Annotated in this window: 104 protein-coding genes and 2 pseudogenes (2 of these 106 running past the window's edge); 53 read left to right on the top strand and 53 right to left on the bottom strand. The window is 54.2% G+C overall.

Going from position 1 to position 115,343, the window contains the following annotated elements; translation table 11 throughout:
* On the top strand, nt 1–828 hold the 3' portion of the coding sequence (locus JKP81_RS12100) for a methyl-accepting chemotaxis protein (protein ID WP_200551933.1). It extends 738 nt beyond the left edge of the window; 828 of the gene's 1,566 nt are visible here — the last part of the coding sequence; its start codon lies off the left edge, out of view; its stop codon occupies nt 826–828.
* 44 nt (nt 829–872) lie between these two features.
* Here JKP81_RS12100 and JKP81_RS12095 read toward each other — a convergent pair whose 3' ends face one another.
* Nucleotides 873–2,288 (bottom strand): aldehyde dehydrogenase family protein, encoded by a 1,416-nt coding sequence (locus JKP81_RS12095; RefSeq protein ID WP_200551932.1) that lies wholly within the window; start codon nt 2,286–2,288, stop codon nt 873–875.
* A 99-nt stretch (nt 2,289–2,387) separates the two neighbouring features.
* On the opposite strand from JKP81_RS12095, the gene JKP81_RS12090 reads away from it, so the two are divergent.
* Nucleotides 2,388–3,278, top strand: coding sequence for a LysR family transcriptional regulator (locus JKP81_RS12090; protein WP_200551931.1), 891 nt, complete (start codon nt 2,388–2,390; stop codon nt 3,276–3,278).
* Here JKP81_RS12090 and JKP81_RS12085 read toward each other — a convergent pair whose 3' ends face one another.
* Entirely contained in the window at nt 3,279–3,758 is a 480-nt protein-coding gene (locus JKP81_RS12085) for a carboxymuconolactone decarboxylase family protein (RefSeq protein ID WP_200551930.1), read from the bottom strand.
* A gap of 92 nt (nt 3,759–3,850) precedes the next feature.
* Between JKP81_RS12085 and JKP81_RS12080 the strand changes: the two genes are divergently transcribed.
* A complete protein-coding gene (locus tag JKP81_RS12080; protein WP_200551929.1) occupies nt 3,851–5,269 on the top strand; it encodes a PLP-dependent aminotransferase family protein in 1,419 nt (472 codons plus the stop codon).
* A gap of 164 nt (nt 5,270–5,433) precedes the next feature.
* Here the strand turns inward: JKP81_RS12080 and JKP81_RS12075 are convergent, their stop codons facing one another.
* The 10 genes and pseudogenes from JKP81_RS12075 to sad form a co-directional block, all read right to left on the bottom strand.
* Nucleotides 5,434–6,348, bottom strand: coding sequence for a bestrophin family protein (locus tag JKP81_RS12075; protein ID WP_200551928.1), 915 nt, complete (start codon nt 6,346–6,348; stop codon nt 5,434–5,436).
* A gap of 290 nt (nt 6,349–6,638) precedes the next feature.
* Nucleotides 6,639–8,090, bottom strand: coding sequence for a tagaturonate reductase (locus JKP81_RS12070; RefSeq protein ID WP_200551927.1), 1,452 nt, complete (start codon nt 8,088–8,090; stop codon nt 6,639–6,641).
* A gap of 116 nt (nt 8,091–8,206) precedes the next feature.
* Entirely contained in the window at nt 8,207–8,731 is a 525-nt protein-coding gene (locus tag JKP81_RS12065) for a GNAT family N-acetyltransferase (protein ID WP_200551926.1), read from the bottom strand.
* A gap of 79 nt (nt 8,732–8,810) precedes the next feature.
* Nucleotides 8,811–9,779 carry a sensor domain-containing diguanylate cyclase gene (locus JKP81_RS12060; protein ID WP_200551925.1) on the bottom strand — a complete coding sequence of 323 codons (969 nt, stop codon included), beginning with the start codon at nt 9,777–9,779 and terminating at the stop codon, nt 8,811–8,813.
* A gap of 102 nt (nt 9,780–9,881) precedes the next feature.
* A pseudogene (locus JKP81_RS12055) lies at nt 9,882–10,875 on the bottom strand (diguanylate cyclase).
* Nucleotides 10,876–11,065: 190 nt separating this feature from the next.
* On the bottom strand, nt 11,066–12,508 hold the full coding sequence (locus JKP81_RS12050; RefSeq protein WP_200551924.1) for a GGDEF domain-containing protein: 1,443 nt from the start codon (nt 12,506–12,508) through the stop codon (nt 11,066–11,068).
* Between the two features lie 72 nt (nt 12,509–12,580).
* Nucleotides 12,581–12,943, bottom strand: coding sequence for a DUF4186 domain-containing protein (locus JKP81_RS12045; RefSeq protein WP_200551923.1), 363 nt, complete (start codon nt 12,941–12,943; stop codon nt 12,581–12,583).
* Nucleotides 12,943–13,869 carry a glutaminase B gene (gene glsB, locus JKP81_RS12040; RefSeq protein WP_200551922.1) on the bottom strand — a complete coding sequence of 309 codons (927 nt, stop codon included), beginning with the start codon at nt 13,867–13,869 and terminating at the stop codon, nt 12,943–12,945. The genes JKP81_RS12045 and glsB overlap by 1 nt, the downstream gene beginning before the upstream one ends.
* A gap of 62 nt (nt 13,870–13,931) precedes the next feature.
* Nucleotides 13,932–15,521: a methyl-accepting chemotaxis protein gene (locus JKP81_RS12035; RefSeq protein WP_200551921.1), complete on the bottom strand. Its 1,590-nt coding sequence runs from the start codon at nt 15,519–15,521 to the stop codon at nt 13,932–13,934.
* A 100-nt stretch (nt 15,522–15,621) separates the two neighbouring features.
* Nucleotides 15,622–17,010, bottom strand: coding sequence for a succinate-semialdehyde dehydrogenase (gene sad, locus JKP81_RS12030; RefSeq protein ID WP_200551920.1), 1,389 nt, complete (start codon nt 17,008–17,010; stop codon nt 15,622–15,624).
* Nucleotides 17,011–17,114: 104 nt separating this feature from the next.
* Here sad and JKP81_RS12025 point away from each other — a divergent pair, with 104 nt between their 5' ends.
* Nucleotides 17,115–17,993, top strand: a complete 879-nt coding sequence (locus JKP81_RS12025) for a LysR family transcriptional regulator (RefSeq protein WP_200551919.1) — start codon at nt 17,115–17,117, stop codon at nt 17,991–17,993.
* On the opposite strand, the gene JKP81_RS12020 is transcribed toward JKP81_RS12025, so the two are convergent.
* Nucleotides 17,947–18,426, bottom strand: a complete 480-nt coding sequence (locus JKP81_RS12020; protein WP_200551918.1) for a GNAT family N-acetyltransferase — start codon at nt 18,424–18,426, stop codon at nt 17,947–17,949. The two genes, JKP81_RS12025 and JKP81_RS12020, sit on opposite strands and share 47 nt — an antisense overlap.
* 150 nt (nt 18,427–18,576) lie before the next feature.
* Between JKP81_RS12020 and JKP81_RS12015 the strand changes: the two genes are divergently transcribed.
* Nucleotides 18,577–19,521, top strand: a complete 945-nt coding sequence (locus tag JKP81_RS12015; RefSeq protein WP_200551917.1) for an L-lactate dehydrogenase — start codon at nt 18,577–18,579, stop codon at nt 19,519–19,521.
* 9 nt (nt 19,522–19,530) lie between these two features.
* Here JKP81_RS12015 and JKP81_RS12010 read toward each other — a convergent pair whose 3' ends face one another.
* From JKP81_RS12010 to JKP81_RS12000, 3 genes are read right to left on the bottom strand one after another with little or no spacing between them, the layout of a single operon-like run.
* A complete protein-coding gene (locus tag JKP81_RS12010) occupies nt 19,531–20,292 on the bottom strand; it encodes a DeoR/GlpR family DNA-binding transcription regulator (protein WP_200551916.1) in 762 nt (253 codons plus the stop codon).
* 1 nt (nt 20,293) lies between these two features.
* Nucleotides 20,294–21,280, bottom strand: coding sequence for a D-threonate 4-phosphate dehydrogenase (locus tag JKP81_RS12005; RefSeq protein ID WP_200551915.1), 987 nt, complete (start codon nt 21,278–21,280; stop codon nt 20,294–20,296).
* On the bottom strand, nt 21,273–22,520 hold the full coding sequence (locus tag JKP81_RS12000) for a four-carbon acid sugar kinase family protein (RefSeq protein ID WP_200551914.1): 1,248 nt from the start codon (nt 22,518–22,520) through the stop codon (nt 21,273–21,275). The genes JKP81_RS12005 and JKP81_RS12000 overlap by 8 nt, the downstream gene beginning before the upstream one ends.
* Before the next feature lie 174 nt (nt 22,521–22,694).
* On the opposite strand from JKP81_RS12000, the gene JKP81_RS11995 reads away from it, so the two are divergent.
* The 6 genes from JKP81_RS11995 to JKP81_RS11970 all read left to right on the top strand — a co-directional run bounded on the left by JKP81_RS11995 (nt 22,695) and on the right by JKP81_RS11970 (nt 28,553).
* Nucleotides 22,695–23,831, top strand: coding sequence for an iron-containing alcohol dehydrogenase (locus JKP81_RS11995; protein ID WP_200551913.1), 1,137 nt, complete (start codon nt 22,695–22,697; stop codon nt 23,829–23,831).
* A 22-nt stretch (nt 23,832–23,853) separates the two neighbouring features.
* Nucleotides 23,854–24,738: a dihydrodipicolinate synthase family protein gene (locus JKP81_RS11990; RefSeq protein WP_200551912.1), complete on the top strand. Its 885-nt coding sequence runs from the start codon at nt 23,854–23,856 to the stop codon at nt 24,736–24,738.
* Nucleotides 24,739–24,813: 75 nt separating this feature from the next.
* Nucleotides 24,814–26,238 carry a sodium:solute symporter family protein gene (locus JKP81_RS11985; RefSeq protein ID WP_200551911.1) on the top strand — a complete coding sequence of 475 codons (1,425 nt, stop codon included), beginning with the start codon at nt 24,814–24,816 and terminating at the stop codon, nt 26,236–26,238.
* Between the two features lies 1 nt (nt 26,239).
* Nucleotides 26,240–27,400, top strand: coding sequence for an exo-alpha-sialidase (locus tag JKP81_RS11980; protein WP_200551910.1), 1,161 nt, complete (start codon nt 26,240–26,242; stop codon nt 27,398–27,400).
* A gap of 3 nt (nt 27,401–27,403) precedes the next feature.
* A complete protein-coding gene (locus JKP81_RS11975) occupies nt 27,404–27,874 on the top strand; it encodes a YhcH/YjgK/YiaL family protein (RefSeq protein ID WP_200551909.1) in 471 nt (156 codons plus the stop codon).
* A gap of 1 nt (nt 27,875) precedes the next feature.
* On the top strand, nt 27,876–28,553 hold the full coding sequence (locus JKP81_RS11970; RefSeq protein ID WP_200551908.1) for an SDR family NAD(P)-dependent oxidoreductase: 678 nt from the start codon (nt 27,876–27,878) through the stop codon (nt 28,551–28,553).
* 50 nt (nt 28,554–28,603) lie between these two features.
* Here JKP81_RS11970 and JKP81_RS11965 read toward each other — a convergent pair whose 3' ends face one another.
* A complete protein-coding gene (locus JKP81_RS11965) occupies nt 28,604–29,395 on the bottom strand; it encodes a PhzF family phenazine biosynthesis protein (RefSeq protein ID WP_200551907.1) in 792 nt (263 codons plus the stop codon).
* A gap of 172 nt (nt 29,396–29,567) precedes the next feature.
* Here JKP81_RS11965 and JKP81_RS11960 point away from each other — a divergent pair, with 172 nt between their 5' ends.
* Entirely contained in the window at nt 29,568–30,770 is a 1,203-nt protein-coding gene (locus JKP81_RS11960; RefSeq protein WP_200551906.1) for a sugar transporter, read from the top strand.
* A 10-nt stretch (nt 30,771–30,780) separates the two neighbouring features.
* Here the strand turns inward: JKP81_RS11960 and JKP81_RS11955 are convergent, their stop codons facing one another.
* Both JKP81_RS11955 and JKP81_RS11950 read right to left on the bottom strand, forming a co-directional pair.
* Complete coding sequence (locus JKP81_RS11955) at nt 30,781–31,935, bottom strand: alpha/beta fold hydrolase (protein WP_200551905.1); 1,155 nt, start codon at nt 31,933–31,935, stop codon at nt 30,781–30,783.
* Nucleotides 31,935–32,609 (bottom strand): MarC family NAAT transporter, encoded by a 675-nt coding sequence (locus JKP81_RS11950; RefSeq protein WP_200551904.1) that lies wholly within the window; start codon nt 32,607–32,609, stop codon nt 31,935–31,937. Before JKP81_RS11950 ends, JKP81_RS11955 begins: the two co-directional genes overlap by 1 nt.
* 240 nt (nt 32,610–32,849) lie before the next feature.
* Here JKP81_RS11950 and marR point away from each other — a divergent pair, with 240 nt between their 5' ends.
* The 3 genes from marR to marB are packed head-to-tail and all read left to right on the top strand — an operon-like array spanning nt 32,850 to nt 33,939.
* The gene (gene marR, locus JKP81_RS11945) at nt 32,850–33,284 is read left to right on the top strand and encodes a multiple antibiotic resistance transcriptional regulator MarR (RefSeq protein WP_016496172.1); all 435 of its coding nucleotides are present in this window, start codon (nt 32,850–32,852) and stop codon (nt 33,282–33,284) included.
* A 20-nt stretch (nt 33,285–33,304) separates the two neighbouring features.
* Nucleotides 33,305–33,685: an MDR efflux pump AcrAB transcriptional activator MarA gene (marA, locus tag JKP81_RS11940; protein WP_016496173.1), complete on the top strand. Its 381-nt coding sequence runs from the start codon at nt 33,305–33,307 to the stop codon at nt 33,683–33,685.
* A 38-nt stretch (nt 33,686–33,723) separates the two neighbouring features.
* A complete protein-coding gene (gene marB, locus JKP81_RS11935) occupies nt 33,724–33,939 on the top strand; it encodes a multiple antibiotic resistance protein MarB (protein ID WP_016496174.1) in 216 nt (71 codons plus the stop codon).
* A gap of 35 nt (nt 33,940–33,974) precedes the next feature.
* On the opposite strand, the gene eamA is transcribed toward marB, so the two are convergent.
* Nucleotides 33,975–34,868 carry an O-acetylserine/cysteine exporter gene (eamA, locus tag JKP81_RS11930; RefSeq protein ID WP_200551903.1) on the bottom strand — a complete coding sequence of 298 codons (894 nt, stop codon included), beginning with the start codon at nt 34,866–34,868 and terminating at the stop codon, nt 33,975–33,977.
* Nucleotides 34,869–35,063: 195 nt separating this feature from the next.
* Between eamA and ydeE the strand changes: the two genes are divergently transcribed.
* The gene (gene ydeE / locus JKP81_RS11925; RefSeq protein WP_200551902.1) at nt 35,064–36,251 is read left to right on the top strand and encodes an efflux MFS transporter YdeE; all 1,188 of its coding nucleotides are present in this window, start codon (nt 35,064–35,066) and stop codon (nt 36,249–36,251) included.
* Between the two features lie 32 nt (nt 36,252–36,283).
* On the opposite strand, the gene JKP81_RS11920 is transcribed toward ydeE, so the two are convergent.
* Nucleotides 36,284–37,387, bottom strand: a complete 1,104-nt coding sequence (locus tag JKP81_RS11920) for a cobalamin-independent methionine synthase II family protein (RefSeq protein ID WP_200551901.1) — start codon at nt 37,385–37,387, stop codon at nt 36,284–36,286.
* Nucleotides 37,388–37,568: 181 nt separating this feature from the next.
* On the bottom strand, nt 37,569–37,982 hold the full coding sequence (locus JKP81_RS11915; RefSeq protein WP_200551900.1) for a rhodanese-like domain-containing protein: 414 nt from the start codon (nt 37,980–37,982) through the stop codon (nt 37,569–37,571).
* A gap of 67 nt (nt 37,983–38,049) precedes the next feature.
* Here JKP81_RS11915 and ftrA point away from each other — a divergent pair, with 67 nt between their 5' ends.
* Nucleotides 38,050–39,054, top strand: coding sequence for a transcriptional regulator FtrA (gene ftrA / locus JKP81_RS11910; RefSeq protein ID WP_200551899.1), 1,005 nt, complete (start codon nt 38,050–38,052; stop codon nt 39,052–39,054).
* 109 nt (nt 39,055–39,163) lie between these two features.
* Nucleotides 39,164–39,256 carry a protein MgtS gene (gene mgtS / locus JKP81_RS11905; protein ID WP_016496180.1) on the top strand — a complete coding sequence of 31 codons (93 nt, stop codon included), beginning with the start codon at nt 39,164–39,166 and terminating at the stop codon, nt 39,254–39,256.
* Between the two features lie 595 nt (nt 39,257–39,851).
* Here the strand turns inward: mgtS and JKP81_RS11900 are convergent.
* The 3 genes from JKP81_RS11900 to dcp form a co-directional block, all read right to left on the bottom strand.
* Nucleotides 39,852–40,280, bottom strand: a complete 429-nt coding sequence (locus JKP81_RS11900; RefSeq protein WP_200551898.1) for a hypothetical protein — start codon at nt 40,278–40,280, stop codon at nt 39,852–39,854.
* A gap of 49 nt (nt 40,281–40,329) precedes the next feature.
* Nucleotides 40,330–40,548, bottom strand: coding sequence for a hypothetical protein (locus tag JKP81_RS11895; protein WP_007374905.1), 219 nt, complete (start codon nt 40,546–40,548; stop codon nt 40,330–40,332).
* Nucleotides 40,549–40,991: 443 nt separating this feature from the next.
* Nucleotides 40,992–43,037 carry a peptidyl-dipeptidase Dcp gene (gene dcp / locus JKP81_RS11890; RefSeq protein ID WP_200551897.1) on the bottom strand — a complete coding sequence of 682 codons (2,046 nt, stop codon included), beginning with the start codon at nt 43,035–43,037 and terminating at the stop codon, nt 40,992–40,994.
* Nucleotides 43,038–43,222: 185 nt separating this feature from the next.
* On the opposite strand from dcp, the gene ydfG reads away from it, so the two are divergent.
* The 3 genes from ydfG to ydfZ all read left to right on the top strand — a co-directional run bounded on the left by ydfG (nt 43,223) and on the right by ydfZ (nt 45,119).
* Nucleotides 43,223–43,972 carry a bifunctional NADP-dependent 3-hydroxy acid dehydrogenase/3-hydroxypropionate dehydrogenase YdfG gene (gene ydfG / locus JKP81_RS11885; protein WP_200551896.1) on the top strand — a complete coding sequence of 250 codons (750 nt, stop codon included), beginning with the start codon at nt 43,223–43,225 and terminating at the stop codon, nt 43,970–43,972.
* An 89-nt stretch (nt 43,973–44,061) separates the two neighbouring features.
* Nucleotides 44,062–44,748: a GntR family transcriptional regulator gene (locus tag JKP81_RS11880; protein WP_200551895.1), complete on the top strand. Its 687-nt coding sequence runs from the start codon at nt 44,062–44,064 to the stop codon at nt 44,746–44,748.
* 167 nt (nt 44,749–44,915) lie between these two features.
* Nucleotides 44,916–45,119, top strand: a complete 204-nt coding sequence (ydfZ, locus tag JKP81_RS11875; RefSeq protein ID WP_017456687.1) for a putative selenium delivery protein YdfZ — start codon at nt 44,916–44,918, stop codon at nt 45,117–45,119.
* Between the two features lie 78 nt (nt 45,120–45,197).
* On the opposite strand, the gene JKP81_RS11870 is transcribed toward ydfZ, so the two are convergent.
* Both JKP81_RS11870 and JKP81_RS11865 read right to left on the bottom strand, forming a co-directional pair.
* Nucleotides 45,198–46,661 carry a mannitol dehydrogenase family protein gene (locus JKP81_RS11870; RefSeq protein WP_200551894.1) on the bottom strand — a complete coding sequence of 488 codons (1,464 nt, stop codon included), beginning with the start codon at nt 46,659–46,661 and terminating at the stop codon, nt 45,198–45,200.
* A gap of 546 nt (nt 46,662–47,207) precedes the next feature.
* On the bottom strand, nt 47,208–47,534 hold the full coding sequence (locus JKP81_RS11865; protein WP_200551893.1) for a YnfA family protein: 327 nt from the start codon (nt 47,532–47,534) through the stop codon (nt 47,208–47,210).
* A 148-nt stretch (nt 47,535–47,682) separates the two neighbouring features.
* Between JKP81_RS11865 and JKP81_RS11860 the strand changes: the two genes are divergently transcribed.
* Nucleotides 47,683–48,021 (top strand): DUF1283 family protein, encoded by a 339-nt coding sequence (locus JKP81_RS11860; RefSeq protein ID WP_200551892.1) that lies wholly within the window; start codon nt 47,683–47,685, stop codon nt 48,019–48,021.
* A gap of 52 nt (nt 48,022–48,073) precedes the next feature.
* Nucleotides 48,074–48,634 (top strand): spermidine N1-acetyltransferase, encoded by a 561-nt coding sequence (speG, locus tag JKP81_RS11855; RefSeq protein ID WP_200551891.1) that lies wholly within the window; start codon nt 48,074–48,076, stop codon nt 48,632–48,634.
* A gap of 19 nt (nt 48,635–48,653) precedes the next feature.
* Here the strand turns inward: speG and JKP81_RS11850 are convergent, their stop codons facing one another.
* Both JKP81_RS11850 and JKP81_RS11845 read right to left on the bottom strand, forming a co-directional pair.
* Nucleotides 48,654–49,364 (bottom strand): YnfC family lipoprotein, encoded by a 711-nt coding sequence (locus JKP81_RS11850; RefSeq protein ID WP_200551988.1) that lies wholly within the window; start codon nt 49,362–49,364, stop codon nt 48,654–48,656.
* A gap of 79 nt (nt 49,365–49,443) precedes the next feature.
* Nucleotides 49,444–50,082, bottom strand: coding sequence for a LysE family translocator (locus tag JKP81_RS11845; protein ID WP_200551890.1), 639 nt, complete (start codon nt 50,080–50,082; stop codon nt 49,444–49,446).
* 107 nt (nt 50,083–50,189) lie between these two features.
* On the opposite strand from JKP81_RS11845, the gene JKP81_RS11840 reads away from it, so the two are divergent.
* The 6 genes from JKP81_RS11840 to dmsD all read left to right on the top strand — a co-directional run bounded on the left by JKP81_RS11840 (nt 50,190) and on the right by dmsD (nt 56,203).
* The gene (locus JKP81_RS11840) at nt 50,190–51,107 is read left to right on the top strand and encodes a LysR substrate-binding domain-containing protein (protein WP_200551889.1); all 918 of its coding nucleotides are present in this window, start codon (nt 50,190–50,192) and stop codon (nt 51,105–51,107) included.
* An 86-nt stretch (nt 51,108–51,193) separates the two neighbouring features.
* Entirely contained in the window at nt 51,194–51,475 is a 282-nt protein-coding gene (locus JKP81_RS11835) for a DUF1161 domain-containing protein (RefSeq protein WP_200551888.1), read from the top strand.
* Nucleotides 51,476–51,626: 151 nt separating this feature from the next.
* A complete protein-coding gene (ynfE, locus tag JKP81_RS11830; RefSeq protein ID WP_200551887.1) occupies nt 51,627–54,065 on the top strand; it encodes a selenate/tellurate reductase subunit YnfE in 2,439 nt (812 codons plus the stop codon).
* 10 nt (nt 54,066–54,075) lie between these two features.
* Nucleotides 54,076–54,693 carry a DMSO/selenate family reductase complex B subunit gene (locus tag JKP81_RS11825; RefSeq protein ID WP_200551886.1) on the top strand — a complete coding sequence of 206 codons (618 nt, stop codon included), beginning with the start codon at nt 54,076–54,078 and terminating at the stop codon, nt 54,691–54,693.
* Between the two features lies 1 nt (nt 54,694).
* The gene (locus tag JKP81_RS11820; RefSeq protein ID WP_200551885.1) at nt 54,695–55,552 is read left to right on the top strand and encodes a DmsC/YnfH family molybdoenzyme membrane anchor subunit; all 858 of its coding nucleotides are present in this window, start codon (nt 54,695–54,697) and stop codon (nt 55,550–55,552) included.
* Between the two features lie 39 nt (nt 55,553–55,591).
* Complete coding sequence (dmsD, locus tag JKP81_RS11815; protein WP_200551884.1) at nt 55,592–56,203, top strand: Tat proofreading chaperone DmsD; 612 nt, start codon at nt 55,592–55,594, stop codon at nt 56,201–56,203.
* Between the two features lie 488 nt (nt 56,204–56,691).
* On the opposite strand, the gene JKP81_RS11810 is transcribed toward dmsD, so the two are convergent.
* The 4 genes from JKP81_RS11810 to JKP81_RS11795 all read right to left on the bottom strand — a co-directional run bounded on the left by JKP81_RS11810 (nt 56,692) and on the right by JKP81_RS11795 (nt 62,381).
* Nucleotides 56,692–59,217: an RHS repeat-associated core domain-containing protein gene (locus JKP81_RS11810; protein WP_234455612.1), complete on the bottom strand. Its 2,526-nt coding sequence runs from the start codon at nt 59,215–59,217 to the stop codon at nt 56,692–56,694.
* A 96-nt stretch (nt 59,218–59,313) separates the two neighbouring features.
* The gene (gene bioD, locus JKP81_RS11805) at nt 59,314–60,009 is read right to left on the bottom strand and encodes a dethiobiotin synthase (protein ID WP_044489367.1); all 696 of its coding nucleotides are present in this window, start codon (nt 60,007–60,009) and stop codon (nt 59,314–59,316) included.
* 125 nt (nt 60,010–60,134) lie between these two features.
* A complete protein-coding gene (gene mlc, locus JKP81_RS11800) occupies nt 60,135–61,355 on the bottom strand; it encodes a sugar metabolism global transcriptional regulator Mlc (RefSeq protein WP_200551883.1) in 1,221 nt (406 codons plus the stop codon).
* Nucleotides 61,356–61,484: 129 nt separating this feature from the next.
* A complete protein-coding gene (locus tag JKP81_RS11795) occupies nt 61,485–62,381 on the bottom strand; it encodes a LysR family transcriptional regulator (RefSeq protein WP_200551882.1) in 897 nt (298 codons plus the stop codon).
* A 119-nt stretch (nt 62,382–62,500) separates the two neighbouring features.
* On the opposite strand from JKP81_RS11795, the gene JKP81_RS11790 reads away from it, so the two are divergent.
* Complete coding sequence (locus JKP81_RS11790; protein WP_200551881.1) at nt 62,501–63,751, top strand: MFS transporter; 1,251 nt, start codon at nt 62,501–62,503, stop codon at nt 63,749–63,751.
* A 61-nt stretch (nt 63,752–63,812) separates the two neighbouring features.
* Here JKP81_RS11790 and JKP81_RS23595 read toward each other — a convergent pair whose 3' ends face one another.
* On the bottom strand, nt 63,813–63,905 hold the full coding sequence (locus JKP81_RS23595) for a KPN_01571 family protein (RefSeq protein ID WP_217500071.1): 93 nt from the start codon (nt 63,903–63,905) through the stop codon (nt 63,813–63,815).
* Nucleotides 63,906–64,038: 133 nt separating this feature from the next.
* Here JKP81_RS23595 and JKP81_RS11785 point away from each other — a divergent pair, with 133 nt between their 5' ends.
* The 3 genes from JKP81_RS11785 to JKP81_RS11775 all read left to right on the top strand — a co-directional run bounded on the left by JKP81_RS11785 (nt 64,039) and on the right by JKP81_RS11775 (nt 67,133).
* On the top strand, nt 64,039–65,523 hold the full coding sequence (locus JKP81_RS11785) for a carboxypeptidase M32 (RefSeq protein ID WP_200551880.1): 1,485 nt from the start codon (nt 64,039–64,041) through the stop codon (nt 65,521–65,523).
* 163 nt (nt 65,524–65,686) lie between these two features.
* Nucleotides 65,687–66,022: an acid resistance repetitive basic protein Asr gene (gene asr / locus JKP81_RS11780; RefSeq protein ID WP_200551879.1), complete on the top strand. Its 336-nt coding sequence runs from the start codon at nt 65,687–65,689 to the stop codon at nt 66,020–66,022.
* Nucleotides 66,023–66,302: 280 nt separating this feature from the next.
* On the top strand, nt 66,303–67,133 hold the full coding sequence (locus tag JKP81_RS11775; protein ID WP_200551878.1) for a serine protease: 831 nt from the start codon (nt 66,303–66,305) through the stop codon (nt 67,131–67,133).
* Nucleotide 67,134: 1 nt separating this feature from the next.
* On the opposite strand, the gene JKP81_RS11770 is transcribed toward JKP81_RS11775, so the two are convergent.
* From JKP81_RS11770 to JKP81_RS11730, 9 genes are all read right to left on the bottom strand, one after another.
* The gene (locus JKP81_RS11770) at nt 67,135–69,297 is read right to left on the bottom strand and encodes a bifunctional diguanylate cyclase/phosphodiesterase (protein ID WP_200551877.1); all 2,163 of its coding nucleotides are present in this window, start codon (nt 69,295–69,297) and stop codon (nt 67,135–67,137) included.
* Nucleotides 69,298–69,403: 106 nt separating this feature from the next.
* Entirely contained in the window at nt 69,404–69,733 is a 330-nt protein-coding gene (gene mdtI / locus JKP81_RS11765; protein WP_200551876.1) for a multidrug/spermidine efflux SMR transporter subunit MdtI, read from the bottom strand.
* Complete coding sequence (mdtJ, locus tag JKP81_RS11760; RefSeq protein WP_200551875.1) at nt 69,720–70,076, bottom strand: multidrug/spermidine efflux SMR transporter subunit MdtJ; 357 nt, start codon at nt 70,074–70,076, stop codon at nt 69,720–69,722. Before mdtJ ends, mdtI begins: the two co-directional genes overlap by 14 nt.
* Nucleotides 70,077–70,464: 388 nt before the next feature.
* Complete coding sequence (locus JKP81_RS11755; RefSeq protein WP_200551874.1) at nt 70,465–71,523, bottom strand: AI-2E family transporter; 1,059 nt, start codon at nt 71,521–71,523, stop codon at nt 70,465–70,467.
* 71 nt (nt 71,524–71,594) lie between these two features.
* On the bottom strand, nt 71,595–73,226 hold the full coding sequence (locus tag JKP81_RS11750; RefSeq protein WP_200551873.1) for an EAL domain-containing protein: 1,632 nt from the start codon (nt 73,224–73,226) through the stop codon (nt 71,595–71,597).
* Between the two features lie 209 nt (nt 73,227–73,435).
* The gene (locus JKP81_RS11745; protein WP_200551872.1) at nt 73,436–76,492 is read right to left on the bottom strand and encodes an efflux RND transporter permease subunit; all 3,057 of its coding nucleotides are present in this window, start codon (nt 76,490–76,492) and stop codon (nt 73,436–73,438) included.
* Nucleotides 76,489–77,643 (bottom strand): efflux RND transporter periplasmic adaptor subunit, encoded by a 1,155-nt coding sequence (locus tag JKP81_RS11740; protein ID WP_200551871.1) that lies wholly within the window; start codon nt 77,641–77,643, stop codon nt 76,489–76,491. The genes JKP81_RS11745 and JKP81_RS11740 overlap by 4 nt, the downstream gene beginning before the upstream one ends.
* A 78-nt stretch (nt 77,644–77,721) precedes the next feature.
* Complete coding sequence (locus JKP81_RS11735; protein ID WP_200551870.1) at nt 77,722–78,918, bottom strand: cell wall metabolism sensor histidine kinase WalK; 1,197 nt, start codon at nt 78,916–78,918, stop codon at nt 77,722–77,724.
* Nucleotides 78,915–79,610, bottom strand: coding sequence for a response regulator (locus tag JKP81_RS11730; RefSeq protein WP_200551869.1), 696 nt, complete (start codon nt 79,608–79,610; stop codon nt 78,915–78,917). Before JKP81_RS11730 ends, JKP81_RS11735 begins: the two co-directional genes overlap by 4 nt.
* Nucleotides 79,611–79,733: 123 nt before the next feature.
* Here JKP81_RS11730 and JKP81_RS11725 point away from each other — a divergent pair, with 123 nt between their 5' ends.
* Nucleotides 79,734–80,522, top strand: a complete 789-nt coding sequence (locus JKP81_RS11725) for a MipA/OmpV family protein (protein ID WP_200551987.1) — start codon at nt 79,734–79,736, stop codon at nt 80,520–80,522.
* A gap of 579 nt (nt 80,523–81,101) precedes the next feature.
* The gene (locus tag JKP81_RS11720) at nt 81,102–82,673 is read left to right on the top strand and encodes a methyl-accepting chemotaxis protein (RefSeq protein ID WP_200551868.1); all 1,572 of its coding nucleotides are present in this window, start codon (nt 81,102–81,104) and stop codon (nt 82,671–82,673) included.
* A gap of 189 nt (nt 82,674–82,862) precedes the next feature.
* Here the strand turns inward: JKP81_RS11720 and JKP81_RS11715 are convergent, their stop codons facing one another.
* The gene (locus tag JKP81_RS11715; protein ID WP_200551867.1) at nt 82,863–85,745 is read right to left on the bottom strand and encodes an RHS repeat protein; all 2,883 of its coding nucleotides are present in this window, start codon (nt 85,743–85,745) and stop codon (nt 82,863–82,865) included.
* Between the two features lie 362 nt (nt 85,746–86,107).
* Here JKP81_RS11715 and umuD point away from each other — a divergent pair, with 362 nt between their 5' ends.
* Complete coding sequence (gene umuD / locus JKP81_RS11710; protein WP_200551866.1) at nt 86,108–86,542, top strand: translesion error-prone DNA polymerase V autoproteolytic subunit; 435 nt, start codon at nt 86,108–86,110, stop codon at nt 86,540–86,542.
* Nucleotides 86,526–87,788: a translesion error-prone DNA polymerase V subunit UmuC gene (gene umuC / locus JKP81_RS11705; protein ID WP_200551865.1), complete on the top strand. Its 1,263-nt coding sequence runs from the start codon at nt 86,526–86,528 to the stop codon at nt 87,786–87,788. The genes umuD and umuC overlap by 17 nt, the downstream gene beginning before the upstream one ends.
* Before the next feature lie 81 nt (nt 87,789–87,869).
* Here umuC and fabV read toward each other — a convergent pair whose 3' ends face one another.
* Entirely contained in the window at nt 87,870–89,063 is a 1,194-nt protein-coding gene (gene fabV / locus JKP81_RS11700; protein ID WP_200551864.1) for an enoyl-ACP reductase FabV, read from the bottom strand.
* On the bottom strand, nt 89,063–89,503 hold the full coding sequence (locus JKP81_RS11695) for a MaoC family dehydratase (RefSeq protein ID WP_200551863.1): 441 nt from the start codon (nt 89,501–89,503) through the stop codon (nt 89,063–89,065). The genes fabV and JKP81_RS11695 overlap by 1 nt, the downstream gene beginning before the upstream one ends.
* 524 nt (nt 89,504–90,027) lie before the next feature.
* Here JKP81_RS11695 and JKP81_RS11690 point away from each other — a divergent pair.
* The 5 genes from JKP81_RS11690 (at nt 90,028) to JKP81_RS11670 (ending at nt 94,243) form a co-directional block, all read left to right on the top strand.
* Nucleotides 90,028–91,215, top strand: coding sequence for an acetyl-CoA C-acetyltransferase (locus tag JKP81_RS11690; protein ID WP_200551862.1), 1,188 nt, complete (start codon nt 90,028–90,030; stop codon nt 91,213–91,215).
* 40 nt (nt 91,216–91,255) lie between these two features.
* A complete protein-coding gene (gene phbB, locus JKP81_RS11685) occupies nt 91,256–91,993 on the top strand; it encodes an acetoacetyl-CoA reductase (RefSeq protein WP_200551986.1) in 738 nt (245 codons plus the stop codon).
* 72 nt (nt 91,994–92,065) lie between these two features.
* Nucleotides 92,066–92,956 (top strand): phosphate acyltransferase, encoded by an 891-nt coding sequence (locus tag JKP81_RS11680; RefSeq protein ID WP_200551861.1) that lies wholly within the window; start codon nt 92,066–92,068, stop codon nt 92,954–92,956.
* Between the two features lie 2 nt (nt 92,957–92,958).
* Nucleotides 92,959–94,029: a butyrate kinase gene (gene buk / locus JKP81_RS11675; RefSeq protein ID WP_200551860.1), complete on the top strand. Its 1,071-nt coding sequence runs from the start codon at nt 92,959–92,961 to the stop codon at nt 94,027–94,029.
* A gap of 10 nt (nt 94,030–94,039) precedes the next feature.
* The gene (locus JKP81_RS11670) at nt 94,040–94,243 is read left to right on the top strand and encodes a hypothetical protein (protein WP_234455610.1); all 204 of its coding nucleotides are present in this window, start codon (nt 94,040–94,042) and stop codon (nt 94,241–94,243) included.
* A gap of 77 nt (nt 94,244–94,320) precedes the next feature.
* On the opposite strand, the gene smrA is transcribed toward JKP81_RS11670, so the two are convergent.
* Nucleotides 94,321–94,884 (bottom strand): DNA endonuclease SmrA, encoded by a 564-nt coding sequence (gene smrA / locus JKP81_RS11665; RefSeq protein ID WP_200551859.1) that lies wholly within the window; start codon nt 94,882–94,884, stop codon nt 94,321–94,323.
* 511 nt (nt 94,885–95,395) lie between these two features.
* Here smrA and ogt point away from each other — a divergent pair.
* From ogt to uspE, 3 genes are all read left to right on the top strand, one after another.
* A complete protein-coding gene (ogt, locus tag JKP81_RS11660) occupies nt 95,396–95,911 on the top strand; it encodes a methylated-DNA--[protein]-cysteine S-methyltransferase (RefSeq protein WP_200551858.1) in 516 nt (171 codons plus the stop codon).
* 209 nt (nt 95,912–96,120) lie between these two features.
* Nucleotides 96,121–96,873 carry a fumarate/nitrate reduction transcriptional regulator Fnr gene (gene fnr / locus JKP81_RS11655; RefSeq protein WP_016496244.1) on the top strand — a complete coding sequence of 251 codons (753 nt, stop codon included), beginning with the start codon at nt 96,121–96,123 and terminating at the stop codon, nt 96,871–96,873.
* A 145-nt stretch (nt 96,874–97,018) separates the two neighbouring features.
* Nucleotides 97,019–97,969: a universal stress protein UspE gene (uspE, locus tag JKP81_RS11650; RefSeq protein ID WP_200551857.1), complete on the top strand. Its 951-nt coding sequence runs from the start codon at nt 97,019–97,021 to the stop codon at nt 97,967–97,969.
* A 29-nt stretch (nt 97,970–97,998) separates the two neighbouring features.
* Here the strand turns inward: uspE and JKP81_RS11645 are convergent, their stop codons facing one another.
* From JKP81_RS11645 to pntA, 3 genes are all read right to left on the bottom strand, one after another.
* The gene (locus JKP81_RS11645) at nt 97,999–99,111 is read right to left on the bottom strand and encodes a mechanosensitive ion channel family protein (protein WP_200551856.1); all 1,113 of its coding nucleotides are present in this window, start codon (nt 99,109–99,111) and stop codon (nt 97,999–98,001) included.
* A 106-nt stretch (nt 99,112–99,217) separates the two neighbouring features.
* Entirely contained in the window at nt 99,218–100,606 is a 1,389-nt protein-coding gene (pntB, locus tag JKP81_RS11640) for a Re/Si-specific NAD(P)(+) transhydrogenase subunit beta (RefSeq protein WP_200551855.1), read from the bottom strand.
* Nucleotides 100,607–100,616: 10 nt separating this feature from the next.
* Nucleotides 100,617–102,146, bottom strand: coding sequence for a Re/Si-specific NAD(P)(+) transhydrogenase subunit alpha (gene pntA, locus JKP81_RS11635; RefSeq protein WP_200551854.1), 1,530 nt, complete (start codon nt 102,144–102,146; stop codon nt 100,617–100,619).
* A gap of 502 nt (nt 102,147–102,648) precedes the next feature.
* On the opposite strand from pntA, the gene ydgH reads away from it, so the two are divergent.
* Together ydgH and JKP81_RS11625 are read left to right on the top strand one after the other, a co-directional pair.
* The gene (ydgH, locus tag JKP81_RS11630) at nt 102,649–103,593 is read left to right on the top strand and encodes a DUF1471 family protein YdgH (RefSeq protein ID WP_200551853.1); all 945 of its coding nucleotides are present in this window, start codon (nt 102,649–102,651) and stop codon (nt 103,591–103,593) included.
* A 192-nt stretch (nt 103,594–103,785) separates the two neighbouring features.
* The gene (locus JKP81_RS11625) at nt 103,786–105,168 is read left to right on the top strand and encodes an amino acid permease (RefSeq protein ID WP_200551852.1); all 1,383 of its coding nucleotides are present in this window, start codon (nt 103,786–103,788) and stop codon (nt 105,166–105,168) included.
* Here JKP81_RS11625 and JKP81_RS11620 read toward each other — a convergent pair.
* Nucleotides 105,165–105,500: pseudogene (locus tag JKP81_RS11620) on the bottom strand (GlpM family protein). The gene JKP81_RS11625 and the pseudogene JKP81_RS11620 sit on opposite strands and share 4 nt — an antisense overlap.
* A 128-nt stretch (nt 105,501–105,628) precedes the next feature.
* On the opposite strand from JKP81_RS11620, the gene rstA reads away from it, so the two are divergent.
* The 3 genes from rstA (at nt 105,629) to tus (ending at nt 108,673) form a co-directional block, all read left to right on the top strand.
* Nucleotides 105,629–106,351, top strand: a complete 723-nt coding sequence (rstA, locus tag JKP81_RS11615; RefSeq protein ID WP_065370624.1) for a two-component system response regulator RstA — start codon at nt 105,629–105,631, stop codon at nt 106,349–106,351.
* Between the two features lie 21 nt (nt 106,352–106,372).
* Nucleotides 106,373–107,668, top strand: a complete 1,296-nt coding sequence (rstB, locus tag JKP81_RS11610) for a two-component system sensor histidine kinase RstB (protein ID WP_200551851.1) — start codon at nt 106,373–106,375, stop codon at nt 107,666–107,668.
* A 75-nt stretch (nt 107,669–107,743) separates the two neighbouring features.
* Nucleotides 107,744–108,673 (top strand): DNA replication terminus site-binding protein, encoded by a 930-nt coding sequence (tus, locus tag JKP81_RS11605; RefSeq protein WP_200551850.1) that lies wholly within the window; start codon nt 107,744–107,746, stop codon nt 108,671–108,673.
* Here the strand turns inward: tus and fumC are convergent.
* Nucleotides 108,670–110,070, bottom strand: coding sequence for a class II fumarate hydratase (fumC, locus tag JKP81_RS11600; protein WP_200551849.1), 1,401 nt, complete (start codon nt 110,068–110,070; stop codon nt 108,670–108,672). The genes tus and fumC overlap by 4 nt on opposite strands.
* A 134-nt stretch (nt 110,071–110,204) precedes the next feature.
* Complete coding sequence (gene fumA / locus JKP81_RS11595) at nt 110,205–111,851, bottom strand: class I fumarate hydratase FumA (protein ID WP_200551848.1); 1,647 nt, start codon at nt 111,849–111,851, stop codon at nt 110,205–110,207.
* 197 nt (nt 111,852–112,048) lie between these two features.
* On the opposite strand from fumA, the gene manA reads away from it, so the two are divergent.
* The 3 genes from manA to malX all read left to right on the top strand — a co-directional run.
* Nucleotides 112,049–113,221, top strand: coding sequence for a mannose-6-phosphate isomerase (gene manA / locus JKP81_RS11590; protein ID WP_200551847.1), 1,173 nt, complete (start codon nt 112,049–112,051; stop codon nt 113,219–113,221).
* 105 nt (nt 113,222–113,326) lie between these two features.
* A complete protein-coding gene (locus tag JKP81_RS11585) occupies nt 113,327–114,856 on the top strand; it encodes a YdgA family protein (protein WP_200551846.1) in 1,530 nt (509 codons plus the stop codon).
* A 167-nt stretch (nt 114,857–115,023) separates the two neighbouring features.
* Nucleotides 115,024–115,343, top strand: partial view of a maltose/glucose-specific PTS transporter subunit IIBC gene (gene malX / locus JKP81_RS11580; protein WP_200551845.1) — the start only. 1,294 nt of this gene lie beyond the right edge of the window; the window shows 320 of its 1,614 coding nt (coding positions 1–320); it begins with the start codon at nt 115,024–115,026; the stop codon falls past the right edge of the window.

Raw genomic sequence — 115,343 nt, 5'->3', positions numbered from 1 at the left:
CGCGATGGCGACAGCGAAAGCCTGCTGGCGACCATCCATTTAATGAACAGTAAACTGGCGGAAATTATCACCGGGATTATTGACGGCAGCGAATCGATTTCCCACGCCGCAGGCGAAATTGCCGAAGGCAACAACGATTTGTCACAGCGTACCGAAGAACAAGCGGCCTCACTGGTGCAAACGTCGTCGAACATGCAGCAAATCACCGAAAACGTGAAGAGTAACGCCGAAAACGCCCGCAAAGCGAGCGACCTGGCGCGCCAGACGTCACAAACGGCGGTTAAAGGCGGTAAAGAAGTGCATGACATGCTGAAACGCATGCATGAAATCTCTGACAGCTCACAGAAAATTGTCGACATCATTTCGGTGATTGAAGGCATCGCTTTCCAGACCAATATCCTGGCGCTGAACGCTGCCGTTGAAGCCGCGCGTGCCGGTGAACAGGGTAAAGGTTTTGCCGTGGTGGCTGGTGAAGTGCGCAACCTGGCGCAGAAAAGTGCCGATGCGGCGAAAGAGATCAAACAGCTGATTGAAGGCACCGTTGAGAAGATAACTGACGGTTCCCGCTACGCCGATACCGCCAGCCGCGCGATGGAAGAGATTGTGACCTCCGTTAACAAAGTGACGGATATTGTTGCTGAGATCTCCGCCGCCTCTACCGAGCAACATCAGGGGATCAAAGAGATTAGCGTCGCGATTGATCAGATGGATCAGGTAACCCAGCAGAACGCCACGCTGGTGGAACAAGCGGCGGTTGCCGCTCAGTCGATGACCGAACAGAGCGAGATACTGCGCGACTCCGTGCGCTTCTTCCAACTGGCGCGTTAATCGTAACCCGTGCCACTCGCTCCGGGTGGCACGGCGTTTTCCTGCTACATGACGATGCTTTTCGGCTCCATAAAGGCCGCCAGTCCCCAGCGCCCCATTTCACGCCCGATGCCTGAATGTTTAAACCCGCCAAATGGCGCGGCAGCCTCGTGCGCCAGTGTATTGACTAACACCCGCCCGGCGGTGATTTGCCCGGCAACGCGACGTGCGCGTGCGGGATCTCGGCCCAGCACCAGCGCGCTCAGGCCGTAATCGGTGTCGTTAGCGATAGCGATCGCCTCTGCATCATCCCGATAGGCGATCACTGATAATACCGGGCCAAAAATCTCTTCCCGCGCAATACGCATGCTGTTTTTGACCTCGCTAAACAGCGTAGGCCGCACCGACCACCCGCACTCGCACCCGGCTGCGCGCCCTTCTCCGCCCGCTAACAGGCGTGCGCCTTCCTGCTGACCAAGACGAATGTAGGACTGCACGCGTTGCCACTGTTTTTCGCTAACCATCGGGCCGACTTCCGTGGCGGGATCGTGCGGATCGCCCGATTTTACCGCTGCGACTGCCTGCGCCAGCGCCGCTTCGCACTCGGCTTTGCGCGAGGCAGGCACCAGAATGCGCGTTCCCGCGACACAGGCCTGGCCGCTGTTCATAAACCCGGCCTGAATCGCCAGCGGCACGGCGTCGGCTAAATCGGCATCCTCCAGAATAATGGTCGGCGACTTGCCACCCAGTTCCAGCGTGACGCGTTTAAACGTTTCTGCTGCGTTACGCAAAATGGCTTTGCCCGTCGCCGTCGAGCCGGTAAAAGAGATTTTCGCCACCTCCGGATGACGGCTGAGTACCTCACCAACCACTTCGCCGCGCCCGGTAACAATATTGAACACACCCGGCGGCAACTGCGCCTGATGCAGTGCCTGCGTGACAATGTGGGTTTGCAGTGCACTCATCTCGCTCGGTTTAACCACCGCCGTGCAGCCTGCAGCGAGCGCCGCCGCCAGTTTGCCGCAGATGAACCCGGCGTCGCTGTTCCACGGCGTGATCAATCCGGCGACGCCGAGCGGTGTCATTACCACCCGCGCCTGACCGACCACGGATTCGAACTCAAACGCTTTCAGCGCGTTGATCGCCGCCTCGATAACCGACACCGGATAATGCGCCATCCAGCTGGCACGCGACGCCGGCGCGCCGTATTCCTCGACAATCGCCTGCAACAACGCGGGCTGGCAGGCCTCCAGCGCATCGCGCATACGCATCAGGGCGGCAATGCGTTCATCGCGGCTGGTTTGCGACCAGCCGGGAAACGCCGCTTTTGCCGCCGCAATGGCGTTAAGCGCGTCGGCTTCATTAGCGAGCCGCACCTGACCGGTGACGTCGCCGGTTGCCGGGTTAAACAGGTCGAAACGCTCTGTGCCCTGCGGCGTGACCCATTCGCCGTTTATTGAAATCTGTTCAATCGCATGCATAACCACCTCCTGTTCACAGTAGAGCCAGTGTGGCACGCCTTTATCGCGCTGATAATCCACGCTATGCTGCAAAGGTTGTTGCGAAATTCAGGATAATCTATGCATCGTTCAGGTTTGATTGAGCTGGAAGTGGTGATGGCGGTGATGCGCCGGGGCAGTTTTCGCGCCGCCGCGCAGGAGCTGGGAATGTCGCCAACGGCGGTGAGTAACGCCATTGCCGGGCTGGAGAGTCGCCTGGCGATTCGGCTGTTTCACCGCACTACACGCAGCGTGGCGCTAACCGAAGCCGGGCAACGGTTTGTTGCGCGTATTGGCCCGGCGCTGCGCGAAATCCAGCACGCGCATGAAGAGATCCACAGCGTGGCAGATGAACCTTCCGGCACATTGCGCCTGAATATCCCGCAAGCCGTCGGGCAACTGTTCTTAGATGATCTGCTGGTGCGTTTTCTTGCGCGCTACCCGCAGATACGCATGGAGGTCGCCGCTGAAGCGAAGATGATCGACATTGTGGCCGACGGTTACGATGCCGGGATCCGCCTGGCGGAGTCGATCCCACAAGATATGATTGCCGTGCCGCTCACACCGGATATCCGCATGCGCGTAGTGGCAACACCAGCGTGGTTTGCCGAGCACGGTACGCCGCAGACGCCGGCCGATTTACGCCAGCACCAGGGCATTTGCATGCGCATGTCCAGCGGCGGAAATTACCGCTGGGAGCTGTCGCGCGACGGTGAGCGCATGGCGGTTGCCGTTCCGCCACGGCTGTCGACCACCGATCTGTTTACCTCGATTGCCGCCGTGCGCGCAGGCCTGGGCGTGGGTTTTCTGCCGGGGTTTTACATTGAAGAGGATTTGCGTAACGGAACGCTGGTGAGCGTGCTGGATGCGTGGACACAGCCCTTTAAAGGGCTGTGTTTGTACTACCCCGGACATCGGCACATCCCTGTGGGGTTGCAGGCGTTTATTGCCTTTATCCGGGAGTCGCGTTAATTACTCGAGGTGCGCGCGATCGAGCCCATAGGCTTTATCCAGCGCGCCAGGTAAGGTTTGCGACAGAACCATCAGGCGGTTCCAGCTATTAATGATGGCAATGGAAAACGCCAGTTCGGAAAGCTCCACGTCGCTGAAATGCTCCCGCGCCTCGCGGTACAGCTCATCAGGCACGCCATGCGCGTCGAGTTTGGTCAACGCTTCACACAGCGCCAGCGCGGCTTTCTCTTTGGCGGTAAACAGCGGTGATTCACGCCAGATAGCCACATGGTAAATGCGCAGTTCGCGCTCACCGTGCAGTTTCGCCTGTTTCACATGCATATCCAGGCAGAATGCGCAGCCGTTGAGCTGCGAGGCGCGAATATCGACCAGATTTTTAATACCAATGTCCAGGCTGCTGGCGTGCGACGCCTGGCTGGCATCGCCGAGGATTTTAATTAATGCCGGAACGGTCTGGAACAGATTTACGCGATTGCTCATCGTCTTTAGCCTCGTTTATGGATTCAACAGCCGCTATATTACGCTCTTATGCCATAGTAAAAAGATGCAAAAACCGCAAATAGAGGTAGGACATGAAACCGGGTTATAAAGCCATTTACGAGCAGTATCGGCGCAGCATTGCCAGCGGGTTGCTGAAACCGGGTGATAAGGTGCCTTCGGTGCGTGTGCTGGCCAGCGAATTGGGGGTCGCGCGCAAAACGGTGGAAACGGCCTGGGCGATTCTGGTCGGTGAAGGCTATCTGGTAAGCCAGGGCGCGCGCGGCACGCGGGTCAACCCGGATCTGGTGCTGAGCGAACCCTCCACCCCGGATATTGCGCCGCAGGCAGCAGACGCGCCACCGGGCATTGCGGACGTGCTGCGCGATCGCCCCGGTTTTTTGCGCCCCGGCATTCCGTCTCTTGACGCCTTCCCCTATAAAAAGTGGCTGCTGTTGTGCGGCAAAGCGGTACGATCTCTGTCGCCAGTGGAAATGACCAACCCGCCGCTGCTGGGTTACACGCCGCTGCGTGAAGCGATTGCCCATTATGTGAATGTGTCGCGCGGTTTATCCTGCACGGCCGATCAGATTTTCATCACCAGCGGGTACAGCAACAACCTGCGGTTGATCCTCAATGCGCTGACCACGGCACGGGATAAAGTGCTGTTCGAAGATCCCGGTTACTATTTTGGTACCCAGGCGCTGAAACGCGCCGCCAATAATCTGCACTTTGTGCCGGTGGACAGCCAGGGCCTGAATGTCGACTATTTGCAACAATACCATCGTGATGCGCAGCTGGTTTTTGTGACACCGTCACATCATAGCCCGCTGGCGGTAACCCTTTCGCTCCCGCGCAAGCAGCAATTACTGGCCTGGGCCAGCCAGCATAACAGCTGGATTATCGAAGATGATTACGACGGCGAGTTTCACTACACCCGCAAAGTGCTTCCGTCGCTGAAAAGCCTTGATACTGATGATCGGGTTATCTATATGGGCACCTTCAGCAAGACGGTGATGCCTGCGCTGCGCATTAGCTATATTGTCATGCCGCGCGCGACACTTGCCGCGTTTCGTGAAACGGCCGAACTTACCGAAAGCGGTCAGCCGGTGCTAACGCAGAAAATCCTCGCGGCGTTTCTCGGCGAAGGTCACTTTTATAAGCATTTAAAAAAGATGCGCACGCTCTATTCGCAGCGCAGAAAGTATGTGCTGGACGCGCTGGAGCACGTTTATCCAGGGCTTTTTACCGTGGAAGTGAGCGATGGTGGCATGCATATCGCCGCGTTTTTACGCACCAGCACGCAGGATATCGCGCTGGCGGACATCTGGCAGCGGTTTCAATTGCAGGTTAGCCCACTCTCGCGCTGGTATAACACTCCCGTCAAACGCTACGGCGTGATTATCGGTTATACCAATGTGCGTTCAGCGGAAGAAGCACTGGCGCTATTGCAGCGCCCGGCTGAAGAAACACGGGCGCTGCTGGCGGCCAATGATATTAAGGCAAGCTACTGACGAAGGAGAGATCCCACGCCGTGGCGAGAAGCGAGAAGCTGACCAGCAGGGTCAACGCTAATGAGATAGTTCTGTCGGACTTTTCCATCGCACGTCCCTCTCTGTTGTGGGTTTCGCTATCAGACTGAAAAAATCGAAAGATCGATGACTCTCCAGAGCAAAGTTTAGGTTAATTGATAATTTTTGCCTGGTGTCATTTTGTGCGGAAGCACATCGGCATCCACCATTTGCAGTAAATCAATCTCGATGGCGTTGCTGATAGCATCCAGCGGCAGGTCGTTATCCTCTTCGCCAAACGGATCTTCCAGCTCTTCTGCCAGCGTATCGAGCGAAATAAAGGTGTAGGAAATCAACACTGAGATAAACGGGGTCATAAAGTGCAAATCCACCACCAGCGCGAACGGCAGCATGATGCAAAACAGATACACGGTGCGATGCAGGATCAACGAATAGGCGAACGGCAGCGGCGTGGTGAAAATGCGCTCGCAGCCAGAGAGCACGGCGGACATATCATGCAGCCGCTGATTAATGCTGCTGAATAAAACATCCGAAAGCGCGCCCTGCGCCCGGCGTTCACCTAGCCATTCCCCCATTAACAACAAAATACGGTTGGCAGGTGAATGCGCGTTCAGCACGTTATGCAGATCGTTTTGGCTCAGGTATTTCGCCAGCACGTCACCCTGTGGCTTGCGGCGCAATGTCATGCGCAGAGAGTGCGCAAAGGCGATTTGCAACTGAATAAAGTGCCGTAATCCCTCATCGTTTGGCAGCGTGGTTTTTACTTCACGCAGCAGCGAACGCGAGGCGATCATCAACTGTCCCCATAACACCCTTGCCTCGCTGTAGCGGGCAAAACAGGCGTTGTTACGGAAACCTAAAAAGATAGCGATAGCGACACCAAGAATGCTGAACGGCGCAACGGTCAGCTTGATACCCAGCGAGGTGTACCACGGCAACATCCAGATCACGGCGATGGAGAGCAGGAAATTCATCAGCAGACGCGACGTGATTTTTGGCAGTACGGAACCGTGCCAGACGAAAAGACGGGGAAGCCAGTGTTGTTGAGGTCGAACGATCATCTTGATTTGTGTGCATTAGGGAGAGCGGCACTATTAAACGTGATCGCAATCACAGTTGCAAGTTTGATAACAAATTGTGACGAAAAGTCGCCCTGGGCGACTTTTGCTGGCGCAGAGGTTGCTGAAACCTGTTATACAACTATTTGAAAGTATGTTGTAACTAAAAACCGATACATACAACATTCCCGCGAAATTACTCCTCTTGACGCTCAGCGGTTGCACAGCTAGCTATGATTAAAAAAGAAAAACCCGGCCGGAGCCGGGTTGGATATTCACTTAAAAACCTGCGATTAGCACAGCGGCTTAACCGCATCGCGCATCCCGCGCAGCAGGATAGCGTCCAGATCCAGTGAAACCTGCTCCACCAGACCTGCCACTTTACTCAGGTCTTGTTCCCAGTGATCGCTTACGGACAGCACCGCTTTTACCAGTTCACTGGTGCTGATCTGGCGATCGCCATGCTGGCTCCACAACTGCTGGTAGCGCTCGATCCAGTGTGCGTCGTCCTGCACCGGATACGTCTGCCCGTTACGTTCACCGCGATAGAACGCAATCAACGCCGCCAGCGCAAAAGTCAGGCGCGCAGGCAATTTGCCGTTGGCTTTTTGCCCTGCCAACAACTGCGGCAGGATGCGGGTGCGGAATTTGGTCATGCCGTTCAGGGCAATCGACAGCAACTGGTGTTTGATGTACGGGTTACGGAAACGCCCGGTCACCGCACTGGCGAAAGATTCCAGCTCATCGCGCGGCAGATCCAGCACCGGAATAATCTCTTCGTAAATCGCTTTTTCCACAAACGCACAGATTTCACTGTCGTTCATCGCTTCACCCACAGTGTCAAGCCCCGCCTGATACGCCACCGGCACCAGGGCAGTGTGCGCACCGTTGAGGATCGCCACTTTACGCTCTTTATACGGTTTAATATCGTCAACAATCAGTACGTTAAGCGGGAATTTATCCAGGCGCAGCTCAGCCGCCAGCGATTTCGGTCCCTGAATCACAAACAGGTAGAAGTGCTCAGCGGTATCAAGGAACGAATCCTGGTAGCCCAACTCCGCTTCCAGTTTTGCCACTTCATCACGCGGGTAACCGGTAACGATCCGGTCAACCAACGTGGAGCAGAAGGCGTTGGCGTTATCCAGCCACTGAGTAAACTCCGCACCCAGCGCCCACTCCTGCGCATAACGCAGCACCAGCTCGCGCAACGCGTCGCCGTTGTAATCAATCAGTTCACAAGGAATGATCACCCAGCCTTTATCCACCGCGCCAGAGAAATGGGTGAAGCGTTCGAACAGCAGGCGCGTCAGTTTGGCCGGGTAGCTAACGGCCGGGGCATCTGCAAATTTATCACCCGCGTGGTAGCTAATACCCGCTTCAGTGGTGTTTGAAAAAACAAAGCGGATATTCGGGTTATGGGCAAGTTTCAGGAACTCGTCGTACTGGGAATAGACGCTGATTTCACGGTTTACAGAGCGGATCAGGCGCGCGTCGCTCACCGCTTCGCCCTGCTCATTCAGACCGCGAATAATGGTGGTATACAGGCCATCCTGAGTGCTCAGGGACGGCGGAAAATCACTTTGGATCGGGCGAACAACCACCACACCGGCGTTGAGGTCGGTGTGCTCATTCAGCAGATCGATTTGCCAGTCGACAAAAGCGCGCAAAAAATTCCCTTCGCCGAACTGAATAATACGTTCAGGGTATTCAGCGCCGGGAAAGTTGCGACGGTTTAATGTGTTCACAGTGGGTTCCTTTTTTGATTAGTCATACAACCTTGGAAGATTGGTGTAATAACTTACCAGACTTTTAGACCATGAAACCCTGTTTTGATCAAAATGGGATGTCTTATTGGCACGAATTATAAGAACTTGTAAAAAATTGTCGTCGCCGTCACATTTCCGTCCGGCATCAGCGCGAAGCGCGGGATCTCACCCACCCGCTGCCAGCCGCATTGCTGGTAGAAATTTTCCGCCCCGCTACCGGTGGAAGTATCCAGCACCAGCACGGTTTTACCGTGCGCCAGCGCCTCACTTTCCAGCGCATCCATCAGACGGCGCGCCAGCCCCTGGCGGCGGGCTTTTTCATGTACCAGTAATTTTGACACATCGGCGCGATGTGGCTGGTTTTCAGGTTGTTCCAGCACTACCTGCACGGTGCCGACAACCTCACCGGCGTCATCTTGCGCCACCAGCACAATGCGTTCCCCGCGCGCGGCACTTGCGGCGACGCCAGACCAGAATTGCAGGGATTTCTCACGCGAAAGCGGATGCATGAAACTGACGGAAGCACCGCCGGAAACGCAGTTTTCCAGGACTTCGCAAAGGGAATGAATCTGTGACGCGAGCGTTTCGCCCGCCAGCGAATGGATATGATAAGTGGTCATTTTTATTCCTTAAAAACAACCACTATCAGCCTTACAACTTGTTAACACAAGCTCAGCAAACATAGGTTTTTGTGATGATTCAGCGGCCGCGATGGTTGCGCTCTTTCATGGCATACATCTGTTGATCTGCTGCCTTCATCCACGGCTTCAGTTCGCCGCAACCATCATGATCAAACTCACTGATCCCCCAGGAAAACGCCAGCTTCCATGGCTTACCGGAGGTCTGATTCCACGCCTCAACCTGTTCTACCAGATGCTGCATCGCAATCCATGCGCCCTGCTCATCGGTATCGGAAAAGAGGATCGCGAATTCGTCGCCGCCGTAGCGCACCCGCAGATCCGCTTCGCGCAGGCTGGCGCTCATCACCGACGCCATCGCTTTCAGCGCTTCGTCACCTTCGCCGTGGCCCCAGGTGTCGTTAATCGTTTTGAAATTGTCGAGATCGATCCACGCCAGCGTTAACGGTTCCGCGCGACGACGCGCGCCCACAATGGCGAACTTCGCCAGGCTTTCAAAACCGCGGCGGTTAAATAAACCGGTCAGTTCGTCCGTAGTGGCCGCGCTCATCACCGCGAACTCATCTTCAACGATCATGGCAAAATCTTTCAGGTAATCCCGCTCTGCGTCCGTGAACTGTCGCGCGGTGCTATCCACCAGGCAGAATGCACCAACCACCGCGCCGTCCGGCAAACGTAATGGATACCCGGCATAGAAACGGATATTCATCTCTCCGGTCACCAGCGGATTATCGGCAAACCGATCATCGCCGTGGGTATCCGGAATGATCAACGGTTCAGTATGCAAGATGGTGTGACCACAAAAGGTGATCTTACGCGGCAGCGGTTCACGCACGGTACCCGACGTGGATTTGAAGAAAAGCATCTCTTCATCAACCAGTGTGATCAGCGCCGCGCGGACATCGAACATGCGCTTAGCCAGCCGGGTAAGCCGGTCAAGACGCTCGGTTACGCCGGTTTCCAGAAGCCCGGAGTCGCGCAGCGACGCCAGTCGTTGTTCCTCATCTGCGGGAATAGCAGGTATTTTCATAAGGGGCCGTTTCCATTCTCAGGCTGTTAATGCGCAACACTATAAAAAGTGACGTTAATTTCACGGCGTACAGCATAAAGCGTAGCTTATTCAGCACGTTTGTCAGTGTGAGTAGATCTGGTTTTTTTACCAGTCGTTTAGCCTGGTAAAGCGCGTCGTCTGCGGCTTTTAACCAGTCGGTAACACTGTGCATTTCCGGTAGCGCGCTGGCGATACCGATGCTTAACGTACATTTGAACGCATGCTCCTGCATCACTGTCATTACCGCAGCCGCATCCATGATCCGGGTTGCCACCTCATACGCCTCTTCTGCTGGCGTATCGGGCAATAAAATCACAAATTCATCGCCACCGAGGCGCGCAGGCGTGTCCGTTGTGCGGGTGGTGATATGCAAAATTTTCGACACGGTGACCAATAATGCATCGCCAATTTTATGACCAAAGCGGTCATTCACCTCTTTAAAATTATCAATATCGATAAACATCAACGAGGAGTGGCGCGGGGTCAGGTGCAGTTTTTCCAGCTCATACTGAATCCGTTTTTCCAGCAGACGGCGATTGGCGATATCAAGCAACGGATCCATCATCGCGATACGCTCAAGTTCGCGGCTTTTTATCCGCAACCTGACGGCAATGCTGTCGGTGAGTGCGCTGAGCGCCAGAATATAGATGCCGATAAGCGGCAACGTGGCGAACATCGTCCGCTGTGTCACCTGCAACTCCAGCGGTAAACCGAGCGCCAGCCAGGTAAGTAAGAACGCCGCAAGCAGGGCCAGCGCCGCTTTACGCATCAGCAAAAAACCACCCGCCGATAAGCGGTCAGAGAGCAAAATAGTGGCAATCACCACCGACGGCAGCGGGTTGACCGCCATCAGCGCAATCCAGAACCCGCCTGCGCCAGCGTCAAAGACCAGGTTTTGATGCTCAATTTGCAGCGGCATCTGCGCGTTTCGCGCGCGCAAAAACGCGACGGTAGGCCATATAAAGGCATTGGCGCACAGCAACACTACGCTCCATACGGGGCGATGCAGTTCAAGAAGGACGGAAAGAATGGGGAAAAAGCAGAGTAGCGTTCCCAGCATACGCATCAGATACATCCGCCTGGCAAAACGCCTGCCTGGGATCCGCTCGTGTTTATTCAAATTATCCGATCCGCTCATAACGCGATGATTCCGCTACGTATACGCAATAATAGTATTGACGATAAAAATTAGTAGCAAGCAATTTAATAAGTTATCGATATTAATTGCCGCTATCGTCACCACCAGCTGCGACAAGCGCGAGGAATTATCCGCCGATGGCACTTTCCGCTATTTCCGGCGCGTTATGTTCAGCATCTGTTGTGCAGTTACGCCCGCGTTTTTTCGAGCAATAGAGATTTTCATCCGCCACCGCCAACAGCGTGTTGAACGTTGACGTTAATTGCCCGGCGTCGGCTTGACCATGGCTGATACCAATACTGACGGTTAAATGCAGCGTTTGCTGCCGCCATTTGAACGGATACAGCGCCACTTTTTCGCGCAGCGTTTCCGCCAGCTGTTTTCCTTCACTGGCGTCTTGTGTTGTCGCCACGACAGCAAACTCTTCCCCGCCCATGCGGGCGAGCACACCGCGCGTGCCCAGCGCCTGCTGCACTTTTCGCGCAAAGGAGGTCAGCACCCGATCGCCACATTCGTGACCGTAGCTGTCATTGACACTTTTGAAGTAATCAATATCCAGCAACATCACGGTGATGTGTTTGTCGGTAAAGCGTTTTGCGTCGCGGTTTAACGCCTCATACAAACCCGAGCGCGAGTAAACGCGGGTCAGGAAATCGAAATCAGCGCGCAGGGAAACCTGGTGCATCAGACGGTTTATCGCCTCAACGCTGACCGAGACAATCACCGGGCAAATAGCCATGGTGGCAATCCCCAGGCGCGCGGAGAACATATGCGGGATCTGCAGCGGTGAAGTGACGAAAATATTGATATGCCCGCTGGCGACAAGGATTATCTCCAGCCCGCCGGTCAGCAACGTCACCAGGCATGTCAGCGGCAGCGAGTAACGCACCGCACACCAGATCAGCGCCGGGAGCGGAAACGCCAGGCTGCCTGCGCCGCCAATCGCGACCGACGCGATAATCGATACGCCAACGGCGAGCACCGGCATAACATTGCGCATCTCGACGTTCAGCGGTTTACGCGGCCAGCTCATGGTCAGCATACAGGGCAGGATCAGCACGCCCGTTGAGAATTGCTCGCCAAACCAGTCGGCCAGCAGCAGGCCAAACCCCTGACCATTGATCCCAACGGAGCCAAGCGCGCCAAGAAACGCGCACAGCAGCGCGGCAAGCAGACAGTAGCCGAAAAGTTTCAGGGCGTTAACCGGCTCCGGCGCGTTGGTCATCTGGTTACGTTCAAGCCCGATAAGCTGCGCCATGGTGATAATAAACACCATATTGGAGAAGTTGATAATCAGCGACGCTATGCCCCAGGTGGTGGTGATGGCGTCATACGCCAGCATGGCAACATAGCTAATCAGATAGTATTGCCAGCGCTGCAACCAGACATAACGCGCGAAAACACCGGCCATAACCGCATTGAGCGGCCAGAAGAGGGAAAGCTCTTCCACCAGGCGCATCATCGCACCCAGCAGATAAAACAGCGTTGTCAGGACAAACACCATCACCGCATTGGTGTACGGCGTCTCTTGCCGAAAAGGGCGGAAAGGGGATGAAAAAAATGCAGGCATCAAATCTCAATCCATATCACGAACGTTGCTATCGACCCGCAGCACCAGCGGAGCAGGCTTACCCGACGCTTTTCAGCGCGACGCATTCATCTGAATAACCAGCCACTGGTAAATCACCTCAACGATGTACTGTTGTTGCGATTGTGTTAGCGCCTGACCATGCGGGATGTTATGCCACTTTTCCAGACATCCACGGCAGCAGGTGGCCGTGGCATGCTGAGCGATAAACACCGGGTGACCGCGCATTGGCGTCTGTTTGCCATCATTTTGCGGTTGCGCTGGCGCAAGGCGTTTTGCGACAAAATCCGCCGCGTGGGACGCAATCACCTCCGCACCTTTATCCAGGCAGTACTGGCGCTCTTTCACCCCGAGGCGAAAACGCGAACGGAATGTTGACCGTCCCAGCCGGGCAAACAACGGCGCAAAATCATTCATCAATAGACCGATCTCCCCAGTTTTCGCGTCAACGCTTCCAGCACCGCAACACCAGCCAGTGAGTTGCCCGCTTCATCCAGCTCCGGGCTCCAGACCGCAATTGCCATCTCATGCGGCACAATGGCGACGATCCCGCCGCCGACTCCCGATTTCGCCGGTAACCCGACGCGCCAGGCAAACTCTCCGGCGTTCTGGTACATGCCACTGGTCGCCATCAGGGCGTTAATCTGCCGCGCCTGCATCGGCGTCACCACCGGCGTCGCCTGCTGCGCGCTGTGTCCGCCATCGGCGAGAAATAAAAAGGTGCGCGACAATTCGGCACAGCTCATTTTGAGTGCGCAATAGTGGAAGTAGTTCTGTAACACGGTGGCGACATCGTTGTGAAAATTACCGAAGGACTTCATTAACCAGGCGATGGCCATATTGCGGGCGGAGTGCTCGAATTCAGAACGCGCCACCAGGTTGTCGTAAACAATATCTGGCGCGGCGCAGAGTTTGCGCACAATTTCCAGCATCCGCTGGCGCGGCGCGCTAAGGCGGCTTTGCAGCATATCGCACATCACCAGCGCCCCGGCGTTGATAAAGGGATTACGCGGCTTGCCCTGCTCAATTTCAAGCTGTAACAGTGAGTTAAACGGCTGACCGGAGGGATCTTTGCCCACCCGCTGCCAGATCTCCTCTTCCGCGTAGTGGTTCATCGCCACCACCAGACTCAGCACTTTGGAAATTGACTGAATGGAGAAACGCTCGTCGGCATCGCCCGCCTGGAAGTGTTCGCCCTGCACGGTACTGATGGCGATACCCAACTTGTAGCCGCTCACCGACGCCAGCGCCGGAATGTAATCCGCAACCTTGCCGCGCCCCAACAGCGGGCGTACTTCAGCGAGCACCGCTTCCAGTACGCCGTTATCCATCACCGTTGCCACTCTGACTCCTTGCCCACAGGCCAAAAATGGCCTGCGAGTATAACAGAGGCGAATGTATTGCGTCAGGCAGGAAGTCGAAAACGCGCAACCGCTTGCATCAACTGATGAGAATCGTTGTGCAATTTTTCCGAGGCCTCGGTTGCGGTTGAGACCAGTTCCCCGGTGCGACGGGCAACATTGTTAAGCGAGTGCAGGCGGCGCGTCATTTTGTGAATGCTGTCGCCCTGGCTGAGGGTGGCGGCAGAAATTTCGCTCAGTACGCCGCTTAAATGCCCGACCAGCCCGGTAACCTGTTGCAGGTTATCCTCAAGGCGGCTTACCGCCTGGGTGCCGTCGTTGATGCCTTGTAAGGAGTGATTGATCAATTGCTGAATGGTTTGCGTGGAGTGGCTGCTCTTGCGCGCCAGCAGCCCCACTTCTTTCGCCACCACCGCGAAGCCACGACCGTGGTTGCCCGCATGCGCCGCTTCAATCGCCGCGTTCAGCGCCAGAATATTGGTCTGGAAAGCGACGCCATCAATCATCGCCACAATGTTGCGCATCTCCGCCGAGCGCTCGACAATCTCGCGCATCGATTGATTCACCGTGTCCATCATTCGATCGCCACCGGCAGCGACTTCCCGTGCCTCATCGGCCTGTTTGCGCGCCTGTTCAGCAAAACCGGTATTGCCTTCAACATGCGATTCCAGCGTGGCGATATGCTCGGTCACATCCGTCAATTCCAGCGCCTGTTTCGCCGACTGCTGATACAGCGACTGATTGTCCTCAGCCAGGCGGCGAATGGTATCGACCATCGACGAGGTGGCGTCGCTGACTTGCATCACCAGTTGCTGCAACCCCTGCTGCATGGTGCCGATGCTGAGGCCGAGCTGGTCAACTTCCCGGTTAAAGCGTTTCACCGGCGGCAATGGCGTACCCAGATCGCCGGCCGCCAGAATATTAATATGTGCTATCAGGCTGCGCAGCGGGGTAATCACCCAGCGCGACATGGCAAACCAGACCAGCACCGCAATCACCACCAGCAGCGCAGGCACCAGCACAAACACATGCTGCAATTGCGCAAGATTAGCCATCAGCGCCTGGCGTCCCTGTTCGGCGCGCGCTTCGCTGGCCTGCTGGAAACGGGCATAGTTGTCATTGAAATCCGCCTGAAACGCCTGCGCCGGCACGGCGAAGAAGGCGTCAATCGACTGGGTTTTCACTAAGCCGTCGGCCTGCTCTTTTAGCGCGCCGTAAAAGAGCTGATAGCTGTTGATCAGCGCCTCATCTTTAGGCGGGTTGAGCGCCAGCCACGCCTGCCAGGCTTTTTGCGAGGTTTCCAGCGCCTTATGGGTTTCATCCATCAGGCTGTGCCAGCTCCCTTCCGAGCCGGTCTCTTTATCCTGCATAAAATAGACGCCCGCCCGGTTGAGCAGATCGCTTGCCGTCAGGAGCGCAATGCGCGCTTCGTCGACCCGCACCTGTTGCAGGTGCGCTTGCTGGTTGAGTTGTTCATTATGCTGGGCGTTACGTAGTGACGCGGAAAGGACAAATGAGGAGGCGATTTGCAGTGCCGAAAACAAGCCAATAATGCAGAAAATCCCGGCGAGCAAACCAAACTGTCGTGGAGAAACACGCCGCAAAATACGGCGGAAAATTTGCTTTAAGTTCATGATATTCTTCTATAACCACAAAGTTGCCGTGAGTCTACAAAAGGATCATGACAGGTCCATGACAGCCAGCAATGACGCGCCCCGCCGGGGCGCGTTTCGCTTACAGACGATCTTTCCACACCGTCTGGATATTGCAAAACTCATGCAGGCCGAAGTGTGAAAGCTCGCGGCCAAAGCCACTCTTTTTCACGCCGCCAAAGGCCACACGGGCATCGCTGGCGCTGTAGCCGTTGATAAACACGCCACCACACTCAAGCTGTTCGGCAAAACGTTGCGCCTGCGCAGGATCGGCGGTAAAGACGGTAGCCGACAAGCCGAAATCACTGTTGTTCGCCATCTCCAGCGCATGCTGTGCATCGCGTGCGGTTGCGATAGCCGCGACCGGGCCAAACAGTTCCTGGCGAAACGCGGTCATCTCTGGTGTCACACCGCTCAGCACGGTGGCCGGGTAGTAATTCCCCTCGCCCGCCGTTTTCTCACCGCCCAGCAGCAACGTTGCGCCCTCGTTGATGCTGGCTTCGACCTGTGCATGCAGCTCGTCCCGCAGATCAAAGCGCGCCATTGGCCCGAGATAATTCTCTTCGTCGTCCGGCGCGCCCTGTTTTAACGCGGCGGCAGCGGCAACAAATTTCTCCGTAAAAGCCTGGGCAATGCCCTCTTCGACGATAAACCGTTTCGCGGCGGCGCAGACCTGTCCGGTGTTCTGGTAACGCCCTGCTACCGCAGCTTTCACCGCCAGTTCAAGATCCGCATCGTTGAGCACAATAAAGGGATCAGAACCGCCCAGTTCAAGGACGCATTTTTTCAGCGCCGCCCCGGCCTGCGCGCCAATAGCGGCTCCCGCGCGCACGCTGCCGGTTACGGTAATGGCCGCAATGCGTGGATCGTTAATCGCCTGGCTCACGCCGTCGTTGGTGGCATTCACCCAGCCAAAAACACCGTGCGGGACGCCAGCGTCAGCGAAGACCTCGCCCATTAACGCCGCGCAACCCAGCACGTTTGGCGCATGTTTGAGCAAATAGCTGTTACCCGCAAGCAGGATCGGCACCGCACCGCGCAGCACCTGCCACAGCGGGAAGTTCCACGGCATCACCGCCAGAATCGGCCCCAAAGGGCGGTACTCAATAGTTGCCCGCTGCTGTTCGACCTGCGTCGGCTCACTGCCCAGCATCGCCGGGCCGTGTTCTGCGTACCAGTCGCACAGCGCGGCAGATTTGTTCACTTCCGCGCGCGCCTGCAAAATGGGTTTGCCCATCTCCTGGCAGATCATCTGCGCCATCGCTTCCCCGCGTTTGCGCAGCGCATCGCCGAGGCGACGTAAGGTTTGCGCGCGTTCGGTGACCGCCAACAGCCGCCACTGGCGGTAACCGCTGGCTGCCAGTTCAATTGCCGTATCAACCTCTTCATGGCTGGCCCAGGGTGTTGCGCGCAGGGTTTCGCCGGTGGCCGGGTTGATGGAAAGCGCGTGCGTCGTTGAGGAAACAGGCATAAATACTCCGCTAAATGTGTTCAGGACTTGCGCAAGGATGGCGCAATTTGTTATTTCTGAAAACTGAATAATATTAACCACAATATTCACGAAGAGAGAATGGCATGGACTTAACCCAGCTTGAGATGTTTAACGCCGTGGCGCAGACCGGCAGCATTACCCAGGCGGCGCAGAAGGTGCATCGCGTGCCGTCAAACCTGACGACGCGCATTCGCCAGCTGGAATCCGATCTCGGCGTGGATCTGTTTATCCGCGAAAACCAGCGCCTGCGCCTCTCTCCCGCCGGGCACAGTTTTTTGCGCTACAGCCAGCAGATCCTCGCGCTGGTCGATGAAGCACGGATGGTGGTCGCTGGTGATGAACCGCAAGGGCTGTTCTCGCTCGGCGCGCTGGAAAGCACCGCCGCGGTGCGCATTCCGGCGACGCTGGCGCAGTACAACCAGCGCTACCCGCGCATTCAGTTTGATCTCGCCACCGGCCCTTCCGGCACCATGATTGATGGCGTGCTGGAGGGGCAGCTCAGCGCGGCGTTTGTTGACGGCCCGATTATGCATCCCGGCCTGGAAGGCATTCCGGTTTACCGCGAAGAGATGATGATCGTCGCGCCTGTCGGTCATGAAGTGATTAGCCACGCGGCTCAGGTAAACGGTGCCAGCATTTACGCGTTTCGCGCCAACTGCTCCTACCGCCGCCATTTTGAAAGCTGGTTTCACGCCGATCGCGCCACGCCCGGTAAAATTCATGAAATGGAGTCTTACCACGGCATGCTGGCATGCGTGATTGCCGGAGCGGGCCTGGCGCTGATCCCGCGCAGTATGCTCGAAAGCATGCCCGGTCATCACCAGGTGGAAGCCTGGCCGCTGGCGGAGAACTGGCGCTGGCTTACCACCTGGCTGGTGTGGCGGCGCGGCGCGAAAACCCGCCATCTGGAGGCGTTTATTGCCCTGTTGAATGCGGCGCCACAACCAGCGCCTTCTGCATAAAAATACTTAGCGGATCGGCGCTGTACGGCGCGAATGCCTCACAAATTAGATACCCGCAGCGCTGATACAGTTTCACCGCGGCATGCTGTTCAATGCCGGTTTCCAGCCGCAAGGTATGACACGATTTCCCGGCAGCCGCCTCTTCCAGCGCCGCAAGCAATTTTTCCCCCAGTCGCTGGCCGCGATGGCGGGGATCGATAAATACCCGTTTCATCTCGCCGCTGCCGTCGCTGTTCAGTACCACCGCGCCGCAGCCGACGGCCTCGTCGTGATACACAATTTTGCGCAAAATCAGCGTTCCGGCGGGTAATGCCGTGAGATCAAGCAGATGGTTGCTCTCTGCCGGGTAAAGTGCGCTCTGGTAGGCGTCCAGAGCAGCAATCAGCGCAATCAGATCCGGTTGCGTGGCGGTGGCATCAACAATGCGGTACATAGCGGGCTCCTTGTTATTAGCCTGTTAAAAATAAACAAGAATTTGCTACCTATGTCATATGAATAACCTATAGCTACACCTGCTGAGATTGCGCTCCTGAGAATATAGGTTGTACCTTACGCAACATATGATGCAGAAAATGGAATATTCATGAATACCAAAGCCCGGAAAGTGATGATTATCGGCACAGGCAATGTCGGCGCATCTGCTGCTTATGCCCTGCTGAACCAGAACATTTGTGAAGAGTTAATTCTGGTGGATTTAGACCAGCAACGTGTAGAAGGCCACGCCCAGGATCTGGCGGATGCCGCCGCGTATATGCCCGGTATGATGACCATTTCCACCCGCCCGGTTGAAGAGTGCGCGGACGTGGATATTGCGGTGATCACCGTTTCCGGCGGCGCGTTAAAGCCAGGGCAAACGCGTCTTGATGAGCTGACCAACACCGCGCGGATCGTTAAAAATATTGTGCCGGCTATGATGGCAAACGGCTTTAACGGCATTTTCCTGGTGGCGACCAATCCGTGCGACATCATTACCTGGCAGGTGTGGAAACTTTCCGGGCTTCCGCGCAACCAGGTGATTGGCACCGGCGTCTGGCTGGATACCACTCGCTTACGCCGCGCGCTGGCCCAGGCGCTGGATATTGGCGCGCAAAGTATCGATGCGTTTATCCTCGGCGAGCATGGCGACACCCAGTTCCCGGTGTGGTCACACTCGTCGGTGTACGGTTCGCCCATTGTCGATGTTTACCGGCGCAAAACCGGCCAGCGGCTGGATGTCGACGCACTGGCGGACAAAGTGCGCCGCCACGGCTTTGAGATTTACGCCCGTAAAGGCTGTACGGAGTACGGCATCGCCGGCACTATCGCCGAGATCTGCCGCAATATCTTCACCGGCAGCCACCGCGCGCTGGCAATCTCCTGCATTCTGGACGGGGAGTATGGCGTCAGCGACGTGGCGATTGGCGTGCCGGCCGTGCTGGCGCAAAACGGCGTTCAACAGATTATTGAACTGCAACTGGAAGGTGACGAAGTGGCGAAATTCAACCACTCCGCAGAGGTAATTAAAGCGAATATCGCCCGCTTGCCCTAACTGACACCGTTAACCGGCAAAGGTTAACCGGCCAGGCAAAGTGGCAAGCTGCTGGCGGATCTCGGGGCTAAGCTGCGTATCGGTAATGATATCGGTCAGCGAATCGAGATTCGCCACGTTAAACAGCGACCACGCACCGTATTTACTGCTGTCTGCCAGCAACACCCGGCGTTGTGCATTGACGATCAAATCGTGTTTCAGCGCCGCTTTCTCCTCGGTCGGCGCGGTGATGCCGCGCTGCAAATCCCAGCCGTTACAGCTGACAAACGCCAGATCCGGCCAGATATTTTGCAGCAATTTACGCCCGTGCTCACCAATGCAGGACTGGCTGGAATCATCAATGCGCCCGCCGATGATCGTCACTTCTATCTGTTTGAATTCCGAAAGAAACAGCGCAATGTGCAGATCGCTGGTGATCACCCGCAGCGGCAAGTGCGTCAACTGGCGTGCCAGCTCAATCATTGTCGTGCCGGCATCGAGCACAATGGCGTCGCCCGCTTTCACCAGCGCTGCCGCCGCACAGGCAATGGCGTGTTTCTCCGCCAGGTTGCGCTGCATTTTCTCGCTGGTGGTGGGCTGCGAGGGGATAAACCGGTTCAGCGTGACGCCGCCGTGCGTACGGCTGATCACCCCTTCCTGATCGAGCTTAATCAGGTCGCGGCGAATGGTGGCTGGTGACGCGTCCGTGGCGGCCACGAGTTGATCTACCGTCACCAGATTATGCCCTTTCAGGTAGTCCATGATCTGCTCTAACCGGTTATATCCCTTCATATTATTCCCGTGTAATTTGCATCGCTAACTGAATGGATACCGCCATGCTTTCCGCTTTCGCTTTTCCGCGCCAGGCAATATCAAATGCGGTGCCGTGATCCGCAGAGGTGCGAATAAACGGCAAACCCGCGGTGATATTAACGCCATCGTAAAAGCCCAGCAATTTTAACGGAATATGTCCCTGGTCGTGGTACATCGCCACCACCATGTCATACATCCCTTCATGGCACTGCATAAACACCGTATCCGGCGGACACGGCCCGCTAACGTTCAGCCCTTCAGCTTTCATCGCTTGAACCGCCGGGCCGACAATCTTGATCTCTTCATCGCCAAACAGACCATTTTCCCCGGCGTGCGGATTGACGCCCGCCACCGCAATGCGCGGGTTGTCATAGCCAACGCGACGCAGGAACGTATCGGCAACGCGAATCACCGTTTTCACCCGATCCTGATTAAGCGTATCGAGAAATTTTCGCAGCGCGATATGGGTGGTGATATGGATGACTTTCAGCTTATCGGTATACAGCACCATGGCGTAATCTTTGCTGTCGGTCAGGTGCGCCAGCAGTTCGGTATGCCCCGGATAATGGTGCCCGGCTAAGTGCAGCGCCTCTTTATTCAGCGGTGCGGTGGCAATGGCTTTCACTTCGCCTTTCATCGCCAGTTCGGTCGCGCGTTTCACACAGCGATAGGCCAGATCCCCCGCCTGCGCCTGCACCACGCCCGGTTGCAACCCGGCGGGATCGGCCAGCGGTTCGTCAATGACGTTAATGATGCCGGGGGCAAAACGTGCGTCCGCCACCTGCTCAACCACTTTCAGTTCGGCATGCGGCGTGATATTGAGCGCCAGAATACGTTGCAAGGTTTGCGCACAGCCCACCACCACTACCGGCGCACCGGATAACTCTCCCTCGACCAGCGATTTAATAATAATTTCCGGGCCAATACCCGCCGGGTCGCCCATCGTTACAGCAATGATATTAGTCACTCGATTTCTCCTCGATAAAATACAGAACCTTAAGCAAGGTAGTTTCGTCACCAAAGCCACCCGCTTTGGTCATCACCGGTCGTTGCCATTCGCAACCTGAAAAATAACCCCACGGTACGCACCCTGCGGCGCGTCCCTGGATACGAAAACTTGTTGCTCCTAACGCCTGTGCGACCGCCACCGCCACATCCCCGCCGGAGAGATAAAGCGCTGCGGGCGTCACCTCGCGCAAAACGTCACAAGTGAGTTGCGCCAGAAACGTGCAGATACGCTCGCCCAACTCGCTGCGGCTTACGCCCAGCCGCGCACAAAGTGCGGCTATCTGATGGCGCGCCTGTTCATCCGGGCAGGTGTGGACAATGCAGTGTTTCCCCTGTGCCAGCGCGGCAACAATTGTCTGGCGATACGCAGGTTGTGCGGCGCTAAACACCGTGTCGATATCAATCAGCAGATGCTCCACGTTTGGTTGCTGAGCGACGCGCGCCACCTGCTGTTGAGCGATTTCACTCATTGAGCCGATCACCGCCAGCACCGCATGCGGCTTTTCGGCCGCCAGCCTGCGCGCCAGCGCGTCGCATAATCCGGCAGAGCCGACCAGCAGCGGCGTTGTGGCAGCGTCTGCCGCCTGAGCGATGATTGCATCAAGATCTTCATCGCTTTGCGCATCCACCACCAGCAGCAACGGCGCATCTGGCGTAGCCTCTGCGAGTGCATTTGCCAGTTGCGCAGGCTGCACATAGCGACACTCTGCAGTGTTGTGGGCTGCCAGCAGTGCGCCGATATCGGCGCTGGTCACCGGCGTTTTCGGATCGCTGGCAAACTCGGTTTGCGTGAGCAGTTCGCCATTTACATGGCACTGGCCATTACGGGTGATGCGCCCGGCTGTCGGAAACGCCGGGGCAATGATCACCGCTGCCGCGTTGCAGGCTTGCCTCATCGCCGCGACTTCCGCGCCGACATTGCCGCGCAACGTTGAGTCGATTTTTTTCACCAGCCAGCCGGGGTTGTAGCGTGCGGTTATTTCGTTGGTGAATGCCGTGACGCACGCCCTTGCCTCGCTCACACTCAGCGCCCGGCTGTCGCTGTTAAAAATGATCGCCTGCGCCGTACTTACAAACGGCGTCGTTAACGCGACATCCACCTGCATTCCGGTTTGCGCCAGGCTGACACCCGCATCATTCGCGCCGGTAAAATCATCGGCCAGCATCACCACCTGTTTGTCCACGCGTTGTTCGTTCATCCCTTCTCCGGGTCATTATGCACTGGATATGATTATATTCAATCATGATTGATTATATGTGAGCAAGATCAACTTATTCAGTTTGCGAATAAATTATAAATTTAGGCCATGTAGTGACGGTGATGGATAAAAGATGATTGAGTTCAATCACCATAACAAAGACAGGAGAAGGTTGTGGTAACGATTAACAGCACCCTGATAAGCGGCGCGGGGGCAATCCCGGCGATTGCACCACTGCTTGCGGGTAAAGAGAAAGTGTTACTGGTCAGCGACGGCAACATTATCAAACTGGCCGCCACCCAGCAGATCCGCGCATTGCTGGAGACGAATGGTCGCCGCGTGCAACTCATTGATAATGTTCCGCCCGAACCCAGCCAGCACGATGTGGCGAATATCCTGCAGAACCTGCACGACACCGCCGTGGATCTGGTCGTGGGTATTGGCGGCGGCAGCGTGCTGGATGTCGCCAAACTGCTGTCGGTGTTATGCCACCCGGCATCACCGGGGCTGGACGCGCTGCTGGCGGGAGAAAAACCGACTGACCGCGTTGCTTCGCTGCTGATCCCCGCCACCGCCGGTACCGGCTCGGAAGCCACACCCAACGCCATTCTCGCTATTCCAGAGCAGGACACCAAAATCGGCATTATTTCACCGGTGATGCTGCCGGATTACGTGGCGTTGCTGCCGGAGCTGACCACCAGCATGCCTGCGCACATCGCTTCTTCTACCGGCATTGATGCCCTGTGCCATTTGATTGAGTGCTTTACCGCCACCATCGCCAACCCGGTGAGTGACAACGTGGCGCTGATCGGTTTAGGCAAATTGCTGCGCAATATCGAAACGGCAGTCAATGAACCGTACAACCTGACCGCCAGGCTGGAGATGCTGTGGGCCTCTTATTATGGCGGCGCGGCGATCACCCATGCCGGAACCCATCTGGTGCATGCACTTTCGTATCCGCTCGGTGGCAAATATCACCTGCCGCACGGTGTGGCGAACGCCATTCTGCTCGCGCCATGTATGAAAGTGGTACGCCCGCACGCGGTAGAGAAATTTGCCCAGGTGTGGGATCTGGTGCCTGACGCCGACACCACGCTGAGTGCGGAAGCGAAATCGCATGCGCTGGTGGCGTGGTTTGCCGCGCTGGTAAAACGCCTGAACCTGCCCGACAACCTCGAGGCGCTCGGCGTGCCGCGCGAGGATGTCCCGGCGCTGAGCGACGCCGCGCTAAATGTGAAGCGCCTGATGAATAACGCCCCATGCACCATCAGCCACCAGGACGTGCAGGCCATTTATCAGACGCTGTTTTAACCCCAATTCGAGGGAGTGAGTCATGAGTAAGCAGATTAATGGCGTGCTGACCGCCATCGTGACGCCTTTTGACGCTGACGGAGAAGTTAACCCGCAGGCGCTCAAACAGCAGATCAACCGCCAGTTGGCAGCCGGAAACGGCATTTTTTGCGGTGGTACCAACGGCGAATTCTTCGTGCTGAATGAGCAGGAAAAAGTGGCCGTCACCGCGACCTGCGTCGATGAAGTTGCCGGGCGTATGCCCGTGGTGGCGCATATCGGCGAGATCGCCACGCGCGACACCATTCGTCTGGGTAAGCAGATTGAAAAACTGGGTGTTGATGCGGTATCGGTTATCACGCCCTATTTTGTGCCGCTGAAACAAGATGAGTTGATTGCCCATTACACCGCCGTGGCGGATGCGTTAAGCGTTCCGATCTTTCTCTACAACATCCCGGCGCGCACCGGTAACACCATTGAACCGCAAACCGCCCGCACGCTGGCGGCGCACCCGAACATCATCGGCATCAAAGACAGCGCGGGCAGCTATGAAAGCCTGAGCGGTTTTTTGCAGGCGGTGAAGGATTGCGAAAATTTTGACGTACTGAACGGCCCGGATTCGTTAATCCATCAGGGGTTTGTTGACGGCTGTTCGGCCTGTATTTCCGGTCTGGCAAACGTCGCGCCACAGGCGATCAACGCTATCTGGTCGCGCTTCAAGGCCGGGGATATCGACGGTTCCCGTGCGGCACAGGAGAACGTTACCGGGCTGCGCACCGATCTCTACCGCGTCGCGTTCTCTCCGGCTGCGGTGAAAAAAGCGTTACACATCATGGGATACGACGTTGGCGACAGCCGTTACGCTGTCACGTTTAGCGAACAACAACATCAACAGATCCGCCAGATAGTGACCCAGTACCTTCACTGATAGCGGGATTAGTCGTCATAAGAAAACCGGGCGCCTGCGGCGCTCAGGATTCACTCGCCCTGAAGAGAGGCAAAGATGAACACCTTTACTGCTCAAGATACCCTGATAATCGTTGGCATTGTGGTGGCGTATATTCTGTTCACCACCTGGCTGACGTTTCGCTTACGAAGCAAGAACACCGGCGATTTTATGGAAGGCTCGCGCGCGATGCCCGCCTTTATCGTCGGGATTTTGTTGATGTCCGAATACATTGGCGCGAAATCCACGGTAGGCACCGCCCAGGCCGCTTTCGAAGACGGTTTTGCCGCGTCGTGGTCGGTTATCGGCGCGGCGATTGGTTTCCCGCTGTTTGGCCTGCTGCTGGTCAAACGCATCTATAACACCGGGAAAATCACAATCTCTGGCGCGATCGCCGAAAAATATGGCAACAGCACCAAAAATATTATCTCGATTATCATGATTTACGCCCTGCTGCTGGTTAACGTTGGCAACTACGTGAGCGGCGCGGCGGCCATTTCGACGGTGCTAAAAGTGAACCTGCCGGTGGCGGCGTTTATCACCGCGGTTGTCAGTACCTTTTATTTCGCCTTTGGCGGCATGAAAGGCGTGGCGTGGGTAACGCTGCTGCACAGCGCGCTAAAATATTTCGGCATTCTGGCGATCATGGGTTTTGCCCTGTCGAAAACCGGCGGTTTCACACCGATGATCGAAAGCATGCCGAAATACTACTGGACCTGGGACGGTAACTTCGGTGCGAGCACCATTTTTGCCTGGCTGATTGGCACTATTGGTTCCATCTTCTGTACTCAGTTCGTGATTCAGGCGATTTGTTCGACCAAAGATGTGAAATCGGCGAAGCGTTCCACCTGGGTCGCCTTCTTCTTCTGTTTGCCGATTGCGCTGGCCATTGCGGTGATTGGCGTGGCGGCGAAATACCTGCACCCGGAGATCAACAGCCTGTACGCGATGCCGATTTTTTTACAGGACATGAACCCATGGGTTGCCGGACTAGTGACAACGTCACTCGTTGCGTCGATCTTTGTCAGCGTCAGTACCGTTGCGCTGGCCATCGCCTCGCTGGTGGTGAAAGATTTCTACGTGCCGTACCGCAAACCTACGCCGGAACAAGAGTTTAAAGCCACTCGCTGGTTGTCGCTGCTGATTGGTTTCCTGCCGCTGATTTTCGTGCTACTGGTGCCGGAAGTGCTGAAACTCTCCTTCTTTACTCGCGCCATCCGCCTCTCTATCTCTGTGGTCGCGGTGATCGCCTTCTATGCCCCGTTCTTCAAAAGCGCGCACGGTGCCAACGCCGGTTTGATCGCCGCCTGTGTGGTGACCTCGGTGTGGTATCTGCTCGGCGACCCGTTTGGTATTAACAATATGTATATCGCGCTGGTGACCCCGGCCGTGGTGATGGTGCTGGACCGTTTTATCCCGAATAAAGCGGTACAAAAATCGGTAAATAACGCGCCCCCCCCTGTTCGCAACAATGGAGTTTGATATGTCCGTAACGGTAAATCGCGATGGTGTTTTACGCCCGCAAGCACAAGACGCTCAGGTTGTGACGGCAATGCTGCCGTCGCCCTGCCCGCAAAACCACGCGGCCAATATTCTGCCACTGCCGGATGGCACGTTGATGTGCGTCTGGTTTGGCGGTTCACAGGAAGGCGTGGCGGATATTTCGGTATGGAGTTCGCGGCTGGCACCCGGTGCCTGCGCCTGGAGCGAGGCGGTAAAACTCTCGGACGATCCGACACGTTCAGAGCAAAACCCGGTGCTGTTCCTCGCCCCGAACAACGTGCTGTGGCTGCTGTGGACCGCGCAGATCTCCGGCAACCAGGACACGGCGATTGTGCGCTATCGCCAGTCGCATGATTTTGGTGCCAGCTGGGGTGACATTAAAACCTTGCTCGACAAACCTGGCACCTTTATCCGCCAGCCAATCACCGTGCTGGACAATGGCAACTGGCTGTTACCGGTGTTTTATTGCCGCACCCAGCCAGGTGAAAAATGGGTCGGCAATGACGACATCAGCGCGGTGAAAATCTCATCCGATCAGGGTAAAAGCTGGCGCGATGTTGACGTACCTCAGAGCCTCGGCTGTGTGCATATGAACATCACCGCGCTGCCAGGCGGACAACTGGTGGCGCTGTTTCGCAGCCGCTGGGCGGACAACATTTACTACAGCCAGTCGACCGACGGCGGCGAAAGCTGGTCGGTGCCGGAACCGACGACATTGCCAAACAACAACTCATCGATTCAGGTGACAACGCTTGCTGATGGCGCGCTGGCGCTGGTGTTCAATCACATGAGCGCCGCCGGAGCCAGCGAACGCCGCGCTTCGCTGTACGATGAAATTGACGACGGTGACGGGCGTAAAGAGCCGACGGTGACCAGCGGGCGCAGCGCGTTCTGGGGCGCACCGCGCGCGCCGATGACGGTGGCAATCTCGCCGGATGGCGGTAAAAGCTGGCCGTGGCAGCGTCACCTGGATGAGGGCGACGGCTACTGCATGACCAATAATTCGCAGGAAAAACTCAACCGCGAGTTCTCCTATCCGAGCATCAAACAGGGCGCGGACGGCAAGCTGCATATCGCCTATACCTATTTTCGCCAGGCGATTAAATATGTGCGCATCGCACCGGACTGGGTAAAGGAGTAACCGATGATTGTGGGCAACCTTAACGCCCTGCCGCTGGCAGGGTTACCCTTCCCGCTTCGCGAGATACTTGCTTTACCGCACTGTTCGCTGGCGGCGTTACAGGCGCGGGATGACGGGCGCTGGCAGCCAGAAAATGCCGATTGGTTTTGCACCATCGGCCCGGCAAACACGCAACCGCAGGCGCAGCGTCACACGGAATATCACGCCCTGTGGGCCGATATTCAGGTGGTACTGGCCGGTGAGGAAATGATCAACGCTGGAATGCGCTACGCCGCGCGGGAAGAGGATGAGCAGCGCAAACCGGATCTCTACATCACCACACACGCGCTTTTACCGGTTAGCGTAACTTTGCGCGCCGGGGATTTCGCCGTCTTTTTGCCCGGCGAACCGCACCAGGCGCTGTGCGCTGTCGATGCGCCCATGACGGTGCGCAAAGCGGTGTTCAAAGTGCCGCGCGCACGGCTGGAGGTCTGAGATGTCGCATGCCGTAGTAACCGGTGCCAGTTCCGGTATTGGCGAAGCCATTGTCGATAAGCTGCTGGCGCAAGGCTGGCAGGTGACCGGTTTATCCCGCTCGCCGGTAACGCGAGCTAACCCGGCGTTTCGCAGTGTGCAGGTCGATCTCGGCGACAGCGAGGCGTTGCGCCGGGTAATAGCCACTCTGCCGACGCCGCAGGCGCTGGTCCATGCAGCAGGAATAATGGCCGCCGCACCGCTTGGTGAACTCGATCCCATGGCCAGCGAGCGTCTGTGGCAGCTGCATGTGCAGGCGGCAGAAACGCTGGTCAACCATTTTGCGCCCCAGATGTCGCAAGGTGGCCGAATTGTGGTGATTGGCAGCCGCACCTCGCGCGGCGCGGCGGGCCGCTCGCAGTATGTCGCCACCAAAGCGGCGCTGGTGGGGATGGTCAGAAGCTGGGCGGCGGAACTGGCACCGCGCGGCATCACCGCCAATGTTGTGGCACCAGGAGCAACACAGACGCCGATGCTCAGCGCGGCGGGGCGGGAAAGCTCGCCGCCGAATGTGCCGCCGATTGGCCGCTTAATTACGCCGCAGGAAGTGGCAGCGCTGGTGAATTTTGTCTTATCGCCGGATGCGGCCGCCATCACCGGGCAGGAGCTAGTGATATGCGGCGGTGCGTCGCTGAAGTGATGTCGCGCAGTGCAGTAAAAGATTCGCCCGGCGCGACTGCCGGGCGGCTTTTAACGTAGGAACACTTTGCCCAACAGATAGAGCGTTGCCTGGCCGCCAATCAGCACGCGATCGCCGCGCCATTCACAGCGTAAATCGCCGCCGCGCGCGGAAACCTGCCGCGCCTGCAGGCTGTTTTTACCCAGTTTTTCGCCCCAGTACGGGATCAGCATGCTGTGCGCCGAACCGGTCACCGGATCTTCCGCCACCGCTTCACCCGGGCAGAAGAAGCGGCTGACAAAATCAACGTTCTCACCGGGCGCGGTCACGCAGACCATCTTGCCAAGCGGTTTCATTGCCGCGATATCCGGCGTTAAGGCTTCTACCTGCGCCTGATTTTCCAGCACCACCAGATAATCCCGCGCCACACGCACTTCTTTTGCGCGTTCAATGCCGAGCGTTTTCAGCAGCAGCGCCGGAACCTCGCTTACCGTTTCCGTCGACCAGGCCGGGAAATCCAGCGTCAGCCAGTCGCCATTGCGGCTCACTTTCAGTTCACCGACAAAGCGGGTGGTGAACAGAATTTCGGTATCCGGGTAATCGAGATATTCAAAGATCACGTGCGCAGCGGCGAGAGTCGCATGGCCGCAGAGATTGATCTCATCTTGGGTGGTGAACCAGCGCAGCTCAAAACCGCTGTCGTTACGCACGAAGAAGGCAGTTTCGGACTGGTTATGCTGCTGCGCCATGCGCAGCAGCACATCATCGGCTAACCATTCGGTCAGGGGGCAGACGGCGGCGGCATTACCGCCAAAAGTGCGGTCGCTGAAGGCGTCGACCATATAAAAATCGATGGTTTGCATAGCGTTTCCTCTTTTTCGTCTTCTGTTTTTGAGCGCTATTCGGAAACGTTGCAACAGGTATTTTCCACACGAATAAAAAGTGAGATCTACATCACAAAATGTTTGTATTTTCGCCAGCAAAGGCAGTAAGATCGTGGCCTCTTCTTTTCGCCAACCAACCCCAAATACCCTTATGACTACCAATACCGTTTCACGAAAAGTCGCGTGGCTGCGGGTCGTGACGCTTGCTGTCGCCGCATTTATTTTCAACACCACCGAATTCGTGCCTGTGGGTTTGCTGTCGGATATCGCGCAGAGCTTCGACATGGAAACCGCGCAGGTGGGGATCATGTTGACCATCTATGCCTGGGTGGTGGCGTTAATGTCGCTGCCCTTTATGCTGCTGACCAGCCAAATTGAGCGCCGCAAGTTGTTGATTGCGCTCTTTGTGCTGTTTATCGCCAGTCATGTGTTGTCGTTCCTCGCATGGAGCTTCGAGGTACTGGTCATAAGCCGCATTGGCATTGCTTTCGCCCATGCGATTTTCTGGTCGATTACCGCCTCGTTGGCTATTCGCCTCGCGCCTGCCGGGAAAGGTGCGCAGGCATTGAGCCTGCTCGCCACCGGTACCGCACTGGCGATGGTGCTCGGGCTGCCGATTGGCCGTATCGTCGGGCAATATTTCGGCTGGCGTACCACCTTTTTCGCCATCGGTATGGGCGCGCTGGTGACGCTGGTGTGCCTGGTGAAACTGCTGCCCGCGCTGCCGAGCGAACATTCGGGTTCGCTGAAAAGCCTGCCGGTGCTGTTCCGTCGCCCGGCGCTGATGTGCATTTATTTGCTCACCGTCGTGGTGGTTACCGCGCATTACACGGCTTACAGCTACATTGAGCCGTTCGTGCAAAATGTGGCGGGCTTTAGCGCCAATTTCGCCACCCTGCTGCTGTTAGTGCTTGGCGGCGCCGGGATTATTGGTAGCGTGCTGTTCGGCAAGCTGGGGAACCAGCACGCCTCTGGCCTGGTGTGCGGCGCGATTGGTCTGCTGGTGATTTCACTGGTGATGATGCTGCCCGCTTCCGGTAGCGAAATGCATCTGGCAGTGCTGAGCGTGGTATGGGGCATCGCGATTATGATTATCGGCCTGGGTATGCAGGTAAAAGTGCTGGCGCTGGCGCCGGATGCTACCGATGTGGCGATGTCACTGTTTTCGGGCATTTTTAACATTGGTATCGGCGCGGGTGCGCTGGTCGGCAACCAGATAAGCCTGCACTGGTCGATGAACGTCATCGGGTACGCCGGGGCGATCCCGGCGATTGCTGCGCTGATATGGGCGGTGGTGATTTTCCGCCGCTGGCCGGTGAAACTGGAAGAGCAAACCCACGCTGGCCACGTGTAAACCGCGCCGGTTACTGCGCGGCAGCGACAACCTCATCCATTATTGTGGTTTGCCAGTCAAACCACGGGTTCCAGGTCAGGCGGGCATGAATTTTGTTCGCCTCGACCAGTCCCCAGTCTGAATACCACACCTCTTCCCCCGCCAGACAGCGCTTTGCCGCCTCTTCTGACTGACCATTCGCGCAGAGCAGCACGCTGCCTTTGCGTCCGTACAGCGGATTACGAGGCGAAAAGAGCACTGACATATGAGAAAACTGGCTGATGCGATCCTGCGGCAGATAATCTGTTTTTACCCGTAAGCGGGACATTTTTGCGGCTTCTGGTGGCGGTGTGCCGTACCAAATCAGGCGGCTGGCCGGGTTGGTGAAACTGCGATCGAATTGATCGAGGATCCAGCGCGTGTTGAGCACCGAATCGTGTTCGGTTAATACCAGCAGCACCGGTTTTGTCCACGGTTTACGCGCAAGCAGCCGCTGCGCGCTGGCGCTGGTGCGCCAGAACTGGGCGAAACCGTTGGTCGGTACGCGTAAGTAGCGGGTGGCGATTTGCTGCGGAAAAACGGCGCTCGGCGGGCGCAACCAGTCGCGAAACAGCGCTACCGTCGGGGCGAGAAAATCATAACTGGTGCTGGATTTGAATGCCGGGGAAAACAGCAGCAGCCCCTGCACGTTGTCATGCGCCATCGCATATTCCAGCGCCAGATTTCCGCCGGTGGAAAAACCGCCGAGCCAAAGGGCATCGACTTCTTTGCCCAGAATATCCGCCTGCTCGCGCACCACTTCTCGCCACTGCGAAACATCGACATCCAGCAGATCCGCAGGCCGCGTACCGTGGCCTGGTAACAGCACGGTGCGCACCAGAAAGCCCTGTTTTGCCAGTTCGGAGGCAATATCCACAAACGATCCTGGCCCGTCGCCCAGCCCGTGGATCAGCAAAATGCCTTTATGCGCAGGCTTCGCCGGACGCCACTCCTGTGGCGTGTTGAGCCGCAGTTCGCTCGCTTTATCCAGCGTCTGAAACGCCCGGTGCGCGGCGACAAAATCACGCGTTTGCTGTTGATATGCCGTAAAGCTTTTTTGCGCCAGCGGCGGTTGAGCGCCGGGGCGCTGCTGACAGCCGGTTAGCGCAACCAGCGCCACGACCAGCCACGAGAGAAATGTACGCATCAGGCTTCGGCATGAAAAGTGGTGATGATTTCCAGCACGCCATTAATGATAAATTGTACGCCCATACAGACCAGCAGAAAGCCCATCAGCCGCGAGATGGCCTCTATACCGCCCTTGCCCACCAGCCGCATGATCGCCCCGGAACTGCGCAGGCTTACCCATAATATCAGCGCCACAATGGCAAAAATCAGCGTTGGCGCAACGGTGATGACCCACTCAGGAAACTCAGCGCCGTGGCGAATGGTTGAGGCGGAACTGATGATCATGGCGATGGTGCCGGGACCGGCGGTGCTCGGCATGGCCAGCGGCACAAAGGCGATATTGGCGCCGGGCTCCTCTTCCAGCTCTTCTGACTTGCTTTTCACTTCTGGCGCCTGATGCGGTTTTTGCGCCGGAAACAGCATGCGAAAACCGATAAAGGCGACGATCAACCCACCGGCAATACGCAACCCCGGAATGGAGATGCCGAAGGTGTTCATCACCACCTGACCAGCGTAATACGCCACCATCATAATAATGAAGACGTAGATCGAGGCCATCCGCGCCTGCTGGTTACGTTGGGCGCTATTCATATTGCCCGCCAGCCCTAAAAACAGCGCTACGGTGGTCAACGGGTTTGCCAGCGGTAGCAATACCACCAGCCCAAGGCCAATGGCTTTAAATAGTTCCAGCATCTGACGGTCACTCCTTGCAAGGTCAAAACCCCGCCAGTATAGCCATAACGCGGCGGCAATGGCATGCCCAGGCACAGGGCGCGTCTTGATTAAATGATTACTTTCAGTGCGTTACGATTGGATTTTTTCCAGACGTGAAACGTTTTAGCAAATAGTGGCATCGTGGATTCATTCGGTTGACTTATATTTGCCTGAGCAATAATATCTGCCGTGACTAATCTACTTGCCGGGGCAACCATTGTGAAAAGCACGAATGATCTATTTAACGACATCATTCCTCTTGGCCGCTTGATCCACATGGTTAACCAGAAAAAAGATCGTTTACTTAACGATTACCTGTCGCCGCTGGATATCACCGCCACTCAGTTTAAGGTGCTCTGCTCTATCCGCTGCGAAGTGTGTATCACCCCGGTAGAACTGAAAAAGGTGCTTTCTGTCGATCTCGGCGCCCTGACCCGCATGCTGGACAGACTGGTGTGCAAAGGCTGGATCGAACGTAATCCGAATCCGAATGACAAGCGCGGCGTGCTGGTGCGGTTAACCGCCGAAGGCGCGGCGCTGTGTGAGCAATGTCATCAATTAGTAGGGCATAACCTGCACCAGGAATTAACAAAAAACTTAACGACAGAAGAAGTGGCAACCCTTGAGTATTTGCTCAAGAAAATTTTGCCGTAAAAAAACAAAGAGGTATGACGATGTCCAGACGCAATACTGACGCTATCACTATTCATAGCATTTTGGACTGGATCGAGGACAACCTGGAATCGCCGCTGTCGCTGGAAAAAGTGTCAGAGCGTTCTGGTTACTCCAAGTGGCACCTGCAACGGATGTTTAAAAAAGAGACTGGTCATTCGCTGGGCCAGTACATTCGCAGCCGCAAGCTGACGGAAATTGCGCAAAAGCTCAAGGGAAGTAATGAGCCGATCCTGTATCTGGCAGAGCGTTACGGGTTTGAATCGCAACAAACCTTAACGCGCACGTTTAAGAACTATTTCGACGTGCCGCCGCATAAATTCCGCGTGACGGATATCCCGGCAGAGTCCCGGTACCTGTTCCCGCTGAATCACGCTTGTTAATTTAATCGCCTGCAGTAAAAAGACGTATCGAGGAAAGTATGAAACGTATCGCCTGTGCCGCTGTCACCCTGATGGTGCTGTTATCCGGCCAGAGTTATGCGGAGCAAGTTAATCATCCCGCACAGCAGAACAACCGTGACGCGATGATTTTACCCACCGCCCAGCAAACATCGCCTTTTGATTTTAACCATATGGGCGTGGGTAGCGACAAATCCGACGCATTAGGTGTGCCGTATTACCATCAGCGCAGCTAAACGTCTTGCCCCGCATAATGCGGGGCTTTTTTTGCTTATGCCTGCACCGCCCGGCGCAGACGAAAACCAAACACATTAATATACAGCCCCGCCATCACCAGCACAGCACCCACCAGTTGTAGCGCCGATAGCGTCTCACCCAGCAGTAACGCAGCACTCGCCATGCCGACCACCGGCACCAGTAGCGACAGCGGCGCAACACGCCAGGTTTCGTAGCGACCCAGCAGCGTTCCCCAGATGCCATATCCCAGAATGGTGGCGACAAACGCCAGATAGACCAGCGACAACAGCGTAGTGAAATCAATACTGACCACGCTTTGCAGCATCAGCGCCGGGCCGTCGAAAATCAACGAGGCGACCATAAACGGCACAATCGGAATCAGCGCGCTCCATACCACCAGCGACATGATCGCCGGACGCGAGCTATGCTGCATGATTTTTTTGTTGAAGATATTGCCGCAGGCCCAGCTAAACGCGCCCGCCAGCGTCAACAGGAACCCCAGCAACGGAACATGCTGGCCGTTCAGGCTGGACTCGATCAGCACCAGCACGCCCAGCACCGCAAGCGTGATGCCAACCAGTTGTTTTATCTGTAAACGTTCACCAAACACGCCTGCACCGAGAATGATGGTGAAAAACGCCTGCGCCTGTAACACCAGCGACGCCAGCCCTGCGGGCATGCCAAACTTGATGGCGCAAAATAGAAAAGCGAACTGCCCGAAGCTGATCGTCAGGCCGTAACCGAGCAACAAACGCAGCGGCACTTTTGGACGAGCAACGAACAGAATGGCCGGAAAGGCCACCAGCACAAAGCGTAACCCGGCCAGCATTAACGGCGGCATGTTGTGCAGGCCCACTTTGATCACCACAAAATTCAGCCCCCACGCTACCACTACCAGCATCGCCAGCAGGACATCTTTACGCGTCATTCTTCGCCCTTTTTGTTTTTTAAACTTTTGTAAAAAATTTACGTTAACGCAAAAAATTGTACAGCGACAGATCATTAATTCAGGTAGGTCAGTTTGGGCATTTCCCGACAAAACTGCGGTTGTACATCACACTTTATGCATGTTAAAGCTGTATACATCACAAAAAAATATAACAACAGCATGTCGGGCAGGAACATGACCATCAAGCAAACACGCTCCACCGCCGCGTTACTGGCATCTTCACTTTTATTAACCATTGGCCGCGGCGCCACGCTGCCGTTTATGACTATCTACCTGAATCGCCAGTACGGGATGTCGGTCGATCAGGTCGGTTACGCGATGTCGATTGCGCTGACTATCGGCGTGGTGTTCAGCCTCGGCTTCGGCATGCTGGCGGATAAGTTCGATAAAAAACGCTATATGCTACTGGCGATTGTCGCCTTTATTGCCGGTTTTGCCGCGATCCCGCTGTCACACCATGCGGGGTTAGTGGTGCTGTTTTTTGCCCTGATTAACTGCGCTTATTCGGTGTTTTCCACCGTGCTGAAGGCCTACTTTGCCGACACACTCGCGCCTGCAGCGAAAGCGAAGATTTTCTCGCTCAACTACACGGTGCTTAATGTCGGCTGGACCGTCGGCCCGCCGCTTGGCACGCTGCTGGTCATGCAGAGCATTAACTTGCCGTTCTGGCTGGCGGCAATTTGTGCGGCCTTTCCGCTGGTGTTTATTCAGCTGTTTGTTCGCCGCGTTGCGGTTGGTGAAAGCCTCGACAGCCCTGTAGCGTGGGATCCTTCCGTGTTGCTGAAAGATAAAGCGCTCGGCTGGTTTACTTTATCGAATTTTCTCGCCTCGTTTGTCGCCGGTTCTTTTGCTTCCTGCCTGTCACAATATGTGATGACGGTGGCCAGTAGCGAGTTCGCCGAGCGCGTAGTGGCCGTGGTGCTGCCGGTCAACGCCGCCATTGTGGTCACCTTGCAGTATGCGGTGGGCCGTAAACTCACTTCCTCCAACCTGCGTCCGGCGATGGCAATTGGCACCGTCAGTTTCGTTATCGGCCTTATTGGTTTTATGTTATCCGGCGATAACTTGTGGTTCTGGGGGCTTTCCGCCGCGGTGTTTACGCTGGGAGAAGTGATCTACGCACCCGGTGAATATATGTTGATCGATAACATCGCCCCAGCGGGAATGAAAGCGACCTACTTCTCGGCACAGGCGCTGGGCTGGCTGGGCGCAGCAATGAACCCGTTACTTACCGGGGTTATCCTGACCACGCTGCCCGCGGCCTCACTGTTTGTCATCCTGATGGTAACTATCATTGTGGCATGGCTGATGATGCTCAAAGGCATGCAGGCACGGCCGCTCGGCGGATTGCAGGCGCAATAATAAAAAACGGCGCACTGAGCGCCGTTTTTTATTTACCATACCTGTTCGGCGATTTTCGTTACCAGCCGCACTTTGTCCCACTGCTGGGCAGGCGTGAGCGTGTTGCCCTCTTCGGTGGAGGCAAAACCACACTGTGGGCTAAGGCAAATCTGGTTGATATCGACAAACTTCGCCGCTTCCTGAATACGCGCTTTTATCCCTTCCGGGTTTTCAAGCTCGCCGTTTTTGGTAGTGATAAGCCCCAGCACCACCTGCTGTTTGCCCGGACGGACAAAACGCAACGGGGCGAAATCGCCGGAGCGGTCGTTGTCATATTCGAGGAAGAACGCCTCAACATTCACGCTACCAAACAGCACTTCCGCAACGGGTTCGTAACCGCCTTCGGAGATCCAGGTGGAGCGGAAATTACCGCGGCACACATGCAGACCAATGGTTAAATCGTCCGGTTTACCTTCCAGCGCCTTGTTAATCACGCGGGCATAAATGCGCGCCAGTTCATCGGGATCGTCGCCGCGTTCGCGGATCTGGCGACGCTGATCGTCAGAGCAGAGATAGGCCCAAACCGTATCATCCAGTTGCAGATAGCGGCAGCCTGCGGCATAGAACGCCTGGATCGCATCGCGCCAGGTGGTCGCCAGATCGTCAAAGTAGGCGTCAAGCTGCGGATAAACCGTCGCGTCAATGTCTTTGCGCCCGCCGCGAAAGTGCAGCACGCTTGGGCTGGGAATGGTCATCTTCGGTTGCGCGGTGCCGCTGATGCTTTTGAGGAAGCGAAAATCTTTCAGCATTGGGTGATTGCCAAAGCCTAATTTACCGGTGACACGCACGCCGTGGGCTTTGGTTTGCACACCGTTAAACTGAATGCCTTGATCGGAATCGTAGCGCTCCACACCTTCGAGTCCGTCGAAGAAGTCAAAATGCCACCATGCGCGGCGAAATTCACCGTCGGTAACAACATGCAGACCGCAGGCACATTGCTGCTCAACCACCTGGCGAATCGCGTCATCTTCTACACGGCGCAACTGCTGAGCGGTGATTTCACCCTGCGCAAACTGCTGACGCGCCTGCTTGATGGCGTCCGGGCGCAGGAAACTGCCGACTACGTCTGCACGGAATGGGGCCTGATGTCGCTGCATATTACTCTCCTCTGCGCCGGGGAATGATTTCCCAACGTGATAATTCATTATTTGAAATTTAGACTTCTGGATGGCTAAAAGTCCAAATAAAATGTCATAGCGCAGGAAAAGCAGCAACCGAGAAAATTTCACGGCACATGAAAAAAATTCACCATTGCACCGTGAAAGATGAAGAAAAGGATTAGAAGGCCGCTTCGCTCTCGCCGCTGGCAAAGGTATACCCTTCATCTTCCCAGCCGGTGATGCCACCAATCATGATTTTCACCGCCAGCCCCAGGCGCGCCAGTTTCAGCGCGGCGCGATCGGCACCATTGCAGTGCGGTCCGGCGCAATAGACCACAAACAACGTATCCGCAGGCCAGCGGGCCATGCGTTCTGCGGTCATCATGCTATGTGGCAAATGCAACGCTCCAGGCAGGTGACGGCGGGCAAAAGTCTGCGCGCTACCCACTACATGCAACAAGACAAAATCCTGCTCGTGATGGGTGATCGCGTGATGGACATCGGCGCAGTCCGTTTCGACACTCAGGCGGCGGAAGAAATGGCTGGCGGCCTCTTCGGGTGACGCAGCGGGGACTTCAGATACATAACTCATCGTCTTTTCTCCTTGTTTGTGTTAACACTAATTTAACCAACACAGGACAACCTCACTGCCCCCTTCTATGCCAGATAACACCAGGATAATGACAACTTCACGACACACCCCTCCCCGCCACCGCGTGGTCGCGCTGGCCTATGATGGGCTTTGCACCTTTGAATTTGGCGTCGCGGTGGAGATTTTCGGTCTGCCGCGCCCGGAGCTGGGCGATAACTGGTACACATTTACCGTTGCCGCCGTGGATGAGGGGGAATTGCGGGCGACGGGCGGTATTCGCGTGATGGCGGAAGGCGGGCTGGAGCTACTCGAAAACGCGGACACCGTTGTGGTTCCCGGCTGGCGCGGCGCGCAAACGCCCGTACCGGCCGCATTATGTAGCGTGTTATATCAGGCCTGGCAGCACGGCTGCCGTGTGATTTCTATTTGTTCCGGGGTGTTTGTACTGGCGGCGGCCGGTTTGCTCAATGGCCGTAAAGCCACCACCCACTGGCGCTATACGGATATGCTGCGGGAAGCCTACCCGGCGATTATCGTGCTGGATGACGCTCTCTATTACGATGAAGGAAATGTGATGACCTCGGCTGGCAGCGCGGCGGGGATCGATTTATGCCTGCATGTCGTGCGCGAGGATTTCGGTATTGAGGTCGCGAATAATGTCGCCCGGCGGCTGGTGGTGCAGCCGCACCGGGATGGATCTCAAACTCAACAACTTCAACGCCCGGTTGCCCGCACGCGTGAAAGTCGCCAGTTAGGACAGTTGTTCGATTTCCTTCATCAACATCTGGCAGGCAGCCACACAGTCGCGTCACTGGCTAAACAGACGGGCATGAGCCCGCGTACGTTTTTGCGCCGTTTCGAAGAAACAACCGGAACCACACCCGCTCGCTGGATTTTGCAGGAACGATTACGCCAGGCTGAGGATTTACTCATTCATTCACGAATGAGCATTGAGCTGATTGCCGGGCACAGCGGATTCGCTACTGCGGCTTCACTGCGCCACCATTTTCAGCAGCAGCGTGGTATATCCCCGGCGGCATACCGCAAAAAATTTAGCACCGCGGCGAAATAATTCACGCTATTCATCTTTTATTGAGGTTAAGCAGGCTATTCTTTCTCCATCGCGGCCACCAATTAAGGTAAGAGAGGCAAGTTGGTTAATTAAATGGAGAGTTGACACCATGGCAAATATGCATGTTTTTATCGCAGTACTGGGCATTATTGTTTTTTCCGGGTTCCTTGCTGCTTATTTCAGCCACAAATGGGATGACTGATGATCGCTGATAATCCCCCGCCGATATGGCCCCTTGCGAAAAAACGTAAGGGGCCATTTCTTTTTGCTCGTCCGAAACAAACAGGCAAAAAAAACCGCCCTTAAAAGGCGGTCAATGCTTGCATGGATAGATTGCTATTGTTCTACGCGCTAACTCAAACGACAGGTTAACGACTACCAACCAATCTAGCATTGCTTTCCTCAATAAAACCTAAACAAGTACAGAACGCGCGGCGCTCGCGTCATGGCTGAAACGGGTTTCATCGAAACGTTTTCCTGTGAAGAATTCTCTTTTGCTATTGAAATTACAGAAGATATATCTTTCGGCGTATAAAGTTTGTGATAACGTCGGATCACCATTTCACAGACCGGAGGGGTTATCCCCAATATCAAATTTAAATGCCCGGTTTGCAGCAGCCAAAAGTTTTTATTTACCACATTCTGCCCGGGTCAACGTATACCTCACGGGGCCATTTGCTCGGTTTGTGGCGCAAGACTTACAGCCAGATCCTGTATACCCGCACTACGAAGAAGGCGGTGGCCAAAACAAGTGTTATAGGAAGGGCCTCAAATGAGGCCCTTTTAATTTCCTTTATTCAGGCGTTTTTCGCTTTCCCTAAAGAAAAGCCGCTCACTTTCGCAATATGAACGCGCAATATTGTCCCTTTTACGCTCGTCCAACCACCCGTTCCCGTCATCCACGAGGGATCTTTAATATGTAAATAATTAAGCGGAATATCGTGCCCCTCTTCAACGCGATAATCATTAGCCAGATCATCAAAGAAAAGCGCGATGGAATTTTTCAGCGACGCGTCATCTCCCTGAATAGCTCGAATAGATTTCGCGGTATATAACGCATATTCCTGCCCGGATACGAGTTCACCCGCCACTACCTGACCGCCGACAACCAGCGTTACCACCATACCCGCGCCGAGATTGGCACAGGAGACCAGATGGGATAAGGCGCTATCCTGAGTGCTCACTGTGGGAGCGGCAGTTTCTGAAACTTCACGTTCATTTGCCATTTACACCTCCGCGTACCGCATGAAAAAACCGCCCGCGGGCGGTTGTTGATCAATAGAATTTCCGGATGGCTTGTTCAGTTTCCTGCTGGCTGACCAGGTCAGAAAATCGGGCAACGAGGAAGGTTTCTCCATCAAGCTCCCAGGGTTCAATTGGGATTTCAAGAAAAGAGCTTTGCTCATTTTTAAACGTGACCGATTTTGCATTATCTTCCACGGTCACGTTTTCAACCTTACCACCGGCGCGTATTACCACTACATTTTTGGTCATGTCGGTTACCTCAGTTGCTTAAATAGCACTCGACATTAGCACAGCCACTTTCTCAATGCCTGCGTAATGCCACAGAATGTTAAGCCGTAAAATCAGGTTCTTTAATTTGGCTTAATGAGAGGGATAACGCTATGCCAGGAAGTGTGAACCAGCCCGCAATTTAATAAATGAAATGGGTAAAAACAGGGATTTGAACCGTGGTGATTTAAGAAAAACGCCAGAGGCCTTTAAGAAAAAAAGCCTCTGGCGATACAGATTTCGGTGATGCCGGGTGCCTCCCGGTGAGTCTGCTCCAGCCCGCAGAACTCGCTTTCACCCCAAAAAGGTATGACTGGTAGCCCCTCCGCGCAGGGGGATTCATCACCATGTCCACGTTATTTGCCGGGCATATTCAGGTCAATGCTCTGGCGGGTTATGTAAGTTTTTAAAGCAACTTTCTCGCGCTATTCACCCAATCCCCGGTTTTTCAGCATCGGTTCGATCTCAGGATCGTGACCGCGCCACTGGCGATAAAGCGCAGCCAGATCTTCGCTGTTGCCACGGGATAAAATCGCCTCACGGAACTTCTGCCCGTTTTCACGTGTTAATCCGCCCTGCTCCACAAACCACTGATAACCATCGTCCGCCAGCATTTGCGTCCACAGATAAGCGTAATAACCGGCCGCATAACCGCCGCCGAAAATATGGGCAAAATAGCTGCTGCGATACCGCGGCGGAACCGCTGCCAAATCGAGATGCTCTTTGCGCAACGCTTGCGCCTCGAAACTCTCAACATCACTTACGTTCTCGCCGTCCGTCAGCGCATGCCAGTTCATATCCAGCAGCGCTGCGCTTAATAGTTCGGTCATGTCGTAACCTTTATTAAACTGCGTGGCGCGTAACATCTTCTCGCGAAGTAGCTCCGGCATCGGTTCACCGCTTTGGTAGTGGCGGGCATAGCGGGTAAACACCTGCGGCTGACTTGCCCAGTGTTCATTGATTTGCGACGGGAACTCGACAAAATCACGCGGCGTATTGGTGCCGGAGAGGCTGGCGTAGCGCTGGCTGGCGAACAGCCCGTGCAGAGTGTGTCCAAATTCATGGAACAGCGTAATGACGTCATCCCACGAAAGCAACGCCGTCTGTCCGGCTGCGGGTTTCTGGTAATTACAGACGTTGTAGATCACCGGTTGTGTGCCGTTGAGCGTTGACTGCTCGACAAAATTGCCCATCCATGCGCCACCACTTTTTGAGTCGCGGGCGAAATAATCACCGTAGAACAGCGCTAATCCGGCACCATCCGCGTCAAAAATTTCCCATACGCGAACATCCGGGTGATAGACAGGAATATCAAACCGTTCAGTAAAACGAAGACCAAACAGCTCTCTCGCGGCCCAAAAAACGCCCTCGGTAAGCACGGTATTGAGCGCAAAGTACGGTTTGATTTGGGATTCATCCAGCGAATATTTCGCCAGACGCACCTGCTCGGCATAAAACGCCCAGTCCCAGGCCTGCGCGGTAAAACCGCCCTGCTGCGTATCGATAACCTGCTGGATATCGGCCAGCTCTCGTTCGGCACGGGCACGCGCGGCGGGCGCGATATCACGCATGAAATCCAGCGCCGCCTGCGGCGTTGCCGCCATCTGATCGGCAATTTTCCAGCTGGCAAAATCGGCAAATCCGAGAAGTTTGGCTTGCTTCGCGCGTAACTGCACAAGGCGTAACACAATAGCGCGGGTGTCGTTGGCATCCCCTTTTTGCGTGCGCAACCAGCTCGCCTTAAACAGATTTTCACGCGTCTGGCGATCGCGCAACGCCGCCAGAGCCGGTTGCTGGGTGGTATTCAACAATGACAACAACCAACGGTTTTCCAGCCCTTTGGCTTTTGCTGCCTCGGCAGCAATGGCAATATCTTCTGCACTCAAACCATCAAGCTGATGGGCATAATCCACCACCAGCCCACCGGCTTTATCCGCCGCCAGCAGACGCTGGTTAAACTGGCTCGTCAAAGTGGCTGATTCGGTGTTCAGCGCTTTCAGCGTCGCTTTGTCCTGCGCGCTCAGCGTCGCGCCCGCCAGCATAAAGCGCTGATAGGTGGTTTCCACCAGACGCAAGGATTCGGCATCCAGAGACAGCGCGTCGCGCTGCTTCCATACCGCTTCCACGCGGGCAAACAGGGCATCGTCGAGGTAAATATCGTTCGCCAGCTCTGCCAGTTCAGTTGAAAACGCCTCATCCAGCTGTTGTAAAAAGTCATTGGTATAGGCCGATGTCATGGCAAAAAAGACACTGGTGACATAGGTGAGCAGCGCGCCGCTGCGCTCCAGAGCCAACAAGGTGTTGTCGAAATCCGCTGGCACAGGATCCTGCGTAATAGCGGCAATTTCAGCGCGTTTTTGTCGTATTCCTTCATCAAACGCCGGGCGGTAATGCTCCTGATTAATGACATCAAACGGCGGCGCCTGGTAAGGCAGTGTGCTGGCAGAAAAGAAAGGATTCGTGACCGACATATTTCGCTCCTGAATGCGTGATTCATCTCAGAGTAGGCATCCGCCGCGCGCATCGCAATCATTTCTCTGCTTTCGCGCATGAGCTGGCGTTTTTTGCCACACTGTATGCGGGATAAGTTGTGTTACCGCTATAAAGCGGTGCATGCTATGTCGCTACACCACAAAAAGCGTTGAGGAACAGTGAGATGATTATTCTGGTTACCGGGGCAACCGCGGGTTTTGGCGAAGGTATTACACGCCGTTTTATTCAGAACGGCCATAAAGTGATTGCTACAGGCCGCCGTCAGGAGCGTTTGCAGGAACTGAAGGACGAACTGGGCGATAACCTCTATACCGCACAACTGGACGTGCGCAACCGCGCGGCGATTGAAGAGTTTATCTCTGCCCTGCCTGCCGCGTGGCGCGAAATTGATGTACTGGTTAACAACGCAGGTCTGGCGTTGGGTCTGGAGCCGGCACACCGAGCGAATGTCGATGACTGGGAAACCATGATCGACACCAACAATAAAGGTCTGGTGTATATGACGCGCGCGGTGCTGCCGGGCATGGTTGAGCGTAATCGCGGCCACATCATCAATATCGGTTCCACCGCCGGTAGCTGGCCTTATGCCGGCGGCAACGTCTACGGCGCGAGCAAAGCCTTTGTACGGCAATTCAGCCTCAACTTACGTACCGATCTCAGCGGCACCGCCGTGCGCGTGACCAATATCGAGCCGGGTCTGGTGGGCGGCACCGAGTTTTCAAATGTGCGCTTTAAAGGCGATGACGCGAAAGCCGGGAAAACTTACGAGAACACCACTGCGCTGACGCCGGAAGACGTTACCGAAGCGGTGTGGTGGGTCGCCACGTTGCCGAAGCATGTCAATATCAATACCCTCGAAATGATGCCGGTCAGCCAGACATATGCTGGTCTTAGCGTGCATCGCGAAGAGTAATTTCCCCGCCCGGCCTGCGGGCCGGGTATGGGATGTGCATTAAATTAATGGTATGGTAGACAGGTTAACCCTTTAAAAAGTAAGAGCGAATGGCCGCTGAAACGCAACTCAACCCTACACAGCCCGTCAATCAACAAATTTACCGCATCTTACGGCGGGACATTGTTCATTGCCTGATCCCGCCAGGCACGCCGTTGTCCGAAAAAGAGGTGTCGGTGCGCTTTGACGTTTCACGCCAGCCGGTACGCGAAGCCTTTATTAAACTTGCTGAAAACGGCTTGATTCAAATCCGCCCGCAGCGCGGTAGCTACGTCAATAAAATCTCCATGACGCAGGTGCGTAACGGCTGTTTTGTTCGTCAGGCCATTGAGTGCGCCGTTGCCCGCCGCGCCGCAACGATGATTGATGACAGCGCCTGTTACCAGCTGGAGCAAAACCTGAATCAGCAGCGCACCGCGATTGAGCGTAAGCAACTGAATGACTTTTTTGAGCTGGACGATAATTTCCACCAGAAGCTGGCGCTCATCGCCGACTGCCAGTTAGCGTGGGACACTATCGAAAATATTAAAGCGACCATCGACCGCGTGCGCTATATGAGCCTTGATCATGTTTCGCCGCCGGAGATGCTGCTGCGCCAACACATAGATATTTTCTCCGCACTGGAAAAACGCGATGCCGACGCCGTTGATCGCGCCATGACGTTGCATTTGCAGGAAATCAGCGAGTCAGTAAAAACTATTCGCCAGGAAAACCGCGACTGGTTCAACGAAGAGTAACTTTTCCCCTTCTTATCTCCGCCAGGTCACATTTTTTTCCGGCAAAAAAGTGTGACTTTGATCAAAAACAAAAACTCATCAGCTCAGGGGCGTATTTATAAGGCGTCCATTTCGGGGACATCTTCTGCCCCGTTTCGTTTTGCGGATTTCAGTAAGGAGAAACCACCATGATGACGTATGATCGTAACCGTAACGCTATCACCACCGGTACGCGCGTGATGATTAATGGCACTGGTCGCACCGGCAAAATCGTCGCTATTCACGCCGAGGGATTAAACCCCGCGCAACTGCGCCGTAGCAAAACGGTGGAAGTGGAAGGCTGCGAAGGTAAATTCGAACCGGTAGAGCTGATTCGTCTTGGCTTGCACTAAGCGTTAAAAAGCATGTGGTAAAAAAGAATGCCGCCATGGCGGCATTCACTGTTTCTGTACTGAATTAAAGGCTCGCAGTTAAAGCGCTGCGGCGTACTGCGCCACCGTGGCTTTCGCGCCTTTCTCCAGCAAAGTCAGATAGGCTTTTTTCACCTGCGCCATGAAGGTCGCGTCTTTGGGCAATTCATTGCCAAAAATTGCCTCAATTCCAAGCAATGCCTGCACACGCGCTTCACCTTGCGCGCTGCTGTTAACCGCGTTCTGGATCACTGCCAGCAACGGATCGCACACTTCGATCGCTTGCCCCTGCTCGTCGACGCCGCCGACATAACGCATCCAGCCAGCAATCCCCAGCGCCAGCAGGGAGAAATCACGCTGATGCACTAAATGCCAGCGCACAGAATCCAGCATACGCTGCGGCAGCTTCTGGCTACCGTCCATGGCGATCTGCCAGGTGCGGTGACGTAATGCGGTATTGCTGTAACGCGCGATCAGCAGATCGGCGTAATGCGCCAGATCCACACCCTGCACTTTCAGCGTTGGTGCCTGCTCTTTCAACATCAACGCGTGTGCGGCGCGACGGTAATTCTCGTCTTCCATGCACTCATTGATGTGCTGATAACCGGCCAGATAACCCAGATACGCCAGGAAGGAGTGGCTGCCGTTCAGCATGCGCAGTTTCATCTCTTCAAACGGCACCACATCCGCCACCAGCTCAGCGCCAGCTTTTTCCCACGCCGGACGACCCGCCACGAAATTATCTTCAATCACCCACTGGCGGAACGGCTCACAGGCCACGCCCGCAGGATCGCGGACACCGGTCAGTTGCTCGATCTTATCCAGCGTTTCGGCGGTCACAGCCGGAACAATTCTGTCTACCATGGTTGACGGGAACGTCACATTCGCTTCAATCCAGTCACCCAATTCTGCGTTCACCGCGCGCGCGTAAGCGCAGACCACATTGCGGGTGACATGGCCGTTTTCCGGCATGTTATCGCAGGACATCACGCTGAAAGCCGGTAAACCTGCTGCTTTACGGCGCGCCAGGGCTTCCACGACCACGCCCGCGGCCGATTTTGGCTGCTGCGGGTTTTGCAGGTCGCCGACAATTAATGGGTGATCGAGCATCAGTTTGCCGGTCGCCGGTGAGTGGCAATAGCCTTTCTCGGTGATGGTCAGTGAAACAATGGCAACCTGCGGTTCGCACATGGCGGCGAGCACGGTTTCCAGGCCATCCACCTGTGCGTGCAGGGCACGTTTTGCTACGCCAACCACACGCGCAGTCCACGCGTCGGCAGACATTTCCGCCACGGTATATAGATTATCCTGCTGCTTGAGATCGGCAATTTGCTGCTCACCGCCAATCAAATTGACCTCGCAATAGCCCCAGTCACTGCCATGCTCTGCGGCAAGAATATCGGCATAAACTGACTGATGCGCGCGGTGAAACGCGCCAAAACCAAGGTGCACAATGCGCGCAACCAGTTTGTTACGGTCATAAGTGGGTAACGTGGCTTTCGCCTTTAATAGCCTGTTTTCCATGGTGAGACTCATCTTATTAAGTGAAACAGTGGTTCAATAGATTACGGACTGCTGTAAAGCAGACTATGATTTGCGACAGGATTTGCGGACTACACCAACTAGAATGGTAACCAAATGTGTCAAAAAATCGTATATTCAACTTTGCATTTAAAGCAATGAATGTATTCAGCGTGAAAATAAGATGAGTTAACGTGATTGTGCAGAATGCGTGGCGATGTGGAATTGTGGAAAAAGCGTTTAAAAAAAATAACGCTCGGGAGCCATGCGCATGAAGAGTTCGACAAAAAATCAATCCGTTAGTATGCAGCGGACATCATCTTAAACAGACTTGCTGAACCGGGAATAGTGAAGAAAATCTCGCCGGAGAAAAATCTGTAACCACACCCCACTTTCTTCAGAAGCACCATGCGCCAGAAGCGGATTCGCGAGCCGGGTATCACCTCTGGGGCTATTCAAACCGTCTCACAAAGAGCTAAAGCGTGGAGAGAAACAAAGGCGGTATGCGAACAGCCAGTCTGCCACACTCACTATCGAAAACGGCGTACATTACGCGCGGCCCCAGCCAGCAACAATGATCAACATCCCACACATCGCGATGAGCGCTCCAAGCCAGTCGTAGACGCTGAGTTTGATGCCGTCGACCACACGTAGCCAAATTAACGCGGTGCACACATACACGCCACCGTAAGCCGCGTAAACGCGCCCACTGGCCGCCGGATGCAGCGTTAACAACCAGACGAACATGGCCAGCGCGAACGCTGCGGGAATAATTAACAGTGGCGTAGCGCCGCGTTTTAGCCACAGCCACGGCAAAAAACAACCGACGATTTCGCACAGCGCGGTGACAAAGAACAGGAGTGTTGTTTTCAGCATCAGTGGCACGTTGATTCAAACTTGGTTGAACTATCATACCTGATAATGCTCTGAGAGTGAGTCCCGGCTGGCTATCCCGTGTGGCTGAGATCGCATAGAATAGAGTGATATGGGCATCTTGTTTCTCCCTCAAATTAAGGAAATCGCAATGACTAAAACACTTAGCAAACGCCTGTGCCTCACCGCAATGCTGACGCTGGGTGCCATCGCGTACACCACCTCAGCACTGGCCGAAACCAACCGTCTGGTGATTGAATCCGGCGATAACGCGCAAAGCCGCCAATCCGCAGCGATGGAAAAAGAGCAATGGAATGACACCCGCAGCCTGCGTAGCAAAGTGAACAAACGCGTGGAAAAAGAGTGGGATAAAACCGATGTCGCGTTTGATGCGCAGGACAAATGCCAGAAAAGCAGCAACCTCAACGCCTACTGGGAACCCAACACCCTGCGTTGTCTGGATCGCCGCACCGGACAGCAAATTCGCTAACCGCCACGGGCGCACACCGCGCCCGATTTCCGCTTACCTAAAAGGACTTTTCATGAGTGACGTTTACACCGTCCGCCTGCGCCCGCTCGAGCGCGAGGATTTGCGCTTCGTTCACCAACTGGATAATAACGCCAGCGTCATGCGTTACTGGTTTGAAGAACCCTACGAAGCCTTTGTTGAACTTTCTGACTTGTATGACAAGCATATTCACGATCAAAGCGAACGCCGTTTTGTGGTGGAGTGCGATGGTGAAAAAGCCGGATTAGTAGAGCTGGTCGAAATCAACCACGTTCACCGCCGTGCAGAATTTCAGATAATCATCTCCCCGGAATTTCAGGGCAAAGGGCTGGCATCACAGGCCGCAAGGCTGGCGATGGATTACGGATTTACGGTACTGAATCTGTACAAGCTCTATCTGATTGTTGATAAAGAGAACGAAAAAGCGATTCACATTTACCGCAAGCTGGGGTTTATGGTCGAAGGTGAATTAATCCATGAGTTCTTTATTAATGGTGAGTACCGCAACACCATTCGCATGTGTATTTTCCAGCAGCAATATCTTGAAAACCACAAAACAAGCGGCCCGACGCTACTGAAACCCACCGCGCAATAAAGCACGGTGGTCAGCGGCATCAATAATACTCGATGGTGTTTTTGATGCTGTATTTATGCGTCACCTGCGGCGTAACACTTTCGTCCACAATCTCCAGGCTGCAACTCACCGGGTTATCATGGCTGTCGTATTCGCAGGCCTGTTTGACATTGCCCAGCGGCTTATCGTTCAGGGTACTGACAGAGGTGTAATCGAGCTTTTTGCGCTTATCTTTCGAAGGCGTAGACACAACAGACAACGTCGCGTCTTTCGATGCCGTGGTTTTCCCCAGCGGATACCCTTCATCGTCATAGCGGTATTTGACCTCTATCTCCTTGCCGGTTGCGCGAACCACAAATCCGTTATCGTCGGTGTCCCAGGTTACGCCCGCTGCCGGGAACTCCGCCAGTTGGCATTTACCTTGCAAACGCAGGCGTTTTTCCTTCGATTCCGCCTCGACATAGTAGTTGGCATCCAGCACCAGCGACACGCCGCTGTTGTTTTCGAGATCGTGCAGTTCAAGCGAATCGAAACATCCCTCTTTCGACATCGTTCCGGTAATGCGTTTCGTGACTTCACCTTTATCGTTAAGTAACGTCTGGCTGAAATCTTTAACCGGTCCACGCAACGGATCAAAATCGAATTCATTCGAGAAGCTAGCCATTTCCGGCGTGAATGAAACGGGTCCCTTCGGCTTATCACATCCGGCAAGCGCCACCGCCAGAGAGATAAGTAACAGCTGTTTTTTCAATGGGTTCACCACATTCTTCTTTTGTAATGCGCTTATATTAGCAAAAGCTTTATAACTTAGGGCAATGACTTCTTTGTTGTTAGGCCTGCTGACTGGCGAGTAACAGCAGCGAATAACCAGCGCCACTCACGCCTATTAGCAATAAAATCAATGATGAGAAGGTAGCAAAACGTCCACTTTGCCCCGTCGGTAGCCAGCGTTTAACGGCCAGGATATAGAGCGTTAAGACACTAAAATCCAGCACCATCCAGATAACAGTAAGCACCGAGATGCTGGCGGTGAAATCGCCAGTAATACCGATAAACTGCGGGAAAAAAGCGATAAAAAACAGAATATCTTTTGGGTTAGCGATGGCCGTCATAAAGCCCATAACAAACCCGCCTTGTTCGCCGTTTTGCGACATCTCTATGCCTTTTTCTCGCCGCAAAGCGCGCAATGCTTGCACCGCGCTAACCGCAATAAAGAGCGAACCCACCAGCCCTACCATATTTAGTAGCCAGGCCGAGAGCGTAACAACGCCGGCCAGCGTTAACCCCGCAAGCGCAATTAATACCAGCGAGGCCAGATTAGTGCCTGCCAGCGTTAAAAACGCGCGCGCATGGTTGCCCCGCGCCGCCGCCGCGCACACCAGCGCCACCACCGGCCCGGGCGTTGCCAGCAACGTCAGTACCGCACCGATGTATGTTCCCAGCAGCACCACGTTCAGTGATCCCATCATCCCCCTCCTTTTTATTTGTTGACGGAGTATCACCAGAAAGCGCGGGCCTGAAAAACGAGTTAAACTGCCGTTCGCTATGCAAAAAACTCACAATGGATAACGCACGGATGAACCAAAATCTGCCGCCACTTTATGCATTACGGGCATTTACCGTTGCTGCGCAAATGTCATCATTTAGCCAGGCAGCCCTTTTTCTCAATGTCACGCCCGGTGCGGTAAGCCGCCATATTCGCACCCTTGAAGAGTGGTTTGGGTGTCGTTTGTTTCTGCGCCATGGCCCGAAAATTACCCTGACCGAAGCAGGAAGCCAGCTGGCTGTTCGTTTACAGGACGGTTTTTTGCAACTGGAAAATGCCTGCCAGACACTGCGAAGCCATCAGCATCAACTGCGGCTCAAAGCCCCGTCGACGCTGACGATGCGCTGGCTATTAGATGTGTTAAACGCCTTTCGCCAGCAACACAGCACGCCGCAGGTAGAGATCAGCAGTGTGTGGATGGATATCGACACCGTCGATTTCCGCACCGAACCCTTCGATTGCGCCATCCTGCTCGGCAACGGCCATTTTGGTGAGTACACGCAATGCCTGCGCTTATTTGATGAGTGGTTGATCCCGCTCTGCGCCCCGGCGCTTAAAGAACTGGCGCAACGCGATCTGAGCAATTGCACCTTAATTCACCCTTCACGCGATCGCCGCGACTGGCGGCGCTGGCAGGCCGGGAGCGGTTTATTTCCCACGCTCGCCCTTGGCGGCGGCGCGGTGTTTGACACGCTGGAACAAGCCTACCAGGCGGCAATCGGTGGTCATGGCGTGGCGGTTGGCGATCTGCTGCTCAGCCTGTCCGCGCTGGCGCAAAATCAGTTAACGCTGCCCTTCCCGCAAGCAATCAGCACTGGCGACAGTTACTGGCTAGTGTGGCCAAAAGATTCACCGCGCAAAAAGAATATTGATCGTCTCGGCGAATTCCTGCGCACCGCCGTACCGGTCTATTTCCCGCCGGAAGTGGAGTTATTAAAACAGCGATAGCGGCTTATTCAGATGATTCAGATATTTACCTTTTGCGGGCATCGCAAGTGCTAAGCTTAGAGCGGGTAAAACAGAAGGAGAAGAGGATGCACTATTCACGTTGGCTTTGCGCATTACTGCTGGTGGGTTCTGTACCGGCGTTCGCTGCGCCGGATTCATGCGAACGGGTTAAAACCGATATTCAGCAGCGTATTATCAATAATGGCGTGCCGGAAACGGGATTTACGCTAACCATCGTACCTAATGATCAGGCTGACCAGGCGGGTTCCCAGGTCGTCGGTCATTGCGCTAATGACACTTATAAAATTCTCTATACCCGCAACAGCGGTGTAGCTCAGCAGAGCGAAGAAAACACCGGCGCGCAGTAAATATAATCCCCCTTCATTTCAGGGGGATTTCCCTCTATTTGATCACGCTTAAGATTCTTCTACTCCCTAATGATTAACATGATCACTTCATTAGCCTGCTTTTAATACGCCAGCTAATTTCTTTTTATTATAAATAATAATGGAGTGAGCTATGTCCGACACTGAACACCAGGGTGGGATCAGCCGACGAACGTTGGTGAAATCCACTGCTTTAGGGTCGCTTGCGCTGGCAGCCGGGAGTTTTTCCCTGCCCTTTGGCCTGCGTTCTGCCGCTGCTGCCGTGCAACAGGCGATGCAACCCGCGCCAGACAAAGTGGTATGGGGAGCCTGCTCGGTCAACTGCGGTAGCCGCTGCGCGCTGCGTTTGCATGTCCGTGACGATGAAGTCTACTGGGTCGAAACCGATGATACCGGCGAGGATATCTACGGCAATCACCAGGTGCGCGCCTGCCTGCGCGGGCGTTCTATTCGCCGCCGAATTAACCATCCGGATCGCCTGAACTACCCCATGAAGCGCGTCGGTAAACGCGGCGAAGGCAAGTTTGAACGTATCAGCTGGGACGAAGCGCTGGATACTATCGCCAACAGTTTGAAAGGCGTGGTGCAAAAATACGGTAACGAAGCGGTCTACATTAATTACTCCTCTGGTATTGTTGGCGGCAACATCACCCGCTCTTCCCCTTCAGCGTCGATTATTGCCCGTCTGATGGCGATGTATGGCGGTTTTCTCAACCAGTACGGCACCTACAGCACCGCGCAAATCTCCTGCGCGATGCCCTACACCTACGGCTCTAACGACGGCAACAGCACCTCGGATATCGAAAACACCAAACTGGTGGTGATGTTCGGCAACAACCCGGCGGAAACCCGCATGAGCGGCGGCGGTATTACCTATTTCCTTGAGCAGGCACGCGAACGCTCAAATGCGCGGATGATCGTTATCGATCCGCGTTATACCGATACGGCCGCCGGGCGCGAAGATGAGTGGGTGCCGATTCGTCCAGGTACTGATGCCGCGCTGGTTGCCGGCATGGCGTGGGTGCTGATTAACGAAAACCTCGTCGATCAACCTTTCCTGGATAAATATTGCGTCGGCTACGACGAAAAAACACTGCCTGCCGATGCGCCCGCCAACAGCCATTACAAAGCCTATATTCTCGGCCAGGGCGAAGACGGCATCGCTAAAACACCGCAGTGGGCATCGCGTATCACCGGTATTCCCGCCGATAAAATCATCAAACTGGCGCGGGAAATTGGCAGCGCCAAACCGGCTTATATCTGCCAGGGCTGGGGGCCGCAGCGCCAGGCCAACGGTGAGCTGACTTCACGCGCCATTGCCATGCTGCCGATCCTCACAGGTAACGTCGGCATCAACGGCGGCAACAGCGGCGCGCGCGAATCCACCTACACCATCACCATTGAACGGATGCCGATGCCGGAAAACCCGGTGAAAACGTCGATTTCGTGCTTTACCTGGACCGATGCCATTGCCCGCGGCCCGGAGATGACCGCCAAACGCGACGGTGTGCGTGGTAAAGATAAGCTTGATGTGCCGATTAAATTTATCTGGAACTATGCCGGTAACACCCTCACCAACCAGCACGGCGATATCAACCGCACTCACGATATTCTGCAGGACGACAGCAAGTGCGAAATGATTGTGGTCATTGAGAACTTTATGACCTCATCGGCGATGTATGCTGACATTCTGCTGCCGGATTTGATGACCGTCGAACAGGAAGACATCATCCCCAATGATTATGCCGGGAACATGGGCTACCTGATTTTCCTCCAGCCCGTCACCTCACCGAAGTTCGAACGTAAACCAATTTACTGGATAACCAGCGAAATCGCTCGCCGCCTGGGGCCGGATATCTACCAGAAATTTACCGAAGGGCGCACGCAGGAAGAGTGGCTGAAATATCTGTACGCCAAAATGGTCGCCAAAGATCCGCAACTGCCCTCTTATGAAGACCTGAAAGCGATGGGTATTTATAAGCGCAAAGATCCGAACGGCCATTTTGTTGCCTATAAAAAATTCCGCGACGACCCGATCGCCAACCCGCTGAAAACCCCCTCCGGCAAAATTGAAATCTACTCCAGCAAGCTGGCGGAAATTGCCAACAGTTGGGAATTAGATAAAGACGAAGTGATTAGCCCGCTGCCAATTTACGCCTCAACGTTTGAAGGCTGGGACGATCCGGCGCGTGAGAAATTCCCGCTGCAATTATTCGGTTTTCACTACAAAGCGCGCACCCACTCCAGCTACGGCAACGTTGATGTGCTACAGGAAGCGTGTCGCCAGGAGGTGTGGATCAACCCGATTGACGCGAAACGGCGCGGTATCAAACAGGGTGATATGGTGCGCGTCTTTAACGAACGCGGAGAGGTACGTATCGCCGCGAAAGTGACGCCGCGCATCATGCCGGGCGTCAGCGCCATGGGCCAGGGAGCCTGGCATCAGGCCAATATGGCCGGCGATCGCGTTGACCACGGTGGCTGCATGAACACGCTCACCACGCACCGCCCTTCGCCGCTGGCGAAAGGCAACCCGCAGCATACCAATCTGGTCGACATTCAAAAGGTTTAAGGAGTAGCCGATGACAACCCAGTATGGATTTTTTATCGATTCTGCCCGGTGCACCGGTTGTAAAACCTGCGAGCTGGCCTGTAAAGATTATAAAAACTTAACCCCGGACGTCAGTTTCCGCCGCGTGTATGAATACGCCGGCGGCAACTGGCAAGAAGATAACGGAGTCTGGCAGCAAAACGTCTTTGCCTATTACCTGTCGATTTCCTGCAACCATTGTGAAGATCCGGCCTGTACCAAAGTCTGCCCGAGCGGTGCGATGCACAAACGGGAAGATGGTTTTGTGGTGGTGGACGAAGATGTCTGCATCGGCTGTCGCTACTGCCATATGGCATGCCCGTACGGCGCACCGCAATACAACTCCGCGAAAGGTCATATGACCAAATGCGACGGCTGTTATGACCGCGTTGCAGAAGGGAAAAAGCCCATCTGCGTGGGATCCTGCCCGCTGCGCGCGCTCGATTTCGGCCCGATTGAGGAACTGCGTAAGCAGCATGGAGAACTCGCTGCTATCGCCCCGCTTCCGGCATCGCACTTCACGAAGCCCAATATTGTCATCAAACCAAACGCCAACAGCCGCCCGACAGGGGATACCACTGGCTATCTGGCAAACCCGCAGGAGGTGTGAGATGGGAAACGGATGGCATGAATGGCCGCTGGTTCTGTTTACGGTGCTCGGTCAGTGCGTGGCGGGCGGATTGATTGTCACCGGCTTCGTCTGGATGAATGCCAGAGATGACAATAGCGGCCAGGTGCGGATTGTCCGCAGCCAGTTTTTGCTGTGGGTGTTGATGGGCATCGGTTTTATCGCCTCGATGATGCACCTCGGTTCACCGCTGCGTGCGTTTAATTCGCTGAACCGCATTGGCGCATCGTCACTGAGTAATGAAATCGCCGCCGGATCGCTGTTTTTCGCCGTCGGCGGTTTCTGGTGGCTACTGACCTGGCTTGGCAAACTGCCCGCCTCACTAGGGCGCGGCTGGCTGATTATCAGCATGCTACTGGGGGTACTGTTTGTCTGGGCGATGACGCGGGTTTACCAGATTGACACCGTGCCGACCTGGCATAACGGCTACACCACCGCCGCATTTTTCCTCACCATGTTGACGGGGGGGCCGCTGCTGGCTGCGTTGTTGCTGCGTCTGGCGGGCATGCGCTTTCCGGCTTCGCGTTTTGCCGCCATCAGCGTTGCGGCACTTATCGCAAGAGTTGCCGTGGTGATGTTGCAGAGCATGCAGCTTGGCGAAACCTACAGTTCAGTGCAGCAAGCCGTAACGCTGGTGCCGGATTACGGCCTGTTGCAGGTGGTGCGCTTATTGCTGGTTGCCCTCGGTCTCGGTTGCTGGATTTGCCCACTAGTAATGCGCAGACAGCCCAAAGCCAGCAGCTTGCTGGCCGGCGTTGTGCTGGTGGTAGCCGGTGAAATTATTGGCCGTGGTCTGTTTTACGGCCTGCATATGACCGTCGGCGTTGCCGTCGCGGGTTAATAATAGTGCGCGGGGAAACCCGCGCTTTTTGGAGAAAGCATGACGGACGCAACCCGCGAGACCTTTATTTTTACCGCCCGCGTGCTGGGCGCGCTGTTTTACTATCCACCTGAGAGCGAACCCTCCGCGCCGCTCATCGCCGCGCTACGCAGCCGCGAGTGGCTGGAACAATGGCCGTTACCGGAAGAGACACTTATTCCGCTGGCCGACGCGTTCGCGCAACCTTGTGACGAGCCGCTAAACGAGGCCTGGCAACGATTATTGATCGGCCCATGGGCGCTGCCCGCGCCGCCGTGGGGTTCGGTATGGCTGGATAAAGAGAGCGTACTGTTTGGCGACTCGACGCTGGCGCTGCGCCAGTGGATGCGCGACAACAATATTGCGTTCGATACCGGGCAAAACGAGCCGGAAGATCACTTCGGTACCTTGTTGCTGATGGCGGCATGGCTGGCGGAACAAGGTAATCACGACGCCTGCGATCAATTACTGGCCTGGCATCTGCTGCCATGGAGCGGGCGATTTCTTTCCGAGTTCTGTGATTACGCTCAGCACCCGTTTTTCACCGCACTGGGGCAACTTGCACGACTTACGCTGGCGCAGTGGCAATCACAGTTGCTTATTCCGGTGGCGCAAAAACCGCTGTTTCGCTAAAAATGCAAAGCGGAACGTCTTTGGACGTTCCGCTTTACAGAAATGGTGAATGTTTATCCACCACGCGCCATTTATCAGGTCAAAAATATTCTTTATGCTTCAACGTTTATAAATGACTCATTAGAGATGTTGCATTTTATGTGAAATGTAGGATTTCACATTCGGCCAATTGTGGACATTTTTCCCTGAGTATATTTCGCTAAATCCTTCAGCAAAGGCTTCTTCCGCGCCCCCTTCACTACCTCCTTGCCAGTAATAATAATCATCGGATGAAGGATCTGTATGGCTTAAATCTTGTTCCCAAACGGAAACGAAACTATTACGTCGACTCAAAAAGTCTCCAATATCACCGGTTCCCCTTGGCCCCATCAGCGCCTTTTCGCCCAGGCTGCGATCAATCGCATGCGCATATTCGTGTAGAACTAAACTCGTTGAGGTATGTCCCTCTGCCAGTGACCAACCTCCGTGCTGATTTTGGCTTAAAGCAATTATTGTTCGTCAGGATGCATTCCTTCCGCAGCCCCTTGACCTTCTGCACCCACCCCAGGAACCGAATCCCATGTTAAATCATCAGGCCATCCTCTTGGTGTAACGCCTTTGAAGTGATGACGGCCAGGGTGATTGGTAATATTGTCATTTGTCGCGGTGATAAATTGACCTAATGAATGTGCTTTTTTCAATATATTCAGGGGGATTTTATGCAGATGAGCTTGCACTTCACTGATATCTATTGGGATATCACTTGGTGTCGTGCTGGCATACACCATTCCAGAAATTATTTCTTTTTTTTCGATAAAATCCGCGATCGCTTCCATATGCTCCCTGGTGATAGGTTCTGAGCTGCTTAATGGGATACTTTCGCTAAGCGTTGCCCATACCTCGTTATATGCCGCCTCACCATGAACATGGAATATGGCGTGAAAAACATCCTGATAGCTTTCTACCGGCTCGGCCTGTAAACCAGCGCGTTGTACATGCGCGGTAAGGGATTTTGCGACGGGTACAAGCCCATTGGTGTCGTGAAGCGTGATGGGATTGTTGCGTACCATCCTGAACAGATTCAGCCCGTCCATTCTGCCTGCCGGGTCAACACTCAGCCACCGTCCCGCCCACGGCTGATAATAACGATAGCCGTAATAATAAAGCCCCGTCGTATCCTGCTCTTTACCGGAATAGCGAAGGATTTTGTAATCCGCCTCCAGCTGACTACGCGCAGCAAACAGCGCCGTGCCGCCGTACGGGTAATACTCTTCCTGGCTGATAAGTTCGCCGCTGGCGTCCACTTCCAGTGCGCTGCTGCCGGTGAGGTTGTCGTAGCTGTAACGAACCTGATTGTTACTGATACCGGCGGGCTGCCCGCTTTCCCAGTGCAGCACCCGCACCTGCGCGCGACCGGCAACACCGACGGTTATCACCTGTAATTCTTCGGCTGCGCTGCTGCGCAGTTCAAGCCCCGGCAGGTAAATTACCTTTTTTGTCTGCGTGCTGTTGCCGGTCAGCTGTGTGGTGATTTTCAACACGCGCTGGCTGCTGGCGTCGTAGCGGTAACGTTCGCTGTCGTCGGCTGCACCGTCGCGTGTTACGGGTGTGACTTTCTGCAGTTCCTGGCGCGCTGTCCACAGCAGGCTCTGCCCCGGTAAAAGCTGTTTCTGCTGACCACCGGCAGTGAACAGCGCCTCCACATCGGCCGGATTTTCCGTGAGTGTGCTGAGCACCGCCCGGTTGCTGCGGTCGCTGACGGTAACTGATGTCGTGTAGTTATTGCCGGACGCGGGCGCGCTGTGCTGAATTTTCGTCAGATTACCGGCGTTGTCGTAGGTGTAAATGCGGGAGTAGTTCGTGTAAGTGGCGCTGTCGAAGGAGATGAAATCAGGGAGGTTACTGTTCTGCTGCACCGCACTGGCCATTTCGCGTCCGGTGGCGCTGACCAGCTGGTACAGGCTGTCGTAGGCGTAGGTGTTTTCGGGAACAACTTGCTGATTGCGCCAGAAACGGGTTTCCTCGGCGTCGTTGGTAATCACCAGCACGTTACCCACCGGGTCGTACTCGTAGCGCAGGTCCTGCAGCACTTTTGTGGCTGTAATGCGTTCAGTTTTAATGCCCACCAGACGCTGGGTTTCGGCTTCATAGGAATAGGTGGTCACCACGCCGTTACCGTGCTCCTCGCGCAGCTTCTGCCCGGCGGCGGAGTACGTCAGAGATTTCACGATAACCTGCTCTGAACCGCCGTTGACCGTCAGCCAGCTGCCCTTCAGCAGACCCGCCACATTAAACGCCACGCGCTGGATATTGCCTTTCGCATCGGTGGTGGTCAGCACATTCCCGGCGGCGTCCACCGTGCTCAGCATGGTGTAGGTTTCGCCCGCCAGCAGGTCATTCCACGCGGAAGTATCCGCCCCCTGCCAGTCTGCTTCTGCGTCATCCGGCAGTAACTGGCGGGTGACAGAAAGCGGTACACCGCTCAGGGAAACGCTGTTTGTCGAAAGCAGGCCAGCCGGGTCGTAATGGCTGACCGGCTGACCGGCGAGATTGTGGCTCTGTTCATCCGCTGAAGCGCCGCCCCGGACAAACCGCTCAGTAACATGCGCGCTGTCGCCGGCAACCTGTTCGGTAATGCTCAGTAACCGTCCCGGCAGGTTCGCATCTTCATACTGAAAGGTTCGGGTGACGGCAGCGCTGCGGTCATTCGCCACACCAATATTGCTGACCTGCAAAAATGCCCGCCCTGACGCATCATTCAGGGCAACGGAGGTGCCGGCATCGGCGCTCTGCGTGCGTAGCGCCGTGCCGTTCAGGCCATGAAGATAACTGAAATTCGCCAGCCCGGCGGCATACAGGCGCGGGTCAGCGCTCTGAGAGGGCAGACCGCGCGCATCAAACTGATGGCAGGTGATACGCTCGTCGGTGATGTCCGGGGTGTCCGGATGGCGGTGATAAACAATATCGCGTACCGCCAGCGCACGGTTATCAAGCACCGCAACATGGGGGGTTTTACTATAAAGGGATGTACTCATAAGATTCTCCGCTTAAATTGTCTACTTTTGCATCAAGTGCAATAAAGAGTATAAGCGGAGAAACAGGAACTGCAGACCGTGAGCGAACGGCCCGCGTCAGGCCAGAATACGGTCGGCAACTAACATGCCGGTCGCCATTTGCAGATTGATGTATTGTGCCAAATCGCGCTGTTCCGGACGCGGCAGATACGGCAATTCACCGACCAGCGGCGCGGGCAACTTTTTGCTCAATACGTTGATAATTTCGGCGTAGTGCGCAAGGCCCGGATTGATACGGTTCGCCACCCAACCAATCAGCGGCAAGCCGTCGCTGGCAATGGCCTGCGCGGTCAGCAAGGCGTGGTTAAGACACCCTTCCTGAATACCCACCACCATAACCACCGCCATCTGCTCCTGCACCACCCACTCCGAAAGCGGGCGTAAATCGTTCATTAAGCTACGCCAGCCGCCGGTGCCTTCCACAACCACGTGATCGACGCGATTGCAGAGATCAGCCAGACCATTCGACAACAGGGTGTAATTGATGGGACAACTGTGCGCGACGCTGCTCTCTTCTTCGCTTAATGCGATGGGGTTGACCGCCTGGTAAGGTAGCTCCAGCGACGAAACGCTTTGCAGCACCAGCGCGTCTTTATTGCGCAGCCCTTCCGGCGTCTCTTTGCTCCCTTTGGCAACAGGCTTGTAACCCGCCACCGTTTTACCACTGGCTGCCAGCGCCTGGAGTAGCGCGCGGGACGCCACTGTCTTCCCGACAGAAGTGTCTGTACCCGTTACAAAGAAACGCTTAAGCATCACTCATCCCACCGTTGTTCTACGAAAATATAAACCAGGAAAATAATTCAGTGGGGAAAGTCTAAGGTAACTGCCAGGGGGCAAGATTGAGGTAGCGCAATTTTTATGGCAACAGTGTAAAAATGTCACCCCTGCAACAAACGGATAAGTAAAGATCCGTTATACATCGCGTCTTTTACCAGCGCCGCACCGGCCATGGTGCCCTGGTTGGTAAATTGTGTGCTCTCTACGCTGATGTGCTGGCTATACGCGGGCAACGCCTGCTGGCGAATGCAGGCGGCAATGGCGGGAAAAAGTACGTCGGCCGCTTTGCTGAGCGGCGATCCAATCAGTATTTTTTGCGGGTTGAACAAATTCACCATGATGGCCAGAATGCGTCCAATGTTCGCACCCACGCCGCTAATGATATCTTTCGCTAATAGATCGCCCTGCTGTGCAGCCTGGCAAAGCCACTCCACGGTCAGCGGTTTTTGGTGCAGCATCGAACTCATTGACTGGCTCATGCGCAACTGCGCCAGCTCCAGCACGCTCTCGACGCTGGCAATGGTTTCAAGGCAACCGTGGTTGCCGCAATAACAGCGTTTGCCGTAGGGATCGACCTGCGTGTGGCCAATCTCCACCAGACTGCTGCTTCCCGCATGCAGTAAGCGCCCGTCAGTAATCACCCCTGCCCCAACGTTGTGATCGATAACCACCTGAATCACATCCCTTGCCCCGCGCGACGCGCCAAACAGAGCTTCGGCCATCGTCCACGCGCTGATGTCATGCTGGACATACACCGGCACGCCAGTGTGCTTTTCCAGCGCTTCACCCAGCGGCATATCTTTAACATCGTCATAAAAGGGCATGCGATGAACGATACCGTTTTCGGTATCAATAATGCCGGGGAGCGTAATCGCGATGGCGGTCAAACGTTCCAGTTTGTTCTGATGGCGGGTAAAAAAGCGGTCAATATGCAGAATAATACGGTCCAGCAGCGGCAGTTCAGCCACCAGCGGTAACTCAAGGCGATCTTCGACGACCAGCTTGCTGCTAAGATCGCGCAGGGAAAGAAAGATCTCTTCCCGGCTGATGCGCAAAGAAAGGTAGTGCCAGGCTTCGGTTTCGACAACCAGCCCGACCGCCGGACGCCCGCGGCTGCCAGGTTCCTGGATTTCCGTCTCCTGCACCAGGTGGGCTTCGAGCATTTCGCGCACAATTTTCGTAATACTGGCCGGAGCGAGTTGCGCCAGGCGTGAGAGATCGATGCGCGACACCGGGCCAAGCTGATCAATCAGGCGGTACACCGCCCCCGCGTTGGTCTGCTTTATTTGATCAATATGCCCAGGCTGACTATCAGCAACCACCTCTGACTCCCTTATTTTCACGCTTCGAAATAAACGTTCGGCTATGGTGAAACACTTCACTGGTCGCCGTCAAATATTTACCCCGGCGTGTGATTTACAGCACATTTTGCAATGACTTATGCGCAAAATTTATCCGTCAGCGGCGGCGATCAACTGCTGCTTAAAGCGTGCGGCCGCGCTGCCCTGCTCATGATGTTTTGACCAGACTAACCACATTTCCGATACCGCATCCGCTTCAATAATCGGCACCCAGCGCATTTCCGTTAGCTGCACACGCCGGAATGACGCCGGTAATATCGACACCCCTAACCCGGCCGCTACCAGGCCAATAATGGTCATCGCTTCGCCCACTTCTTGCGTAATAGTTGGCGTCAGTTGATAACGGCGCATCAGGCCGAGGATCTCGTCATACAGACCGGTACCGACATGCGGGTCGAAAAAGACGAATGGCTCCTGTGCCAGTTCCACCAGCGACACCGCCGAACGCGCCGCTAATGGATGATCTTTGTGGATCATCGCCAACAGCGGCTCACGCAGAATCACATCCCAGGCCAGCGTTTCCGGCAACGGCGTGTTACGCATCAGCCCCAAATCCAGCAAGCCTTCATTGAGCGGTGAAATTTGTTCGCGGGTGTTGATTTCGCGCGTCTGGATATGCACATCCGGGTAACGCTGGCGAAACGAAGAGAGCGTATCGGAGACCGCTTTTATGAACGGCGCGGAGGAGGTAAAACCAATGCACAGCTCCCCGGTTTCCCCCTGGTGCAAGCGCATGGCGCGTGCGGCGGCTTCATCAACCTGGCTTAATATTTGTCGGCTATCGGCCAAAAACTGCCGCCCGGCAGGCGTGAGCGACACGCTGCGGTTGGTGCGGGCAAGCAAGCGCGCACCGACTTGTTGTTCAAGGATTTGAATTTGCTGGCTCAACGGCGGCTGCGAGATATTCAGCCGCGCCGCCGCATGACCAAAATGCAGCTCCTCGGCAACGGCAATAAAGTAACGTAAATGACGCAGTTCAATGTTCATATTTAAAACATATTATTTGAGATTATTAATATATTAGACAGAATATTGCCACTTTCATACCCTTAGCGACGTGGTAAGCCCGTCACCAAAATCACGGGTATAAACGTTAAGGATCTCCAGTGAGTCGTACAACAACCGTTGACACCGGGCCGGCAAGCGTCGTCGACGAAAAACCTGTCTCTTTGCCGGGACAATTTATTAAACGTGGTACTCCCCAATTTATGCGCGTCACGCTGGCGCTCTTTTCCGCCGGGTTAGCGACATTCGCCTTGCTCTACTGTGTGCAACCCATTTTACCGGTGCTGTCGCAAGAGTTTGGCGTCTCTCCGGCCAGCAGCAGTATTTCCCTCTCGATATCCACCGCCATGCTGGCGATTGGTCTGCTGTTTACCGGCCCGCTTTCTGACGCCATCGGGCGAAAAAAAGTAATGGTTACCGCGCTGCTGCTGGCGTCGTGCTGCACATTATTGTCAACGATGATGACCAGCTGGCATGGCATCCTGGTGATGCGCGCGTTGATTGGCTTATCGCTAAGCGGCGTTGCGGCCGTTGGCATGACCTATTTAAGTGAAGAGATCCACCCCAGTTTTGTTGCTTTCTCGATGGGGCTGTATATCAGCGGCAACTCCATTGGCGGGATGAGCGGACGCCTGCTGAGCGGCGTGTTTACCGACTTTTTTAACTGGCGTATCGCGCTGGCGGTGATTGGCTGTTTTGCGCTGGCCTCCGCGCTGATGTTCTGGCGGATCCTGCCCGAATCACGCCATTTCCGCCCAACCTCGCTGCGGCCAAAAACACTGTTTATCAATTTCCGCCTGCACTGGCGCGACCAGGGGCTGCCGCTGTTGTTCCTGGAAGGCTTTTTGCTGATGGGCTCGTTCGTCACCCTTTTTAACTACATCGGTTACCGTCTGATGCAATCACCGTGGACGCTGAGCCAGGCGGTGGTGGGCCTGCTTTCCGTCGCCTATTTGACGGGCACCTGGAGTTCGCCGAAAGCCGGGATGATGACCAATAAATACGGGCGCGGACCGGTGATGGTCGGCGCTACCGCCATCATGCTGCTGGGGTTGTTGCTTACGTTGTTCTCAACGCTGGGGTTGATTTTCATCGGTATGCTGCTGTTTACCGCAGGCTTCTTTGCCGCCCATTCCGTCGCCAGCAGTTGGATCGGTCCGCGCGCGCGGCGTGCCAAAGGCCAGGCCTCGTCGCTCTACTTATTTAGCTACTATCTCGGTTCCAGCGTGGCAGGGACATTAGGTGGTGTGTTCTGGCACAGCTATGGCTGGAACGGCGTCGGCGGTTTTATCGCCGCCATGCTGGTGATTGCCATTTTGGTGGGAAGCAGGCTCCATTCTCGCCTGCATTAATGCTGCGATAGTCAACGGCCCTGCGCATGCAGGGCTTTTTTTTACTTTTTGCTCGTGTGTGTCAAAGCAGACTCAAAATCGATGCCGTGCCCATTAATTCCCGCACCGCATCAAGCGCCAGCAGAGCAAATATTACCCAGACAAATGGATTCATAATATTACTGCGTTACGCGTTGGTATTGGTTATTTAAATAGATTATTCCTATTATGGTACAGTTCAGGAAATGTATTGAATAACTACTACTTTTAGGTGGTTACACAGTCACACGCTAAAAATCAGAGGCATTATGGACAAGCACAACTATCACCAGCTCACCCGCACTTTCCTGCGCCTGTCGCGCTTTTCACACCTCGCTTCGATTGCCAGTTGGGATATGTTTGCCATGATGCCGCCAGGCGGTAGCGCAGCACGCGGCGAAGCGCTGGCAGAATTAAGTGTCCTGCGCCACCAAATCCTGACCGACAAACAAGTTGGCGAGTGGATCGCCAACGCACGACAAGAAGATCTGGACGATATTGAGCAGGCCAATCTGCGCGAAATCGAGCGGCACTACCAGGAAGCGGCATTACTACCGGAATCGCTGGTTGAAGCGCAGTCGCTGACGGGCAGTAAATGTGAGCACGCCTGGCGCACGCAGCGCCCCGCCAATGACTGGGCTGGTTTCTCCGCCAATCTGAAAGAGGTGGTCAAACTGGCGCGTGAAGAGGCCAGACTGCGGGCCGCCGCGAAAGGGTGTTCCCCGTATGATGCGCTGCTGGATAAATTCGAGCCGGATATGACCAGCGCCCGCCTTGATGAACTGTTTGGCGAAGTAAAATCCTGGCTGCCGGATCTGCTGAAAAAAGCGGTGGCAAAACAAGAGCAGCAAGCGTTGATTGCGCCGCAGGGGCCGTTCCCGATTGCCGACCAGCGCGAACTGGGTTTGCAGGCGATGAAGGAACTCGGTTTCGACTTTAACGGCGGGCGGCTCGACGTCAGCGCCCATCCTTTCTGCGGCGGCGTACCGGAAGATGTGCGTATTACCACGCGTTACGATGAAAATGAGTTGCTGAGCGCGCTGTTCGGTGTGGTACATGAAACTGGTCATGCGCGCTATGAACAAAATCTGCCGCGCAGCTGGCCGGGTCAACCTATTGCGCTGGCGCGTTCCACGGCGATTCATGAATCACAAAGCCTGTTCTTTGAAATGCAGTTAGGTCGCAGCGAGGCGTTCCTGCGCCGTCTGCAACCGGCCATTATTGAACGTTTCGGTATGCAATCGGCGTTTGAAGAGCGCAACTTTGTCGCCTGGAACCAGCGCGTAAAACCGGGTTATATCCGTGTCGATGCGGACGAAGTGAGTTATCCGGCGCATGTGATCCTGCGTTATGAGATTGAACGCGCGCTGATCGACGGCGAGATTGAGGTTGATGACATTCCGGCGCTGTGGAATGAAAAAATGCAGGCCTGGCTGGGGCTTTCCACCGAAGGCAACTACCGCAACGGCTGTATGCAGGATATTCACTGGACCGATGGCGGCTTCGGTTATTTCCCGTCGTATACGCTCGGCGCCATGTACGCTGCACAGTTGTTCCATGCCGCGCGTACCGCGCTGCCAGGGCTGGACGAGGCGATTGCCGCGGGCGATCTTACGCCGCTCTTTGACTGGCTGCGACAAAACATCTGGCAGCACGGCAGCCGCTTCAGTACCGCGCAGCTTATTCAGAATGCCACGGGCGAAGCGCTAAACGCCGACTATTTCCACCAGCACCTTCTCCGCCGTTACCTCTGATAAACCCGCGCCGGAGCGGCAGTTTCGGCGCGGTTCCTCGCTCTGTACATTACGTTACACGCCGAAACCAATCACTCACGGAAGGCGTTCAATTACAGGGATATAGTTCTTTCAACGGCCCCGCAGTGGGGTTGAATGAAGAAACCAATTCGAGGATATCGGAATGAAAAAAGTATTAGCTCTGGTTGTTGCCGCTGCTCTGGGTCTGTCTTCTGCTGCTTTCGCTGCTGACACCGCTACTTCCACCCAGGCTCCGGCTGCTGCTCCGGCAGCAACGACCGCTGCGCCGGCGACTACCACTAAAGCTGCACCGGCTAAAAAAGTGCACAAAAAACACAAAAAAGCCGCTGAGCAGAAAGCTCAGGCCGCAAAAGTGAAAAAACACCACAAAAAAGCAGCTAAACCGGCTGTAGAGCAGAAAGCTCAGGCTGCGAAAAAACATCACAAAAAACACGTTAAACACACTGCGACCAAACCGGCTGCACAACCGGCTGCATAAGTAAACGTGTCTGATACCGGCGTTCGTAGCAGAACGCTGTGACAAGTCGGCGCTGAACCCTTCGGGTGAAGCGCCGTTTTTCTCTGGAGGGCCTATGATGCTGCGACGTTATCGTTTTGAAGTCATTCTGGCGATGTTGATCATTTGCGCACTGGTTGCCGTCCGCTTTTATCTTTATTGATGTAGCACGCTGATTTTACTCCCACTTTCTTTTCGTCCCGTCTATATTTGTTTATCTGGGCTTACGTTAATAATCATAATTACCCCACCAGAGTGTGATATGCGAAAAACCGTTGTGCTGTTGCTGGGACCGCTGTTTTTGTTTTCCGCTGTTGGACATGCTGACGATGGCGGCGATGACGCGATAAGCGCCCGTGATGTGAAAACGCTCTTTTTTGGTCATGATGACAGAGTTCCTGTTACTACCCCTACCAAAGCGCCGTGGGATGCGATTGGTCAGCTGGAAACCGCCAGCGGCAATCTGTGCACGGCGACGCTTATCTCTCCGCACCTGGCATTAACCGCCGGGCACTGCCTGTTAACGCCGCCGCGCGGCAAAGCGGACAAAGCCGTAGCACTGCGCTTTGTGTCGCAACGAGGCAGCTGGCGGTATGAAATTCACGGTATCGAAGGCCGTGTCGATGCGTCGCTCGGCCACCGCCTGAAAGCCGACGGCGATGGCTGGATTGTTCCCTCTTCTGCCGCGCCCTGGGATTTCGGGCTTATCGTGTTACGTTACCCCCCTTCCGGCATTACGCCGCTGCCGATCTTCGTTGGCGACAAAGATGAACTCACCGCCGCGCTAAAAGCGACCGACCGTAAAGTAACGCAGGCGGGCTACCCGGAAGATCATCTTGATAGCCTGTTCAGCCACCAGGACTGTATCGTCACTGGCTGGGCGCAAAATAGCGTGTTGTCGCACCAGTGCGATACGCTACCAGGCGACAGCGGTTCGCCATTGATGTTAAAAACCGATGCGGGCTGGCAGTTGATTGCCGTGCAAAGCTCGGCGCCGGCGGCGAAAGATCGCTGGCGCGCCGACAACCGCGCCATTTCGGTTACCGGTTTTCGTGACAAACTGGAAGCGCTGGCAAAAGAGGCAGACGAGTAATTCAGCCCTTTCCTAGCAAACGTAACTGCAAAATATCCTTAAGCGGCATCGGTTCGCTGAAATAGTACCCTTGCAGCTGGTCGCAGCCGGCCAGCCGCAGCAGTTTCATCTGCTTTTCGTTTTCCACACCTTCCGCCACCACCTGCATGCCCAGCGCGCTGGCAATACGGATCGTGCCACTCACCAGCGCCGAGGCTTGTTCGTCATCATCCACCAGCCCGGCCAGCGATTTATCAATTTTGATAGTGTCGAAATTAAAGCGCCGCAGGTAACCAATACTCGAATAGCCCGTGCCGAAATCATCCAGCGCAACCGCCGTGCCCAGCGCTTTGAGATTAGCGATGGCCGAACGGGCGCGCTCCGGGTTTTCCAGCACGTAGGTTTCTGTCACCTCCAGCTGTAAGCGGTGCGCCGGAAACAGGCAGGTTTCCAGCACCCGCGCCACTTTGTCTTCAAATTCCGGGTCGCGAAACTGTGCGGGCGAGATATTGACCGACAACTTCAGGTGGTTAAGCTGCTGCAAATCGCTACAGGCGCGGCGCAGCACAAACTGCCCGAGCGCATAGATAAGCCCGCTGGTTTCGGCGACCGGGATAAAATCGTCCGGCCTGAGTTCGCCATCCGGACGGCGCGGCCAGCGCGCCAGCGCTTCAACGCCAATCATCGTCTGGCTTTGCGCATCGACAATCGGTTGATACCAGACATCAAACTCATCACGCTCCAGCCCGTCACGGATGTCATTCTCAATGATTAATTGCCGTTCACGCGCGCTGTTCAGCTCTGCGTCATAATGCGTCATCCGCGCCTTGCCGGTAATTTTCGAGTGGTACATGGCGATATCTGCGCGGCGAAACAACTCTGAACTGGAACACTCCAGCAGCGTGCCGCTGGCAACACCGATGCTGGCACCAATATGAATAGTGCGTTTGCCAATTCGCACGGGCATCTCAAGGTAGCGCAACACGTTATGCGCAAAATCATCGGCCTTTTCCAGCGACCACGGGCCGCTCAGCGTCATGGCGAATTCATCGCCGCCCATCCGCGCCAGCATGCCGCCGGTCGGCACTTTTTGCCGGAGCGTGTCGGCTATCGTCACAATCAGCCGGTCGCCGACATCATGGCCGTAAATGTCATTCACGTCTTTAAAACCGTCGAGATCGATAAACACCACGCTGATCATTTCGGGATCGCCCATTGCGCTCAGGTTGTCGAGGTGTTCAATCAGCGCGCGGCGGTTAGGTAAACGGCTTAGCCAGTCCGTCAGCGCGATTTTGCGCGCCAGCTTTTCCCCACGCGCCAGTTTGTAAAGCCCGGCGCTGCTGAGTGCGATAAACAGCAGAATCAACCCCGCCGCTAACGCGGCTATCTGGCGGATATTGGCCGCTGCCGCCTGCGCGGCCTCCGCACCGGGTAAATGCGGCGTCCAGCTCAGATATCCCAGCGTTTCACCGGCCGATCCGCGTAGCGGTATGCTGGCTACGGCGGCATTTCGTGCCTGTAAGCGCAAATCGTCAATCTGAAAGGTATTTCCCAGATCGCTGAGGATCTTTGCGTTGAGATGGCGGGTGATCACCAGGTAGCGGCGTGTCGCGTCATAAACGTTAAGCCGCCCGCTCGCCGGGCGAATAAGCCCAATACTGACAAATGCCACCCCTTCACGCGTGCGGGTGATGCCCGCGAAAACCTCTTTCCCCTCGCGCAGCGGCTCGCTGTGGATGCGAATCAGCGCGGCCAGCCCGTCACCAAAAAACGCGAGATTAGGCTCGGTAAAAGGCTGGCTGCGAAACGCCCCCCACAGCACGGCGAACTTCTCATCCAGCACAAAAGTGCCGTCGTACAGATTATTGATTTTAAAGCCCGCGCCCCAGGTGCTGTATAGCCACGCGCTATCCAGTTGTGGGCGATAGGCTTCCTGAACGGCTTCATCCCAGACGGCGTTATCAATGACCAGCGATCGGGTGCGGTTTACCGCCGTCTGAATCGCGCCCTGCACAGACAGCGCGGTGCGATGTTCATCAATTTCATTGGCCCTGGAGCTAATAAGGTGCAGCGAAAGATAGAGCAGCGCGACAACGGAAACAATCAGTCCGATGCCGGCCATAAAGAGCATGACAAACAGCGTCCTTGCCGTGGGGAGATTGCGCCAGCTTAACGGATTAACCATTGGCCGTCCCTTACTGGTGTCCGGGGAAACAGAGGTGTGAGAGATAGTATCCTAAGCGTAATACAGCCCGCGAATTTCATTGCCCACAAACGTGGGCAACTTAACATTAGGCGAGTTTTATCAGCGTCATACCGACAATCAGCAGTGCCAGGCCAATCCAGCCTTTATAATTCAGGCGCTGTCCAAAGAGCACCCAACCGGCGGCGAGCGTGGCGACGATGCCAAACCCGCCCCACAGTGCATACGCCACCGCAAGATCGATTCCTTTTACCGCCTGTGATAAGGCGCTAAATGCCGCTAACACAGCGAAAAGGGAAGCGAAACCATACAACTTGCGGCGAAAACCGTCTGAGAATTTTAAAAAGATATTCGCCGCGATCTCCAGCACAATCGCCGCTGCCAGCCACAGGCCGTGAATCCACTCAAACTGCAGCATGGTTACGCTCCTGACGCACGACTTTGCGCGTCCCGGATTTGATTAACACAATGCCCAGCGCCAGCGTGCCCAGACCGGCGGCTTTCAGCGGCGATAACGGTTCATCAAAAAGAAAGACGCTACAAATAGTAATAATGAATATGCCAACGCCTTCCCATAATGCGTACGCCACGCCGAGGGCTATTTTTTTAACTGCGAATGACAGAAAGATATACGACAGCGCAATCATCACCAGCATTAAAATAAAACCGGTATGATTATCGCTAATATTTGCCCATTTCATCGACAACGTGCCAGTTATTTCAGCAATAATTGCCAGAGCTAATAAAATCCAGTAAATCATTTTTTTCTCCTGCTTGAGAACATACTTTCCTGCGGCTTACCGAACGACGGGAAACCGGAAAAACAACGATGTCAGCCGGGCACAACGTGCCAGCTCAGGCAGAGAGAAAACTACAGCGCGGAGCGCCAGTACTGGTCATCTGCCAACAGGCAGCAGGAAGAAGAAAGGAGGGAAAAGTCAGGTTTTAAGACGCTGAACAGAATGTCCATATAATTACAATTATCCGCGAATTGCTTCTCATCGTGGCGGAAATAAATTGTCCTCGGTAGTTAAACACCGCCTATATTTATCACAGGATAAGATTTTACTCAAAGCCTTTGCATTTCTTTACGCCAAATAAAAAACGCCGCCCTAATTTAGCAGGCGGCGTTTTTAAATATTATTACGCTTATTTTTGCGTATTCGCTCGCGACTGCGCCAGCAAATTCCATGAAGTAATAAACAGCGCGGCAATCATCGGTCCCAGCACAAAACCGTTAATGCCAAAGAACTGCAGCCCGCCGAGCGTAGTAAGCAGGATCAGGTAGTCCGGCATACGGGTATCTTTGCCCACCAGCAGCGGGCGCAACAGATTGTCAGCCAGCCCCACCACAATCACAAAGTAGAGCGTCAGGATGGTCGCCGTGACCAGCTCGCCGGTGGAGTAGAGAAAGAGCACCGCCGGGACCCAGACAATCGCCGTGCCCACCGCCGGGATCAGCGACAAAAACGCCATTAACGTCGCCCACAGCAGGCTGCCGTTGAAGCCTGCAAACCAGAAACCGATACCGCCCAGCGCCCCCTGCACAATCGCCACGACCAGCGTACCTTTTACCGTTGCGCGCGCCACACCGGCGAATTTCAGGAACAGGCGGCGTTTGATGGTCGCCGACAGCGGCACCACGTCGTAGATTTTGCGCACCAGCTCTGCGCCATCTTTCAGTAAAAAAAACAACAAATAGACCATCAAACAGAAGCCGACAGTAATTCCCAGCGTGCCTTTGCCGATCAGTACCGCGCTGCCCGCCAGATAGCGCCCAACGCTCAGCGCCACGCCGGAGAGTTTTTCGCGGATCGCGGCGACCGAATCGAAATCATTTTCACGCAGCGAATTTTTTGCCCACTCCGGCAGATGCGCGATCCCGTTGCTGAGCAGCTGCGGCAAATCGGTGCCGTTATTCTGCAAGCGCTGGTACAGGCTGTTAACCTCCACGGCAATCGAGGAGAGCACCATCATCAACGGAATAAAAACAATCACGCAGATGAGCAACACGGTGATAAGCGATGCCACACCGTTGCGCCCGCCGAGCAGCGCCGATAAACGCATGCGCAGCGGGTAAAAAATCAGCGCCAGGATCACCGCCCAGATAATGGCGGAGTAGTAAGGTTGGATCAGGCTGAAAAACGCCAGGCTGACCAGTAATAACAGAATGATAAAGAAGAAATTATTACTTTTAAGTGTCGTCATCCGGGACATCCAATGGGGAAACTGCCCACCAGTGTAGAGCGTTACCCATTGATTGTAAAAACAGAACCGCCTCAGGCGGCAGAGCCGTTTCGCTGTTCCGGTGTCAGCACGGCGACGTTGCTGTCAGCGTCATGAACGGCGCATTCCCCTATTTGTTTTACCTGTGCCAGAAGATTTTCTATCTCAGAAAAAGCTAATGCCTTAGAAAAATACCAGCCCTGTGCACAGGATTCCGGTAAATTGCCTTGCAAAAAAAGATGTTGAGCTTCATTTTCAACGCCTTCGAAAACAATAGTGCGTGGCATATCTTTAAACATCGCGATAAGGCCAGGAAGTATATGGCGGTTAATAGACTGTGTACCGATAGAATCGGTTATTGATTTATCAATTTTTATTTCATCAACATCCAGCATGGACAGCCATTTTAAATTCGAATAACCGGTACCGAAATCATCCAGCGCAAATAACACGCCATGCTCTTTATATAAACATATTGACTGCATAATATCTTCTATGCGGCCACTCTGCCTTTCGGTGATTTCCAGCATGATATGTTTCCCTGCTACGCCTTCCTGTTGCAGGGTATCGATAAGCCGTTGATAAAACGTCTTTGAACAGATATCTGAACAACTGACGTTAATACTTAGCGTGATATCTTTTTCTCGCAACGCAGCACCACACTCTTTGATCGCATGTTCAACCACGTAGAGACTTATCTTATTAATTAAGCCATTTTCTTCTGCCAGCGGAATGAAAATATCCGGGCCGATAATGCCCATCTGTTTATCATTCCAGCGCAACAGCACTTCCACTCCGATGATACTTTTATCTTTAACCCTATAAAGCGGCTGATAAACAAAATGCAACTCTTTATTAATAATAGCATTTTCCAATCTGGTTAATAATGACTGATTTTCATGCTGATTTTTACTGATTAACGCGCCAATAAACAGCCCCACCAGCGAAGCCACGCAAAACAAGAAAAGAAGAATATAACCGTTGTTATTAAATACAAAAGAGTGTCTGACGCCAGCCACAACGCAGATATCATGCTGCGCATCACATGACTTCTCACTGATAAAAAAGAGCTCATGCACTTTGCCATGCTCTATATTCTCGAGCAGCGATGTATTATTGCCTACGCGAAAAAAATGTTGCTTGTGGTTATAATCCCCGACCACCGCATTAAACCCCCACCGGGTAGAGTCTTCGCGAAAGCGGGTAAAAGCAAAGGGTGACACAGTGACAGAAAAATTATCGTTATAAACGACATCAGCAGTAATATTATTCTCAATCAGCGCATCAAACACCCATGTATAACTGCCTCTGCTCACTTTATTTTTGAACACATTGAGAGACAACGGCGCAGCATATTTCCCCCACAGCGCTGAACAGATTATTCTGCCGTCTTCAACATAGCCAATATCCTTTATCAGCGGATAAGGCCACAAGCGTTTTCTTAACGCGTGCAAATAGGGATCGCTACATGGGGTGTAGACGGAAAACTCTTCGCGTAATGCGTTGATTTCGCGGACCTGAAGAATAATATTATCGCTACGGGCAAGTATCGATTCGGCATAATCTTCTACCTTTTCCTGGATAAAAGCATAGTAGGCGACTTGCGCAACAATATAGAAAAAAGCAAAAGATAATAATAACGCTGCTATGTATAGGGAACCGTTTTTTTTCAGCACCTTTATCATTTTGAATACCTTTATGCAGACCGCCTCGCGCTGGCGATCTGCCTGTCATCAATCCCTTTTGCAGAAAATTATTGGCAACATCCCGGTTACTTTATCTCTTCCGGCGCTGAAAAATCCTGCATGCGCCCCACTCTCCTTATCGGCGCTTTTGACATTTACTTTAAAGGCATCCCAATCTGGCGAGTTATGACCCCTCCTGGCTCCCCCAATTAATGACGTCTTTCTTTATCCAGCAGCAGGCTGAACGCCGCCGGTAAAACGGTAAGCGTCACCAGCGTAGCGACAACCAGCCCGCCGATAATGGCATACGCCATCGGCCCCCAGAACACCTGATGTGAAATCGGGATCATGCCCAGAATGGCGGCACATGCCGTCAGCATAATGGGTCGGGCGCGGTGTTCGGCGGCAGCCACAATCGCCTCGTTCGCGGCCATCCCCTGCGCCAGATTGCTGTCCACTTCGCTTATCAGAATAACTGCGTTGCGAATAATCATTCCTGCCAGCGCAATCACGCCAAGCAAGGCGACAAACCCCATCGGCGTTCCGGTCGGCAGCATCGCCAGTACAATGCCCGGCAAACCGAAAGGTGCCATCAACAGCGCCAACAACATGCGGGAAAAACGCTGCAACTGGAGCATTAACAACACCAGCATCACGATAAGCGTCACCGGTAGCACCGCGTAAACCGAGCCGTTCCCCTTTGCCGATTCCGCGACCGTGCCGCCCTCTTCGATCCGGTATCCTGCAGGCAGTTGCGCACGCAGTTTGTCCACCGCCGGTCGCAGGCCAGCCGACAGGTTTTCGGCACTCACGCCGGGCGCCAGATCGGTTTGAACCGTAATAAATGGCAGCCGCTGGCGACGCCAGATAACCGGATCGTCCACGCCCCAGCGCACGGTTGCCACTTCGTTCAGCGGAATTTTCGTGCCGTTAGCGCCAGGCAACATCAGGGTCGATAACGTACCGATATCCAGCCGCTCACGATCGTTGCCACGGAGGACCACATCCACCAGCCGATCATTATCCCGCACTGTGGTCACCGTACGCCCGGACCAGACCGTATTAAGCATTTGCGCAATGCTTTGCGACGAAACCCCTGCCGCCCGTGCCGCAGTCTGGTTCACCTGCAAAGTGATAGTTCTTTCCGGTTCACCGGCGGTTAAATTCACTTCGCGGGCAAGTGACGATGTGCCAATTGCTGTCGCCAGTTGGCGTGAAAACTTTTGTACCTGCGCATAATCCGGCCCGCTCACCCGGTATTTCACTGGCCACCCTACCGGCGGCCCTAACTCCAGCGGCGAAACGCGCGTGGTAAACCCGGCGAACTGGCTTTCCAGCACGCTATTCAGTTGCTGGCGCAGGCGATCGCGCGCCGCCAGATCTTTTGCCACCACCACCAGTTGCGCCGTGTTTTCGTTATCCAGCAGGACATCCATCGGCAGATAAAAACGTATCGCGCCGGAACCAACATAGGTCGTGTAGTGATCGATATCTTTGTTACCGTTCAGCACGTTTTCCAGCCGTTCGGCTTGCCTTTCCGTTTCCTGCTGCGCGGTATTGGCGGGCAACGACAGGCTGACCAACAACTCGGGGCGATCGGAGGCCGGGAAAAACTCCCCCTGCATTCTGGTCGCGCCCACGCACGCCAGCGCCAGCGCCGCCACCGCGATGCCAATGGTTAATAAGCGGTGGCGCAACGCGCGCGCCAGTAATGCCTGGTAGGCACGCGCCAGGCGTCCGCTGCCTTTGCTGTGGCTGTCTATTCTGGCGGGCAGCAGCCAGGCGCCGGTCAACGGCGAGAACAGGATCGCCACCACCCACGAGCAAAGCAGCGCTATCAGCACCACGGCAAACAGCGAAAAGCAGTACTCTCCGGCGCTGGAGGCGGCAAATCCGACGGGAATAAAACCGGCGATCATCACCAGCGTTCCGGTAAGCATAGGAAACGCAGTGGTTTTAAAAGCGTAGGTGGCAGCGCTTTTGCGCGATTCGCCGGCTTCCAGCCTGGCGACCATGGTTTCGACGGTGATCATGGCGTCATCCACCAGCAGCCCAAGCGCAATGATCAGCGCGCCCAGTGAAATTCGCTGCAAGCCAATGCCGGCCAGCATCATCCCGGCGAACGTCATCGCCAGCACCAGCGGTATGGCGGCGGCAACCACCAGCCCTGCCCGCAGCCCCAGCGAGACAAATGAAACAGCCAGCACAATCAGCACCGCTTCGACCAGCACCCGCACAAAGCCGCTAACCGCATCGCTCACTACGGCGGACTGATCGGCGACTTTTGTCATCTCAATACCGTGGGGCAACCGGGTGTTAATCTCCGCCATCCTGGCATTGAGCGCCTGGCCGAAACGCAGCATATTGCCGGTGGAGGCCATGGAAATGGCCAGCCCCAGAGCGGGCTTACCGTTGACACGAAATACCGGCGCTGGCGGTTCGGCAAGCTGGCGGCTCACGGTGGCGATATCGGTCAGGGGAATATAGTTACCGTTAATATGCAGGGTAACCGCCCGCAGACTCTCTTCTGTGGTCAGCGCGCCGCTAACCCGCAGTGCAACGTTATCCTGCCCGGTACGAATGATACCGGCTGGCTCGACGGCATTTTGCGCGTTGAGCGCATCGCTCACCTGCTGAATATCGAGCCCCATTCCGGCCAGTTGCCGGGGAGAAAACGCAATCACGATCTGCTCCTGCTGCTCTCCCAGCAGAGTGATTCTGCCGATATCGTGCACTGACATCAGGTTGCGGCGAATATCTTCCACCCGATCGCGCAGTTCACGCGCCGTGTAGCCCTCCGCCGTGAAGCCATAAATCGTGCCGAAGGTATCATCAAATTCATCATTCACTGCCGGTCCCTGCGCACCCTGCGGCAGCGAAGGCGCAATGTCCTGCATCTTTTTGCGCACCTGATACCAGATGCCAGGCACTTGCGCCGGAGGGGTGTCATCACGCAGGTTCACATTGATAACGGCGCTGCCAGCCCGGCTTTCGCTTTCGATGTAATCCAGCCACGGCGTCTCCTGTAATTTTTTTTCCAGTACATCCGTGACCAGCCGGGTTGTGTCGGCAACTGTCGCGCCAGGCCACTGCGCGGAGACAACCGCCGTTTTGATGGTAAATGCCGGATCTTCATTGCGCGGCAGGTTTTCATAACAGAGGATGCCGGTGGCGATAATCAGCAGCATAAAAAAGCTCACCAGTTGCTGGTGTTCAAGCGCCCAGGCAGAAAGATTAAAGCGCGATTTGGTTTCAACAGAGCTCATGGCTGCAGCTCTCCTGGAGTCACTTTTTCACCGGCGCGCAGTTTGCTTACGCCTGCGGTGATAACCCGGTCACCCGCACTGATGCCGGTTGCAATCACCACAGAAGAGGCGGTGTAGCTCGCAAGCGTGACCGTCCGAAGCTGCGCCTGCGATTGTTTGTCGATAATAAAGACCGCCGGCTGGTCGCCAACGCGGCTCAACGCCGAGGCAGGCACCACAAAACCGGTCGATGTCGCCACCGGAATATCAACGGTGGCGCTGGCTCCCAGCGCCATCGTCGCCGGTGGGGACTGAAGGGTGAGCCTGACCTGCCATGTGCGCGTTTGCGGATCGGCCTGCGGGCTGATATCACGCAATACGCCGCTGGTTTTCTGCGTGGGATCGGCCAGCAGTGCGACCGAAAACAGGGGCGTTTTTACTGCCTGTGCGGGCAGTAATTGCGGATCGGCGATAGCAAAAACCACATCGCGCGCGTCGCTGGTCGCCAGCGTGAAGATACTTTCCCCGGCGCTGACCACTTGCCCCGCTGAGGCGCTAACGCGGGTGATAACCCCATCTGCAGGCGCGGTCAGTTGTGTCCAGGCCAGATTCTCCTGCGCATTGCGCAGCGCTGCAGCGCTGCTTTTAAGGCGGGATGCGGCGGACTGCCAGTCGGCACGGGCGCTATCAAGCTGCGTACGGGCAATCGCGCCGGAGGGCATCAGTTTCTGCATCCGGTTCAGGTTCAGCGCGGCAAGCTGCTCGGCGGCGCGGGCGCTCTCCATATCGGCGCTGGCGCTGGCCAGTTGGTTCTTGCCGGTCTCACTCTCCAGCGTGGCGAGCACCTGCCCGGCATGTACGCGCGCGCCGATATCCACCAGCCGGCTCACCATGCGGCCATCCAGCCGAAAAGCCAGCACCGTTTCATCATGAGCACGGATCTCGCCGGTTCGTACTGTTCCCTGGTTCGGGGAGGACGCCGCGACAACCAGATAACGCACAGATCTGGGCGGCGCAGCGTGGTCTGATTTTTTCTCTCCGCAACCCGTCAACAGCGGAATGACCGCCGCCATAAGCAGCAGCGGAAGCAGAGCAAGGAAGGATAACGCGCGTGCCGCATTAAAAAGGTGGTGCAGACTCTGACGAAAATAATCGGTGAATTGTTCTGACATAACGCCACTCCGGATCGGTAATGGCGCCATTTAACGTGGCGAGCGTCGAGAATCCCTCCACGTTTCGTCAAGAATTCATCAAGAGTGCAATTTTTTTTCGCCGCGCCCGTCCACAGGGAGCGTGACGCTGATCCTCAACCCGCCTTTTTCCGGCAGCGCCGCGCTGATACTGCCGCCGTGGGCAACACATATCGCCCGCGCGATAGAAAGCCCCAGCCCGCTGCCGCCGGAATGCCTGGCGCGGGAGGTTTCCGCGCGGGTAAAGCGATCGAACATGATTGGCAGAAAATCGATTTCTACGCCCGGTCCGTCATCCTCAAAATCGATCCGCCACGCGTTACCCTGCTTACTGAGGTGGATGGCAAGCTGACCGCCCCGCCGGCCATAACGCAGCGCATTTTCCATCAGCACGGTAAAGACCTGCCCCAGCCGGAACGCATCGCCTGTAAACAACGAAGATGAACGGGAGGTCACCGCCATGGTCATTCCTGCGGCATCAGCCTGCGGTTTCAGCCAGGCGACCCGCTCACCTAACAGATCTTCCAGCGACAGCGGCTGAAGGTTAAGCGTCAGTTGACCAGCATCGGCCAGCGAGAGCAGATGCAGCTCATCCGTAAGGCGGCTCAGGTGCTGCAGCTGTTTCATCACCATCCCCAGTTGTTGCTGGCTGGGTTCGAAGACGCCATCGAGCATCCCTTGCAGGCGACCAATGGCGGCGGTTAGCGGTGAGCGCAGCTCGTGCGCCATCGCAACGTGCGATGCGCGCAGCTCCCGGTCGTAGCGTGCCAGCTGGCGGGTCATGTCGTTAAAATCGCTGGCAAAACGTACCACTTCGGCGGGCGCATCTTTCACCAGATCTGCCTGGCGGCCAAATTCGCCTTGCGTGACTTCATCGGCTGCGTCACGCAGGTGGCTGAACTGTAAAGAGAGTGGCCGGGCGTAACGTAGCCCCATAATCACAATAAAGGGGATCATCACCAGTACCAGCACGCCAACCATGAGCCAGTCGGCCGAGGCGATGGACGGCTTCGAATAGCTTATCCCCCACCATTTATCGACGATTTCATGAAAACGATCCGGGTTCGCCTGCGGATTGTCCAGCAGAACGAGGAACTCCGCCTTCACCGCAGACGGCATATCATGCAAAACCCAGTAGTTTTGCACGGCATAACGCAGCCACATACACAGGGCAATGACAATAACAGCGCCGATAGCCAGCGCGATAATGCGCGCACAAATCCAGCGCCACAGCGATTGATGAGCAGGATTTTTCATGGCTGGCGGAACCGGTAGCCAATACCGCGCACATTCGCTAAAACGCCTGTAACACCCGCGTTTTCCAGCTTTTTGCGCAAGTTGTAGACATGCGTATCGACCACGCGCTCCAGCGCTTCGCTCTCCGGCAAACAGTGTTCCAGCAAGTGCTGGCGGGAAAACGGCAAGGTCGGGTGGCGCATTAGCGTTATCAGAATAGAAAACTCCGTTGGCGTCAGCTCCAGGCTGCGCACACTGTTTTCAGCCTGCCTGACCGTTGCGGTGATGGCGACAGTATCCACTTCCAGCGTCTGCCAGCGGAGCACCTCTTCCTGCGTGTTCGTTCGTTTGCTGCGCCGCAGCACCGCCTGCACGCGTGCCACCACTTCTCCAGGGTGATACGGTTTCACCACATAATCATCGGCCCCGTATCGCAATGCCCCTATGCGCTCGGAAGTATCCCCCATGGCGGTGACCATGATCACCGGGACATCGTTAATGCGGCGCAGCGCCGCCAGCACCTCGGTGCCATTCATGCCCGGCAACATGATATCCAGTAAGATCAGATCGGGTTTCCAGCGCTGCGCCATATCCAGCCCTGTCAGCCCATCTCCGGCCAGCAAAACGTCATAGTTTTCACGTCGCAGATAGGCTTCCAGTACGCTGGCCGCATCGGCATCATCTTCAATCACAAGTACTCTACGGGATATCATTTGCTCACCTTGACCATTTCTTAATAATTCCCTGACCGTTTATTGATATGACCTGTCTATATTCCTTGTCAGGACATGGCGAACCTTCGCCGCAGCATACTATCCCACCAGCGAGATGTGATGATGATAATGAGAAAAACCGCGTTGTATAGCGCCTGTTCACTGCTGGCCCTGTTTGCCTCCACGACCAGGGCCGATGACACTCCCGCCGTGCAAAACGGCGTGACGGTGGGCATTGGCGGCGAGTATGCGCCGCGCTACAGCGGTTCAGACAAGCAACGTGTGCAGGTGGTTCCGCTGATTCAGGCCCGCGATAATGCGCTCTTTTTTGATTCGCAAAAAGGGCTGGGTTATGACCTGCAAACCGACAATGGTTTTTATCTCGAACATACGCTGGGTTATGCGTTAGGTCGCGCCGATCGTGATTCTGGCTGGCGGGACGGTGCAGAAAACTTAAAAGGCATGGGCAATATTGATGCCACGATGAATACCGCGCTGGCGGTTGGCTGGCAAGCCACGGACTGGCTGGTGCTGGAAAGCAAAGCCACCCTGCCACTTACCGATAGCCAGGGCGTGCAGTATCAGGCGTCCCTCACCTTGCTGCCGGTGCAGACCACCCGCGATACGCTGGCTTTCCAGTCTGCCGCGCTGTTTGGCGATAGCCGATATATGAATACGTTTTACGGTGTCAGCCAAAAGCAAAGTCTGCGTTCCGGCTATGCGCGCTACCGCGCAGAACAGGGATTTTATGGGATCGATAATAGCCTGACGTGGAGCCATCAATTTGATGCCCACTGGGGAACATTGCTGAGCGCCAATGACACGTGGCTGAACGATCACGCCGCAGACAGCCCAATTGTGCTGCGTCGTAACGAAGGCTCAGCGGTCATTGCCATTACGTATACTTTTTGAAAGGTGCGGGAAAGGATGGACAAAAACGATTATCAGTTTCTGGCAAAAATATGGTTTGCCTGTGGTGTCGTTTACCTGGCGGCTTATCTGACCTATATCAGCAGTTAATCGTAAAAATGCTGTAGTAGTAACCATCATGAATGCCGCGCTGGACACAGAACGCCGTGCGGCATACAAAAAGTGGCGATATCTGTCTGGTTTGATGCATTTTTTATGCAATATTTCTGAAGTACTTACTTAGGTTATTATTTATTTTCCGGCAATAAATATTGCTCTATAGATCGGTGCGTTACGGTTTATTGCCGCCATACATTTTATTTACGTAGTTCCTCTCCTCAGTGATATTTCTTTAATTTACGTTAACAATATCAATTTCATTCAAAAAAATTGCTGCATCAAAATTATACAATATATCAACGATCGATCACCTTACAATTGATAGATATAAACTATTGCTTTTCATTTTTATTAAGATTTTAACGATCAATCACTAATCAATACCTTCTCATGGCCGATAAAACGTAGATGCCGACCGCTATAGCGGCCAGGCATGCAGATAAATTTCACTAAGGGAAGACCATGGAAAATACAACAACGATCGGTAAGCCAAAGGGTATAAGTATCAGAAATAAGATAATGCTATCTTTCGGGATATTATTACTGTTATTACTTTTTATTGCCGGAAATGCGATTTACCGGCTTGATGAGGCGAAAAATAAAATATCCAAAATCGTGACTGAAGATTACCCGACCACCGCGCTGGGTAATAATTTAATCCGCGATGTGAATGGTTCAACGACACTGTTTCTTAATGCGATCATTGAAAAAGATGCAGCTAAAAAAGCACAGTTAATTACAGATCTTGCCGCCAGGTCTGAACAAATAAGCGAGCTGTATAAACAGCTGAATAAGCAGGCTGATGATGATGCGTCTCAGGCTCTGTTAGAGAAAATCACCGCCGCGCGCAGTCTTTATATTCAGTCCCGTAGCAAAGTGATTGGCAATATACAGACCAACCCTGATGCTGCTGTTACGGAATATACAACCAACACGCGTAATTATGAAAGCCAGTATATAGAGAAGATCAATAATTTTATCAGCCTGCAGCGAGATGAAATGCAAACGTCATATACTGATTTTTTGCATGATTACAACCTGAGCAGAATAGTGATGATCATTATTACACTCATCTGTTTTATATTCGGCATTATCATGGCAATCATTATTTCGCGTGCCATTGTTGATCCTATTAAACATGCCGTTGATGCGGCTATTCGAATTGCGAAAGGCGATCTGGGCACCGAGATCAAAGTCACCTCTAAAGACGAAACGGGGCTACTGACCGGCGCAATCGGCCACATGCAGGAGGAGCTGAAAAAAATTGTTCTGGAGATCCGTAGCGGCGCCGAAAATATCGCCACTGGCGCATCGCAGATTATGGCCGGCACGCGCGATTTGTCTGCCCGTACGGAAGAACAAGCGAGTTCCATTGAGCAAACTGCCGCCTCCATGGAGCAAATCTCATCAACAGTTAAGAATACGGGCGATAATACGGCAAATGCGTCACAGCTTTCTGCAAGAGCCAGCGATGCAGCGAAAGATAACGGCAAATTAATGACCTCGCTGACTCAGGAAATCCACAATATCAGCAGCTCGGCGGACAAAATGTCTGACATCATTAATTTGATTGATTCTATCGCCTTCCAGACCAATATCCTGGCGCTTAATGCCGCGGTTGAAGCAGCGCGTGCAGGTGAACATGGCAAAGGGTTTGCCGTAGTGGCGCAGGAAGTTCGCAATCTGGCGCAGAAAACGGCGAACTCGTCGAAAGATATTCGTGCGCTGATTGAAAACTCGACGCAGCAGAGCGTGCGCGGCCTGGAAATGGTGCGCCAGGTGAACGGTAAAATGGACGAAATGGTCGAGAACGTGGATAACGTCTCCAGCATTCTGAAAGAGATCGAACAAGCGAGCCTTGAACAGAGTGATGGCGTACAGCAAATCAATATTGCGATCGGTCAGATTGATACCACTACCCAGCAAAATGCGGCGCTGGTCGAAGAGTCGGTTGCCGCGTCTGAAATGCTCAACGAACAAGCCAGAGTGATGAAAGATCTGGTGAGTGTTTTCAGGGTTCCGGCGGGTGCTTGATCCGTTTCGATAACCTTGTGTCCGATTCCCCCTCAGTCAAAAAGCGACTGGCTGAGGGGAAAACACGGAAAGCCTAACCGTGGAAGGGAGAAAAGAGGTGCTCTGACTTATGCCTACATCAGGTGGCATAAAACAGATACGCCGTGCAGAACCCAATTCAGGCGCGATGCCCCTGGCCTGCTCCCCTATTTAATGTAACAACTGCGAGCTGGTTGGTGCTTTATATCGCTGCATATAAAGTTTTAACTCATCAATAAATTCACTCTCTGAAATCGTATTGGTATTAATTTTTTTGGCAATATTCTGTGAGAAGTCAATAAAATCTCTCACACTGTTTTCATGCCCCACCAGTGCGGCTCTGCCTATATTTTCAAGCGAAAGTTTAAGATTCCATCCTTTATCATGTTTCGCTTTTCTTTTTACCGTGTTTTTTAAAAAATTCGTCGCCATTGCCTCGGCGCTGGCCAATGGCATTTCTATCCCTTCCAGTAAAATCATCTCTGGTTTCTTCGGCGCGATAGCGGCGGCCTCATCAACGGCTTTGATGCTGTTTTCCGACACGGAATGAAGTGCCGCCGTACTTCCCATATGCTCCTCCTGAACATTTTCAGCGGATTCTTTAAAATCGCTTTGTTTGATTTTTTCTATTGCTTCCTTTTTTTGCTCTTCGGTAAAGACCCGACGCCCTCTTTTACGCCGGGTATTGCTGGCCATTGCGGTCAGGCTACTTTCCGTTACGTCATCTGCCTGAGTCAGCGCTTCATCCGCCGAAAATGACGAAATATCCGTAGCGTTCTCTTCCACCGGAGACGCGGTGATCGGTGTGGGTTCACTCTTCTCAGACGGATTCACGCGCAGGGCTTCCAGCGCCTGGCTCATTTCTTCAGGACTAAATACTCTGCGTCTTCTGTCGTTTCTTTTACTGTTTTTTATCTCCGTATTGCCAGACATGGACGCTGACGGACTGGATCCTTGTTCTTCGTCATCCAGCGTCTTCCTCGGCATTAATCCGTCTTTATCACTCAAGGTCACTGGATTATTTCTGACCATTCTGTAGAGATTCAGCCCATCAAGCGTTCCTGCCCGATCGCTGGACAGCCATCGACCCGCCCACGGCTGGTAGTAGCGGAAACCGTAGTAATACAGCCCCGTCGCCTCACGCTCTTTGCCGGAGTACCTCATGGTTTTGTAAGTTACTTCGGCCTGGCTGCGCGCCGTCAGGAGAGCGGTTCCCCCGTACGGGTAGTACTCTTCCATGCTGATGATTTCGCCCTCTCCGCTCAGCTCAAGCTGGCTGCTGCCGACCAGGTTATCGTAACTGTAGCGTGTCTGGTCGTTCGCGATGTCTGCGGGCTTGCCGCTCTCCCAGTGCAGCACACGCACCTGCGCCCGTCCGGCCTCGCCGACGATAATCACCTGCAGGCTTTCTTCTGCATCGCCGTTTGTGGTACTTCGCAGCTCCAGCCCCGGCAGGTAAACCACTCGCTGCGTCTGCGTACTGCCGCTGGTCTTCTGTATGCCGACTTTCAGGATCCGCTGGCTGCCGCCGTCATAGCGGTAGCTTTCCTGATCGTCTGCGCCGCCGTCACGCGTCACCGGGCTCACTTTCTGTAACTCGTTACGCGACGTCCAGACCAGAGGCTGCCCCGCCAGCAGCTGTTTCTGTTGTCCACCCGCCGTGAACAGGGCATCCACATCAGACGGATTAGTGGTCAGTGTGCTTAATACTCCCCGGTTACTACGATCGCTGACGGTAATATCGGTCGTGTAACTGTGGTTCGTCGCGGGTGCGCTGTGGCGTATCTGCGTTAGATTGCCGCCATTGTCATAGCAATAGGTGCGGATAAAACGAGTATATGCAGAGCTGTCTGTCGGAAGGGGAACAATGAAGGACGGTAAATTGCTGCCCTGCTGATCGGCATTTGCCATCTCGCGTCCAGTGGCGCTAATCAGCTGATACAGGCTATCGTAGCTGTAGGTATTTTCAGGTACGACTTTCTGATTGCGCCAGAAACGGGTCTCTTCCGCATCGTTGCTGATGCTAAGCACGTTGCCCACTGGATCATATTCATAACGCAGATCCTGCAACACTTTCGCACCGGAAACATGTTCCTCCGGGCGCGCTGTTTTTATCCCGATCAGACGCTGTGTCTCCGGTTCATATAGGTATGTCGTCACCACGCCATTACCGTGTTCCTCACGCAACTTCTGACCCGCCGCGGAGTACGTCAGGGATTTCACGATAATTTGCTCTGTGCCGCCTTTCACTGTCAGCCAACTGCCGGACATCATTCCAGCCACATCGTACGCCATACGTTGCTGATGACCCGCCGCGTCGGTGGTCGACAAAACTGCCCCAGTGGCATCGGAGGTTGTCAGAGTGATATAGGTTTCCGCCTCCAGCACGTCGTTCCATGCGGAAGTATCCTGACCTTGCCAGTTGACCTCCATGTTTGGGTCGTCCGCATCTTTCAGCAGACGGCGAGTTACAGAGAGAAGCACGCCTGTCAGAGCAACGCTGTCGCGCTGTATAAGACCTGCGGTGTCGTAATAGCTAACAGCCAGTCCGGCAAGATTCTGCGCCTTCTCCGCATCGCTGTTACCGGCATAGACAAAGCGCTCTGCAATGCGGCCAGCTTCGCCGTTGATCTGCTCGGTGATACTTATCGGGCGGCCCGGCAACGAAGCGTCCTCGTACTGCCAGGTTCGGGTCACGGCCTGATTTCTGTTTTCTGTACCATCGTCAGCGGTGTCAATATTGCTGATGGTCATAAACGATCGACCCGCAGCATCGTTCAGCGCCACGGACGTTCCGTTATCAACACCCTGTGTACGCAGAACCTTTCCGCTCAGGCCAGTCAGATAGCTGAAGTTTGCAAGGCCAGTGTCGTGCAGGCGCGGATCAGCGCTCTGCAGTAAAAAACCACGAGCGCTGTACTGGCGGTGGGTGATGCGCTCACTGGTGGTGTCCGGCGAGTCGGGATGGCGATGATACGAGACTTCACGAACGATCAGGCCACGGTTATCGAGCACCGTGACCATAGGGGTTTTGCTGAATAAAGATGTGCTCATAGGAATCTCCTGGGAATGGTGTGCAGCCCGTCAGGCTACACAGAAAATCATAGGAGACTTGCACTGGAGTGGGTACTTTCAGGGCTGGCGGCAAACAAACAGCCGATCCGCTAAATATCATTTGCCGTTATTGTGCGCCCGACGCAATGGAATGCGAGCCAGGTAAAATAAATAAGAGTCTGTCATCACTTAATGAGATTCTCTCTCAACAGAACAGTCTATTTTTACCCGCTTTTGGCGAGACTTTTTAGCTAAATTCTTTGCTACTTCAAATATTTCCTGAATGTGGCCCGCTGCGCCTCTTGATCAGTGGCTGAATTTAGCAATACTGTATATAAATACAGTTAACCGAGTTCATCATCATGCAGTTCATCCCATCGACCGAGAGTGATCACCTCATTCCCCTTCCGCTCTTTGCTGAACGCGTTCCCTGTGGGTTCCCAAGCCCGGCGCAGGATTATGTCGAAGAGCGGCTTGATTTAAACAAACTGGTCGTAAAACACCCCAGCGCGACTTACTTTGTCAGGGTCAGCGGGGATTCGATGATCGGTGCAGGGATTAGCGATGGTGATTTGCTGGTGGTTGATCGCTCATTGACCGCCGGGCACGGTGACATTGTTGTTGCGGCGGTTGCCGGGGAATTTACGGTGAAGGAGTTGCGGACTCGCCCTGTTCTCCAGCTCATTCCGCATAATATTCAGTATGCGCCAATTGTTTTCCAGGCTGAGGAAGAGTTGCAGATCTTCGGCGTCGTGACATTTACGTTGAAATCAAACCGACATGTTCGCGCTTGTTGATGTGAATAACTTCTACGCCTCCTGCGAGACGCTGTTTCGCCCGGATCTCCAGGGGAAACCTGTCGTTGTCGTGTCCAACAACGATGGGTGCATTATCTCGCGATCGCGTGAGGCAAAAAAACTCGGCATAGACATGGCTGCGCCTTATTTCAAGATCAAAGATGAGCTTCATCGTCAACGCGTGACGGTGTTTAGCTCAAATTATGCTCTGTATGCCGACCTCAGCAATCGGGTTATGTCGACGCTGTCTGAAATCACCCCCGCCGTCGAGCTTTATTCGATTGATGAAGCTTTTATCGATCTGTCTGGCGTATCAAACTGTATTTCACTTGAGGCATTCGGTCACCAAATTCGTAATCAGATCCTGAAAAATACCGGGCTGACAACCGGCGTTGGCATTGCACCAACGAAAACCCTCGCCAAGGTGGCCAATTATGCTGCCAAAAGGTGGGTCAGCTACGGCGGCGTTGTAGATATTTCCTCCCGAGAGAGGCAACGCAAGCTCCTGTTTCGTGTGCCGATACAGGAGGTCTGGGGCGTGGGACGTCGTATCAGTAAAAAGCTGGCGTTAATGGGCATTGAAAACGCGTTGCAACTTGCCGACAGCTCAACCTGGGTTATCCGTAAACACTTCAATGTTGTGCTGGAACGTACAGTGCGGGAACTGCGCGGCGAATCATGCCTGGCGTTTGATGAATTTATCCCGACTAAGCAGCAAATTATTTGTAGCCGCTCTTTTGGCAAGCGAATCACGCAGTATTCAGATATGCATCAGGCAATATGCGCCTATGCTGAACGCGCGGCGGAGAAGTTACGCGCTGAACATCAATTCTGCCGATTCATCAGCATTTTTATTCGTACCAGCCCGCATACGGATAATCGTATTTACTACGGAAACCAGGCATCCGTGACGTTGATGACGCCGACCAATGATACGCGCGACATTATCCGTGCGGCGACAAGTTCGCTGGATCAGATATGGCGGGAGGGGCATCGCTATATGAAGGCAGGTGTGATGCTTTCAGATTTTTTCAGCAGCGGCGTTGCTCAACTTAATCTATTTGATGAAAACCGCCCCTACGCGAACAGTGCGCTGCTGATGGAAACCATTGATCGTTTAAATAACTCGGGGAAAGGAAGCGTCTGGTTTGCAGGACAGGGAATTGAAAAAAACTGGTCGATGAAACGCGAGATGCTTTCCCCCGCCTATACCACACGTTATTCCGACCTGCCCGTTGTGAAATAAAGACCGTACAGAAGCTATGACGACCGCGATTTTCATCAACAAATGCGCCGACGGACGGGCGCATTGTCATATCAGGCATGCTTATGCGTGGCTGTACTCTTTTACCAGTTGGCGCAGATCCAGCTCAGAGGAGTAATCCACATCCGGCATTGAGAAGCCATTTAGCGCGTAAAATTCGGAGAGATACCCGGCGAAGTCGCCAACGGTTTTAAAGTTCTCGGTAGTGACCCGTTTTCTTAGTAACTCTACGGCTTGCTGAACATCCGGGCGCAGCTCGAAATCATCAAGGCGGATCCGTCGCTCGTCATCCGTGATGACGTTGCCCATTGGCGGGTAAAGGTGGTTCAACATCAGTCTGTGCATCTGCTCAATGCAGGTTTCATGCAACCGCTTCTGCTTCATTACTTTGTACAGCAAGGTAATATATAACGGAAACATAGGGATAAACGCGCTGGCTTTGGTCACCAGCGCTTTGCAGACCACCGCGTAGGCATGTCCATTAATGCGCTGGAGTTGTGCGTCAAGATGATCGGCTGTCGCGTGCAGATGGGCTTTCGCCGCGCCTAACGCGCCCTCTTTATAAAGCGGCCACGTTGATTTCGGGCCAGTATAAGAGTACGCCACCGTTTTGAACCCCTCGGCCAACACACCGGCAGCCGATAACATATCAATCCAGCGTTGCCAGTCTTCCCCGCCCATGACTTTTACCGTATCGGCCAGTTGTTGTTCGGTCACCGGTTCCAGCGTCTGGTTCACCATCTTGCGGGTTTCCAGGTCAAAACACGGGCCGGAAAAAGCTTGCCCGCGCACGCCAAGCGTTGAGGTATAGCGCGTGCCATCCGGGCAAATACGCACGCCAGAGGCAACCGAATAGACAAGTAGATCAATGCTGCCGCCAAACTCCTGCTTGATGTACGCAATCACGTCGTTGCGGGTCGTATCGGAAAAAGCATCCGCGATAAAATTTTTCGCGATAAGCCCTTTCTCATGTGCCCGGCGACGAAAAAAAATATTGTTATACCATCCGGCGCTGCCCATACCTTTTTCACCCGGACTTTTTTCAAATGAAACGCCAATCGTATCGGCACCGCCCCCAAAGGCCACCGCGATGCGTGAGGCCAGCCCATATCCGGAGGAGGCACCAATCACCAACACCTTTCGCGGGCCATAAATTTCCCCATGCGATTCGACATAATTAATTTGTTTATCAATGCCCTGACGTAAACCTTCAGGATGGCAGTTTTTAGCCACATTACCTTGAATAATGAGTTCCATCAGTTCGCCTCCTCAGCCAGCGCTTTTTCCTGTGGCGGCAAAACGACGGCTTCACCGACAATAACCTGATCCCCATGCTGATTGGTGCACGTGGTTTTGAGCCGCACCCGGTTTTTTTCGCAATTAATCGCGATAACTTCCGCCGTCGCCGTAATCGTATCGCCAATAAATGTTGGTTTAATAAACTTGAGGTCTTGTCCGAGATAAATAGAACCGTTACCGGGTAATTTATTAGCAATGACCGCAGAGATAAGTCCACTTACCAAAATACCATGCACCACGCGTTGCCCGAATATACTTTCCCGCCCTGCACTCTCATCCAGATGAACAGGATTGGTATCGCCTGATGCCAATGCAAAATCTGCGACGTCGTTATCCGTCAATGTTTTTTTAAACTCCGCACACTGACCAATATGCAAATTGTGGATTGTATTAACCATAAAGCACACGTCCTTTTAAATATATTTTGAATAGCGTTTAACGGAAGCATTTAGAGAAACAACTAATTGCATCCATATACACCTGGTTTTCCCAATCCCGTCAACCCCCATAGAGATCTCATTAGCTATAAGAACGGAATTATATTTCTCTTTTCAGATGCAGCGCATTTGTAAATGAATTCTTAAATTAGCTTTTTTACTTAAGACAAAATCGCAACGCGGAGCCAACCTCATGGAAACCAGCAGGGAAAATTTTTCTTTATCAACAAGATAACTCCAACATCATCAAGAAAGATCTACACGCAATCCTTATTAAAAGCTAAGAAAAAGATCATTATCACCGGAGCAATGAGGAATAAAAAACAAACAGACAAATTTAACAAATAAGACTAATTACGAAAAAATAAGAAGTGCCTTTATTCTAAAACCACCTTTAACAACTTTTAAGTATTGACGCATATCAATACTGCAGAAAGATCTCTGCGCATTAATAGTTGAATCATTTACATCAAAAGGTAATACAAATGAAGGACACGGATATTGTCGTTCTTGATTGTGCAAGAACTGCCATCGGCGTACTTAATGGATCTTTGTCAGAAATTAGCGCACCTCAATTAGGCGCCACGGTAATTAAAGCGCTTCTGGAAAAAACGAGAATTGCAGCAAAAGAGATCGATGAAGTTATTATCGGTCAGGTTCTTACCGCGGGAAGTGGACAAAATCCGGCGCGCCAGACATTAATTCAGGCAGGCATTCCAACCGATGTTCCGGCGCTGACAATTAATAAAGTGTGTGGTTCGGGGTTAAAAGCGCTGCAACTGGCATGGCAAGCGCTGAAATGTGGTGATGCCGAATTAATTATTGCCGGAGGGCAAGAAAGTATGAGCCAGTCGCCACATGTTTTACCCCATTCACGTAGCGGTATGAAAATGGGTAACTGGCCAATGCAGGACAGCATGGTTAAGGATGGCCTGTGGGATGCTTTTCATGATTATCACATGGGGATCACCGCTGAGAATGTGGCCGAAAAATATGCGATCACACGTGAAGAACAGGATGCTTTCGCCCTTGCGTCACAGCACAAAGCGGCGATCGCGTTAGAAACGCATCATTTTGCCAGTGAAATTGTTCCGGTTGATATCACCCGGCCTCGTAAAGAGCCCGTCCTGTTTGATACCGATGAATTCCCCCGTCCGCAAACATCACGGGAAGGCTTAGCCAAACTCCGACCAGCGTTTAAAACCGACGGCACTGTCACCGCCGGCAATGCCTCTGGCGTTAACGATGGGGCGGCAATGGTTATGCTGGCAACGGCGAAAAAAGCGCGTGAGTTGGGGATCTCTCCGCTGGCCAGAATCGTGGCGTTCGGTACTTCAGGCGTCTTGCCAGAAATAATGGGAACCGGCCCCATCACAGCGTCTCGTCATGCGCTGGCCAGGTCGAACTGGCAGGTTGATGAGTTGGATCTTATCGAAGCCAATGAAGCCTTTGCCGCTCAGGCCATCGCCGTCAACCGGGAAATGGGCTGGGATCTTTCCAGAGTGAATGTCAATGGCGGCGCGATTGCGCTCGGCCACCCTATCGGTGCTTCAGGCACGCGAATTTTCGTCTCTTTGCTCCATGAAATGCAGCGCAGAAAAAGCAAAAAAGGTCTGGCAACGCTGTGCATTGGTGGTGGTATGGGCATCGCCGTCACCGTCGAAATGGAATAACGCCACTATGAAGAATGTTATTTAACGTGAGGAAATAATGATGGGTAAAGTTGCGCTTGTGACCGGTGGGATCCGCGGAATTGGTGGAAAAATCAGCCTTCGCTTTCTGCTCGAGCATTACCAGGTTATCGCGGTTGATACAGATGCGGATCGCCTGAAAGAGTGGATTGAAATCCAGCGAGAAGTAGGGTTTGCCAAAGCCGATGCTATTCGTTGTGACGTCAGCGATTACGCGCAGTGTCAGGACGCGGTCAGCACGCTGCTGAAGCAATATGGTCATATTGATGTTCTGGTGAATAACGCGGGTATTACCCGCGATGCAACCTTTAAAAAAATGGATAAATCGCAATGGGATGCGGTTATTCAGGTCAACCTGAACAGCATGTTCAATATGACCAAACCCGTTCTGGATAACATGCTGGCAAACCAGCGCGGACGCATCATTAATATATCGTCGATAAATGGTCAGAAAGGACAGTTTGGTCAGACTAATTATTCGGCCGCCAAAGCGGGTGTGCATGGTTTCACGAAAGCGCTGGCACAGGAGGTAGCGCGTAAAAATATTACCGTTAATACCATTTCTCCAGGCTACATCAACACCGAAATGATGCAGGCCATCCCCACCGATGTGCTGGAAGCTATTGTGGCGCAGATTCCCGTTGGTCGCCTCGGCGAAGCCGATGAAATCGCCGAACTGGCCATGTATCTGGCCAGTGATAAGGCCGGGTTTATTACCGGTTCCAATATCGCCATCAATGGCGGTCAGCATATGTATTAAGGATATGCCATTTCCGGGCCTCACCGGCGATACATCTGGTGAGGCAATATTGGGGACTCAGGATTTTTTATCATGCTTGAAAAATTAAGTTCGTTTGTTGAGCTCGCGCGCAGGAAAAAGCCGAAAATAGTTGCCATTGCCGCGGCAGAAGATTCTCATGCACTCGAAGCCATTAAATGGATCAGAAATGATGGGCTGGCAGAGGCCATTCTGATTGGTTGCCGGGATAAAATAACCTCGCTCGCCGAAGACCTTAAATTTGATATCAGTAATATGGAAATAGTGGATATTCCAGATAAAGCTGAAGCCTGCAAAGAGGCGGTGCGAGTCGTCAAATCCGGACAAGCGCATATTTTAATGAAAGGACTGGTCGATAGCGCCATTTATCTGCGAGCGATTTTAAATAAAGAAACTGGCATTGCGGCATCACGGCTTGTCACGCAATTAGCCTTTATCGAAAGCCCGCATTATCACAAGCTGTTTGCGATCACCGACGCTGGCATCACTATTGCACCTGATCAGCGAGATAAAGCCACGATGATTGCCCAGTCGGTTAATGTCCTGCATCAGGTTGGTATCGCAGTGCCCAAAGTCGCGCTAATTGCCGCCGTGGAGCATATTACGCCAGCAATCACCGCTACCGTGGATGCCGCGGCGCTGAGTGGCATCACTTATGATAACTGTCTTGTTGAAGGTCCGCTGTCCATCGATCTGGCGTTTAATAAAGACTCCTGCCGACATAAAGGGTTGCATTCCCAGGTTGGCGGCGATATTGACCTGGCCGTCCTTCCGGATATCAACAGCGCCAATGTCTTTTATAAAACGGTGATGCAACTTGGCGGAGCATTGAGCGCAAGTACGCTAACGGGAACGTCAAAACCAGTGGTATTTACCTCGCGATCGGACAGCGCTAAAACAAAATATTTTGCTATTGCTTGTGCGATATCTCAATGCAAGGACTGACTATGTATATTTTGGTAATAAATCCAGGCTCAACGTCTACAAAAATTGCGGTATATAACAACCGCACGCAGCTTATTTACCGCACATTTAATCATGATGAAAAAGAGATGGCGGCTTTTTCCACGATTCTGGAGCAAAAAGCCTTTCGCAAACAGATTATTCTCGACATATTGCAGGAGCATGGTTTTCGCTTAAACGACATTGATATATTTATCGGCCGCGGTGGTCTGGTTCGTCATTTGCAAAGCGGCGTTTATCGGATTAATGACGACTATATTCACGATGCCAGTGTCGGCCTGAACGGTGAACATGCTTCTAATCTGGGAGCCATATTGGCCTGGGAGCTCGCGCGGGCGGTAAATAAAGAAGAGATGGCTTATACCGTTGATCCTGTCGTCGTCGACGAATATGACCCGATAGCAAAAATATCCGGAATGCCGGAAATTTCACGCGTTGGCGCTTTTCACGCGCTGAATCAAAAGGCTGTTGCGCATCGTTATGCCACGGAAACAAACCGCCCCTATTCTGCGCTTAAATTGATCGTGGCCCATTTAGGTGGCGGTATCAGCGTGGGTGTTCACCGCGATGGACGTATTGTGGATGTGAATTCAGCCCTGGGCGGCGATGGACCATTCTCGCCGGAACGCGCTGGCCGCCTTCCCAGCTATGAATTATTAAAACTGTGTTTTTCAGGGCAGTACACGTATGCGCAACTGAAGAAGAAGTTGATTGGCGAAGGCGGCGTATATGGTTATCTCGGCACCAAGGATATCCGCGACGTTGAGCAACAGATTATGGATGGGAATAAAAAGGCGCTGGAGATTCTGGAAGCTATGGCCTACCAGATAGCCAAAGAGATCGCCTCGTGCGCCGCGGTACTGGAGGGGTGGGTCGATGCCATCATTATTACCGGCGGCATAGCCTATAACAGAAGAATTGTCGAACTTATCCGTCAGCGCGTCAGTTTTATTACACCTGAAATCATCGTTTATCCTGGTGAGGATGAAATGTTCGCGCTGGCCGATGGGGTTCTGGCAGCGATGGAAGGTCAAAGGGAGTTAGTCGAATACTGAAGAGGTATAAATGATGAGTAAAAAGAATATTACATTGTTTCCAAATCAAATTACCGTGACAAAACCTAATGGCAGCGTATGCCTGCACATCAATTTCAACGATGGGCGGGATGATATTTCAATTGAGCTGAATAGTACGGAGGCAGAACATCTTTCAAACGCGCTGGATACCCGGCAACGTGAAATCCTTATTGCGACCGAATATGCCGATTAATAACACAACGGGAACCTGTCTGGTTCCCGCCCTTTATTTACCATTCGCAAGCCAATTTCCCGATTCCGCTGCGTTCTTCAACGACTGCGTTTTGCATGCCGTTCCCAGTTATCCTGTTTTGCCTGCTCGGACTTGCGGATAGCGACGTAACAAGCACCGCTTCCGCCGTGGTGCGGCAACGCGGTGCAAAACGCCTGGACCTCATCGAATTCAGGCAGCCAGCGCGCCAGATAACTCCGAATGATATTCGCATGCGAACCGTCTTCACGCGCTTTACCATGAATGATAAGCACATTGCGTAGCCCATCCTGGCGCGCATGATACATAAAACGGAACACCATTTGTCGGCACTGCTCTACCGATTGGCGCAGTAAGTTCAGGCTTGCCTGTTGGCCATATTTCCCCTGGCGCAGTTTATCAAGCACTCCTTGTTGCAGACCTTCTCGTTTGAACTCCAGCGGTGAGCCAAGCGGCACGATATCAAGAAACCCGGTGGTCAGAAAGTTGTCGAGTTGCAGCGTGTCGACGCGTTGTAACGTGCGCGAATTGTGGCTCGGTTGCCAGTGCACATCGGCACTGCGCTTCAGGGGTTGGACATCTTCCATGGCGTCAAGGAAAAGCGATTTGTCGTCAGGGTTCATAGGGCAGTCCTCCAGCTACTTCTGCCTCCGTACTATAGCTGGCAGTGCCTGCGCTCACAATGACCGGTGCTAAATTGGTTTTTAGATACTAGCGATTGGTTCTCCCGGACGATATTCCAATAACATTATTCTTCGTAATGCTATTAGAACTTAACCTTAAGGAAAATTAATATTCTGAATTTCAGTTAAATTAACGTGAAATCAATCACCAATTCAGAGTGGAAATATGATGCAGGAACGCTATAACTATATTTACCGCGCAAGGATGAAAATGCACAAAATAACGAACGGATGCGCTGCTGTGTGTACTGTAGAGCCTGACGGATGTCGGCAGGCTCTATTTTTTTATTCACGAAATAAGCACATATATCATCCATTAAATAATGCATACTTCGCTGACTATTATTTCACCAGCTTATTTCTTTATCCAGAATATAGTCCCTTTCGGGGTATAGCAGCATCACAGGTCGTTTGGTAAATTGGCGCTGTTGCCCACTGAAAAGGATGCCAAATGCTAACCCTACTTGAAGATAATATTCCCACGCCGCTTGGCCCGCTTTGGGTTCTGTGCGATGAGCAATTCCAGCTTCGCGCGGTTGAATGGGAAGAACACAGCGAACGAATGGTTGAGTTACTGAATATTCACTATCGTCGGGAGGGTTACCAGCGAGTGGCGGCGCATAATCCGGGCGGCTTAAGCCAAAAATTGCAGGACTATTTTGACGGTGATCTGGCAGTGATAGAAACACTGCCGACGGCGACTGGCGGCACACCTTTTCAGCGCGAAGTATGGCAAGCGCTACGCACTATCCCCTGCGGCCAGGTAATGCATTATGGTCAACTGGCGGTAAAACTGGGACGTGCAGGCGCCGCGCGCGCGGTCGGCGCAGCGAATGGTTCAAATCCGGTGAGTATTGTCGTGCCCTGCCATCGCGTTATTGGCAGTAACGGCACGATGACGGGATATGCGGGCGGCGTGCAGCGAAAAGAGTGGTTGCTACGCCATGAAGGGTATCTTCTATTGTGAGAAAAAACGCATATTTAGCGTTCTTTTCACCCTCTTTTGTGGTAAAAGCCTTAGCGAAATGATGGAATTTCAAAGAGATGGTGCAATATCATCTCTTCTCATTTCTGCCTCCCGTTTTATTAATCGTGAATTGACGTTTTACCGGGCTTACGCGCCCAGTAAAAAGCTGTTAAAATTGACCAATATCAATTACGGCGTTGAGCAGACCTATGATCCCGGAAAAGCGAATTATACGACGCATTCAGTCTGGCGGTTGTGCAATCCATTGCCAGGATTGCAGCATTAGCCAGCTTTGCATCCCCTTTACTCTTAATGAACATGAGCTGGATCAGCTCGATAACATCATTGAGCGTAAAAAGCCCATCCAGAAAGGTCAGACCTTGTTCAAAGCCGGGGATGAATTGAAATCGCTGTACGCTATCCGCTCCGGTACGATCAAAAGTTACACCATTACCGAACAGGGCGACGAGCAGATCACCGGTTTCCATCTGGCGGGTGATTTGGTGGGCTTTGATGCCATCGGTACCGGTCATCACCCGAGCTTCGCACAGGCGCTTGAAACATCAATGGTCTGTGAAATCCCCTTTGAAACGCTGGATGACCTCTCGGGTAAAATGCCCAACCTGCGTCAGCAGATGATGCGTTTGATGAGCGGCGAGATCAAAGGCGATCAGGATATGATCCTGCTACTTTCGAAGAAAAATGCAGAAGAGCGCCTGGCGGCGTTTATTTATAACCTCTCACGCCGTTTTGCACAGCGCGGTTTCTCCCCGCGTGAATTCCGCCTGACGATGACGCGTGGCGACATCGGCAACTATCTGGGTCTGACGGTGGAAACTATCAGCCGTCTGTTAGGTCGTTTCCAGAAGAGCGGCATGCTGGCGGTAAAAGGGAAATATATCACCATTGAAAATAGTGACATGCTGGCGCAACTGGCTGGCCATGCGCGTAACGTTGCCTGAGTTTTCCCCCGTTTGATCTCACCTTTGCCGGGTCATTAAATTTATCTGATTTATTGATCTGGCGAAGGCTTTCCCCTGTTTCATTCAGCACTTATGGGTTATCTTTTACTGACAGACTGTGGTGACAGATGTAAGGAGACCCTGTATGGCTAAGTATCAGAATATGTTGGTCGCCATCGATCCCAATCAGGACGATCAGCCAGCGTTACGACGTGCTGTGTATTTGCATCAACGGATTGGCGGCCGCATCAAAGCGTTTTTGCCTATCTATGACTTCTCTTACGAAATGACCACCCTTCTGTCCCCCGACGAGCGTACCGCGATGCGCCAGGGCGTCATCAGCCAGCGTACCGCGTGGATCCGCGAGCAGGCGAAATACTATATCGACGCGGGTGTGCCAGTCGAAATTAAAGTGGTCTGGCACAATCGTCCCTTCGAAGCCATCATTCAGGAAGTTCTGGCTGGTGGACACGATTTACTGCTGAAGATGACCCACCAGCATGACAAACTGGAATCCGTTATTTTTACCCCGACCGACTGGCATCTGCTACGCAAATGCCCGTGCCCGGTATGGATGGTGAAAGACCAGCCCTGGCCAGAAGCCGGGCGTGCAGTGGTCGCAGTCAATCTCGCCAGCGAAGAGATTTACCACAACTCGCTGAATGAAAAGCTGGTCAAAGAGACGCTGCATCTGGCCGAACAGGTTAACCACACCGAAGTGCATCTCGTTGGCGCATACCCGGTGACGCCTATCAACATCGCGATTGAGCTGCCGGAATTCGATCCCAGCGTATACAACGACGCCATTCGCGGTCAGCACTTGCTGGCGATGAAAGCGTTACGGCAGAAATTTGGCATCGACGAAAAACTCACGCATGTGGAAAAAGGGTTACCTGAAGAGGTGATCCCGGATCTGGCTGAACACCTGCAGGCAGGGATTGTCGTGCTTGGCACCATCGGGCGCACCGGGATTTCCGCCGCCTTCCTTGGCAACACCGCCGAGCAGGTTATTGATCATTTGCGTTGCGATCTGCTGGTCATTAAACCGGATGAGTACCACACGCCTGTCGAACTGGACGACGAAGAAGACGACTAAACAAGCAACCCGCCGCAAGGCGGGTTTTTTTATACAGCCGTTTGTTCCCCCTGTGGCTCTGCGGGCGGCGTTTCAACAGCCACTCCCCCTTTCACCACTACGCACGGCAGTGCCAGTTCAATCTCCTCTGCGGCCAGATGCTCCATGATGCGGATATTGATTTCTTGCTGGATATCCATGTAGGTGTTGTAGTCTGCCGAATTGACGATATGCACCACTTCAAAATTCAGCCGATCGGTACCAAACCCGAGGAAATGAGCACGGTCAAAACGCGTGTTGCCAACATCAGTGATGATGCTACGCACCATCTCACCCACTTTACGCAGCTTCTCCGGCGGCGTAGTGAGCGCCAGACCAAAAGTGAAGACGATGCGCCGGGTCTGCATACGTTTGTAGTTATGAAGCGTTTGCTGAAGCAGGATGGCGTTACCGCAGACAATCTGCTCCCCGCTCAGGCTACGGATACGCGTTGTTTTCAGGCCAATATGCTCAATGGTGCCGGCAACGTCGCCGAAAACGACAAAGTCACCAATCTCGAAAGGTTTATCAAAACCGATAGAAAGTGAGGCGAAAACATCGCTGAGAATGGTTTGTACCGCCAGCGCAATGGCGATACCGCCCACCCCAAGACTGGCGACCAGAGCGGTAATGTTGACCCCGACATTCGCCAGAATCGATAACAACATCATCGTCCACAGCATCATGCGCAGCAGCAGACCAGCGATAACCATAGTGACCGGATTTTTACTGGTGTTGGGCGAGAACATCAAATGACGCATCCACGACACCACGCCCTGATCAAGCCAGAGGGCGATTTGGATCGCCAGCACTAAAAACCAGGCGTGCCCGAGCGTGTTAAACAGGTGATCGGGGAGATCGACAAACCGCAGGCTGAAGAGTAACGCCGCCACAAAGAGCAGGAATTTGCTGGTGCGCCTGAGCATATCCACCACAACATGCTGCAGCCTGCCGACGCCCTCCTGCTTTTCACTCCAGTTGCGCGCGCCTTTCAGCACCATATTCAGTAAGTAGGTGAACAGCCAGTAGACAACCAGCGTAACGATAACCACCGTGGCAAGACCAATCCAGAATGAGGGCAGCATCAATATGGATATAAAGTCAAAACGTGACAAAAACGTCATCCTTCCTCCTCATAAAAAACATGAAGATAAAAGTATAGACACTCTGCTTTCGTCTACGCAGGCCAAAAAAAACCGCTCCGAAGAGCGGTTTTTCAATCCGTACGATTTACAGCGCTTTGAGGATAGCGTCGACGCTGGCTTTGGCATCGCCAAACAGCATCTGCGTGTTCTCTTTGAAGAACAAAGGGTTTTGCACGCCCGCGTAGCCCGTGTTCATGGAGCGCTTGAACACGATCACGTTCTGCGCTTTCCATACTTCCAGCACCGGCATACCTGCGATCGGGCTCTTCGGATCATCCTGCGCCGCCGGATTAACCGTGTCGTTCGCACCGATAACCAGTACGGTATCGGTGTCGGCGAAATCATCGTTGATTTCGTCCATTTCCAGCACGATGTCATACGGCACTTTCGCTTCCGCCAGCAGCACGTTCATATGACCCGGCAGACGTCCGGCAACCGGGTGAATACCGAAACGCACCTTCACACCGCGCGCGCGCAGTTTCTCGGTGATTTCTGCCACCGGATACTGCGCCTGCGCCACCGCCATGCCGTAGCCTGGGGTGATAATGACCGAATGCGAGTTTTTCAGCAGTTCTGCGGTCTCTTCGGCATTGATTTCACGGTGCTCACCCGCTTCTTCATCGCTACCGGTTGAGGAGCCGTCAGTACCAAAACCACCGGCAATCACGCTGATAAAGGAGCGGTTCATCGCCTTACACATAATGTAAGAGAGGATCGCACCGGAAGAACCGACCAGCGCACCGGTCACGATCAGCAGGTCATTGCTGAGCATAAAGCCCGCCGCCGCTGCCGCCCAACCGGAATAGGAGTTCAGCATGGAAACCACAACCGGCATATCCGCACCGCCGATAGAGGCCACCAGATGCCAGCCAAACATCAGCGCGATTATCGTCATCACCAACAGCGCCAGCACTTGCAAGCCGACGCTTTCAGTGCGCACAAACACCAGCAGCAGCACGAAGGAAACCACTAACGCCGCCAGGTTAAGTTTGTGACGATGCGGCAGCATCAGCGGCTTAGAAGAGATTTTCCCGCGCAGTTTACCGAATGCGACAATAGACCCCGTGAAGGTCACCGCACCAATAAAGATGCCGAGGAACACTTCAGTCAGGTGAATATTCACCAGCACCGGATCCAGCCCTACTTCGTGGTCGAGATAGCTGTTAAAGCCTACCAGTACCGCAGCCAGGCCGACGAAGCTGTGCAGCACCGCCACCAGCTCTGGCATTTCGGTCATTTCAACTTTCTTCGCCAGGCGAATACCAATCGCGCCGCCGATAATCATCGCCACTAAAATCCAGGCGACATTGCCGGTGTCCGGGCCAAAGATGGTTGCAATCAGCGCAATCGCCATCCCGGCGATACCAAAGTTATTCCCCTGCTGGGACGTTTCGTGTTTAGAAAGTCCCGCCAGGCTGAAAATAAACAGGATCGCGGCAACAATGTATGCAGCTGTAACTAATCCTCCAGACATCTGTTACCCCTTAGTTCTTCCGGAACATTTTCAGCATGCGCTGAGTGACGGTGAAACCACCAAAAATATTAATGCTGGCAATCAGTACCGCAATAAAACTCAAGAAGCTGACCCAGCCGCCGTGACCAATCTGCAACAGCGCGCCGACAACGATTATGCCGGAAATGGCGTTCGTCACCGACATCAGCGGCGTGTGCAGCGCATGCGAGACGTTCCACACCACGTAGTAACCGACCACGCAAGCCAGCGCGAAAACGGTAAAGTGGCCGAGGAACTCTTTTGGCGCAACATCCGCAAGCCAGCCAAACAGAATGATCGCCAGAGCCATAAAGGCATATTTCCGCCACGGCGAAGCCGGTTTGGCCTCTTCTTTTGGTGCCGCAGCCGCTTTTGGCGCAGCTTGCGGCTGTGCAGAAACCTGAATCGGCGGTGCAGGCCAGGTAACTTCACCCTCGCGAACCACGGTAACCCCACGAACCACTACGTCATCAAAATCGACAACCACGTTGCCATCTTTTTCAACGCACAGCAGTTTCAGCAGGTTCACAAGGTTGGTGCCATAAAGCTGGGAAGACTGCGTAGGCAAACGGCCTGGTAAATCGGTATAACCGATCACTTTCACGCCATTGGCGGTGGTGCTGACCTCGTTCGGTACCGTGTATTCACAGTTGCCGCCGTTTTGCGCAGCAAGGTCAACAATAACGCTGCCCGGTTTCATGGAGTCAACCATTTCACGGGTGATCAGCTTCGGTGCGGGTTTCCCCGGAATAAGCGCCGTGGTGACAATAATATCGACATCTTTCGCCTGGGCTGCGAAGAGTTCCATTTCTGCTTTGATAAAGGCTTCAGACATCACTTTTGCGTAGCCGTCGCCGCTGCCCGCTTCTTCCTGGAAATCCAGCTCCAGGAACTCGGCGCCCATACTCTGCACCTGTTCTTTGACTTCAGGGCGCGTGTCGAACGCACGCACAATGGCTCCAAGACTGTTGGCCGCGCCAATCGCCGCTAAACCGGCAACGCCTGCGCCAATCACCATCACTTTCGCCGGCGGCACTTTGCCCGCCGCCGTGATCTGCCCGGTAAAGAAACGGCCGAATTCATGCGCCGCTTCAACAATCGCACGATATCCCGCAATGTTAGCCATTGAGCTCAGCGCATCCAGCGACTGGGCGCGGGAGATACGCGGCACGGAATCCATTGCCATCACGGTAATGTTACGCGCGGCCAGCTTCTCCATTAATGCCGGATTTTGCGCAGGCCAGATAAAACTCACCAGCGTCGTGCCTGGATTAAGCAGCGCGATCTCTTCGTCGTTCGGTGCGTTAACTTTGAGGATAACGTCCGAGTGCCAGACGTTGCTCCCATCGACAATCGTCGCCCCGGCCTGGACGAACGCATCGTCATCGAAACTTGCCAGCTTGCCCGCGCCGCTTTCAATCGCGACGGTAAAACCCAGTTTAAGCAGTTGCTCGACCGTTTTCGGCGTCGCAGCAACGCGGGTTTCATTGGCCAACCGTTCTTTAGGTACACCAATACGCATAGTTTTCCCTTCCATCGGTTTTAGATGATGGTTTGTCAGTGGTTCCGGCGCGGTTATTTACGCAACGCTGCGGAAAATAAAACAGTAACAAACTTTCTATAACCTACTGAAAATAACGCCTGTGATCCACAGCCGGAAAAGAGAAATTATGCATTTATCCGTGAAAATTAACTGTCGGAGGCCGCAGGCAAGCTTATTTGACTTAAATTCCCGCATACAGGCCGATATTCCGCTCAAGCGAAGCGGCAAAACACGATTAATCTCCGGTGCAGATTCGCTTTTTAACAATGTATTAACTTAAAAAAGTCATAACCTTTATCGATTTTGCTGGTCAAGCGTCTGTTTTTTCAACATATCACTAAAGGTTATCGTTATTTCCCCCTCGGCCGCACAGTCAGTGAAAAATGACGCAGACAGTTGCGCTGTTTAAATGCAATAATCACCGACGTTTTCCCAACAACAACACCAGTTTATGGTTTGCGCAAGGCGAAGGATTATTTTTATGAAGCTTAAGTACACCCTCCTGGCGTCAGCACTTCTCTCGGCAACGGCATTTACCGCCAACGCAGCGACAGAGTTAACACCGGAGCAAGCGGCAGCGGTAAAACCTTACGATCGCATCGTGATCACCGGCCGTTTTAATGCCATTGGCGACGTCGTTAACGCAGCATCCAAACGCGCGGATAAAGAAGGTGCCGCATCATTTTACGTTGTTGATACCTCCGACGCGGGCAACAGCGGTAATCAGCGCGCCACGGTCGATTTATACAAAGCTAACGCCGCAAAAGCGGAGCGTCCTGCTTTCCGTGTTATTAACGGCGTGACCGAGTTACCCAAAGATCAGGCAATTGCCCTGCAGCCGTACGATACGGTGACCGTTCAGGGTTTCTTCCGCACTCAGCCGGAAGTGAACGACGCAATTACTAAAGCCGCTAAAGAGAAAGGCGCAGCCTCTTTCTTTATTGTTCGCCAGGTTGATGCTAATCAGGGTGGCAACCAGATCGTCACGGCCTTTATCTATAAAGCAGACGCGAAAAAACGCGTTATCCAGAGCGCGGATGCTATCCCGCGTGACTCGGATGCTGGCCGCGCCGCGCTGGCAAAAGGCGGTGAAGAAGCGAAAAAAGTTGAGATCCCAGGCGTCGCCAGCGATGCGACAGCGGGCGTCGGTGTTGGCCGATTCTTCGAAACGCAATCCTCTTCCGGTGGTCGTTACAGTGTCACGTTGCCTGACGGAACAAAGATTGAAGAAGTGAATAAAATCACTGCCGCGCAGATGGTGCCTTTCGACAGCATCAAGTTCACCGGCAACTATGGCAACATGACCGAGATCTCTTATCAGGTCGCCAAACGCGCCGCGCAGAAAGGTGCTAAGTATTATCACATCACCCGCCAGTGGTCAGAAAGTGGCAATAACATGACCATCAGCGCCGATCTGTATAAATAATCTGCATTTATGAATCAGGCGGCTACGGCCGCCTTTTTTATTTTTTTACCCTTTTTCGTAAAATTGTCGTGCCACCTCATTGCATGGCCCGTCGACTCTCCGTAAAATCCCGCGCCTTAGTGATATCCACCATATTTATGCGCCACGGCAAAATAATTATTCTGGATTAGTTGCTTTTTTGACAGGATAACCATGGAAAAGAAACTTGGCCTTAGCGCATTAACTGCGCTGGTTTTAAGCTCGATGCTGGGCGCTGGCGTTTTCAGCCTGCCGCAAAATATGGCGGAAGTTGCCAGCCCGGCAGCGCTGATCATTGGCTGGATGATCACCGGGGCGGGGATTTTATTGCTCGCCTTTGCCATGCTGATCCTGACCCGTATTCGCCCGGATCTGGATGGCGGCATATTCACTTACGCCCGCGAAGGTTTTGGGGAGCTGATTGGCTTTTGTTCGGCCTGGGGCTACTGGCTGTGCGCGGTTATAGCCAACGTCTCTTATCTGGTTATCGTCTTTTCCGCTCTGAGTTTCTTTACCGACACGCCATCGTTGCGCTTGTTTGGCGATGGTAATACCTGGCAGGCAATTGTTGGCGCATCCGCGTTATTGTGGATTGTGCATGCGCTTGTTCTGCGCGGCGTACAAACCGCAGCGAGTATCAATCTGGCCGCGACGCTGGCGAAACTGGTGCCGCTCGGGCTGTTTATTGTGCTGGCGGCGCTGGCCTTTAACCTCGATAAGTTCCGTCTTGATTTCAGCGGCATCGCGCTGGGTGTTCCGGTGTGGGAGCAGGTGAAAAACACCATGCTGATTACCCTGTGGGTATTTATTGGTGTCGAAGGCGCGGTTGTGGTTTCTGCCAGGGCGCGCAATAAGCACGATGTTGGCCGCGCCACACTGCTCGCCGTGCTGGCGGCGCTGACCGTCTACCTGCTGGTTACCCTGCTTTCGCTCGGCGTTGTTGCCCGCCCGGAACTCGCGGAAATGCGTAATCCGTCAATGGCCGGTCTGATGGTGAAACTGCTGGGGAGCTGGGGCGAAGTCATTATCGCGGCGGGTTTGATTGTCTCCGTCTGCGGCGCGTACCTGAGCTGGACGATTATGGCGGCGGAAGTGCCGTTACTGGCCGCGACGCATAAAGCGTTCCCGAAAATCTTCGCGCGACAGAATAAAAACAACGCGCCTGCTGCCTCTTTATGGCTGACCAATATCAGCGTGCAGGTTTGCCTGGTGCTTATCTGGCTCACCGGTTCGGATTACAACACGCTGCTGACCATCGCGTCAGAGATGATTCTGGTGCCCTATTTCCTTGTCGGCGCGTTCCTGTGGAAGATCGCGCAGCGCCCCTTGCACCAGACTGTGGCCATTGGCGCTTGCGTATATGGCTTGTGGCTGCTGTATGCATCCGGTCCGATGCATTTATTGCTGTCGGTGGTGCTCTACGCACCGGGGCTGCTGGTGTTTATGTATGCACGTCGAACACATGAGATGACGGAAATGCTCAAGCAGCATGAAAAAGCGCTGATTGGCGCCTTGTTAATCGCCGCCGTTCCCGCCACCTGGATGCTGATGCGCTAGTGCAGGCGGCTCCAGCAATAAATTAACAACCAGGCGCTGAGGCTCCAGCAAATAACCGCACAGCCCAGCGCCGGCCAGACCCGCATCAAACCGGTGAAATACCAGAGCGACAGTAAATAGATAAAATAGGGAATAATCGCTCACATGCCGAACACGATCGTGGTGCGCAGCGCCTCAATGCCACGCTCGGTGGCGACAATATAGTGCGCAATCAGCGCGAAAGTCGGAAATAACGGGATTAGCCCGGCGATATAGTAATTTTTTGTTTTGGCCAGCAGACCAATCAACACCACCACCAGCGCCCCGATAGCCGCTTTAATCACCAATCCCATGATTTTCCCTTTATCACTGCAACAACAACGACCTACAGCATAACGGAAGCCTCTTCGTTTAGAAAAGATTAATGGCAGCTTATAGCAAGGCGGTGTATGTTGACGTTTTTGAACAATCGCGATGGCTTATGAATAAGATCGTTTTTGTGGAAGATGACCCGGAAGTGGGCGCACTGATTGCCGCTTATCTGGGCAAACACGATATGGACGTCATTGTCGAACCCCGTGGCGATCGCGCCGAAGAGGTTATCGCCCGCGAAAAACCCGAACTGGTGCTGCTGGATATCATGCTGCCCGGTAAAGATGGCATGACTTTGTGCCGCGACCTGCGTAACCAGTGGAACGGCCCGATTGTGCTGCTCACCTCGCTGGACAGTGATATGAACCACATTCTTTCACTGGAGATGGGCGCCAACGACTACATTCTGAAAACCACGCCGCCCGCCGTATTGCTGGCGCGCCTGCGTTTGCATTTGCGCCAGCGCAGCAGTGTGAATACCGTCGCCGAGCCCGCCACTCCCTCGCTGAAACAACATAAGACGATCAGCTTTGGCACCCTGTCTATCGATCCGGTTAACCGCCAGGTGATGCTGGCCGGGCAACAAGTTGCCCTCTCCACCGCCGATTTCGAATTGCTCTGGGAATTAGCGACCCATGCCGGGCAGATTATGGACCGCGATGCGCTGCTGAAGAACTTGCGTGGTGTAAGCTACGATGGCATGGATCGCAGCGTTGATGTGGCGATTTCCCGTCTGCGTAAAAAATTGCTCGACAGCGCAACGGAACCCTACCGGATTAAAACCGTTCGCAATAAAGGCTATCTGTTCGCCCCGCATGCGTGGGACAACTAAAACGCACAACCAGGTGTCGCTATGAAAAAGCTGTTCGTCCAGTTTTACCTTTTGCTGTTCGTCTGCTTTCTGGTCATGACGATGCTGGTGGGTCTGGTTTATAAATTCACCGCCGAGCGCGCTGGCCGCCAGTCCCTTGACGACCTGATGAAAAGCTCGCTCTACCTGATGCGTAGCGAGCTGCGCGAGATCCCGCCCAATCAATGGGCCAGAACCCTGAAGGAGCTGGATCTCAATCTGTCGTTTAATCTGCGCATTGAACCGATGAGTAAATTCACGCTGGAACCGCGTCCTGCACAGCGTCTGCGTGAAGGCGATATCGTGGCGCTTGATTCGGAATACACTTTCATCCAGCGTATTCCCCGCAGCCATTATGTTTTGGCGGTCGGTCCGGTGCCGTATCTCTTTTTCCTGCATGAAACGCGGCTGCTGGATATGGGTTTGATGGCGCTGATTGCTATCTCTCTCGCCTTCCCGGTATTTATCTGGATGCGCCCGCACTGGCAGGAGATGTTGCGGCTTGAATCAGCAGCACAACGCTTCGGCGAGGGGCATTTAGAAGAGCGCATTCATTTTGACAGTGCCTCAAGTTTTGAACGGCTCGGCATCGCCTTTAACCAGATGGCGGACAATATCAACGCGCTGATCGCCAGTAAAAAGCATCTTATAGACGGCATAGCCCACGAACTGCGCACGCCGCTGGTCAGGCTGCGTTACCGGCTGGAGATGAGTGAAAACCTCAGCGAAACCGAGCATGCGGCGTTAAATCGCGATATCGGGCAACTGGAAGCGCTGATTGAAGAGTTGCTGACGTACGCTCGTCTTGATCGCCCGCAGACCGAGCTGAAACTCACCTCGCCGGATCTGCCAGCGTGGTTCAGCAGTTATCTTGACGATGCGCGCAGCATGAACCCGCAGTACACCTTTTTGCTGACAACAACGCCGGGCGAAGATTATGGCGCGCTGGATATGCGCCTTATGGAGCGCGTTCTGGATAATCTGGTGAATAACGCCCTGCGCTACAGCCAGCAAAAGGTAAAAGTCACCTTACAACGCGAAGGCGCACAAGCCTGTATGATCGTCGAAGATGATGGCCCCGGTATTGCCCCCGAAGAGCGTGAACGCGTGTTTGAACCCTTTGTTCGCCTCGATCCAAGCCGCGACCGCGCGACCGGCGGCTGCGGACTGGGGCTGGCGATTGTGCATTCCATCGCACAGGCCTTCGGCGGCGAAGTCAGTTGCGCGCAGAGCGAACTGGGCGGCGCGAAATTTTCTTTCCACTGGCCGATTTACCACCACATTGTTTTGCCCTCCTGACGATTAATCGCACAGTGGCCGAATCCCGGCGACTGTGCTATAAACACAAGTATGTTGTAACTAATGGAATGCAAAATGGCTGCCTTAGATTTGATCGAACGCCTCAACACCACCTTCCGGCAGCTGGAACATGAACTGGCTGCGCTAAAAACCGAGTTAGCAGGTTGCCGGTTAATGGCCGCGCGCGTATTTAGCCTGCCGGATATCCCCAAAGGCGCGGAACACAACCCGCTTACCGCGATCCATGTCGAACAACATCTTGGTCAGCAGGCGGCAGCGCTTGCCCTCAATCATTTCACCCATTTATTTATTCAGCAGCAGTCGGAAAACCGCAGCAGCAAAGCCGCTGTGCGGCTGCCGGGCGTTATCTGCTACCAGGCAAATGAGGCCACGCTTAGCGCGCTGGCTGAACGCATCAGCACCGTGAACGCGCTGAAATCAACCTTTGAACGGATAGTCACTCAGGAATCGGGGCTGGCCCCTGCGGCCCGGTTTGAATGGGTTCACCGCCATCTGCCGGGGCTTATCACCTTAAATGCTTACCGGACACTGACGGCCATTCGCGCACCGGCAACCATCCGTTTTGGCTGGGCGAATAAGCATATTATTAAAAACCTCACTCGCGATGAGGTGCTGGCGCAACTGGAAAAGAGCCTGAAATCCCCGCGCGCCGTCTCTGCGTGGACGCGTGAAGAGTGGCTGGGACGCATTGAGCAGGAGTACAACGATATTGCCGCCCTGCCAAAACAGGCGCGGCTGAAAATCAAACGTCCGGTGAAAGTGCAGCCCATTGCCCGCGTCTGGTATGCCGGTTCACAAAAACAGGTGCAATATGCCTGCCCGACACCGCTTATCTCACTGATTTCAGAAGAGAATGGCGGAACCGTCCCGGATATTGGCGAACTGCTGGATTACAACGCGGAAACTATTCAACACCGCTATAAACCACAGGCGCAACCGCTGACGCTAATCATTCCGCGGCTGCACCTCTATCTGGCGGGTTAAGCCTGTTGCAAACTGCCAACCATTGATTCCGGACGCACCCAACTGTCAAACTCGGCTTCCGTCAGGTAGCCGAGCGCCAGCGCAGAAGCTTTCAGCGTCAGCCCCTCTTTGTGCGCTTTTTTGGCAATTTCCGCCGCTTTGTCGTAGCCGATATGGGTATTCAGTGCTGTCACTAACATCAAAGACTCATTCAGCAGTTGATCAATACGCTCGCGGTTGGGTTCAATCCCCACGGCGCAATGTTCGTTAAAACTCTCCATCCCGTCCGCCAGCAGACGTACCGATTGCAGGAAGTTGTGGATTACCATCGGGCGGAAAACGTTCAGCTCAAAGTTGCCGGATGCGCCACCTATATTCACCGCCACATCATTGCCCAGCACCTGGCTGCATAGCATGGTCATCGCTTCGCACTGCGTGGGGTTAACTTTACCCGGCATGATCGAGCTGCCCGGTTCGTTTTCCGGGATCGCGATTTCACCAATACCACAACGCGGGCCAGAGGCGAGCCAGCGCACATCGTTAGCGATTTTCATTAATGAAGAAGCCAGCCCTTTCAGCGCGCCATGCGCATGCACCAGTGCATCGCAGGTCGCCAGCGCTTCAAATTTGTTAGGCGCGGTAATAAACAGTTGCCCGGTAAAACTGGCCAGCTCTTGCGCCACGCGCACGGCGTATTCCGGGTGCGTATTCAGCCCGGTGCCCACGGCGGTGCCACCAAGCGCCAGTTCGCTCAGGTGCGGCAAGCTCTGTTCGATATGTTTAAGGTTATGCTCAAGCATCGCCACCCAGCCGGAGATCTCCTGTCCCAGCGTCAGCGGCGTCGCGTCCTGCAAATGCGTACGGCCGATTTTGACAATACCGGCAAATGCGGTGGCTTTCTCATTAAGCGTTTTTTTCAGTACCTGTAGCTGCGGGATCAATTGCTCGCGCACACCAATCACCGCCGCGACATGCATCGCTGTCGGGAAAACATCATTTGAACTCTGGCTTTTATTCACGTCGTCATTGGGATGGATCTTGCGCTCCATGCCGCGCACGCCGCCGAGGATTTCGCTGCCGCGATTGGCCAGCACCTCGTTCATGTTCATGTTGCTCTGCGTACCGGATCCGGTCTGCCAGATAGCGAGCGGAAACTCATCGGGATGTTGCCCGGCCAGCACTTCATCCGCCGCCGCGATGATCGCGCGCGCTTTCTCTTCGGGCAGTAGACCCAAATCCTGATTAACTTTTGCCGCTGCGCGTTTGGTTAGCGCCAGCGCGTGGATCAGTGAGACCGGCATTTTTTCCGTTGAGATACGAAAATGCTCAAGCGACCGCTGGGTTTGCGCTCCCCACAGTTTGTCTGCCGGGACGTCGATTGCGCCCATCGAATCTTTCTCACTGCGATACGTTGCCATGACTCTCTCCTTGGTTACAAAGTGATATTGGGTTACGACATTGCTCACCTGCAAACAAGTAAAAGTATTGATGCTTTTTAGAATGTTGTTTACTGCTTTGTGCTTAAAAAAACCGCCCCGAAGGGCGGTCAATACTATTTAACGCAGCGGGCACACTGCCCGGATTGAATTTGCTGGAAGAAGTCGTTGCCTTTGTCATCCACCAGGATAAACGCCGGAAAATCTTCCACTTCAATTTTCCAGATAGCTTCCATACCCAGTTCCGGATAAGCCACACACTCAAGGCTTTTGATACTGTTCTGCGCAAGGATCGCCGCCGGACCGCCAATGCTGCCAAGGTAAAAACCACCGTGCTTATGGCAAGCATCCGTCACCTGCTGGCTGCGGTTACCTTTCGCCAGCATGATCATGCTACCGCCCTGCGACTGCAGTTGATCGACATAAGAATCCATGCGCCCGGCGGTGGTCGGCCCCAGCGAGCCGGAGGCATAACCTTCCGGCGTTTTTGCCGGGCCTGCGTAGTAAATCGGGTGATCTTTAATGTACTGCGGCAGATGCTCGCCACTGTCCATCAGCTCTTTGAGCTTTGCATGAGCAATATCGCGCGCGACGATAATCGTGCCGGTAAGCGACAAACGCGTAGAGACCGGGTACTGCGAAAGCTGAGTGAGGATCGTTTTCATCGGGCGGTTAAGATCCACTTTCACCGCTTCGCCTTCACCGGCCTCGCGCAGCGCTTCAGGAATGTATTTGCCCGGATTCTGCTCTAAACGCTCCAGCCAGATGCCATCGCGGTTGATTTTACCTTTGATGTTGCGATCGGCAGAGCAGGAAACGCCCATACCGACCGGGCAGGATGCACCGTGGCGCGGCAGGCGGATCACGCGAATGTCGTGAGCGAAATATTTGCCGCCAAACTGCGCGCCAAGACCGAGATTCTGTGCCTCTACCAGCAGCTGTTGCTCCAGTTGCACGTCGCGGAACGCCTGTCCGTGCTCGTTACCTTCAGTTGGCAGCGCGTCATAATATTTGGTGGAGGCAAGTTTGACCGTTTTCAGTGTCGCTTCCGCTGATGTACCGCCAATCACAAACGCGACATGGTACGGCGGGCAAGCCGCCGTACCGAGGGTGCGCATCTTCTCAACCAGGTAGTTTTTCAGCTTCGCCGGAGTGATCAGCGCCTTGGTTTCCTGGTAGAGATAGGTTTTATTCGCCGAGCCGCCGCCTTTGGCGATGCAGAGAAATTTATACTCGTCGCCATCAACGCTGTAGAGATCAATCTGCGCCGGCAGGTTGGTACCGGTATTCACCTCTTTGTACATATCCAGCGGGGCGTTTTGCGAATAGCGCAGGTTCTCTTCGGTGTAGGTGTTGTAAACACCGCGAGCCAGCGCCGCTTCATCCCCGCCACCGGTCCAGACGCGCTGGCCTTTCTTGCCCATGATGATCGCCGTGCCGGTGTCCTGGCAGGTCGGCAGAATGCCTTTCGCGGCAATGTCCGAGTTGCGCAGGAATTGCAGGGCGACATATTTGTCGTTTTCACTGGCTTCGGGATCGGCAAGGATATCGGCGACCTGCTGCTGGTGCGCCGGGCGCAGTAAAAATGAGGCGTCGTGGAAAGCGTGTTGCGCCAGCAGGGTCAGCGCTTGCGGATCCACTTTCAGGATCTGCTGGCCTTCGAACTCAGCCACAGAAACATAGTCGCGGCTGAGCAGGTAGTATTCGGTGTCATCCTTTCCGAGTGGGAAAGGATCCTGATAATAGAAGGGTTTGTTCGACATTGTTCTCTCACTTACGGCTGATCTGGTTATTGTTCAGGCAGTCAATCCATCTGCCTGTGTTAAAGCGAGTCGCCATATCCTACACAATTTTTTAACAAAAACTGAGACTAGTACGACTTTTTACCCCCACAGGTTACTTCCGCCGGCTTTGTTGCTTTAATAACGCCATAATTTCATTAATGAGAAAGGGCTTGATAATGCAAAAACTCATCAACTCCGTGCAGAACTACGCCTGGGGAAGTAAAACGGCATTAACGGATCTCTACGGCATTGCCAATCCTGACAATCTGCCAATGGCCGAATTGTGGATGGGCGCGCACCCGAAGAGTAGCTCAAAGGTGCAGGATGCCAGCGGCCAGACCCGTGCGTTGCGTGAGGTGATTGATCAGGATAAAACCCGCCTGCTGGGCAGCGCCGTCGCGAATCGTTTTGGTGAATTACCGTTCCTGTTTAAAGTGTTGTGCGCCGACCAGCCGCTGTCGATTCAGGTGCATCCCAACAAGAAAAACTCCGAGACTGGTTTTGCTAAAGAGAACGCCGCAGGCATTCCGCTGGACGCCGCAGAGCGCAACTACAAAGATCCAAACCATAAGCCGGAACTGGTGTTTGCCCTGACGCCGTTCCTTGCCATGAACGCCTTCCGCGAGTTTTCCGACATTGTTTCCCTGCTGCAACCGGTGGCGGGCGCGCATCCGGCTATCGCCCATTTCCTGCAAGCGCCTGGCGCAGAGCGCCTGAGCGAGCTGTTTGCCGCGCTGCTGAATATGCAGGGCGAGGAGAAATCCCGCGCGCTGGCGGTGCTGAAATCCGCGCTTGACAATCACTCCGGCGAACCGTGGCAGACCATTCGCCTGATTAGCGAGTTCTACCCGGATGACAGCGGCCTCTTCTCTCCGCTGCTGCTGAATGTGGTGAAACTGAACCCAGGCGAAGCGATGTTCCTGTTTGCCGAAACCCCGCATGCCTACCTGCAAGGCGTGGCGCTGGAAGTGATGGCGAACTCTGACAACGTCCTGCGCGCCGGGCTAACGCCGAAATACATCGACATCCCGGAACTGGTGGCGAACGTAAAATTCACGCCAAAACCCGCCAGTGAACTGCTGACACAACCGACACAGCACGGTGCGGAGCTGGATTTCCCGATCCCGGTAGACGACTTTGCGTTCTCCCTGCACGATCTCAGCGCCAGCGAAACTCAACTGGCGCAACAGAGCGCGGCCATTGTCTTCTGCGTGGAAGGCGAAGCGGTGCTCAGCAAAGCGAGCCAGCAATTAGTGCTGAAAGCGGGTGAGTCAGCGTTTATTGCCGCCGACGAATCACCTGTTGGCGTAAGCGGCACTGGTCGCGTGGCGCGAGTGTTTAATAAGTGAGAGTAAGTTACTGAACTTTTTAGCAAGGATTGCTAAGCTTGAAGGCACATCACTCGACATCCAGGCGGCGTTAACCGCCTGGTTTCTTTTTTAGGGATAAATAGTATGAAAAAAACGTGGGTTGCCGCAGGGATTATCGTCGCGCTCGGTATCGTCTGGACGGGCGGAGCCTGGTACACCGGCAAACAACTTGAAGGTCGTCTGGCGGAGATGGTCAGCCAGGCGAACGCACAAATTAAGCGCAACGCGCCGGAGGCCAATATTGAGCTCTCTGCCCAGGATTACCAGCGCGGCCTCTTTTCCAGCCAGTTAACCTTGAACATTAAACCGCTCGCCGGTAGCACCAATACGTGGCTGAAACCGGGGCAAGCCATTGTTCTGCACGAAACGGTCGATCATGGCCCCTTCCCGCTGGCGCAGCTTAAAACCTTTAGCCTGACGCCTGCGATGGCTTCCGTGCATACGCAACTGGTCAATAACGATGTGACAAAAGGGTTGTTTGATATCGCCAAAGGCCAGGCGCCCTTCTCTGCTGACACCCGCATTGGCTACAGCGGCGATACCCGCACGGATGTCACGCTGAGCCCGCTGAATTCAGAAAAAGACGGCGACAAAGTTGCCTTTAGCGGCGGCCATTTCCGCTTCAGCGCGGACAGCAAAGGTAATGCGTTGTCGCTGAGCGGCGAAGCCGAAAGCGGCCTGGTGGATACGGTGAATGAATATGGGCAGAAAGTGCAGCTGTCGTTCAATAACCTGAAAACCGACGGCTCCAGCGAAATGTCCAGCTTTGATGAGCGTACCGGCAACCAGAAGATGAGCCTCGATAAGCTCGCGATCTCTATTGAAAATAAAGAGATGGCGCTGCTCGAAGGCATGAACTTAACCGCCAAATCTGACGTTGCGGACGACAAAAAGAGCCTCAACAGTCAACTGGATTACTCGCTGAACAGCCTGAAGGTGCAGGGCCAGGATCTCGGCAGCGGTAAACTGACGCTGAAAGTGGGCCAGATTGACGGCAAAGCCTGGCATCAGGCCAGCGAGCAATACGATGCGCAAATCCGTGCCTTAATGGCACAGCCGGATATCGCGCAGAACCCGGAACTCTACCAGCAGAAAGCCACCGAAGCATTCCTCAGCATTGTTCCGCTGTTGCTGAAAGGTGAACCCGTGTTGACCGTTGCGCCGCTCAGCTGGAAAAACGCTAAAGGCGAAGCGACCTTTAATCTGTCCCTGTTCCTGAAAGATCCGTCAACCGCAACCGGCACGCCGCAAACGCTGGCCGAGCAAGTTGACCGCACGGTGAAATCCCTCGACAGCAAGCTGACGATCCCGCTGGATATGGCCACCGAAATGATGACTCAGGTGGCAAAACTTGAAGGCTATCAGCAAGAGGACGCGGCGAAACTGGCAAGCCAGCAGGTGAAAGGCCTGGCGGCGATGGGTCAGATGTTCCGCATCACCACCGTGGAAAACAACAGCATCCTCACCAGCCTGCAATATGCTAACGGCCAGGTGACGCTGAACGGCGAAAAAATGCCGCTCGAGCAGTTTGTCGGGATGTTTGGTATGCCAGGGCTACAACCTGCCCAACCGGACGACGCGACGCCGCCGGTTCCGGCGGTACCGCAGCAGTAATTTTCCAGCCCCTTTCGAGGGGCTTTTTATTTTCTACCCGGTAATCTTGCCAGAATCCGAAAACGACAACCCCGTTACCGGCTCGTGCTTTTTGCGCGACAAAAACTGATAAAACCGTCTGCGCTCTGCGCATCCGCCAGAGCATTCTTTTTACGTAAGGAGAGGTTATGGCGGGGAAAACCGCGCAAAAAGCGAACCTGTGGGCATTTTTCCAGCAGCTCGGTAAAACCTTTATGCTGCCCGTCGCACTGCTGTCGTTTTGTGGCATCATGCTCGGCATTGGCAGCTCGCTGAGCAGCCGCGATGTGATAACACTGCTGCCGGTGTTAGGCCATCCGCTGCTGCAGGCCATTTTTATCTGGATGAACAAAATAGGCTCATTCGCGTTCAGTTTCCTGCCCGTGATGTTCTGTATCGCGATTCCACTGGGACTGGCGCGTGAAGATAAAGGCGTGGCGGCTTTTTCCGGTTTTGTTGGCTATGCAGT

It is taken from the genome of Kosakonia sp. LAM2021, assembly GCF_016620385.1.
Lineage (GTDB): Bacteria > Pseudomonadota > Gammaproteobacteria > Enterobacterales > Enterobacteriaceae > Kosakonia > Kosakonia sacchari.
The sequence above is the reverse complement of the archived record's forward strand: the minus strand, read 5'-3'. Positions and strand labels throughout refer to the sequence as shown.

Bases quoted from the DNA above. Each gene is read 5' to 3' on its own strand.
- JKP81_RS12095 (WP_200551932.1), bottom strand. From the start codon at position 2,288: ATGCATGCGATTGAACAGATTTCAATAAACGGCGAATGGGTCACGCCG.
- JKP81_RS12090 (WP_200551931.1), top strand. From the start codon at position 2,388: ATGCATCGTTCAGGTTTGATTGAGCTGGAAGTGGTGATGGCGGTGATG.
- JKP81_RS12085 (WP_200551930.1), bottom strand. From the start codon at position 3,758: ATGAGCAATCGCGTAAATCTGTTCCAGACCGTTCCGGCATTAATTAAA.
- JKP81_RS12080 (WP_200551929.1), top strand. From the start codon at position 3,851: ATGAAACCGGGTTATAAAGCCATTTACGAGCAGTATCGGCGCAGCATT.
- JKP81_RS12075 (WP_200551928.1), bottom strand. From the start codon at position 6,348: ATGATCGTTCGACCTCAACAACACTGGCTTCCCCGTCTTTTCGTCTGG.
- JKP81_RS12065 (WP_200551926.1), bottom strand. From the start codon at position 8,731: ATGACCACTTATCATATCCATTCGCTGGCGGGCGAAACGCTCGCGTCA.
- JKP81_RS12060 (WP_200551925.1), bottom strand. From the start codon at position 9,779: ATGAAAATACCTGCTATTCCCGCAGATGAGGAACAACGACTGGCGTCG.
- JKP81_RS12050 (WP_200551924.1), bottom strand. From the start codon at position 12,508: ATGCCTGCATTTTTTTCATCCCCTTTCCGCCCTTTTCGGCAAGAGACG.
- JKP81_RS12045 (WP_200551923.1), bottom strand. From the start codon at position 12,943: ATGAATGATTTTGCGCCGTTGTTTGCCCGGCTGGGACGGTCAACATTC.
- JKP81_RS12035 (WP_200551921.1), bottom strand. From the start codon at position 15,521: ATGAACTTAAAGCAAATTTTCCGCCGTATTTTGCGGCGTGTTTCTCCA.
- sad (WP_200551920.1), bottom strand. From the start codon at position 17,010: ATGCCTGTTTCCTCAACGACGCACGCGCTTTCCATCAACCCGGCCACC.
- JKP81_RS12025 (WP_200551919.1), top strand. From the start codon at position 17,115: ATGGACTTAACCCAGCTTGAGATGTTTAACGCCGTGGCGCAGACCGGC.
- JKP81_RS12020 (WP_200551918.1), bottom strand. From the start codon at position 18,426: ATGTACCGCATTGTTGATGCCACCGCCACGCAACCGGATCTGATTGCG.
- JKP81_RS12015 (WP_200551917.1), top strand. From the start codon at position 18,577: ATGAATACCAAAGCCCGGAAAGTGATGATTATCGGCACAGGCAATGTC.
- JKP81_RS12010 (WP_200551916.1), bottom strand. From the start codon at position 20,292: ATGAAGGGATATAACCGGTTAGAGCAGATCATGGACTACCTGAAAGGG.
- JKP81_RS12000 (WP_200551914.1), bottom strand. From the start codon at position 22,520: ATGAACGAACAACGCGTGGACAAACAGGTGGTGATGCTGGCCGATGAT.
- JKP81_RS11990 (WP_200551912.1), top strand. From the start codon at position 23,854: ATGAGTAAGCAGATTAATGGCGTGCTGACCGCCATCGTGACGCCTTTT.
- JKP81_RS11985 (WP_200551911.1), top strand. From the start codon at position 24,814: ATGAACACCTTTACTGCTCAAGATACCCTGATAATCGTTGGCATTGTG.
- JKP81_RS11980 (WP_200551910.1), top strand. From the start codon at position 26,240: ATGTCCGTAACGGTAAATCGCGATGGTGTTTTACGCCCGCAAGCACAA.
- JKP81_RS11975 (WP_200551909.1), top strand. From the start codon at position 27,404: ATGATTGTGGGCAACCTTAACGCCCTGCCGCTGGCAGGGTTACCCTTC.
- JKP81_RS11970 (WP_200551908.1), top strand. From the start codon at position 27,876: ATGTCGCATGCCGTAGTAACCGGTGCCAGTTCCGGTATTGGCGAAGCC.
- JKP81_RS11965 (WP_200551907.1), bottom strand. From the start codon at position 29,395: ATGCAAACCATCGATTTTTATATGGTCGACGCCTTCAGCGACCGCACT.
- JKP81_RS11960 (WP_200551906.1), top strand. From the start codon at position 29,568: ATGACTACCAATACCGTTTCACGAAAAGTCGCGTGGCTGCGGGTCGTG.
- JKP81_RS11955 (WP_200551905.1), bottom strand. From the start codon at position 31,935: ATGCGTACATTTCTCTCGTGGCTGGTCGTGGCGCTGGTTGCGCTAACC.
- JKP81_RS11950 (WP_200551904.1), bottom strand. From the start codon at position 32,609: ATGCTGGAACTATTTAAAGCCATTGGCCTTGGGCTGGTGGTATTGCTA.
- marA (WP_016496173.1), top strand. From the start codon at position 33,305: ATGTCCAGACGCAATACTGACGCTATCACTATTCATAGCATTTTGGAC.
- marB (WP_016496174.1), top strand. From the start codon at position 33,724: ATGAAACGTATCGCCTGTGCCGCTGTCACCCTGATGGTGCTGTTATCC.
- eamA (WP_200551903.1), bottom strand. From the start codon at position 34,868: ATGACGCGTAAAGATGTCCTGCTGGCGATGCTGGTAGTGGTAGCGTGG.
- ydeE (WP_200551902.1), top strand. From the start codon at position 35,064: ATGACCATCAAGCAAACACGCTCCACCGCCGCGTTACTGGCATCTTCA.
- JKP81_RS11920 (WP_200551901.1), bottom strand. From the start codon at position 37,387: ATGCAGCGACATCAGGCCCCATTCCGTGCAGACGTAGTCGGCAGTTTC.
- JKP81_RS11915 (WP_200551900.1), bottom strand. From the start codon at position 37,982: ATGAGTTATGTATCTGAAGTCCCCGCTGCGTCACCCGAAGAGGCCGCC.
- ftrA (WP_200551899.1), top strand. From the start codon at position 38,050: ATGCCAGATAACACCAGGATAATGACAACTTCACGACACACCCCTCCC.
- mgtS (WP_016496180.1), top strand. From the start codon at position 39,164: ATGGCAAATATGCATGTTTTTATCGCAGTACTGGGCATTATTGTTTTT.
- JKP81_RS11900 (WP_200551898.1), bottom strand. From the start codon at position 40,280: ATGGCAAATGAACGTGAAGTTTCAGAAACTGCCGCTCCCACAGTGAGC.
- JKP81_RS11895 (WP_007374905.1), bottom strand. From the start codon at position 40,548: ATGACCAAAAATGTAGTGGTAATACGCGCCGGTGGTAAGGTTGAAAAC.
- dcp (WP_200551897.1), bottom strand. From the start codon at position 43,037: ATGTCGGTCACGAATCCTTTCTTTTCTGCCAGCACACTGCCTTACCAG.
- ydfG (WP_200551896.1), top strand. From the start codon at position 43,223: ATGATTATTCTGGTTACCGGGGCAACCGCGGGTTTTGGCGAAGGTATT.
- JKP81_RS11880 (WP_200551895.1), top strand. From the start codon at position 44,062: ATGGCCGCTGAAACGCAACTCAACCCTACACAGCCCGTCAATCAACAA.
- ydfZ (WP_017456687.1), top strand. From the start codon at position 44,916: ATGATGACGTATGATCGTAACCGTAACGCTATCACCACCGGTACGCGC.
- JKP81_RS11870 (WP_200551894.1), bottom strand. From the start codon at position 46,661: ATGGAAAACAGGCTATTAAAGGCGAAAGCCACGTTACCCACTTATGAC.
- JKP81_RS11865 (WP_200551893.1), bottom strand. From the start codon at position 47,534: ATGCTGAAAACAACACTCCTGTTCTTTGTCACCGCGCTGTGCGAAATC.
- JKP81_RS11860 (WP_200551892.1), top strand. From the start codon at position 47,683: ATGACTAAAACACTTAGCAAACGCCTGTGCCTCACCGCAATGCTGACG.
- speG (WP_200551891.1), top strand. From the start codon at position 48,074: ATGAGTGACGTTTACACCGTCCGCCTGCGCCCGCTCGAGCGCGAGGAT.
- JKP81_RS11845 (WP_200551890.1), bottom strand. From the start codon at position 50,082: ATGATGGGATCACTGAACGTGGTGCTGCTGGGAACATACATCGGTGCG.
- JKP81_RS11840 (WP_200551889.1), top strand. From the start codon at position 50,190: ATGAACCAAAATCTGCCGCCACTTTATGCATTACGGGCATTTACCGTT.
- JKP81_RS11835 (WP_200551888.1), top strand. From the start codon at position 51,194: ATGCACTATTCACGTTGGCTTTGCGCATTACTGCTGGTGGGTTCTGTA.
- ynfE (WP_200551887.1), top strand. From the start codon at position 51,627: ATGTCCGACACTGAACACCAGGGTGGGATCAGCCGACGAACGTTGGTG.
- JKP81_RS11825 (WP_200551886.1), top strand. From the start codon at position 54,076: ATGACAACCCAGTATGGATTTTTTATCGATTCTGCCCGGTGCACCGGT.
- JKP81_RS11820 (WP_200551885.1), top strand. From the start codon at position 54,695: ATGGGAAACGGATGGCATGAATGGCCGCTGGTTCTGTTTACGGTGCTC.
- dmsD (WP_200551884.1), top strand. From the start codon at position 55,592: ATGACGGACGCAACCCGCGAGACCTTTATTTTTACCGCCCGCGTGCTG.
- JKP81_RS11810 (WP_234455612.1), bottom strand. From the start codon at position 59,217: ATGAGTACATCCCTTTATAGTAAAACCCCCCATGTTGCGGTGCTTGAT.
- bioD (WP_044489367.1), bottom strand. From the start codon at position 60,009: ATGCTTAAGCGTTTCTTTGTAACGGGTACAGACACTTCTGTCGGGAAG.
- JKP81_RS11795 (WP_200551882.1), bottom strand. From the start codon at position 62,381: ATGAACATTGAACTGCGTCATTTACGTTACTTTATTGCCGTTGCCGAG.
- JKP81_RS23595 (WP_217500071.1), bottom strand. From the start codon at position 63,905: ATGAATCCATTTGTCTGGGTAATATTTGCTCTGCTGGCGCTTGATGCG.
- JKP81_RS11785 (WP_200551880.1), top strand. From the start codon at position 64,039: ATGGACAAGCACAACTATCACCAGCTCACCCGCACTTTCCTGCGCCTG.
- asr (WP_200551879.1), top strand. From the start codon at position 65,687: ATGAAAAAAGTATTAGCTCTGGTTGTTGCCGCTGCTCTGGGTCTGTCT.
- JKP81_RS11775 (WP_200551878.1), top strand. From the start codon at position 66,303: ATGCGAAAAACCGTTGTGCTGTTGCTGGGACCGCTGTTTTTGTTTTCC.
- JKP81_RS11770 (WP_200551877.1), bottom strand. From the start codon at position 69,297: ATGGTTAATCCGTTAAGCTGGCGCAATCTCCCCACGGCAAGGACGCTG.
- mdtI (WP_200551876.1), bottom strand. From the start codon at position 69,733: ATGCTGCAGTTTGAGTGGATTCACGGCCTGTGGCTGGCAGCGGCGATT.
- mdtJ (WP_200551875.1), bottom strand. From the start codon at position 70,076: ATGATTTACTGGATTTTATTAGCTCTGGCAATTATTGCTGAAATAACT.
- JKP81_RS11755 (WP_200551874.1), bottom strand. From the start codon at position 71,523: ATGACGACACTTAAAAGTAATAATTTCTTCTTTATCATTCTGTTATTA.
- JKP81_RS11750 (WP_200551873.1), bottom strand. From the start codon at position 73,226: ATGATAAAGGTGCTGAAAAAAAACGGTTCCCTATACATAGCAGCGTTA.
- JKP81_RS11745 (WP_200551872.1), bottom strand. From the start codon at position 76,492: ATGAGCTCTGTTGAAACCAAATCGCGCTTTAATCTTTCTGCCTGGGCG.
- JKP81_RS11740 (WP_200551871.1), bottom strand. From the start codon at position 77,643: ATGTCAGAACAATTCACCGATTATTTTCGTCAGAGTCTGCACCACCTT.
- JKP81_RS11735 (WP_200551870.1), bottom strand. From the start codon at position 78,918: ATGAAAAATCCTGCTCATCAATCGCTGTGGCGCTGGATTTGTGCGCGC.
- JKP81_RS11730 (WP_200551869.1), bottom strand. From the start codon at position 79,610: ATGATATCCCGTAGAGTACTTGTGATTGAAGATGATGCCGATGCGGCC.
- JKP81_RS11725 (WP_200551987.1), top strand. From the start codon at position 79,734: ATGATAATGAGAAAAACCGCGTTGTATAGCGCCTGTTCACTGCTGGCC.
- JKP81_RS11720 (WP_200551868.1), top strand. From the start codon at position 81,102: ATGGAAAATACAACAACGATCGGTAAGCCAAAGGGTATAAGTATCAGA.
- JKP81_RS11715 (WP_200551867.1), bottom strand. From the start codon at position 85,745: ATGAGCACATCTTTATTCAGCAAAACCCCTATGGTCACGGTGCTCGAT.
- umuD (WP_200551866.1), top strand. From the start codon at position 86,108: ATGCAGTTCATCCCATCGACCGAGAGTGATCACCTCATTCCCCTTCCG.
- umuC (WP_200551865.1), top strand. From the start codon at position 86,526: ATGTTCGCGCTTGTTGATGTGAATAACTTCTACGCCTCCTGCGAGACG.
- fabV (WP_200551864.1), bottom strand. From the start codon at position 89,063: ATGGAACTCATTATTCAAGGTAATGTGGCTAAAAACTGCCATCCTGAA.
- JKP81_RS11695 (WP_200551863.1), bottom strand. From the start codon at position 89,503: ATGGTTAATACAATCCACAATTTGCATATTGGTCAGTGTGCGGAGTTT.
- JKP81_RS11690 (WP_200551862.1), top strand. From the start codon at position 90,028: ATGAAGGACACGGATATTGTCGTTCTTGATTGTGCAAGAACTGCCATC.
- phbB (WP_200551986.1), top strand. From the start codon at position 91,256: ATGGGTAAAGTTGCGCTTGTGACCGGTGGGATCCGCGGAATTGGTGGA.
- JKP81_RS11680 (WP_200551861.1), top strand. From the start codon at position 92,066: ATGCTTGAAAAATTAAGTTCGTTTGTTGAGCTCGCGCGCAGGAAAAAG.
- buk (WP_200551860.1), top strand. From the start codon at position 92,959: ATGTATATTTTGGTAATAAATCCAGGCTCAACGTCTACAAAAATTGCG.
- JKP81_RS11670 (WP_234455610.1), top strand. From the start codon at position 94,040: ATGATGAGTAAAAAGAATATTACATTGTTTCCAAATCAAATTACCGTG.
- smrA (WP_200551859.1), bottom strand. From the start codon at position 94,884: ATGAACCCTGACGACAAATCGCTTTTCCTTGACGCCATGGAAGATGTC.
- ogt (WP_200551858.1), top strand. From the start codon at position 95,396: ATGCTAACCCTACTTGAAGATAATATTCCCACGCCGCTTGGCCCGCTT.
- fnr (WP_016496244.1), top strand. From the start codon at position 96,121: ATGATCCCGGAAAAGCGAATTATACGACGCATTCAGTCTGGCGGTTGT.
- uspE (WP_200551857.1), top strand. From the start codon at position 97,019: ATGGCTAAGTATCAGAATATGTTGGTCGCCATCGATCCCAATCAGGAC.
- JKP81_RS11645 (WP_200551856.1), bottom strand. From the start codon at position 99,111: ATGACGTTTTTGTCACGTTTTGACTTTATATCCATATTGATGCTGCCC.
- pntB (WP_200551855.1), bottom strand. From the start codon at position 100,606: ATGTCTGGAGGATTAGTTACAGCTGCATACATTGTTGCCGCGATCCTG.
- pntA (WP_200551854.1), bottom strand. From the start codon at position 102,146: ATGCGTATTGGTGTACCTAAAGAACGGTTGGCCAATGAAACCCGCGTT.
- ydgH (WP_200551853.1), top strand. From the start codon at position 102,649: ATGAAGCTTAAGTACACCCTCCTGGCGTCAGCACTTCTCTCGGCAACG.
- JKP81_RS11625 (WP_200551852.1), top strand. From the start codon at position 103,786: ATGGAAAAGAAACTTGGCCTTAGCGCATTAACTGCGCTGGTTTTAAGC.
- rstA (WP_065370624.1), top strand. From the start codon at position 105,629: ATGAATAAGATCGTTTTTGTGGAAGATGACCCGGAAGTGGGCGCACTG.
- rstB (WP_200551851.1), top strand. From the start codon at position 106,373: ATGAAAAAGCTGTTCGTCCAGTTTTACCTTTTGCTGTTCGTCTGCTTT.
- tus (WP_200551850.1), top strand. From the start codon at position 107,744: ATGGCTGCCTTAGATTTGATCGAACGCCTCAACACCACCTTCCGGCAG.
- fumC (WP_200551849.1), bottom strand. From the start codon at position 110,070: ATGGCAACGTATCGCAGTGAGAAAGATTCGATGGGCGCAATCGACGTC.
- fumA (WP_200551848.1), bottom strand. From the start codon at position 111,851: ATGTCGAACAAACCCTTCTATTATCAGGATCCTTTCCCACTCGGAAAG.
- manA (WP_200551847.1), top strand. From the start codon at position 112,049: ATGCAAAAACTCATCAACTCCGTGCAGAACTACGCCTGGGGAAGTAAA.
- JKP81_RS11585 (WP_200551846.1), top strand. From the start codon at position 113,327: ATGAAAAAAACGTGGGTTGCCGCAGGGATTATCGTCGCGCTCGGTATC.